Origin of the sequence: Paenibacillus auburnensis (genome assembly GCF_927798115.1) — a bacterium.
Classification (GTDB): Bacteria; Bacillota; Bacilli; order Paenibacillales; family Paenibacillaceae; genus Paenibacillus_AQ; species Paenibacillus_AQ auburnensis.
The window spans coordinates 57672-173014 of the sequence record NZ_CAKMMG010000008.1; the positions used below are offsets into that span (position 1 = coordinate 57672).

Consider the following 115343-nt stretch of genomic DNA (forward strand, 5'->3'; position numbering starts at 1 on the left):
TCTGCATAAGAAAGTAAGGCTGCGTGAACAGAATATTATGCTGGAGCTGCCTGAGCTCCTGAACAGCATCGTACTGCTGGTTGGTGCCGGAGAGACTGTGCAGCGGGCGATAATCCGCTGTGTTGAGAGCCGCAAGGGCAACTACAGTCATCCGCTTTATAAAGAATTATTTATTATGACTACGGAATGGGAAGGCGGCTATTCGTTCCAGCAGGCTTTCGAGAATTTCAGCAAACGCTGCGCGGTACAGGAGGTGTCACTGTTTACAACGACGGTGCTGCTGAATTACCGCAGAGGCGGTGCAGACTTTGTTTTATCGTTGCGGGATCTTTCGCGGATGTTATGGGAGAAACGGAAGGCGGTCAGCCGGACGCGCGGGGAACAGGCTTCCTCGAAGCTGGTTTTCCCGATGGTGCTAATTTTTTTGATTGTAATTGTGCTGGTGGGAACACCGGCGATCATGATGCTGAAAATGTAGGAGGATGAGGAGAATGATGACAACGATAGCGGAAGCTGCAAAAGGTTTGTGGAAGGATGAAGAGGGGCTGGGCACGCTGGAGATGATTATGATCATTGCGGTTTTGATTGCGGTGGTTCTGGTGTTCCGCACAGAAATTGTGAAGGTGGTCAAGGATTTGATCAGTACAGCCGGAAGTAAGAGCCAGGAAGTTTTTGATTGATGAATCTGAAGAATGACGAAGGCAGCTTCACCATTGAAGCGTCTATGCTGCTGCCCATCATCATGGGGATTACGATGCTGCTGTTGTTCTTCTGTCTGTATACCTACCAGAGGACTATGCTGCTGCAGGTAGCCTCTGTTACGGCAGAACGGGCGGCTTTCAATTGGGATAACAGTCATAAAGGTGCGGAGGGGGCCTTCGCGATTGGGGATTATGATTCGCTGTACTGGCGCATTGGAGAGGATGGATTGCTTACCTCACTTTTTGGCGCAGAAGCTAAAGATGGGGGAGTTCAGCTGACCCTGCCTGCTGCGGGAGGCTCCGGGGCATTGCCGGTTGTCAAACTTCAGCAATCGGCCGGGAAGGTTCCGGCTAATATGACAGGTGAGCTGGCTTACACCTATAGTCTGACAAGCCGCAAAGTAAGTACGGAGCTTAAGCGTGTGCTTCATTTACCGGTACTGGATGATATCCTCGAGGATAACGCTGAACCGGTAGTTTGGGCACAATCGGTTGTTGCAGATCCTGTGGAGTTTATCCGCACCGTGGACCTGATGCGTTATTACGGAGCAAAGTTCAAGGGGAAGGGTCAGGTCAGCGGTTCCGGGACAAGCATGGAGAAGCAGGACGCAGGCAAGATGCTGACTAAGCTGAAAGAATAAGCAGCTAGATAAAGTAGGGGATTTTGAGTCTTAAGGAGCGATGGCTCAGGATAACACGCCAGGGGAGGCAGATCGATTGAGGATTGTAAAGGCTTTGACTTCCGGCCAGCGAAAAGAGCAGAAATCCAGGCGGAACAACCGGACCGAAGGCTCAGTCTCGATTTTTCTGATCATGGTGCTGGCATTTGTATTCCTGTTCACCGCTGTATTGATTGATTATGCAAGGATTGCTGCGGCGAATGTACAGCAGGAGCGTCTGGCAAGGGCGGCGGTCCGCTCAGTGATGTCCTCTTATGATATCAGCCTGCGGGAGAATTACGGCTTGTTCACCTTCGGGGGCGATGACGGAGATCAGCTGCTGTCCGGTGTGCTGAATGATAATTTATACGAGAGCGGCCGGGGGGATGCCTTCAATCTGCTGCCTGTGAAGCTGGACACCTCCTCGTTAACCTGGAGCCGTCCCATTGGGAACTACGATATCTTCCGCAGACAGATTGCCGAGGAGATGAAATATAAGGCACCGATCGACTTTACACTGGAGCTGGCCGGAAAGTTCAAGCCGCTGTCAGCAGCGATGGGGGAAGCTTCACGTTCAACGAAGGTGCTCGGTAAGCTGCAGCCTTTATATGATGCGCGCGAAGCAGCACTGGATCTCATGATGAAGCGGCGGCGGCAGGCAGCGGAGAGCGGGAGAATACTGCAGCAGATGATTATGAATCCTCCTCAGGATGATATTAGTAGTCTTTCTCTTGGGAATATTGCATCAGCCGCTGATATTGTGGCCATGTACAGAGATTATGTTGGAAAATACTACGCTGACCTATACCGTGACCGGGAAACGCAGTCTGAAAAGTATCAGCAGGCTCTTGCCCGCTACATAGAGCAAGCTGCTGCTCTGATTTCCGAGCTCCCTGGCACATTGTCCGCTTACAAGCTGCAGCATAGCTCTCTGATGGCTGAGGCGAAAGAGGCGCTTAAGCAGGCCGGGGAACTAAATGAGCAGATGAGAATTGTGCTGGAGCAATCCAGAAACAGCGGGGCTGAGAGCGGTGAAGCTTCGGCAAACGGCTGGGATATTCCGGGCAACAGCAGTACTGAACTGAGTGCCGCGCCGCTGGCGAAGCTGCGTGAGCAGGAAGACGCGCTTATTCTTACACCTGCTGAAATCAGCGGGATGGAGCAAAATTTGCATGCACAGGAGTTAGCTTTGCAGGCGGTAGAACCACCGGTTTCCGTACTGCCGGCCGTGCTGTCCGAAGTCTCCGGGCTATATGCTGATTTCACCCAGATGAGTACCGCCGTAATAGACGCTTCACGTGCCAGCAGTAATTATCTGAACAATTACGGAGATAACGGGGCCGTTATTACAGCCGAAGCTGCCCGGATCGAAGCGCACCGGACCTCGGATGATGAACGTAAGCAGCTGGAACAGCAGGCCAAAACCAAGCTTGGAGATGCCATGAAGCTGCTGGAGCAGATACGCAGTCTGGGAGATAGGGCGCAGGCAGCTATGGGGCGTTACGGTACACTCAGGCAATATTATGAGGAGAATATTAAGCTTAATCAGGCACAGGATCAGGAAACAACAGGGGAATCCGGGGGCGGTGCGGATATTTATTCTGCAGGCGGCTCAGCAATGGGGAAGGTGGATGGTCTATATGCATCCATAGGCAGCATTATGAAGGGCGCGCGGGATAGGCTGTTCCAAACAGAATACTCTACGCTATATTTTCCGCATTTTGATCTTTCTTTGCTGACACCGGCCGTCTCTGGTCCTGCTGGTGATACAGCCTCTGTGCTGGCTGATCAGCTAGATCCGCATGCCCAAGAGCTGGAGTACATTTTATACGGCTTTCATAATCCGGCAGGAAATGTGGCGGCAGCCTTTGGGGAGATCTTTGCACTCAGGCTGGCTATCAGGACGATGGAGGGCTTTATCGAAAGTGCCCGGCTCAGCAATCCGCTGGCTATTCTGGCTGCGGCACTGCTGTACGGTGTGGAGCATGCAGTTCAGGATATGCTGCTCCTATGCAAGACAGGAGAGGTTCCGTTGTCCAAATACTTGCCTGCAAAGCTGAATTACCGCGATTACTTGCGCCTGTTCATGCTGCTGCACGGGGCGGGGAATGTACAGTTGTCCCGGATGCTGGCCCTGATCAGGCTTGATACAGGAATCAACCCGGCGGAAAGGTTCACTTACGCTTCAGCAGAGATTCGTATGGGCCTGCGGCTGTGGTTTTTGCCGGGTGTGGTGAAGCTGCTGGATTATAGCTCGGCTCTGCCCGGTGAGGTGGAAGATAAAGTGTACTACCGGGCAGTGCAGGCTGATTTTTCTTATTAGCAGGAGGTTGGCAGAATGAAACGCTGGTACCAGAGACGATGCAAGCATCAGGATGAAGGCAGTATGGTTGTTGAAGCGGCTATGGTCCTTCCTATGTTTATTCTGTTCGTCTTATTCCTGATCTTTATCGTTCAGATGACGTTGTATTCGACGGCTCTGCAGAGTACCGCCTCCGACACAGTCAAGATGATCTCAACCCATATCTATCCTGCGGCTTTGGCATCGCAGAAGTGGGGGGAGCAGAATAGCGTTATAGCTGATCCGGCAGGTGCCGGCGGCAATAGCGGGAATGCAGGCGGAGCAGCGGATGGAACAACTGCAGGAGCAGCTGCCGGTTCAACATTGTCTTCCGGCAAGTGGGGGATTCCCCGTCTGTCACTTACAGAATGGAGCGACAGCTACGCAGCTGATCTGCCGGCACCTGTTGATGAGTGGGTCAGATCTGCCGTGCAGCGCGCAGAGGGTCCGCTGCAGGAGCTTCAGGCTGAGGCTTCGCAGTCTGTGCTTGACCTTGCACTTAAGCCTCTAGTCAAGCCGTATATGGCTACAGATTGGCTGGAATATGACCGGCTTCATATCTCCAATGTTACCGTTCCGGAGCTGAAGAACGGCACACGCCCCTACTTCGGACTGGTCGTCAGCTACGAGCTGCCGATGAAGGTTCCTTTTCTGAACCGGAGTATCGTTCTGGAAGCTAGCGCGGTAGAACGACTCTGGATAGGGAATACCGATGCTGCAGGGCAGAACGGGAATGCCGGAGAGGCCGGGGAGCATGGCTCCATCGTAATACTGGACAAGCCGAATCCCGGCGTTGCTAATCATCAAGGCAGGATCCGGGTCAAGGTTCCGCCGGGAGCATCGGCTAACCTGTCAATTTTCTATAAGAGCGGTCAGAGTACTGCGAAATATTTGGGCTGGAAGCAGGCAGACGAAGCCGGATATATCGAATGGGAATGGAAAATCGGGGTGAATACAACGCCGGGTTCCTGGCCCTTTGTAATCACTTTGGACGATGGGACCAGCCTGGAAGCAACTTTTACAGTAGTGAAATGATATAGCGGAAGAGGGTGAATTGCAGATGGCGGAATGGGCTTTTTGGGGCTGCCTGATTTTTCTGGGGGCGGCATTCATCACGGATTTGCGGCGGATGCGGATACCGAACTGGATCTCCGTGCTTGCTTTGGTGACGGGGCTATGTTCAAGGGGATTCATATACGGCTGGCATGGATTGCTGTTCGCACTTTGTGGTGCATCCGCGGGGTTTGCCGTACTGCTGCTTATGTATTTCATGGGAGCGGTGGGTGCCGGGGATGTAAAGCTTTTTGCCGGGATGGGGGCCTGGCTGGGGGTATGGTTCTCACTGCAGGTAATTATGTATTCCGTTTTGTTCGGCGCTGTGATCGGTTGGATCATTGTGCTGTCCCGAAGGGAGACAGGCAGGCGCATGCGCAACATTATCAGCAGGACTGCCGGATTTTTGCTGCTGCGTAATCCTGCTTTACTAAGAAGCGGAAAAGACAGCGAGATGCTAAGGTTTCCTTTTATGCTGGCTGTTCTTCCGGGATATTTATGCGCCTATGTCTACCTTTAGATTAGGAGGTGATGTTTGTTGTTTGGACTAAACCGTGATTTTATACAACAGGATGGTATATCGATGCAGCTGGGGAGCCCTGACGGATTGTCGGCCGCAGATCTTAACATGGTGCAGGCCAGGATGCTGATGAATACGAGTATTCCGCATCATCTGCGGCTGCTGCTTAGGGAAGTCGATTTACAGGTCACGCTTGAGTATGCGGTGTCCCGCCGCAAAATGCTCAGTCATCTGCTGAAAAGTGAAAAACTGGGCATGGCCGAATTCTTTGGATTGCTACTGCAAATTAGCCGGGGGATCGAAGAGGGCAGGCTGTATATGCTACGGGCGGAGCAGTACGCACTTCATGAGGACTATATTTTTGTAGACGGGTCTCTAAGCAGCGGCAAGGTATATTTAACTTACATACCCTTGCAGTCTGCGAGACTGCAGGCACCACCTGGAGAGAGCATGAAGGCTCTGATCATGGTGCTTATGGCATCGGTCACAGAGCTTTCGGGAAGCGGGGTCCAAAGACTGCTGCAGTACTGTGCCAGTGAGGAATTCAATATAGGAGGACTCAAAGCGCTGCTGGCAGAGCTGCTGGCTGATGGAATCCCTGTAAGGAGACCTTCCGGAAATACGGATTCCGCACCACCGGCTGCAGAGACAATGATTAAGCAGAACCCGCAGGTGACTGCAGCGGTGGAACCAGCTGTGCCACGGAGATGGTCATTCACTCAGCCACAGGTGGAAGCAGCCAGTGCTGGGCAGATTGAAGCTCCATGGAGCAATTCTTTACCTAAACTCCGGTTAAAGGAAGAATTGGACTCGCTTGGTCCTGAAGATACCGTGAATGACGGGAACTTACCTTCCTCCTATAGAACTTATGCTGCATTAGTCGCTGTTTTGGTAGATGCGTTGTTGTGGAAGTTTCTTTATTTGGATCAACCGCTCATGATCTGGTTAATTGTTTGCCTTACAGCGACCTTAATACTGGGGATTCTGTGCTGGCTGGTATGGAGTGAAAGATTGATGTTCGGGCGGAATAAGGTGGAGGCTGACAACGAGGAAGTACCTGAGCCGGAAGTGGGAGGGGGAGATAAACACAGGCAAAGCCGCAAGCTGAAGGAGCTGGAATGGGATTTTGGCAGAAATCCGCTAGCGCCTGTTCGTCCCCTGGCTCCAATCAGGACTGAACGGGAGCCGGCTGCACCGGATTATCCGGATATAGAGGATATGCGGCTTAGGACGGCAGTGGAGGGCAGACATCAACCTGCCCCAGAAGCGGCAACAGCGTTGCTGACGCGCAGTGATGCTCCGGGGACGGAGCGGGAGAAGGCAGAGCAGGCACGTGCAGCTCCTTATCTTGAACGAATCCAGACAGATGAAGGCGATATCCGGGAGCGGATTGAACTGAACCGTGCCAGCTTTATCATCGGCCGCTCCCCGGAGGTTGCCCAGTATGTAGAGAAGTCCGAGGGAGCCTCAAGGGTGCATGCCGAAATATCAAGGGGCCCGGCAGGGTATATCCTGAAGGATCTGGATTCCAGAAACGGGACACTGTATCAGGGAGCTCCGATGATCCCCTACAAGGAATATCCGCTGACTGAAGGGGGTGTGTTTACAATCGTAAAAGGCTGTTACACCTTCCGTTCAGCCTGAGAACAGGCCGGGGAGAAAGGGCATACCTCACTCTGACTTAAGCTGCTCCAGTGCTGGCTGCAAGGTTGGATAAGTGAAGGTGAAGCCATGGTTTACCGCTTTGGCCGGAAGTACCCGTTGTCCCTCCAGCAGGATTTCCGAGAGTTCACCGACAGCTGCTTTTAATATCACGGCAGGAACCGGAAACCAATGCGGACGATGATATACTTTGCCGATCATTTTGCCGAACTGCCCGTTAGTTACGGGATTAGGGGCTGTAGCATTGACCGGTCCTGTGATTTCCGGGGTGCGGATACAGAAATCGATCAGACGGGCGATATCCTCTAGGTGAATCCAGGAGAGCCATTGCTTCCCGCTGCCGATCCTGCCGCCGAAGCCAAGGGAATAGGGCAGCTTCATTTTGGGGAAGGCTCCGCTTTCGTTACCAAGTACTACACCAGTACGCAGTTTGATTAGCCGTACTCCCTGATAAGCTTCATCCGCAGCAGCTTCCCAGGTGTTAACGACCTCTGAAGGAAAGTCCATTACCCGGGCGGGTGAATCTTCGTCAAAGGTATCATTCAGTGATGTACCGTAAATGGCGACAGCAGAGGCTTGAAGGATAACGGGCGGTTTATGCACGAGGGCACTAAGCAGTTTACCGGCGGCGTCAACAGTTTCAAGCCGGGACTGCATAATTGCTTTCTTCCCGCTTGGACTCCAGCGCTGGCTGAGTGAGGCTCCGGCAAGATTGACTAGAGCATCCGCCTTTTCAGCAATTTCGGGAGTGACAGCAAGGTCATCCCAAGTTGTGTAGCTGAGGGCCGGATGAGCCGGCTTACTCTTCGGCGGCTTGCGTCCAACTACAATAATTTGATGTCCGGCAGCAAGCCAGTATTCTGTGAGCTCACGGCCGATGAATCCGCTGCCGCCGCAGATGATATATTTCATGAATGAATCCTCCCGTCAGGATACTTCTTACTTGATAAGGTGCCGGTAGGGAGTATAGTCGATGCCGTTCTTCTCAAGAAAGGTAACGAGAAACCGGTTGTCCCTTCGCGGAGTGGCAACAATATAGCCCTTGATGCAGTGCTCACGGGTCACGGCCGGCGCATCGCTTTCCACGGCGATCTTACCGATCTCGGCAGCGATGGAATGCTTGGCGATGTCACGGAAAGGCCCTGGAACCGGTTGCACCAGCTGATCCAGAAACGCCTTCATTTCATCGCTCCACAGCGGACGGCTGCATTCGACCCAATAGTTCTGCCAGTCAAGCTTGGATTTGCCGTCAGCTTTGGGCAGCACCTTCAGGAATTTGCGGAACATAAAGAAGCCGCCGATGCACATGCAGCCCAGCAGTAGAAAGGTCCAAAATGCGATGGAGTTCATAAACCAATTGCTTGGTGTCGACGATAATAAACTGAAATCAGACATGTATACACCGCCTTTGACAATGATGATTGTCACAAATCTTCATCTTACCTAAAGTATAGCGTATTTCTAAAGTTTTGCGAAGCGAAAGCACTCCGCCGGGGCTTGCCTAGATTTATTTTCCCGATCACGGTAGAATAAGGGTTAATTCGTGAAGGAAAGAGGGAAAAAAGGCATGCTGAAAATAGGTTCACATGTGTCCTGTGCGGACAAGGGGCTCTTAAGCGCGGCTAATGAAGCAAATGAGTATGGTTCCAGCTCGTTCATGATATATACGGGAGCGCCGCAAAATACACGCCGTAAGCCGATTGAAGCGATGTATCCTGCCGAAGGGAAACTGGCAATGAAGGCTAACGGCGTTGAAGAGATCGTCGTGCACGCTCCATATATTATTAATCTGGGCTCCTATAAGGACAACACATATCAGCTTGCTGTTGATTTCCTCCAGCAGGAGATCCGTCGTACTCATGAGCTTGAGGTCAAGCATATTGTACTTCATCCGGGAGCTTACACAGACAAGGACGCGGAATACGGCATCCAGCGTATTGCTGATGGTCTGAACGAGGTGCTTGGCGGTACAAACGAGACAGAAGTTCATATTGCCCTGGAGACGATGGCAGGTAAAGGGACGGAAATCGGCCGCAGCTTCGAGGAGATTGCCTCCATTATTGACAAGGTCGTACATAATGAGCGGCTGTCCATCTGTCTGGATACCTGTCACATCCATGATGCGGGTTACGATATTGTGGGTGATCTGGACGGCGTCCTGCGTCAGTTTGACGAGACTATCGGCCTCAAGCGGCTGGGTGTGGTCCACATCAATGACAGCAAAAATCCGCGCGGAGCAGGCAAGGACCGCCATACTCCCATTGGTTCAGGCTGGATAGGCTTCGAGACGATCAACAAGGTGGTCCACCACGAAGCGCTCTCAGGTCTGCCGTTTATTCTGGAGACGCCTTGGATCGGGAAGGATGCAAAAAAGCTGCGCCCGATGTACGAGATCGAAATCGCCTTGCTGCGCGGTAATGTGGCTGAACGGTTCGGCGCAGAATTTCTGCAGGAAGTGGAAGAGCTGCATTCTTTCTTTGCCAAGCAGGAGATGGATTCCCGTCAGTATGTACTTGATGTATGGGATTTGCTCAAAAATGATGCTAAGGCCAAAAAGGCTGATCCGCGTGAGCCGCTGGAACGGCTTTATGATAATGTTGCTGCAGCCGGACTCTTCCCGCAGCTTAGCGAGGAAGCAATCAATCAACGGTTGATCGCCTGGCTGGCAGGTAAACAGGTGCTCGTGAACGCTTAAACTAGACATACGTTAGATTGCGCAAGTAGATGAGAGGATGGACAGCGGATTATGGAATTACATGTGAAAAGAGATCATTCTACAGGCGGACAGTATCCGAACCGGGCACGCATGCTCATTTCTTGTCCTGACGGGCCGGGTATCGTAGCAGCCGTGTCGCATTTTTTATACCAGCAAGGTGCCAATATTGTGCAGTCTGACCAATATACGATGGATCCGGACGGCGGCATGTTTTTCATGAGAGTGGAGTTTGACCTGCCCAAGCTGGATGAGCGGCTGGATGAGGTACGCTCTATCTTCGGCGGTGTCGCCGAGCGTTTTAAGATGGACTGGCAGATTTTCAATGTGAGCCATAAGAAGAAGCTGGCGATCTTTGTATCCAAAGAGGATCACTGTCTGGTCGAACTGCTCTGGCAATGGCAGGCCGGTGATCTGGATGCGGATATTGCTCTTGTAGTCAGCAACCACACAGATATGCAGGCCTATGTTGAATCCTTTGGCATACCATTCCACCATATTCCGGTTACAGCGGATACGAAGGCGGAAGCGGAGCAGCGTCAGCTGGAGGTCATTGAAGACGATATTGATGTGATCATTCTGGCACGGTACATGCAGATTATCTCACCTTCGTTCATCGAACATTACCGGCACCGGATTATCAATATCCACCACTCGTTCCTGCCTGCATTCGTAGGCGGCAAACCCTACGCCCAGGCGTATCAGCGCGGGGTGAAGATTATCGGAGCTACCGCCCACTATGTCACTGAAGAGCTGGATGGCGGTCCAATCATTGAGCAGGACGTGCAGCGGGTCAGCCACAGCGACGATGTGAGCGAGCTGAAACGAATCGGACGTACCATCGAGCGGGTAGTATTAGCCCGTGCTGTGAAATGGCATATCGAGGACAGAATTCTGGTACACCACAATAAGACAGTAGTATTCAATTAACTGCAATTCCCACTCAATACAATCTAATATTTGTTTATTCAATTAGGTGAAAAAGCATTTTACCGGCATTTTGGCTACGTCTGCCAAAGTGCCTTTTTTCGTGGGCAAAAAACGGTTTTCAAAGGAGGTAAGAGGCTTGGCTTCACAGCGAGGAACCCTGTTAAAACGTAATTATTTCTTTGCCTTTCTAATCCTGCTTGCCGGTTTCGGCGGGCTGCTCGGCTACGATCTATATTTCAAGCCTTATGTGTTATCGCAGACGGTAGTCAAGATTAAGGTGGCTGAAGGTGGATTTTTACCCAAAAACTATGAACTGAAGCAAAGTGATCTTTACCTCGACACGGTGCAGACGAAAGATGTCCCTTCGGGCGTAATCACGGAAATTACCCAGGTGGAGCACAAGATTACTAATGTGAATCTGATGGACGGCAGCATTCTGACGGCATCGCTGGTAGATGTCAGTGATCTGGAGCCGCAGCAGGATGAGGGGATATTCCCGATCCCCAAGGAAGCCATCTATGCCATCAACGGTTCGCTGCGCAGCAGGGATAAGGTGGATATTTACCTAGTTGAAGGCGATTCACCGAATAAGGAGCGGAGTGGCGGCACAACAGCTGAGACCGGTGCTCCGGGAGCAGTAACAGGGGGAACTGAACCGATAGGGCCTTCCCGAAAGGTATTCCTGAGCGGTGTCACCGTAAACTATGTGCGTTCAGAGGATAACAATGATGTACTGGATTCGGAGAATGGCAATACCAATAACCGCGTCACTTCAACCGGCAAGGTTGCGGCACCGGAATTGAAGCTGAAGAAAAGCGATGGTGAGCTGCTCGGGCAGTATCTGGAGCAGGGCAAGAAGCTGTGGATTGTACGCGTTGAATAGAAGGGAGGGAGCGGCCTTGAAAATATTCAGTCTGGGCATGGATCAACTGACGATTAATGAGATTAAGCTGGCCGGTTTTACAGTTGTAACGCAAAATGTACTGCCTGAACCCGCCCATGCCGAAGGGCATCTGCTGATGGTTACAAGCGAACAGGTACCGGTTAGTGCCTTAAGTGAGCTGAGCCGGAAGTTTCCGCGCTCCACGATCCTGTATGTATATCTGCAAAAAGGAGTACGCGGCTACCAGGCTATTCATATGCTGTGTGAAAGCCTGGGGATCTGCTTTATTCCACCGCGCTCCACATCCTCGGCAATGATCGAAAAGCTGCGGTACATCACAGAGGAGGAGCGCGAGGAACGCGGAAATCTGGTCGGTTTTTTCGGCTCGGGTCCAGGGATCGGCTGCACCAGTGTAGCTAAGCTGTTCGCCAGACGGATTGCTGCAGCAGGTCTAAGGGTGATTTTGCTGGGAATGGATCTGTATGATCCCGGCTATGACCGTAAACCAGCTATAAGTTTGGACAGACTGCGTCCCAGGATTACAGGGAAGATGCTCCATAGCGAGGATTTTGAAGGGCTGGTCAAGCAGGACGGATATTCCTATTTACCGGGCAATTTTGATTTTCTGAGTGTACACGATTATCAGGAGGAGGAGATTGAATATCTGCTTACGGAAGCAGGTGCGAACGCAGATGTGGTTGTTGCTGATTTTGGCTCCATTCCTGAGAGCGCCGCATGGTACGTGGGTATGCAGAAATCAGCACTGCGTATGATGGTGACGCACCCCAGGCATGAATACCGGCTTCAAGCTTTACTGGAGCTTACCGGGCATATGGATCTGCATCCGCAGGATTTTCAGTGGATCATTAACCGCAGCAATGTGGACGAAATGACCTCACATAAAAGTCTGACGCTGCGCTTCGGCAGTGAGATTCTGCTCGAGCTGCCATACTACCAGCCGCTTCCGGACAGTCTCCCCCTAGGTAAAAAAGAACTCCAGCATGTAGATGACAAGGTTCACGCTCTGTTAGTATCGCTTGGTCTTGCGCTGGAAGTGCGGAAAAAGGGGATTTTCCAATGATCGAATACCGTGAAGAAATCTGGCAGGAACAGCCCCGGGAGAAGGGGCAATATTCTAAACGGGAACCGCTATGGCAACCCAATGAGCTTATGGATAATACGTTTCCTATTCCGGCAGCCCGCCGTCCGTTCTCCCTGAAGCAGAGTGTTTTGCGTACCAGCAAGCCGGGGAAAGAAGATTTTTACGGCTTCCTGCAAAAGATGAAAAGCGACATGAACGCCGGACTGGAGCGGGAAGATGACGGTTATTTTGAACTGAATGCCAAGGCGCTGATCGGCGATCCTCAGGCGGTTAGTTTTTTTATGAACGAAATTGAAAAGTATTTGCGCAAAACACCATTTACCGGCCGGGTACCTGAGGCATACCGGACTGCAGCAGAAGCACTTTTTCATGAATGGAAAGGTTTTGGCCCGGCCTACCGCTGGTTCACAGACCGTGCGTACAGCGAATCTACTGGACTGCAGATGATCGGACGGCAAATCTTTTACAACCATCGCGGCAGGTTTATCGCCTATCCCTATGATATGCCCTCGCTGGACCGGGTGGAGCAGTTGAAACGTTCTCTTCTCAAAAGCGACCCTAACAAAAAGCTGAACAAGGACAACCCGTCGGTAGAGTTCAAAATGGATGATCCGTTGTGGCCCGGAAGGTTCATCCGGCTTGCGATCTGGGTGTCGCCCAGGGTGTGGGAAGGGTTTACGACGATTTCGATGCGGCGCCAGGTGGTGGAGTTTCTTGATCTGGAGGATCAGGCCGGTACGGAGTGTATACCTGCGGAGGCCATAGAGCTGATCCGTGCACTAACGGGAACGTTCCGTAATACGATCATTGCCGGCGCAGTCGGTTCAGGCAAAACCACCTTCGCCAATACGATTGTCGGTGAGCAGCTTCTGGGTTCTACCTCCTGCATGGGGGTGGTGATGATTGAGAAGCATCCGGAGTCGATTCTGCCGTACCAGATCAAAGGGCACCGGATTATTCCGATACAGGCGGCCAATGAGGAGCTGATGGAGGTCGGGGTGGAGTCGCTGCGCCACGATCCGAACATCCTTTATATGACGGAAATGCGCTACAACGAGTGGGAGTTCTATCTGTGGAGCGGCGAGAAAGGCTACGACGGCATCACCGGCACTTTTCATACGGTTGACTCGGAGGATATTCCGTACCAAGGAGCTTTTGCAGTGTCTACACGGATTGGTGGCAGCCTTAAGGGTCATCTGATCTCAGCACTGAAGTCCTGCGAGCTCGTCTTTATCCTGGAAAGCGTACCGGACGGGAAAAAGCGGCTGGCGCGGATTTCCGAGGTGTTCTATGACGAAGAGCACAATTCGGTGTTCGCGAATGATCTGATGCGCTGGGAGGAGGAGCAGTCGGCCTGGAGCTATAATGACAAGCTGACGGAGAAGCTGATGACGAAGATGCGGAAGAAAAATGCGCGCGCCATGCGTGTGCTGATGCAGGAACTGGGGCACTTGGCTGCGATGAAGCCTATGGAGCACCCGCTGAAGGAGAGCCTTAAATCCAGGATTGTATTGAACGAATGAGGAGGCATGAAGCGTGGACTTTATCTTATATCTGATTCGCTTTGTGCTTCATTTGCTAGTCGCCTGGGGACTATGGCAGATGGTGAGGCCGCTGGTTGAACGTCACTTGAGGCAGCTTGGACAGAGTATAGATCAGCATATGAAGCTTAGAAGGAGCCTTTTCCGCAAAAGAATCAGCAAGGTTGAAAAAAGGCTGTGGCTGTACCGGCATTTAGATGACCTGCTCTATTTTGCACACCGGAAGTATGAGCCGGGCATCAGTGTTATGCGTTTTGTCATGCGTACGGCTTTTCTGTTTATAGCTGTGTTCCTGTCCACCTTACTGACATTACGTGAGCTGCCTGGGCATATGAGCTTTAACAATCCATTTCTGGAGGGGATCAGCTTTGGGGAACGGCAGCCGGTTCATGAGGTTTGGCGGCTTCCGCTGTTTGTGGCTGTTATTGGGGGGAGCATTCCTTATTTACGGATGAGATATAACTATGCGCAGAGAAAGGTACGCGGTAGCTACGATCTGCTTGACGTGATCAAGATTGCGACCAAATTTACGCATTTATCGGCGGATTCTATTTTGGCCAGAACGGCAGATTTATTGACTGAGGAAAATGTTTTGAAGACGCCCTTGAGGCTGCTGAGTACAGCGTTTGCCAATTACTGCAATGAATATGAGCTTAATGAACAGGCAGCTAGATTCTCGGATGCGATAGGTACGACTTTTGCCATAGAGTTTGTGTCTGATCTGCTGTACTGCGAGAAGGAAGGGACGCGTTATCTCAAAAGCTCGCTCATGATGCTCAACCGTTCCATGGAACAGCAGCGCGACACCATTCTGACGGTAAAAGCAGGCAGCAGGGATGCGATCAGTCTGGGGCTGTACGGAAATTTGGTAGTCCTGGTTTCTTCAGTCGGGACGTTTATGTATATGCTGAAGCCGGATGTCTACTTTAAGCTGCAGTTTCAGACTACCGTAGGTCTTACCTTCCTGATGGTTATTATCTCCGGGCTGTTTATTTCTTTCATTATCAGTACGATACTCGCCAGACCCAAACTGGACTACCACTAGAGGTGATGAATGATGGATCGGTTATTGCTTTTGATTGCGGTGTGCGGAGTGGTCTATCTTGCATTGCTGGTATTTGTGAGCAGCAGCACTAAGCAGGAGCGTTACGCTCTTAGGCTTGGAGTAAAGTGGAAAGCGCTTGGAGAAAAAGTGCAGAACGAACGGCTGCAGCAGCTGCTGCAATCTGCTGGCCTTTCCATATCCGCAGGCAAAATCACACTTTTCCGCTATTCAGCAGCATTAATTTATGCAGCAGTTCAGGCGGCAGGCGATTTTATCCGTGGGGTGCCTTTTTCCATGATGGATCTGCTGATCGCTATGCTTATTGTAATGATTAGCAGTCCTAAGCGGTATTTGCCGTTTGGCTGGCTGCTGTCCTGGCTGCATCAGAAGACACTGATTCAAAAAGACGGCGAGCTCATCTCCTTCATCCGGCTTTATGAAAATAACCGGCTGCGTAAGCGCGGGTATGTACAGTTTGGTTCTTTTTGCGCAGGGACAGCCAGCCACTTTCATTATATCCGTCAGGATTTGTATGAGCTCTCCGAGCGGGCGGTGGATGAAGGTACGGAGCGGGCGATCGAATGGTTTTGCGGGAAGTTTCCGGCAGGTCATGTTTTTATTAACGATATCCGTTCGATTCTGCTGGCAACCGAAGGGATGGATGACGACACCGAAGCGGCCAATTATTTGCGGGAGCAGGGCAAGATTATCACCAAAATCTCCAGCGACCAATATCTGAAGAAGTGGTCCTTTATCGGTGACATCTCGACCATCATTAACGTAATCCCGTCCATCGCTACCTTTCTAATGATTGTTTCGCTGGCCATGCAGTACATCATGCTGATTAAAGGAAACTTTAATGGGGTTGGGATGTTTCATTGAGGAGTTAAATCTGCAAAAAGATTCTTTGACTTCGAATTGCATCAAATGAGGTTTTTGTTAAGACATCAAAGAGATCGGCTAGGTGAAATGGCTTCTTGATGTCGCAACAATAAACTTCTGCAAAAAGTGGTCCAGCACCTTAGAATTGCATCAAATGAGGTTTTTGTTATATTCAAGCATCAATTAAAAATATAAAATTAAAAGGGAGATATTAACAATGAAAAAAGACGCTATTTCTACGGGGTTGTTTATCGCTATCGGATTCCTCTGTGTTGCTATTGTCATCGCCATCCTGATTCCTGTAGTACGTGATGTGATCAATGATGCGGATGATAACAGACCAACTATTCCGGGTGTAAGTGCAGCTATGATTCTACCCACAGATATCGATCAAACCCCAGCAGTACAAGCTTTCGCCAGTTTTGTGGTCTAAGCGTTATGAAAAAAGACTCGATCTCTATCGCTATGTTTTTGGCTATCGGGTTTGTGATTGCCGGGATTTTTATCGGGGCGGCCACAAATATAATTGGCAGAAGTCAGGATGATATTATCGCACATACCAAGCAAGTAGAGCAGTACTAAGGGGGACTTGGGGTGAAGGAAACCGTCCTCCGGGCATTATTTATGTGGCTTGTTTTGTTCATCATCCTGCAGCCTATCTTTACTTATATTGATTATTTGCTTGATTTGCAGGTCAAAGCCAACACATCCTACATTACGCAAAAAGCAGCAACCGAAGGGATTGTAACCGCAGCTATGAAAAGTGAGGTGATTGCTAACCTTAAGGCGGTAGGTTTTCCCGAAGCTTCAATTGCAATCTCAAGCAGTACGGAAACCGTGCAGGAGCGCAAGCAGCGGATTGATGTATATATCACCGCTCCCCGCTTAAATCTGTTTCCCTATAATTTCTCAGGTATGTCTCAGCCGACAAGTTATTACGGGCACGGTTCAATAATGAGCGAGTATCTTGATTAATTGAGGAATGATCTAAACTATGGATTATGTTATCAAACTCGCTTTTGTGCTCCTGATCTTTGTCTACTCCTGGTTTTTTCAAATTCAAAATCAGGAGTGGGACATGCTGCGCAGCATGTTAAAGGATGCCAATAACATTGCTGTCCATGATGCCTCGCAGGAACTTAACGAAAGCGCACGAGCGCAAGGTCGGCTTATCATCGATCCCGCTGAAGCATACGCCACCTTCCTGGAGTCACTTCAGCGTAATCTTGGACTTGACGACGGCTTGTCGCCAATGGCTGGGAGCAGGCTGCAAACCCGGGTGAAGATTGTGAAGTTCGATATCGTGGATGATTCCACTGGAGTAACTTTTCCGCTCCTCTATGAGGATAGTACTTACGGCATCACCAAATACATACAAGGTCCATCCGTCATTGCCGTGATTGAGACGCAGCATCCCGTTCTTATCTCGCGTGCAAAGGTTCAAGAAGCTATTATTGTACCGGCAATACAGGAGTATAAAGTGAATGATTAATCCTTTATCGGATAGTAAGAGATTATAGGTACTATTTTCGCTTGGAAGGTACCAACCAGAGATATCCGCTCACAAACAATCTATAACACTATTAAGGAGAGAAATAATAATGAATAAAATGATTCTTAAAGTATCTGTTGCAGCAATGCTAGTTGGACAGCTTTTAACACTAGGCGGTATTACTCAAAAAAATCATGTTGTAGCAGCAGCGGCTACTACAAAAACACCTGCTATGACCGATAACTTTTTTAAGTATGGTATGGAAAAAACGCAAGACTTGCCGGCTACGATTAATGCGGATGGGTTGTCCTACACTCTGCATAAGGTAATGATTTATGATGTTAACTCGAAAGATGCGCAAACTATTTGGAAAACATATAAGTTCCTGCCGCTCAGTTTGTATTCAAAAGCAAAGTATTTGATATGGACGAAAATTACAATAACCAATAATACAACCCAAACTATTCGGAGAGATATGAAGGATCTAAGTCAAAAATGGAGAGTCTCTGTCGATACGATTAATGGGGATACAACACTCTTAACTTCTGGTGATCCATACTATCCATATAACAGCAAAGAATCTCTAGGTGATTTTATACTTAAGCCAAATGAGTCTCTAATAACTTACGAAGCTTATTACGCTAAAGTTAAACCTCGACATTTCTTTGTGTCACTAATGTATAAAAATACTCTAAAGAATCTATATCTTGTAGATCCGGATGGTGTGGGGAAATGAAGAAAGTAAGTCTATTGCTATTCTCACTACTTCTAGTAGCTTCTGGTTTGCTTATCCAATTTGTTTCAGCTACTGCTTCTTACACCAAATCGGGAACCGTTAATGTCCCAATTTCATCAGGACTTGTTGGAGAAAATAATGGCGCAAAAGCATTTACACTTGACTTACCCTCAGGTGTAAATGCTTCATCTATAAACCTAAGCACTTTAAAGTACAATGGAACCAATGCTGTGAATTCATTACAGATAAGTAATGGTAAGATTAAATTGAACTTAACGGGTGTAACTGCAAGTAAAAGAGTTCAAGTGAAGGGATTATATAGTGGGTATGATCAATTTGTAACAAGAATAGGTAATAGCATTTGGCGGTATGCTGATGGTCGTACTTGGCAGATTAACGATTACAGCCCCAGCACGGATATGATGACAAAAAAGGATCTACCTGCACCAGACTCAGCCTATCCTTCAGAAATGGTCCCAAAGGTTACTGTAAATGCGGCCAGTAATCAATCAACCGATGGCCGTTTCTGGAAAACGTTGAATATGGAACCCGTTGACGAAAAGTACGTTGATCAAAATTCTATCGACGTTACAATTACAGAAACTAGCGATTGGGTGAAAAACGCTTATCCAAAAGGAAATAAGATTATTATTGCCTATCAAATACCTGTTACGGCAGATGATAAAGGAGGATGGAAAGATGTAACAAGCACGGCCAATCCTCCGGTTGTTTATCCGGCAATGGGAAGGTTTTATGAGGCTGGTGTTAAGTATTATTATACTGCGTTCGCCAACATACCCACCTATTCATACGGAGGCACTATAACCTTCGACTACACCCTACCCACCGAGCCTACCCTTATCGGAGAAGTGAATCTCATCAAACCAAATCCTAACCCGACTGAAGCAACAGGAAGCGATATACCTGTAGTGATCTCATTAAAAGGGACACTGGAAGCCTATACGGACACATCCAATATTCAGGAATGGGTCTTCTACGCGAAGGAGTCGAATAATGACGCATCGCTGCAAGTGAAGAAAGACTATTTAAAAAAGTTAAGCAGTACACAAGAATTCACATTCTACATTAAAAAGGAAAATGCCGCCGCTACCACCTTCAAACAGGAGTATTCCCTGACGGTAACGGTTCGTTTCACCAAGCCGATTATTACGCCCGATGGCACCATAAGTAGCTTAACACAATCACTGACCTCAAGCGCCAGTACATATAATGGACCCAAGCCATCGAGTGGGCCAAATCCAACGCCGCCGCCTTCAACTGGTAAACCACCCGAAGCCAGAATATCGATGCCGGACCAAGTTGTAGCCGGTGAGAAGTTTATCGTATCTGGAGCAGATTCCTTTGATCCGGATGGAACTATTGTTAAATATATCTGGCAGCATCCTAATGTAGATGATGCTTTATACGGTAAATCAAGTGATACCCGTTACGGCCTGGATTCTATTGATACCACTCAAACTATTACACTCACTGTAGTTGATAATTCTGGACTCACAGCAACGACATCCCGCGATATTAAGGTTGTGGCCCCAGCGCCGGCTGCCAAGTTACAGGTCCTGGGGACGTTAAAAGAAAATCGTAAAATAACACTGCACAATGCCAGTAAGAATGCTGCAGACGATTTTCCGATGATTCCAGGCAAAACAAAGTTTACGATTTCTGCAGTTTCCGGAGGGACAAATGCAGATATAAAGTACAGTGGAAGCTTGTCTGGGACGGACAATGCAGACATTTTGATTAAAGTCGCAGGACAGTATAAAGCCACCCTATATGTAGAAAATACTGCGGGCTATTCGGCAACAAAAGCGATCACCTTTACCGTCCAGCCGGACCAAGCACCTGTACCCTATATCTCTATGCCGAATACGGTGTACCGGGATCCATCGAACGGGAACAAGGCAAGTGTAACCATAGATGACCTATCCATTTCTCCGGATTATGATTATTTAGCAAAGCGAGTGTGGGAGTACAGATATGATTCAGACAACGATGGGAACTTTGTAGAAGAAGCATGGGTGCTGATGGATAACGGTAATTTAGATCGCATTAATTTCTATCCGGCTGAAGTGGGGCGTTATGAAATTCGTATAACAACGAAAGAAGAGTTCGGTCAACCGACAATAGATGAGTTTGTTACAGTAAATGATCGTAAATCTGCGGATACAGCGACCCAGAATGTGACTGAACGAATCGTTACCGTTCTGAATCGTCCTCCATTATCCGATTGGTCATGGTAAAAGAGGGAGGATCACATGAAATTTAGCCGTTTCGTTTCCAAAACTTCTAAAAAGAGCCTGATTATTAAGCACACTAAAATTGCCTTATGCTTTGTGTTATTATTCAGCCTTATACCAATTTTAAAGCAAGATGAAGCTTCAGCATTAGATACAACCTATGTAAATTATATGGATGTGGAAATTCCTGCTTTCAGTGGAACTATCACAATGCCAGATAATTGGACAACTGTTTTTAATGAATGGACACACCGAACTGATGATCCATATTGGGGTTACTACATAAAATCAACGGTAAAAGGTTATAGAAGTAGTTTTAAAGTTACCAATATAAAATGGAACCGTGTGACAAGAGTATTAACCTATGACTTGTCAGAAATTAACTATGGGATGACAATTAACAGAGGGCCAGGAATAGACCCCTATTATTGGAATGTGAGGGGTCTCACTGCTATACCATACGTGGATGTTCAAGGATATGTTCTGGGTGATTTTGAAGAGTCGAGAGCGAATGGCGGGAATGCTGATTATGTGCATACTGATTACTTTTCGCCTTATTACTATACAAAGGAGCATAACGGGTCAGCGCCAGACCTTATTTATAAGACCAGTTTTGTTGCAGGTAATTCTTATGATCGGCCTGTTACAGATCAAGATCATATAGATCTTTCCATACCAGCGGCTAGTTATAGTCTTGATTATTCACAGCCTGCTATTGCAGGTTGGGGACGGGTATTGGTCAGTGATCCAAAAATGATACGCCATGTCTTTAATTTTACTGACTTTTTGTGGAATGGAAGGTACAGTGAATGGCCATTGCTTGACTTTGCAGATGCAAAGCTAGAAGTGAACTCCCCTCCAACCTTAAATCTGACAACACAAAACGGAGCTACCATTCTTAACGAAAGCGGGCAAAACATATTCAATGTTACTGGCTACGCACAAGATCCGGATAACGAGGCATTAGATATAATCGTTGAAATCCCAAATGTGTATTACAGGAAAATAAAAGTGTATAACTCCTATACTTCGCAGCAGTTTACCATTCCTATAGATGCTATCGACGATTCCCTGCAGCCTGGGAGTTATACGGGGACCGTTACGGTTGTAGATAGGCATAACTATAAAGCAAGCGGTCAGTTTAACTTCAACGTTAAAAACAAGCTGAAGAACAAAAACTATTATTTAATCAATTCACCATTTGAAATAGGTAGCACTTATTCAGACTATGAATCCGATCCGCAGTATAGTGTCCGATTCCGATACGACCAAGATTCTAGCTTTTTTGATAATCCGATGGGTTCGATTTATGATTCAGGACTTTGGAGAGGAACGATGTATACCTCATTTCCGTACTCCGGATTATATAATGCAATTGTCCAGGTTCGGGATAATCCGAAAAATGACCGTTTCGATGAATTCCGGCTGTGGAGCGGTAACAATCAATCCAGCCTTGTTTTTTTGATACACCGGAAGCCAACCGCACTCTTCTCGGCAAAGCTAGTCGGGAACACCATTCAACTGACAGATAACTCCTTTGACATTGACCACACCACTTCATCCAATAAGGGTCTCATTGAACATCAGTGGCAATGGCGAAAGGTAGGGGATGAAACTTGGAACGATGGGCAGCTGGGCTCCCGGCCGACAAATGACGCATACGAAATACGTTTGCGGGTACGGGACATCGATGGAGCGGAAGGTAAAGGTGTTTATAGTGACTGGGCTTCTCAAGTAGTAGGTACGGGCTCAAACCTGCCTCCGGTTGCCAACTTTATAATTGACCCTATTAATGTAAGCTATCGTAAAAGCACAACAATAACAGATAAATCGTATGATCCCGATAATGATTACCTGGATACCTATGAGTGGATCATCCGCAAAAATGGAGGGCAGGTTTATTACAATAATGGATCGTATGTTACCCCTCCCAGCTTAACCAATTACGGTGTCGGTAGTTATGAGGTGATTTTGCGGGTTAGAGATAACCGCGGGGCCTGGTCCAATTATTATTCTCAGTGGGCTACAGTCATCAATAATAAGCCAATTGCACAATTTACAATGCCAGCTCAAGTATATCGTGATGATGTCGTGACGATGGAAAATACAACACCAGATCCGGATGCGGACGGTGATGCACTCTCTTACACCTGGTATGGGCGTAAAGGCAATAGAAGCTATATCTACAGCGGCAGTAACCGTAACCAAAATGTAGCTATCCGGAATCTGATTAGTGGGCTCGGCATCACGGACAAAGCTGCGGTCTCACAGGACTGGGAAATGCGCCTGAATGTATCGGACGGAAGCCAGGAAGCCTATGCAACGCGGATGTTTGAAATTTTGAATCACGTTCCTACAACCGATATTTCGGGCCCGGCCGCGGCTACTCAGTACACTACCCAAACGTACACATCCGGAGCAACAGATCTGGACAGCGCGGATACTAGCAGTTTGCAGTATTACTGGCGCGTGATCGACAGTGAGGGCCAGGCTACCATATTGCACAATAATAAATCAGTTAACGTGACCTATTACAATACGGGTGTTTATACCATTGAGCACTGGGCGGTAGACCAGATAGGAGCAAAATCGAATATTGCCAGTCTGAAGGTGACGGTAAATGAGAACTTAGCGCCGGCTATGACCTTGACGGCTCCAGGAGGTACGTCAGCAAGCCCAACAATTATCGATGCAAGCATAGCGGGTGATCCGTTAATCAAGTGGACATATGTAGATCCGGAGAATGACCCTCAAGAGCAGTACAGACTCGAATTTTATACTAAAGAAAACATTCTTGCTAAAACGATTGAGAATTCAGATAGTACCGGTGCGGTTAGACAATATCAAATGCCCAATGGCACCTTTGAAAGATTTAAATTATTTACAATCTTAGGTCGGGCATATTCTATGAACTCCTGGTCCGAAGTCTCCAACGAGAAAACCTTCATCATCGACAACCCACCACAGCCGGGCTTTACGCTAATGACCGATACTGGCCGCAATGCCGCCCAAGTACCTATCTACCGTACCGATACGCTGACAGTATCAGGGACTGCTACTGATGCGGACACAGCCAAAGGCGACAGCATCAGTTATAAATACTACTTGAAGCCTTCCGGCGGAACAGAAGAGCTGGCCAGCTCGCAGAGTGCTTTTACCAAGCAGTTTAGCACAAACGGAACTTTCACCTTGCGGCAGGTTGTAACAGATTCGCTGGGACTATCCAGAGAGCTGGTACAGAATATCACCGTTGCAAACCGTATCCCAACCGCAAGCATTACTTATCCATCCAGCACCAGCCACAGCGCTCCCACAGTGGTTAGCACATTAACTCCCGTAATCAAATGGGATTATCAGGACGATGACGGAGATGCGCAGCAACGGTATAAAGTGAGGATTATAAATTTAACTACAGGAGCTGTTACTGTTCAGTCAGGAGAGCAGACTTCAAGTGCACAGCAGTGGCAGATTCCTGCGGGTGCATTAGTGGAGAACCAGAAATATGCAGTAGAAGCTGAGGTGTATGACGGTTTTAGCTGGAGCAGTGTAACCCCGCGCAAATATTTTATGGTCAATTTACTCACGGTACAGGGATTAGTGCGGCATACGGCCGAATGGAACGTGAACCGTCAGACTTACAATATGGGCAAAAGCGGCACGGCGGAGAGTCCGCGGGGATATCATATCTTTTGGGCGGGGGAGCGTTTTGTGCTCCAGGCGAACGCAACAGGATTGCCGGATTCAATTGAAGTGACCATGACCGGAGGTTATAGAGCCACGCTGCATCCAACGGATGCCAACAAAACACAATGGTCTAGTGAGCTGTATGATCCCGATTTTGAGAAGCTGCCGGATGGGCCGGTTACCTTTACTTTTACGGCAAGGAATGAATGGAATACCAAGACGGACTCTGTGACGGTATCGATCCTGGGAGATTGGAGTGAATATTTTCAGAGCCACCGGATAAAATAATCACTTCCGAGCCAGTAATAGCCGGACTGCAACGGGCGGAGGGCTGATCGCTAGACGATCCCCTCGGTCCGTTCTTCGCTTACCCGGAGCATCCGAGCCCCGAGGGCGGAAGTTGAAAACGCGGGTGTTCTGTTTGAGGGTATGTAGGAGCTGCCTTGTGTGAGATGCATGTAGTAGGATAACTTGCCGCTGAAAATTTTATGGGCGCATAATGATTCTGCGAAGTCTTCTGGTGTCACGAAACAGGAGGGCTTGGCAACCGGCTTGAACGCCGTTTCTTCAAATACTGAGGCGACAAAATGGGAGCAGAAATAAGCATCCTCCCGGTCGAATTTGACGTTCAGCAGCACTCCGATCAGACCCAGCAGATGATATTTATAGCGTTCCTGGTTCTCCATCATGCCTTGCACATGGTTGTACATGGCTTCATATTCTTCTTCACTGACGTTCAACTGGTAGATTGCGCAATCTGCAGTGCTGTAGAAGGGATGAATGAAGTTTTCACGGATAAGGCCGGCAACGAACGGATTATGCACTTTTTTGCGTCCAAAGCTGTATACTTCGTCCAATCTGCTGTCAAAGGCGATCGAAGCATGGTTGAGCTCAGCTTTTGTGAACCATTTAATAATTCCGCTAAAGGCGGTACCCGTTCCGGTTAGTACAATATAAATATGTTTGCTCGTACCCATACTATAAAATTCCTTTCCACTGGAAGTATTGGATAATCTGGTAAATTTCTTGATGAAGTACCTCCATCTTACTGTATAATCCTGCTTTGGAAAACAAACTTTAGTCTTGACCTGAAACTAGACTTAAGGCTAAGTAAATGCTAATAAAATACGCTCTACTTGACTCCGGCAAGTGCATAGATTGGGTTCAAGCGGCAAAATATAAGCTGTTCAAACATCATCTTTACAAAAACAATTGGAAATGCTTCCACATTAGTGATACAATAATAGTCAAAATGACATTCTTGATTCCAAGGAGGATTATCTTAATGACTGAACAGGCAAAAGAACAAGCGATCCATAAGGAAGAAAATTCGACGGTGGATAACCTGGCGATCACAACCATCCGTACTTTGGCTATCGATGCAATTGAAAAAGCCAATTCCGGTCACCCAGGTATGCCGATGGGCTCCGCACCAATGGGTTACCAACTATTTGCCAAAACAATGAATCACAACCCGGATCATCCGACTTGGGTTAACCGTGACCGTTTTGTATTGTCCGCCGGACATGGCTCCATGCTGCTGTATAGCTTGCTGCACCTTAGCGGCTACGATCTGCCGATGGAAGAATTGAAGCAATTCCGCCAATGGGGCAGCTTGACTCCAGGCCATCCTGAATTTGGTCACACCGCAGGTGTAGATGCTACCACTGGTCCGCTGGGACAAGGTATCGGTATGGCTGTAGGTATGGCAATGGCTGAGGCTCAGCTGGGCGCTACTTATAATAAAGAGAACTACAATGTAATTGACCACTATACGTACGCAATCTGCGGCGACGGCGACTTGATGGAAGGGATCTCCTCCGAGTCTGCTTCCCTGGCAGGTCACCTCAAGCTGGGCAAACTGATTGTTATGTACGATTCAAATGATATCTCGCTCGACGGCAAGCTGAACCTGGCGTTCTCCGAGAATGTTGCGAAGCGTTTTGAAGCTTATGGCTGGCAGGTTCTGCGCGTAGAAGACGGCAACGATCTTCCTGCACTGGGCCAAGCTATCGCTGAAGCACAAGCAGATAGCAGCAAACCAACCCTGATTGAAGTGAAGACAGTTATCGGCTACGGTAGCCCGAACAAGCAAGGTAAAGGCGGCCACGGCGGTACTCACGGCTCCCCGCTGGGTGCTGACGAAGCGAAGCTGACTAAAGACTTCTATAAATGGGTGTACGAAGAAGATTTCTATGTACCTGACGAAGTCCGCGCTCGTTTTGCTGAAGTGAAGGATAAAGGCATCGCCGCCAACAAGGCATGGGATGAGAAATTCGCAGCTTACAAACAAGCCTATCCAGAGCTGGCTGCACAGCTCGAAACAGCAATCAGCGGTGAGCTTCCAGCTGGCTGGGATGCGAATCTTCCATTCTACAAAGCAGAAGACAAAGCAGTATCCACACGTGTGGCTTCCGGTAGTGCACTGAACGGCCTGACTGCCGGTGTTCCTCAGCTGGTGGGCGGTTCCGCTGACCTTGAAAGCTCCACAATGACTCACTTGAATGGTCTGGCCCAATTTACTCCGGATTCTTACGACGGCCGCAATATCTATTTCGGCGTACGCGAATTCGGTATGGCTGCAGCAATGAACGGGATTGCCCTGCATAGCGGTCTCAAAGTATTCGGCGGTACCTTCTTCGTATTCACCGATTACCTGCGTCCGGCTGTCCGTCTGGCTTCGATCATGAAGCTGCCGGTAACCTACGTTCTTACTCATGACAGTATCGCTGTCGGCGAAGACGGCCCTACTCATGAGCCTATCGAACAATTGGCTTCCCTACGTATTATTCCGGGTCTGACTGTTATTCGTCCGGCTGATGCCAACGAAACTTCTGCGGCTTGGGCTTATGCAGTAGAGAACACTGCCAACCCTGTGGCCCTGGTGCTTACCCGCCAGAACCTGCCGATCCTGCCAGGCACTGTTGAAGGCGTGCGCGATAACATCAAACGCGGCGGATATGTTGTCTCCGATTCCAAGAACGGTACTCCGCAGGCGCAGATCATTGCTACCGGTTCTGAAGTGCAGCTGGCTGTAAAAGCTCAAGCAGCACTGGCTGAAGAAGGTATTGATGTACGTGTCATCAGCTTGCCGAGCTGGGATCTGTTCGAAAAACAGGATAAAGCTTACCGCGATTCCGTTATCCTGCCTGAAGTTAAAGCCCGTCTGGCGATCGAAATGGCGCAGACCTTCGGCTGGGAACGTTACACAGGCGACCAAGGCGACATTCTCGGTATCACTACATTCGGTGCATCCGCTCCTGGAGACACTGTGATCAAAGAATACGGCTTTACTGTAGAAAATGTAGTCAGCCGCGTAAAAGCCCTGCTATAATAGACGGAATAAAGACAAGGGGGAGAATAAGCACATGAGTCAGTTTACCAACGCGACAATTCAAAAAGCAGCCAATGTTTATTACGATGGAAAAGTTACCAGCCGTACAGTTATTTTGGAGGATGGTACGAAGGTGACGCTCGGCATCATGTTGCCTGGTGTGTACGAATTCGGCACGGATGGACCGGAGACGATGGAGATCTTATCCGGCGATCTGAAAGTGCTGCTTCCCGGCACAGATATCTGGAAAGAAATCAAGGGAGCCGAAACGTTCCATGTTCCCGGTAACTCCAAGTTTGCGCTGGAAGTATTCGCATTAACTGATTATTGCTGTTCTTACCCGATTCTGTAATTAAATAGTCTGATGAAGGAAGCTCCGCTTAACTGTGGGGCTTCCTTTTTTGCATTTGCAGCGTCAAAAGCTTGCCTGCTTGAGAGAAATTTGCTATCCTATATAGGAACTTATGTTCTTATACATACGTGGTTTTTACAGACATAGATAGTTCTAAATATTAGCAAAATATCTTTGCTTCAGGAGGATGATCCTTTGCTCTATTCGGATAACAACATAACTTTTAACTATGAAGAGGCAGGTACAGGCCCACCCATGCTGATCCTGCATGGCAATGGTCCAGACCACAAGATGATGATGGGCTGTATGGAGCCAATCATGTCCCGCCAAGAAGGATACAGACGGATTTATGTCGATCTGCCCGGAATGGGCAAGACGCCGTCAGCAGATTGGATTAAATCTTCGGATGATATGCTGCGGGCTGTAGAAATGATGATTGAAGCGCTTATACCGGGTGAACGGTTTCTTCTCGTAGGCCAGTCTTATGGCGGCTATCTGGCAAGGGGGCTGCATAGAAACTACGCTGATTTGATCGAAGGAGTCTTTCTGTTGTGTCCTTGTGTGATTGCGGATATGGCGGATAGAGAATTACCATCACACCAGGTTATGTTTCGTGATAATCAATTGCTTGATGAATTGACAGAGGCAGAACGGGAAGAGTTCACTTCTATTACAGTTGTTCAGAGCCGGCAGGTCTGGGAAAGGTATAAGACTGAGATTATCAGCGCGTTGCAGCTTGCGGATGTTCAATTTATGCAGCGGATAAAAGAGAGCGGAGGGTATCCTTTCAGTTTCGATCTGGAGACCCTTGCACCCTTTACTAAACCATCCCTAATTCTGACCGGGAGACAGGATTCAATGACAGGCTTCAAAGATGCGTGGAATCTGCTGGATGCCTATCCTCATGCTGCTTTTTCAGTGCTGGACCGTGCAGGACATAATCTTCATCTGGAACAGGAAGAGCTGCTTGGAGCGATGGTAATAGAGTGGCTAAACCGGGTAAAGGCTGGAACGATCGATAATTAATCGATTTATTATCGATCGGCCGCTTTAAAACTGATATCAACCCTCATTACTGATTCGTTCATACTCAATAATCGTTTCGCCACTGTTTGTATCCTTGATTTCTCCCGTCTGGATAAATCCGTGCTTCTGATAGAAGTAATGGTTCCTGACGGCCCACGAGGGAGTGTCCAGCGTCCATTTCTGAGCGGAGGGATAGGTCTGGAACAGGAAACGGAAGGCCTCATGTCCGTAGCCATGGTTCTGATGCAGCGGATCAATAAAAATCCGGCCAAGATGGCATTCATCACCGCCTGAAGAAGGGAAGACAATCATTCCTCCGATGATCCCACCCGCGGCAAGCAGTTTGTAATAATGGCCATGGTTCATTTGTTCAACCTGCCAATCGGCGGAATCATAACCGGGAGGGCCGTCTTCCTCTTTGTTCTGATACTGCTGTGCATCACTGTCGAAGGTTTTTTTCTGAACTCCGGCCAGCATGGCGGCATCCTGCGGATCGGCAGGCAATATACTGAGCATGTTAATTCCTCCTGGGAGAATATGTATGTATACTAGCTTAATTCAACTGGACATAGGCAGCAAAAAGACGCAAGCCTGAGTTACGGCTGCGTCTGCATTGGAAATCTATTCCCGGGTTGTGGCATTAGCGCCGATCTTCCGGCCAATCCATTCCTCATAGGATTTGATTACTGCGGACAGGTCTTCGTCCCCATAGCCATGATTGAAGCCGGCCTGGAACATGCTCTTGGCTACACCAAGCATTGGTGTCGGCACGCCTGTGGCATCGCTGAGTGAGGAAGCGAGCTTCAGATCCTTCAGCATAAGGGCCAGTGAGAACTGGTTGCTAAAGTCATTGTCGATGATCTTGCGTCCCTTGAGCTCGGCCTGCTTGCTGCCTGCCGAACCGTTCTGGACAAGCTCCAGGAACTTGTCTGCCGGTACGCCGTTCTTCACGGCGATGGAGAAGCCTTCCGCGAGGGCGACGTTATGAATGCCGACCATGGTGTTGTGGGCAAGCTTAGCTACGGCACCGCTGCCGTTATCACCCATATGCAGCAGGAGACGGCCCATGGTGTCGAAGATATCCCGGTGCGCTTCGATGACTTCTGCTTTGCCGCCAACCATAAAGACAAGCGTTCCTTCGATCGCAGCCGGTTTGCTGCCTGTTACCGGGGCATCAAGGAAGCTGCCGCCGCGTTCTTCCACTGCAGCAGCAATTTCCTTAACCAGTCCGGGAGAAATCGTGCTGGAGTCGATGACTACGGCTCCCGGCTTTAGGGCTGCCAGTATGCCGTCCTCACTGTAGAACACCTCACGGATCGAATCATCGTTGCTGATCATGGTAATAATAACATCCTTGCCCTGTGCCGCAGCCTGTGGAGTAGCCGCCGCTTGTGCCCCTTCTTCTTCCAGCGGTTTGCATTTCGCAGCCGTGCGGTTATATACCGTAACCTGAAATCCGCTTTTCAGCAGATTGGAGGCCATAGGAGCACCCATTGTTCCGAGTCCGATAAAGCCGATCTGTTTCATTCCATCTCCACCTTCACTCTTTAAGTTCACTATAGAGATTGAACCTTTCAGTTATTCTCGGGTTCATTTCCTCTAGCCGTGTTTTTCTACATTCTATCACGGCATTTAGGGTTGTTCCACAGGGCAGCACATCTTTGTATATACGGCAAGCGCTTCCATGAAACTCTCAAAAACATGGTCCAAAAGCTGTGGATGTGCCTTAAGACCTTGCCAGTCAAGGCAAATTAAAGTATCCTAGAGTATAAAGTTGTAACAAACGGTGTCAAATCTAAAGAGAAAAACAGGAGGTTACCATAACCGATGTCCAAGAAGATTAATTTTGACTACAGCAAAGCCCTGTCCTTCTTCAACCAGCATGAAATCGACTATTTTGCCGCTCCGATTCAATTAGCCCACGAGCAATTGCATAACAAGACTGGAGTAGGCTCCGATTTCCTGGGCTGGATCGATCTCCCTAACGCATATGACAAGGAAGAGTTCGCCCGTATTCAACAGGCAGCCAAGAAGATCCAGAGTGATTCCGATGTGCTGATTGTTATCGGTATCGGTGGTTCTTATCTGGGAGCACGCGCTGCCATCGAGGCACTTACGCATTCCTTCTACAATAACCTTTCCAAAGATCAGCGCAAGACACCGGAAGTATATTTTGCCGGTAATAACATCAGCTCTACATACATCACGCACCTGCTTGATTTGGTGGAAGGCAAAGACTTCTCCGTGAACGTAATTTCCAAATCCGGTACAACAACTGAGCCGGCTATCGCTTTCCGCATTTTCCGCGCAGCACTGGAGAAGAAATACGGCAAGGAAGAAGCACGCAAACGCATTTACGCTACTACAGACAAGGAAAAAGGCGCACTCAAGAAGCTGGCTAACGAAGAAGGCTATGAGTCGTTCATTATTCCTGACGATGTAGGCGGACGTTATTCCGTGCTGACACCGGTAGGACTTCTGCCGATCGCTGTAGCAGGAATCAACATTGAAGAAATGATGCAGGGGGCAGCAGCCGCAGCAGATGAGTTCAACAATCCGGATGTAGCTACGAACCAGGCTTATCAATATGCTGCAGTGCGCAACGCGCTGTACCGCAAAGGCAAAACTACAGAAATCCTCGTGAACTACGAGCCGTCCCTGCACTTTGTCTCCGAATGGTGGAAACAATTGTTCGGCGAAAGTGAAGGCAAGGATTACAAAGGTATCTATCCTTCTTCCGTTGACTTCTCCACGGATTTGCACTCCATGGGTCAGTTCATTCAAGAGGGCAACCGCAACATCTTCGAAACGGTGATCCAAGTGGAGCAAGTCCGTCATCACATTACGCTTGAGAGCGATGCTGACGATCTTGACGGCCTGAATTTCCTTTCCGGCCAAACCGTTGATTTTGTAAACAAGAAAGCTTTCCAAGGCACACTGCTGGCGCACACAGACGGACAAGTGCCGAATCTGGTAGTTACCATTCCGGATCAGACTCCTTATACTTTTGGTTACCTGGTTTATTTCTTTGAAAAAGCCTGCGGTATCAGTGGATATCTGCTTGGCGTTAACCCGTTCGACCAACCGGGCGTAGAAGCATACAAGAAGAACATGTTCGCGCTGCTGGGTAAACCGGGCTACGAAAAAGAAAAAGCGGAGCTGGAAGCCAGACTTACTGAATAGCATTACAGCACACCATAGACCATTCATACAAATGCAGTAACTGGGAGCAGTCCGCAGGTAAATCATACCGGGGCTGCTCCCAAACTATATCAAGTTATCATAGACAGGTAAGGACTGGAATAGGATGCTGGAACAATATCGGACGGTGCGTTCTCCCGGGTCCCGGGAAGTCGTAATCCGTAAGTCGCGGTTTATCGGCCATGTAATGCCGGTGGACAATGAAGAAGAAGCTGTGCAATTTATCGAGAACATCAAGAAACAGCATTGGAATGCCACACATAACTGCTCCGCTTATATGATTGGAGAACGAGACGAGATTCAAAGACAGTCAGACGACGGGGAACCGAGTGGAACGGCCGGTAAACCGATTTTGGAAGTAATCCGCAACCAACAAGTTAAAAATGTCGCAATTGTCGTTACCCGTTATTTCGGAGGCATCATGCTGGGAGCAGGCGGACTGATCCGGGCGTATACGGATGGTGCTGTTCTGGCCCTGGAGGCCGGAGAAGTCATCACCCGTGTGTTAAGGCGCGAAGTGTTCGTGCAGATCGACTATACCTGGCTCGGCAAGGTAGAGAATGAACTGCGGAGCAGAGCCATTAAGACCGGCGAAACTGCTTTTACCGATACAGTGACGCTGCTGTGTCTTCCGCGGAATGATGAAGGTGACGCCTTTATGGCATGGATAACAGATCTTACCCAGGGGCAAGCACTGGTTACAGAAGGGCGGCGGATTTACTACAGCGAAGGGGAATAGATTATGGCAAGAAGAGCAGTGGAGCGGGAGTTGTCGAGAGAAAGGATTCTGGAGGCGGCAAGGCATCTGTTTATTACCAAGGGCTACCGTGCGATTTCAATGCGCAGCATCGGTCAGCATTTGGGGTACAGCCATGGCTCACTCTATTATCATTTCAAAGAAAAAGCAGAGTTATTTTATGCGATTGTAGTTGAAGATTTCAATCACGTGGCAGCATTGCTTAGCGAGGCAATGAACAACCCTCCTGAACAGGGAATGACCCGGGTAGAACAGCTTGTGATGGAATTTATCCGTTTTGGACTGGATCATCCTTATCAGTATGAGATCATGTTTATGATCCGTGATGAAGAGCTTCTCGCGTATTGCCGTGCAGAACAGGGACGATGTTTTGAATTATTCGCAGGCATTGTGCGACGGCATATGAAGGAAGAAGGGTATGTATCCGAGGATTGGCAGAGTGTTCCGCTGACGTTATTTTTATCAGCCCACGGATTTATTTCATATTATATTCAGGATAAGGTATCATTCGAGGACGTGAAGCAGGCAGCACTTACTCATATTAAAGTACTAAGCCGCAGTTTATAGAGTGCATTTTTTGGGGCTCATCGCTTTAGAACAGTGCATTGGTATAACTTTACTTGGTGAAAGTGTTATAGAAGCTATATATTATATAGAAGCGGCCCCATTGGATCTGACGGAGCCGCTTCTTTTTTCGAATAACAGGATAACCGGATCAGCCCTCGATAATTTTCACATAACACTCGCGGTGTCTCGGCCCGTCAAATTCGCAGAAGTAAATGCCTTGCCAGCGGCCCAGGAGCAGTCTGCCCTCATGGATTATGATGCTTTGGGATGGACCGGAGGTAATCGACTTCAGGTGCGAAGCGGTATTGCCTTCTGCATGACGGTACTTAGGATGCTCCCAGGGGTACACCTCGTCTAGTCTCATCAGAACATCATGCTTTACGTCAGGATCGGCATTTTCATTAATGGCAATCCCGGCAGTGGTATGCGGACAATAGACGACGGCTATTCCATTTTGTACACCGCTCTTTTTTACATAAGAAATGACTTCCCTGGTGATATCCCGCAATTCATCACGCTTGCTGGTCGAAATCTCGATGGTATGGAGCATGGTCAGTTCCCCTTTCGCACTCTTGGATAGCAATAATAATATATTTTACCCCAAAACTCTGCGAAAGTAATTGACGAGCACGAGATGCATTTGGTAAAGTAATGATAATTATAAAACCAAGTATATTAATAGGAATAATTAAAGGAGCTATGGCTACTATACCGACCGGATATCCGGAGGTGGGGGGACTTATAACTTGAATTCGCTGCTAAGACATAAGGGATGGACCTGGGGATTTCGTACGACTATATTGCTGTATTTTGTAGTCCTGATCATTTTGCCGATAATGGGTGTCTACTACAATTCGTTTTCGCTGGGCTTCAGCAGCTTTGCCGAGAGCATAAGCGACCCTATTGCCTGGAAGTCGGTACTCCTCACATTGAAATTGGCCGTTATTGCTACAGTAATAAATGTACTGCTAGGCACCATGATCGCCTGGGTGCTGATCCGCTACCGTTTTCCCGGGAAGGCTCTGCTGAACAGTCTGGTCGATCTGCCCTTTGCCCTGCCGACGGCAGTAGGGGGACTGATGATTCTGCTGCTGCTCGGCCCCGGCAGTCTGATTGGCGGAATGGCGGAGAAGCTAGGCTTCGAGATTGTTTTTCATCAGCCGGCGATCGTGATAGCCATGATTTTTGTTACTTTTCCGTTTGTGATCCGGGCGGTGCAGCCGCTGCTGGAGGAGCTGGACCCTTCCGAGGAGGAAGCGGCTTATACGATGGGAGCCAAGAGCAGCCGGGTATTCCGGCAAGTAATTCTACCCTCTATGGCTCCCGGGATGATTAGCGGAGGAATGCTGGCTTTTTCCCGGGCGCTGGCCGAGTTCGGGGCTGTGGTTCTGGTAGCAGGCAATATTCCGGGCCGGACACTCGTATCCTCCGTGTTTATTTTCGGTGAGGTAGAAAGTGATAATCCGGTTGGCGCCGCTGCGGTGTCGGTCATTCTATTGACCTTATCCTTTGTGATTCTCTGGCTGATTAATATGCTGCAGATGCGGGGGAGAAGATCATGAGAAGACTATGGATTGGGCTCACTTATCTTGTATTTTTCCTGCTGATTGCGGCTCCCCTGGGCAAGATGACCACGGAGGCCTTCAGCGAAGGATTCGGCGGCTTCTGGGCATCCCTGTCCCGGCCGGAGGCGCTGCATGCACTGATGATGACCGGGCTTGTTGTAACTGTGGTTACGCTGCTGAACACCTTGTTTGGAATTATGATGGCTCTTTATCTTGTACGTGCCAACTGGCTGAGCGCAAGGCTGAGAGGACTGCTGAACAGCATCGTCGATCTGCCATACGCTGTATCTCCGGTCATTGGCGGACTGATGATTGTGCTGCTTTTGGGACCGGATAGCGCCTTGGGTGCGGTATTTGAACAAATCGGAGTAAAGATTGTTTATGCTTTTCCGGGAATGGTCATTGCCACGCTGTTTGTCACCTTCCCGCTGATGGTGCGTGAGGTGATGCCAGTGCTGCAGGAGATCGGTTCACAGCAGGAAGAGGCCGCTTCGACGCTCGGCGCGTATGGCTGGACAACCTTTTGGAAGGTCACCTGGCCTTCGATCCGCTGGGCGGTCATCTATGGTGTAATTCTTACGGTTGCCCGCTCACTGGGGGAATTTGGTGCAGTGCTGGTCGTTTCCGGCAACATCATGAACAAAACCCAAACCGCTACTACACTGGTTTATCAGGATGTAGAGAATTTCAATGTGACTGCTGCGGGCGGTGTGGCGCTGGTACTGGCCGCGTTCTCCGCAGGACTGCTGCTGTTAATGGAATGGAGTAAGAGAAGAAAGGGTGTGCACTAGAGATGCATGTAGAAGTTCGGGGACTGAATAAGCATTTTGGAGATTTTCACGCCGTTAAGGACATCAATTTCGGAATTACCAAAGGACATCTGATTGGTCTGCTCGGGCCAAGCGGCGGCGGCAAAACCTCGATTCTGCGCATGCTGGCAGGACTGGAGACGCCGGATAGCGGTGAAATTATTTTTCATGGCAAAACGGTCAATACTCTTCCGCCCCAGGAGCGGGAAATCGGCTTTGTGTTCCAGAACTATGCGCTCTTTAAGCACATGACTGTGTATGAGAATATTGCCTTTGGGCTTAAGGTGAAAAAAGTAAACAAAAATACCATCCATGGCCGGGTAATGGAGCTCGTTGAACTTACCGGGCTTAAAGGATTCGAGAAGCGATATCCTCATCAGCTTTCCGGTGGCCAGCGTCAGCGGGTGGCGTTTGCCCGGGCGCTTGCACCTGAGCCGCAGCTGCTGCTGCTGGATGAACCTTTTGCAGCCATTGATGCGAAGATCCGCCAGGAGCTGCGTTCATGGCTTCGTGAGCTGATTGAACGTGTCGGCATCACCTCGATCTTCGTTACGCATGACCAGGATGAAGCGATCGAAGTCGCCGATGAGATTATGATCATTAATCAGGGGCGTCTGGAGCAGAAGGGGACCCCGTGGGATATTTATAAGGAGCCGAAGACGCCGTTCGTGGCTACCTTTATCGGAGAATCTACGCTGATCGAGAGCGCAAGTGAGCTGAAAGGCTTCAAGAATGCGGGTGGCGGTAAACCGACGAAGGCGCTGATCCGTCCGGAATATATCGAAGTAGGCTATCTGCATGAATTCAAAATGGCTTCGGCCACAGAGCAGGGCATTGTGAAGCACTTGCATTTCCGCGGCAGTGAATGGCTGGTGGAGGTTGAGGTGAACGGGCATAAGCTGGTGACGTACCGGTCTCTGGAGAAAGAGACACTTACACCAGGCCAGGAAATTTCCGTGCTTGTCCATCGTGCCTATCTATTCAATGACGAGCGCAGCTGGATTCAGGAGAACGGGCTGAAGGAAGATCCGATGCCTGTGTTCATTTAAACAAAGGATGTGTGCCGGGATGAGGGTTCTCAAAAGGAGCAGACAACTGCACGGATGGCTGGCAGCCCTAATGCTGGCAATGCTCGCACTGGCTCTGGCCGGTTGCGGGAACGGTAAGGAAACGGCGAATAGTGCATCGGCTCCGCAGCAAGGGGATCTGACGCTAGTTGTCGGAGCCTATAGTGTGGTGAAGGATGCGATGAGTGATATTCTCCCGCTGTTCGCAGCGGAGTGGAAGGCCAAGACGGGCCAGAAGATCGTATTCCAGGAGTCCTATGAAGCTTCGGGCACCCAAGCCCGGGCGATTGCCGGAGGATTCGAGGCGGATGTAACGCTGCTGGCCCTGGAAGGCGATGTCGGGAAGCTGGTGAAGGCCGGACTCGTAGCGGATACATGGAAAGATCACGGTGTGAAGGGAATGGTGACCCGCTCAGTAGTGGCGCTTGGCACCCGGGAGGGCAACCCGAAGGGGATTCATGATTTTGCAGATCTCGCAAAGCCTGGTGTAAAGGTGCTCTACCCAAATCCGAAAACCTCCGGCGGAGCGCAGTGGGATATCAACGCGATCTACGGCGCCGGATTGAAGCTGTCAGAGGAGCAGACAGGGGTTAAGGACCCTGCTGCAGCCAAAGCTTTTCTGGAGAGCGTGCATGCCAATGTGGAATCGCTGGATAAGAGCGGGCGGGCTTCGATGGCGGCCTTTGAATATGGCGTAGGCGATGTTATTGTTACTTACGAGAATGAGCTGCTGGCACGGATTGCCCAGGGTGTGAAATATGAGGTTATCATTCCGAAGGATACGATTCTGATCGAGAATCCGGCTGCTGTCGTGGATAAATATGCCGACGAGCATGGTACCCGCGAGGCCGCTGAGGCGCTGGTGGATTTCCTGACCACAGAGCAGGCTCAGGAGGTCTTCGCCAAATACGGCTTCCGTCCGGTAAACGAGCAGGTCTATGCGGAGAATGAGAGCCGTTATCCGGTTCCCTCCGGGCTGTTCGGGATTGATTATCTCGGCGGCTGGGCGGAGGTCCGGGAGACGCTGTATTCCAAGCGGGGTGTCTGGTATCAGGTGCTAGCCGGAATCTAACAGCAGGGAGTACTCTGTGCCGCTAATGCAGAAAGCGAAAGTATGTGTGCGAATAGGACCGTTCCTCCTTCCGGAGGGGCGGTTTTTGCGCTGGTGCTAAGAGCCATGAGATGAGTTGAACTGTGATATGTACTATAATGGGGGTTACATAACTTCCGAACCGGAACTGAAGGAGAGAGTGAAGATGGATACACTGGTGTTTTTGGGGACAGGCGACGCCATGGGCGTACCCCGGGTGTACTGCAGCTGTGAGACCTGCATGGAAGCTAGGACGGACGGGCGGAACGCCCGCTTGCGCTCATCCGTGCTTATAGATAACGGCAGTGATTTTCTGGCGATTGACTGCGGACCGGACTGGCGGCGGCAAATGGAGCTGCAGGGACTGCGCAGCATGCGCAGACTGCTGGTGACCCACGCCCATTTCGATCATATCGGGGGGCTGCCGGAATGGGCGGATGCCTGCCGCTGGATGGGCTATAGAGGTGAGCTTTATGCGCCGGCAGAGGTGATCCCTGTTATTCTGCGGCAATATCCGTGGCTCAGCAGTCATATTGAAATGATTCCCTGCGATGACGGAATCGCGCTGGATGGCTGGCAGATCAGCACCTGGCGGGTGAACCATGGCAAGAACGGCTATTCCTATGCTTACCGGCTGGAAAAGAAGGGGTATGCGTGGGTATATTGCTCTGACTCCATCTCGCTGGGACCGGAGGAGACGAAACCGATGCTTGGGGCGGATCTGCTTGTGCTTGGCACAAGCTTTTATTACGAAGCGGCGGAGCTGTCTACACGTTCTGTGTACGATATGACGGAAGCAGCCGAGCTGCTTAAGCTCTTAAAGCCACGTCGTACCGTGTATACCCATATGTCGCATGATGTTGATATCCGCAAAGACTACATTTTGCCGGAGGGAGTTACACTGGCTGAGACAGGGATGAGGGTTGCGCTGGAGCGGGGAAAGAGCTAAAGACCTGCTCACTACTCTGCGGTATTATCCAAAGAAAATTTTAATGGGAAAACCTCCAACTAATTCGCCCGGTTTCACTTAAAGTCCGGATATAGGTGGAAAAACTCCATCTAACTTCACGGAAAATACCGGCTTTGTCCCCTTGGGGAGAGATTAGATGGAGAAATTCCCTTTAGAGTCTGCCTATTACTTGTCGATAAGAAATTAGGTGGAGGAATTCCTACTGCTATGTCTTTGTCACTCTAAGAAAATGCTCTCCAGGCGGCCGTTCCTGGTGCATACCGGTTGGCCTGCTGAATAAACGTAGTTTTAAATAGACGCGGCATTCCAGCCATAATAGCAGCATTTAAATAGGGACCCTACTCAGCGGCGTATGCCGCCGGAGAGGGTCCCTATCTTTAATTCATCGTCATGCCGCCGGTGACATTGATCGCCTGGCCGGTCATATAAGCAGAGAGGGGACTGGCGAGAAACAGTACAACATTAGCCACATCCTCGACTTCAGCCGTACGACCAAGCGGCACCTGCGAGCGGTCCTCGGCCAGAATGTCCTCCGGCTCCATTCCGCGTAAGACTGCACCTTCGACACGTTCACGCCGTTTCATATCCGTCTCTACAATGCCCGGGCAGACGGCATTCACCAGAATCTGTTCCTTGGCCAGCTCCAGTGCCATCACTTTGGTGAAGCCCAGCACGGCATGCTTGGAGGCAACATAGTTGCCCATACAGCGGTAGCCGTTCTTGCCTGCCTGTGAGGCGATATTGATGATTCGTCCTCCGCCGCCCTGCCTCAGCATCTGCCGCGCCCCGGCTTGGGAAACCAGATACACGCCCTTGGCGTTGATATCCATGACCTTATCCCAATCTTCTTCCTTGATATCTACGGCAAAATCCATCGTTGATGTGCCGCTGTTGTTCACCAGGAAGTCAAGCCGGCCAAATGCTTCGACCGCACAGTCGATCAGCCGCGCGGCATCCCCGCTCACTGTCACATCCATCCGGATCTGCACCAGCCGCTCATGTACACGCTCCAGCTCCGCCTTGCAGGCGATATCGCCGATAACGACATTCGCTCCAGCCTCAAGGAACAAGTCGGCGATGCCTTTGCCTATGCCGGTAAGCCCCCCGGTGACCACCAGTGTTTTTCCAGTGAAATCAATACTAAGCATGGATGTCCTTGTCCTTTCGGGTTAGCTTCTGAACGGGTCATCACTGATGCCTGCTTCGAGCACGATTCTGGCATATTCCTGGGCACTGAACAAAGAGTGGTCCTTATAGTTGCCGCATTCGAGGGCGGAAACTGCCGGAATATGCTCGGTTTCAAGCACTTTATTCAGCACCTTGGTCAGCGCGGCTGCGACATCAGCAGGGTTATGCTCATCCCAGATAATCAGATAAAATCCGGTTCTGCATCCCATCGGAGAAATATCGATAATGCCTTCGAGTTCATCGCGCAAATACGTGGCCAGCAGGTGCTCCAGCGTATGTACAGCGGCGGTAGGCAGGGCATCCACATTCGGCTGCAGCAGCCGCAAATCGTATTTCTGAATCGTACTGCCTTTTTCATTTCTTTCGGTACCTGCAACCCGGACATAAGGAGCTTTTACTTTGGTATGATCCAATTGGAAACTTTCAACTTTGGCCATGTTTTATCGCCCTTTCGGTCTTTTTCATATCAACCTATCACAATGTCAAAAAGAAGTAAATAGTTAATCTGAGTATTCCGCTCTACTTAGTTAAAATGTATTGACATGAATAATAATGCATTGTAACATATGAATCAATTAAATTCTGATGCATTTACTTGGTTTTAATTCGCGCCTGGTATGCACAGAAAAAGATACTCTAGGGGGAGAAATAAACGATGAAGAAAAAATGGATTCATTCCTTGCTGCTGGTTACTGCTGTTGCTCTATTCACAGCGGGTTGCGGCAACAATAACGAAGCTTCGGGTTCGGGCAGCGATTCCTCCGGACAAGAGAGCAAGACGCTGCGGATCAGCTTCAACCCGGGACCGTACAGTGACCAGTTCAAGAACGGTGTCGCGCCTTATCTGGAGAAGAAAGGGTATACGATTACTTATAAAGAATTTACGGACGGCATTCAACCTAATGTAGCTGTAGCTAACGGGGAGATAGATGCCAACGTATTCCAGCACTCTTTGTATTTGCAATCCATTAATGAAAGAGAAAAAATCGACCTGGTGGGTGTGGTGCAGGTACCAACCCCGCCGATGGGCCTCTACTCCAAAAAGCATACCAGTCTGGATGAGGTAAGCGACGGTGATCAGATCAATCTGCCGAATGAGCCCGTAAACATGCTGCGCGCCCTTAACGTACTGAAAGATGTAGGCTGGATTACACTGAAGGATAATATTGACCCGCTGCAGACTTCATTGGCCGATATTACCTCCAATCCGCATAAACTGAAGTTTATTGCCACTGAGCCGGCCCAAGGACCGCGTGCCCTGGAGGATGTAGACTACGCTGCAATTCAGGGGAATTTTGCCGTATCGAATAATATTAAGCTGACCACAGCTTTACAGCTGGAAAATATGACGGATCCGTTCACGAATGTTGTGGCGGTGGACAGCAAGAACAAGGATGCCCAGTTTGTCAAAGATATCATTGAAGGCTATCATTCTGCTGAATTCCAGGAATATATCAAGTCGAAACCGGACTATGAAGGGTACAGATTGCCGAGCTATTTTAAGCAATAAAAATGCTAAGCCGATAAGAGCTTTCACACGATAAGAGATTCACTTTCCGGTCTGCCGTTCCCCTTATGCGGATTGTTCCGCAGCAAGTTTTGTTAGAGCCAAGCGATGCTCCATGGCCCGCAAAACGGCAAGGAGGAGCGGCAGATCCTTGTCTATTCCACAGAACCTGCAAAGAGGTGTAATGTATATGGACTTTAAACCTTCTACTGTAGTCACGGAGCTTCCCGGCAATTATTTCAATGCGATGAAGGCCAAGATTGCCTTGTACCGGAGCAAAGGTATTGATGTCATCGATCTGGCCAGCGGCAATCCCGATCAGCCGACCCCGCAGCATATTATCAATGCGCTGAAAGAGGCGGTCGACAAGCCGGAAAATCAGGGATACCCGCCTTTTTACGGTAAAACAGGCACTCTCGAAGCCATAGCGGCGTTCTATAAACGCGAATATAACGTGGAGCTTGATCCGGAGACAGAGGTCGCAGTGTTCAACGGCTCGGGGATCGGTGTCACCGGAATTCCGCAGAGTCTGCTTAACCCCGGAGACATCCTGCTTACTGCAGACCCGGCTTATCCTGCCTACCATGCAGCGGCTGCACTGGCCCGGGCCCGGGTTCACACGATTCCCGTCTATGAACGGGAGGGGTTCCTGCCGGATTACAGCACAGTTCCGGAAGAGATTGCCCGGCAGGTCAAGCTGCTGATGCTGAACTATCCCAACAATCCGACCGGAGCGGTAGCCACAGAGGAATTCTTTGAAAGGACGCTTGCTTTTGCGGCGGCCTATGAATTTCCGGTGCTGAATGATTTCGCCTACGGCGCATTCGGCTTTGACGGCCATAAGCCGCTCAGCCTGCTGCAGCAGCCGGGAGGCAAGGAATACGGCGTCGAAACCTATACGGCTTCCAAAACCTACAATATGGCCGGATGGCGCTTCGGCTTTGCCGCAGGTAATGCCTCAATTATCGCCGCGCTTAAGCATTACCACACCCAGGCATACAGCACAGTATTCGGTGCGGTTCAGGATGCGGCGGTTGCCGCCCTGCTAGGGCCGCAGGAGGTTGTACAGGAGCTAGGTAAGCTGTATGAGCGGCGGCGCGATGTTCTGGTCAGCCGGCTCAGGGACATTGGCTGGGACGTTACCGCTCCGAAGGGTACTTTTTTTGCCTGGTTTAAGGTGCCGGAAGGCTATACTGGTGAATCCTTTGCCGGGCGTCTGCTGGACGAAGCACAGGTGGCTGTAGCCCAGGGTAGCGGCTTTGGTGCCCAAGGCAGCAGCTATATCCGGCTCAGCCTGGTGAACAGTGAAGAGAAACTGAACGAGGCTGTGGACCGGATTGCTGCGGCTGGCATTTTTAAGCGGGCGATGTCTGCTTGGGGTCAGGAGGCGGGAACGCATGATTGAAATCAGAAATGTGCACAAGACCTTTACGCGTAAAGGACAATCAATTGAAGCCTTAAGAGGAGTCAGCCTGAATATCGCCAAAGGGGATATCTTCGGGGTCATCGGCTATAGCGGGGCGGGAAAAAGCACACTGATCCGTCTGGTCAATTATCTGGAACGTCCGACCAGCGGCGAGGTGTTCGTGCAAGGCGAGCCGCTGTCCGGATACAGCCCGGCTGAGCTGAGGCAGGTGAAGAAAAAGATCGGGATGATCTTTCAGCACTTCAATCTGCTGGAATCAAAGACGGTGTTCGACAACATCGCCATCCCCCTTGTACTGCTGAAGAAAAGCAAGCAGGAAATCCGTGAACGTGTGACCGAGCTGCTGGAGTTCACGGGACTTAGCGATAAGGCAGCAAGCTACCCTAAAGAGCTGTCCGGCGGGCAAAAGCAGCGGGTCGGTATCGCCCGGGCACTGGCGAGCAACCCCTCCATCCTGCTCTGTGATGAAGCGACCTCGGCACTTGATCCGCAGACGACTAAATCCATTCTGGAGCTGCTGAAACGGATTAATGAAGCCTATAACATCACAATCATGATCATTACCCATGAGATGGCTGTTATCCAGCAAATCTGCAACAAGGTCGCCGTGATGGAGAGAGGGGAGATTATTGAGCAGGGAAACGTGCTTGATGTCTTTGGCAGCCCGCATCATCCCACCACACAGAGCTTCGTACAGACCGTTATTCATAACTCAGTGCCCCAGAGTGTGCTGAATACGCTGAAGGCGGAGAACGGACGGCGGCTGTTTAAGCTCAAGTTTGTCGGCGGGGCAGCCTCGGAGCCAATCATTAACAGCCTGATCCGCAGATTTGAGGTTAACGTGAATATTCTGTTTGCCAATATGACGGAAATCCAGCAGACGACGCTCGGCAATATGATTCTGCAGATGCATGGTGAGAATACAGTGATCGACCAGGCGGCGGCTTTTATCGTCAGCCAAGGGGTTGAAATTACGGAGGTGGAAGCCTGATGTTCGATACAGTAATTACTTCGGAGCAGTTGTTTCAAGCCCTGCGGGAAACCGTGGTAATGGTGGGCGTGTCGCTCTTTTTCGGAGCGCTGCTGGGTATTCCGATTGGCATCGTCCTTGTGATTACACGGCCAGGCGGAATTCTGGAGAACCGGTTTATATATGCCGTACTGAATCCGCTCATCAACATCATCCGCTCGCTGCCGTTTATTATTCTGCTCGTGGCCATCATCCCCTTTACCCGGCTTCTCGTACATACCTCGATCGGTACCAGTGCAGCGATTGTTCCGTTAATTGTCTACGTAGCCCCGTATATTGCACGGCTGGTGGAGAACTCCTTGCTTGAGGTCAGCCCCGGCATTTTGGAGGCTGCCGAGGCTATGGGTGCAACGACCTTTCAGGTCATTTGGCATTTTCTGCTGCCTGAGGCTTTCGGCTCGCTGATTCTAACCATGACTACCGCTACGATCGGGCTGGTCGGAGCAACGGCGATGGCAGGAACTGTAGGGGGCGGAGGGATCGGCGACCTGGCGATCTCTTATGGCTACCAGCGATTTGACACCTTTGTCATGATCGTGACGGTGGTCATTCTGATCATATTTGTCCAGGGCATCCAGTCGGCCGGAAACCGCTTAGCCCGCAAAGCCCGCCGTGATTAGTGCAGGGAACAGGGAGGGGATAGTCAAGCTATGGATCAGCCAATAATCGTCCGCGCCGCACCCCAGGAATTTATTTGCCGCGCGGGGAGCTGGGGCAGTCTGGAACAGCATCTGCAGAGACGGGGGATTAGCCGGGTGCTTGTTGTAAGAGGTGAACAGTCATGGATTGCGGCAGCCCCGTTCTGGCCGGAGCTTATAGAGACGGAGACGCATTATTACATTTATGGCGGTGAATGCACTTATAGTGAACGAGATGCGATTGCCGCCTATGCTGAGGATCATCAGCTTCAGGCTGTAATCGCTGTGGGCGGCGGGAAAATTACCGATCTGGTAAAAACAGCTGCAGCCAAGCTTAACCTGCCTGCGGTCATTCTCCCTACGCTTGCTGCAACTTGTGCAGCCTGGTCTTCACTTAGCGTAATGTATGATGAGCATGGTGAATTCATCCGCTTTGATATTTTCGCGCGCAGCAATGCGCTTGTGCTGCTTGACCCGGCGGTGATTGCCGCTTCCCCGCCTGAACTGTTGACCGCCGGAATCGGAGATACGCTAGCTAAATGGTATGAAGCAGATGTGATCATTAGAAATCTGGACTCCCCGCCGCTTGAAGTGGAGCTGGGCTGGTATGCGGCACGTAAATGCCGTGAGAATCTGCTGAAATACAGCGGAGAGGCACTTGCTGCATTAAGGGCGGGCGAGCTGAACGATGCCTTGGTCCGAATTATTGAAACGAACATTATGGCAGGCGGTCTGGTAGGCGGGTTCGCTGAGGATTACGGGCGGACGGCGGGAGCCCATTCCATTCATGATGCGCTGACCGGCATTCCGGAGTCCCACCGGGTGCTGCATGGCAATAAAGTGGCTTACGGTGTGCTAGTCCAGCTGGCGCTCGAAAATAACTGGAGCGAGATTGCTGAACTGCTGCCCTTTTATGAGCAGATTGGCTTGCCAGCCAGTCTCGGTGATCTGGGGCTTGCGCATTTATCGCGCGGCGACCTGCTGAAGCTTGGCAGGCGGGCGACTGTACCGGAAGCTTCCATTCACCGGATGCCGGGTACTGTTACCGCCGAAGCTGTCGCAGCTGCGGTCGAAGAGCTGGAGGGATACATAAACAAGCTGAGATGCGGATCCGCACCAGCGGGAACCGGACGGGAAAAGGATCTTCAAGGTGAAGGAGCCAAGACAACATGAGCATAGCGATTATAGGAGCAATGGAAGAAGAGGTAGCCTTGCTGCTGTCTAAGATGCGGGGCGTGTCTGAATTGGAGGCGGGCGGTGGAAGGCTGTACAGCGGAAGCTTGAACGGGCGGGATGTGGTGCTGCTTAAGTCAGGCATCGGCAAGGTCAACGCAGCGCTGACGACAACACTGCTGCTCGAGAGGTTCCACTGTGAATTAATTATCAATACCGGAGCAGCGGGCGGTCTGGGGGCGGGGCTGCAAGTCGGTGATGTAGTGATCGCCAAGGAGCTGGTCTATAGTGATGTGGATGCTACGGCATTCAGCTATGCTTACGGTCAGGTGCCGCAGATGCCACAGCGTTATCCGGTTTCAGCCGGACTGCTTGAGCTGGCGGGAAAGATTATTCAGCGGGGCGGACGGCAAGAGCAGGTTGTTGCCGGCCTGATCACAACGGCCGACTCGTTCATCAGCCAGCCTGAACGGGCAGAAGCCATCCGCAGCAGGTTCCCGGAGGCCCTGGCTACGGACATGGAGGGTGCAGCGATTGCCCAGACGGCATATCAGTTCGGTGTCCCGTTTCTGGCTGTCCGGTCAATCTCGGATATTGCCGGCGCCGAGGCTGCCGGCTTGTTCAAAGCCCACCTGGATCTCGCAGCCAGGAACTCGGCAGAGGTTGTACTGGAAATTCTATCGCTGTACGAAACGCAGTAAGCTTGATTAAATGAAGATTGAATTGAACAGAACAGCCGTCTTACAGGCACGGGAGAGCTTAGTTATGCTCGTCTCGGCCCTGCAGGACGGCTATTTACTGTCTGTCCTAATCTCCGCCTTGAGAATGAGAAGGGTTTACTTCCTGCGTCTCTGTTCATTCCCCCTCTCCGTTCAGTAAACTAATAAGAGATATATCACTTCCAGGTAAAGGGTTTACCACTATAATTCGGGAAAAGGTGATTTGAACTAATGATAGGAGGATAAAAGGATGTCTAAATCTGTAATTCCAATTATGCTGGATATTTCTGAGAGTTTTGAATCAGAGCGTCTGCTGATCCGGGCTGCGCGCTGGGGCGATGGAGCAGAGATGAATGAGGCTATGGCAGAAAGTCTGAATGAGCTGAAGCCGTGGATGATTTTTGCCCAAAGCCTGCAGACGCCCGAGGAAACCGAGCAATACGCAAGGGAGTCGCGGCTCAAATATCTCGACCGGAGCAATATGCACATGAACATTTATAACAAGGCTGATGGAACCTTCATTGGCTGCAGCGGCCTCCACCATATAGACTGGGATGTCCGCGCTTTTGAGCTTGGATACTGGATCAGAAGCTCCTGCGCGGGAAAGGGCTATATGACGGAAGCGGTGAAAGCGATCACTGAGTTTACCATCCGGGAGCTGGAGGCTAACCGGATCGAGATCCGGTGCAGCGGACGGAATGTCAAAAGCGCTGCTGTGGCGGAGCGTACGGGATATAAACTGGACGGCATTCTTCGGCTTAGCGCGCGCGGCTTCGATGGAGAACTTCATGACACCAAAGTATATGCGAAGGTGCGCGGAGCGGAATTTTAAAAAGGGGGATGAACTATTGAAGAAGAGCGTATTCTCCAGATTAAGTACATACATGCTCAGGCACAAGCTAATTTATACGGTATTGCTGCTGACTACCCTGGTCAGTATTGTCTATGATCTTACAACCGCCTGGTATCTGTCGAGAATTACCGATGCGGCGGTCCGCCTGGATGTGGAAGCTTTTTCGGGGCTGATTGCTTTTGGCGTTCTCTTCTTGCTTGTAGGTTTGCTCAACAGTTATGCGGGGGCCTATTTCAAAACTAAGGTCTCGGCTAAAATCAGAAATGAGCTGCGTCTGGAGATGATGGGGCACACGCTCCGTCTGCCGCAGTCCTATTTTGACCGCAATCATTCCGGCGATTTGCTGTCCCGGTTCACGAATGACAACCAATCGGTGGGTGAAGCCTGCGGAAAGGTAATGATCGATCTCATCCGCAATCCGCTGCTCGCGCTGGCAGCTTTTGCTTACTTGCTGTATATTAACTGGCTGCTCGCTTTGATCTGTTTTGCGATGGGGCCGCTGCTTTTTCTTACGGGTAAAGTATTCGGCAATGCGATGCGCTTGAATAGTGTGAAACTGCAGGAAAGCATGAGCCGGACGACTTCCTTTTTGAATGATATCCTCGGGAGCAGTGTGGTGTTCAAGTCCTTTTCCATCGAGCGCAGACTGCTGAAGCAGTATCAGGGACACAGTGAGGATATTAATGCTACAGAACAAAAGCGCGGTAAAATCGAAGGGGCTACAGGTGCGTTAGCGTCTGTGCTGGGTCATGCGACCTTCCTTCTGGCCCTGATTATTGCCGGATGGTTCGTGGCGAAGGGGAAGCTCGAGGTAGGGGCGATGATCGCATTTATTCAGCTGATGAACTATCTGATTATGCCGTTCTCGTCACTTCCGGGCCTGGTAGCCTCCATGCAGCAATCGCTGGGTGCGGCGGAGCGGATTTTTGAAGTCATCGATGAGCCTGCCGAGGTCAAAGTTCTGCCGGAGCCGCTGGCAAAGCAGCCTGACTTCGAACGTCTGGTGCTCTCCGGGGTTTCCTTTCATTATCCGGATGCCGGTAAAGCCAGCCTGAGCAAGATCAGCATGGAGCTGCCGCAAGGCTCGCAAGTGGCAGTGGTCGGACCGAGCGGAGGCGGGAAATCCACACTGTTCAAGCTGCTGCTCGGGTTCTATACGCCGGATGAAGGTGCGATTGCAATTAACGGAACGGACATAACTGCTTTAAGTCTGGACCACCTGAGAAGCTATTTCGCCTATGTGCCGCAGGAATCGGGACTGTACACCGGAAGTATCCGCGATAATATTCAAAACGGAAGACCGGGTGCGCCGGATGATGAGATTAAGGAGGCACTGCGGCAGGCGAATGCCTATGACTTTGTGATGGAACTGCCGGATGGCATGGATACAGATATCGGTGAACATGGCTCCAGGCTGTCCGGGGGCCAGCGCCAGCGCCTGTCGATTGCCAGAGCGATGTTGAAAAATGCGCCGGTTCTGCTGCTGGATGAAGCCACGGCGGCGCTGGATAACGAATCGGAAAAAATGGTCCAGCAGGCCATCCGCAAGCTGATGAAGGATAAATCAACGATTGTTATCGCCCACCGCCTGTCGACCATTCAGAATGCTGATCTCATTCTGGTCATGGAGAACGGGGAGATTGTGGAACGCGGCAGCCATATCGAGCTGCTGGCAGCGGAAGGCCGGTATTATGATCTCTACCATTCACAGCTGGAGCAGGAAGACGGCGCTGCTGAGGCTGGAAATAAAGGAGTAGCCACTGTAAAAACGGTAACTGCGGCAGAACAGTCGTTCACGGCTGCTGTAACCGGGCAATAAAATCATTAGAAAGGGTGCCTGGTGCCGGTTCTTCAAGAACCGGCGCCAGGCACCCTTTTGTTAAGCAGGCAAACTAATTATTCGGCTGTTTGCAGAATGAATTTATCGATGGCATATTTCACGCCGTCTTCGTTGTTGCTGAGGGTTACGAAATCGGCAATTTCCTTCAGTGCAGGAATGGCATTAGCCATGGCGACGCCGAGGCCGGCCGCTTCCAGCATCTCATGATCGTTCCAGGAATCGCCTACGGCAATCGTTTCGGACAGCTCGCAGCCGAAGTGCTGAGCCAGGAACTCAAGCGCGAGACCTTTGGTGCCCTCATGGTGCATAATTTCCAGGAAATGCGGCTTAGATTTGGTGATGTGGACCGAATCGCCCAGCAGCTCGCGGAGAATCGGCGACAGTTCATCCAGGAACGCCGGATCATCGATGATGAGCATTTTTGGTGTTTTTTGCGGAACGAGCTTACCTTCCCAATCTGGTTCGATGTAATATTGGGTTCTGTTCAGCTGGGAGTATTCGATCAGCTTCTGGTTCTCTTCGCGCGCATACAGCTTGTCGTCAATATAGGTCTGCAAGTGCAGGTCATGATCCACGCAGTACTGGAACAGTTTGCGCACGGCATCCTGCGGCACGTAACGCTCGTAGAGCACTTTTTCGTCCATCAAATTCTTCACCAGTGCACCCTGGTAAGTGATGATCGGCACATTTAGTCCGGTCTGGCGGGCAATGGCCTGGGCAGAGGCATAGGCACGGCCGGTTGCGAGAGTGACAACAACGCCGGCAGCGACAGCCTGCTCAAGAGCGGTTTGGGTCGCAGGGGTGACTTCCTTGTCATCATTAATCAGGGTGTCATCAATATCGATAGCAATTAGTTTATACATTCGGCTTCTCTCCTAAAAGGTTATTGTATTAGTATAGATGAACTCACCGGTCTGATGGAACCAAAGGGGTGGATTCATCATGATCCTGGACGGTCGGGGCAGGCTCGGGGCTGAGCTCCGCCAACAGCATCGCTGCAAGGATGCAAAGGCAGCCCAGTCCAGCGGATAAGCCCAGCGACTCGCCGCCGAAGACAAGCCCCGTAAATGCCGCGAACACCGGCTCCATCGCATATATGATGGCTACCCGGGACGGTGTGGTGTACTTCTGGCAGGCCGTCTGAATCCAGAAGGCAAAGGCGCTGGTCGGCCCGATCGAAATCAGCAGCGCCCACAGTACATCAGGCTTCATGACCAGCTCTGCACTGTGCGCCAGGGGTGCGGTCCCGTCAACGATCAGCGAGGCAAATATGCTGAGCAAGCCGACAAAAGCTAACTGCAGCGTTGCCAGCGGCAGGGCCGGATAACGCGGCGCATACACACCGGTATAAGCGACCTGCAGGGCAAACGCGATGGCACAGAGCAGGATCAGAGCGTCGCCTTTATTGAGCGAGAGCGCAGAGCCGGTGAAGGTGAGCAGATACAATCCTGCTACTGCAAGTCCTGCACTGAACCAGGTATACCGGGAGATGGAATGTTTAAGCAGCGCCAGAGACAGGAAGGGCACGATCACTACCGAGAGGCCAGTGATGAATCCGGTGTTGGAAGTGGTCGTATACAGCAGGCCCATCGTCTGGAAGCCATAGCCCATAAACAGAAAAAGGCCCAGCAGCAGAGAGTGTCTCACCATGCGCCAGCTTAGCTTTCTCCATTCATGGCGGTAAAAAACAGCCGTGATCAGGGCCAGCAGCAGGGCGGCTCCCGTAAACCGTATACTGTTGAAGGCAAGCGGCGGCAGCACTCTGACGGCATGCTGGACAATTAAAAATGTGCATCCCCACATCATTGCCACCAGGAGCAGACTGAGATCGGCTATTCGGGAGCGGTTCACCGCGGTCATCCTTTCATGAAATACAGAAAACGTATCAAGTTGTCCAAATTGTATCCTAAAACCAAGGGAAGGACAAGCCAAAACTATGCCTGAGCCAAGCCGGTAACAGGATTCTTAATACTATATAAATGTACTGGCTGGACAAAAAAACGCTCTCTTGGTATACTTCGGTAACCGCACATTTGTTCTTATTTCGACATCCTAGAAAGGGGCGGTTTCCAAGATGATGGGCAAATCCCATTTAGTAATCAGCACCGGGGTTACGCTCTCAGTGATGAATCTGCTCGGTTATGAAATCACGATTCCGGCGGTTGCCGTGGCGGCGGTCAGCGCTTTGCTGCCCGATATTGATGAGCCGAACTCGCTGCTGGTCCGCAAGGCTGTCCCCGAATCTCTGCTGCGGCTTCTGCAGGTGGCCTTGATTGGGGCGGCTGTCTATCTTTATTTCGCAGGTATTGCGGCTCCCCCGTGGAATATTGCCCTGGCTCTGCTGGTCGGTAGTGTGTCGTTTCTGCCGGGCCGCAGACTGAGGCATCTGTTCATGCTGCTGATCGCCCTGGCGCTGTTCGCGTTCGCAGAAGATTATGATCCCTGGAACTACATTGCCGCCTGCCTGCTGGTCGTATCCTCGGTTGTCCCGCACCGGGGAATCACGCATACACTGTACGCGGTTGCCGGTTGGGGAGCGCTGCTCTACTTCGCCTCCCTCGGCATGAATGACGGCGGCAGCCTGTGGATCGCCGGAGGCATGTCGTATGCACTCCATCTGCTCGCTGATTCGCTGACTCAGCGTGGGATTACGCCGCTGCCGCCGCTGCCCTTCAAGCTGAGGCTGAAGCTGATGAGCACCGGTACGAAGAAGGGAAGCAAGGTAGAGCATGTGTGCATGGTTCTCACACTGGCCCTGGCCGTTTATGTGTTTGTGCTTACCCCTTGAGGAAGAATCATCAAAAAAGAAGCCCTGCTACGAACTGCGCAAGCTGCGCGGAAGGTAGCGGGGCTTTATTTAAATATAAGAATTCGGAAAAGCCGTTTCTTCTGATATACACTCCAGTTGGACAGCTCAGCCTATTCTTCCAGGAAAATAAGCCCGATAAAGTCCTCCGGCTCAATCCGCCCGAAATAATGCTTCAGGTCAAGCCCGGACAGGGCCTCTCTGACCTCGGCATTCTCATAACGCTTGCCGCGCAGCGCATTTTCCACATCAGCCACATCACCGACGCCGAAGAAGTCACCGTAGATTTTGATATCTTTAATGTAGGAATCTTCAATGTCCATGCGGATATCGACGAGTCCTGCCGGGAATTTGCGGGTGTGCTTCACATTGCTCTTCGGCGACAGGCCGTAGTTCCAGTCCCAGTTCTGGTAATGTTCCTTGGAGATTTCGTTAATCCGTACCCAGTCATCCATAGTCAGCTTGTACTGCGGAACCTCGGAAGGCTCCATGCCGAAAATGGAACGCAGCAGCCCGTCGCGGAATTCCTCGATGGTCATATCCGTGCCAAGCAGCTCTTTGATGTTGGCTACGCGGCTGCGCACGGATTTGGTGCTCTTGGATTTGAATTTCTCCGGATTGACGTTCAAGGATGCCTGCACATCGTCAAGGTTGAGGTCAAACATCAGGGTGCCGTGGCTGAACATGCGTCCGCGCGTGGAGAACTGGGCGTTGCCGGAGATTTTGCGCTCACCGACCTGGAGGTCGTTGCGGCCGCTCAGCTCGGCATTAACACCCATGGACTGCAGATAGTCGATGACCGGCTGGGTGAATTTCAGGAAGTTATGGAACGACTGGCCGTCGTCCTTGGTAATGAAGCTGAAGTTGAGATTGCCAAGATCATGATAGACAGCCCCGCCGCCGGACAGCCGGCGTACGACCTGAATGTTGTTGTCTTTTACATACTCCTGGTTGATCTCTTCGATTGTATTCTGGTGCTTGCCGATGATAATGGACGGACTGTTGATATAAAAGAGCAGGTAGCTGTCGTCCATCGGCAGATTCTTAAGGGCAAATTCTTCGATCGCCAGATTAATTGATGCGTCTGTGATTCCTGTGTTATCAATAAAAAGCATAGTGTATTCCTCCGCCTGTGCATGGTTAACTACTGCATTTATTCTAAACTATCTAAGCTGAATTTGAAAATAAACATCCAGGGAAAAGTGGCGGAGGGGGATTTGGGACCTAGAAGCATTGACGTACTTCTGCGATAGAGGCAATAATTGGGTCAATGAACTTAAACGCGAGAGAAGATTAAAGGGAGTGTAGGCATGCTTGAAAAATATGGCCACGGCGGCGATCTGCTGACGGCCGCGGAACTCTATGGTGCGGGGAACGGCGCTTTTCTGGATTTCAGCGCCAATATCAATCCGCTCGGTCCGCCGCCCGGCGTGCTGGAGCTGCTACGGGATGCAGCGGCTGCTATTACAGCGTATCCCGATCCCGGGCACCGCAGATTAAAGGCTCTGCTGGCCGGGGAGCTTGGGGTCGGCGCTGATTGGATCACTGTGGGCAACGGGGCGGCAGAATCGATGGCACTGCTGCTGCTGGCCGTGGCACCGCGCCGGGTGGGTATCGTCGAGCCCTGTTTCTCCGAGTACCGGCAGCTGTCAGAACAGTTCGGAGCAGAGGTGCGCTCCGTCCAGGGGACGAGGGAGCAGGAGTACCGGGTGGAAGTGGAGCAGATTGCCGGGCTGCTGGAGCAGGTCGATCTGCTCTTCCTCGGGCAGCCGAACAATCCGAACGGCGTCCAGTACGCTCTTGAGGATGTGCGGCTGCTGGCCCGCAAGGCGGAAGCCTGCCGCACAATCCTTGCCGTGGATGAAGCGTTCATCGACTTCATCCCGGAGGAGCAGCGGCAATCCCTGCTGCCGGAGCTGGAGAGTTACCGGCATACGGTGCTGATTCGCTCGATGACGAAGTTCTATGCCATTCCGGGGCTGCGGCTGGGCTTCACGATCGCAGCCCCGGAGCTTGCCGCAGCCATGACCGGCAAGCAGGTGACCTGGAGCGTGAACGGCCTAGCGCTGCTGGCCGGGGAAGCCTGCCTGCGCAGCGGGCGCAGCTACGTAGAGCGCACGCGCGGGCTGATCGCAGCGGAGCGGGAGCTGCTGCGGGAGGGGCTGTTGCGCCTCGGCTGCGCTGTGCCGCCGGGGGAGGCGAACTTCCTGCTCCTGGAATTGCCAGCAGCGTGGAACGCTGCGGCTATGCAGGAGCAGCTTGGCCGCAGGGGCATCCTGGTGCGCAGCTGCGCCATGTACCCTGGCCTTGCAAGCGGACATCTCCGCGTTGCGGTTAAGGGGCATGAGGACAATGCCCGGCTGCTGCGGGAGATGGAAGAGATCCTGGAGGGTTGAATGTATTTTGGACCGCAGAATATGCTCTGCGGAGGCAAATGATTCAGCCTGAATGTAGACATGAAGTATTCTGTTGTATTTCGTACAGCAGAATGTAAGCTGCGGACATAATAATTAAAATCTATTGTACTTTGTACAGTTGAAATCAGAGAAAAGTGCGTTTTCTGGGTGATTCGCGGAAATCTAGTGTGCGAAATACAGCAGAATGGATTTGGCGGGTGAAATTAGCCGGATCTGTTGTACAAAGTGCAGATGCAGACTTGTTAAGAAGGTTGTTTTGAGAGACGGAGATACACTACAGTAGCGGGATTTTCTCCATCTAACTTACTCTAAAGGGAACGGAGAAAGACAATAGTGGGATTTTCACCCGCTAATAGTTCTCCTATAGCTATAAATACACTTTTCTCTTGAAATTAGACGGAGGTTTTCCACCTATATTGCGGTTTTAGGCGAAATTGAAAAAATTAGCTGGAAGTTTTCCCGCTATTGTTCATCTAATGGGCTGGGGATAACATCAGATAGGCGGGGAAGGTATCCGATAGACGAGGATAGCATCAGATAGAGAGCGGATTGGTTCGGTTCTGCGCCAAAGACCCAATAGGCAGATCCCTGAAAACACATAATGACAACACTAAAGTTACGAAAGGAGCGGATTAGAGATGGCGGAAGTGAAGATTCCATTTGAGCTTGCCGGAGGGGTGAGGGCGTATCGCTCAAAGGTCTGGCCGGGGCTGGTTCTGGAATGGAAGCAGGAACATCTGCTGCTGGAATTCCCGGCTGAGGCGGACAGTATATCGAGTGCGGTGTACGGCGGGGGAATGGGCCGGTTGAAGCGAGCCGTGAACCAGTACGTCAGCCGTGATTATGTGTGCAGCAATCCTGTGCGCGATATGGAGAACAAGCTGGCGGAATGGGGATATCCGCCGGAAGGCTGCGCGGGGCTGATGACAGCAGTGCCACTTGAGCATGCGGCTGTAGCCGAAGAAGATATAGGCTCGGCAGGTATTTTCTGCTGCGTCACTGCAGCTGCAGGCAATGCGGCCCGGGCCGGGGTGGAGCGGAGCGTGCTGAAGGCTTACCGTCCGGGCACGATCAATATTATGCTCGGCATTGACGGACAGCTGACGCCGGCAGCGATGGTCAATGCCGTGATGACGGCAGCGGAAGCCAAAGCTGCCGCCCTGGCCGATCTCGGGATTACCGATCCTGAGAATGGCCTGATCGCTACGGGCACGACGACCGATGCAGTTGTGCTTGCGGTCAGCGGCAGCCGCCGCTACGGGGCAGAGCATGTTTATGCTGGCACAGCCACTGACCTTGGCGGTGCAATCGGCAGGCTGGTCTATGCCGCTGTGACAGGCAGTCTCCAGTCGGTGAAGGCTGTTCAGGAGCAGGCAAGGAAGAACGGCGAATGAGGCCTTATCTGAGCCGGATGCGGATGAACGGGCCATTAGGCGCTGTGCTATGCCGGTCATGGAGGGACCAGCCATGACCGTTGCTCTGCTATTACTGGCAGCATATGTGCTGGACCGGATGGTCGGCGATCCCCGCAGCCTTCCCCATCCTGTGGTGCTCATGGGAAAGGCGATTACTGCACTGGAGCGGCTGATCCGCCGCTTCGTCCGGCAGCGCAGCCTGAAGCGGGCCGGAGTGCTGCTGCCGCTGCTCGTTGCGGGCGGCAGCTGGCTGCTGACAGCGTCGCTTCTGTGGCTGCTGTCCGAGATCTCGCCTTGGCTGGCTCTGGCGGCGGAAGCCTGGCTTCTCTCCACAACCATAGCCGCCAAGGGCCTTAAGGATGCCGGGATGGCTGTCTATGTGGAGCTGCGCAGGGGAGACCTTCCAGCGGCCCGGCAGGCACTGGGAATGATTGTGGGCCGGGACACGGCTTCGCTGGACAGTCCGGAGATTGTACGCGGCACCGTAGAGACGGTTGCCGAGAATATCGTCGATGCGATTATCTCTCCGCTGTTCTACGCTTTGCTTGGAGGTGCGCCGCTGGCCATGGCCTACCGCGCCGTGAATACGCTGGATTCCATGGTCGGCTACAAGAACGACAAATACCGCGACCTCGGCTGGGCCTCCGCCCGGCTCGATGATGTTGCCAATTACATACCGGCGCGGATTACCGCGCTGCTGTTAACCCTATGCGCAAGGCTGCTGCGGTTGGACTGGCGCAGATGCTGGCGCACCGTGCACCGCGACGCCCGCCTGCATCCCAGCCCCAACAGCGGCTATCCGGAGTCGGCTGTAGCCGGAGCGCTCGGCATCCGCCTGGGCGGAGAGAACGTATACCACGGCGTAGCCTCGTTCCGTGCCTATATGGGCGACCCGCTGCGCAGTCTGGAGCCGGAGGATATCATTATCACCTCCCGGATGATGCTGCTGTCTTCTTCAATATTTGTAGTCTTCTGTGCAGCGCTGGCCTTCATAGGGACGGGGGGCTGAGCCGGGAATGGAGAACACCGGACATGAGCAGACACCGAATCCCAGCCGGCAGCAGCGGCAAATAGAGCTGGAGCTGGTATTGCTGCGCCATGGGCACACGAAATGGAACATAGAGCGCCGCTATCTGGGGAGCACGGATCTGCCGCTGCTGCCGGAGGAACGGACGAAGCTGGCTGCACTAAGAGAACAGCCAGAACTGGCGGGCCGCTTCTGGCGGGTGTACTGCAGTGATCTGCTCCGGTGCCGGGAGACGCTGCACAGCATTGTACCAACGCTGGAAGGTGCAGCTATTTATGATTCGCGGTTACGGGAGCTCAGTTTCGGGGAGTGGGAAGGTAATACTTATGAACAGCTGAAGTATAATCCAAAGTATAGAAGCTGGATTGATGATCCGGCAGCGATTACGCCGCCGGGCGGGGAACCCTGGGAGGCTTTTGCTGCCAGGCTGGAGCATTTTATGAACGGTTTGGTTCATGAAGCCGAAGCCGAGCAGATGAAGGAGAATAGATGCTTCACCCAGCGGGAGAATATCGAAGGAGCTATCGCAGGGGCAGATAGTGATGCGGATACAAATACAGATGCTGTTGAACCTTCGAAGCTTTGCCGGCAAGAACCGATGAAGCTGCGGGTACTGATCGTAACGCACGGCGGTGTCATCCGCCAATGGCTGGCTAAGGCGGAGTCCGGGACGACCTTCTATACGGCATCAGCACCGCCACCGGGAGCGGTGGCGGTGCTGCACCTGCTGTGGCAGGAGGACGGCGGCTGGGCACTGAGTACAACGGGAGGCGTTAATTTAAGCGGGTGAATTCCTGCTGATTCGTGATGCCGGTCTGCAGCAGCGATTTCTTTTCCCCGGGTAACACTGACAGGTGCCAAGCACAATTAGGCTTCTGTTACCCCAGCGCCTTCAGTTACCACAGGTTCATTGTTCAGCACAGCCTTTTCTTTTCCTTTTGGTAATAACAGTGCCGGAAGGAAAGAGACCACAGCAAAGCCGATCGACCACCAGAAGGCGACATTATAGGCCCCGGCAACGGTAAGGGCGCCCGAGGCAGCGTGGCTCGGGAGCTGATGCGATATGACAGTGGCCAGGATGGCCGCGCCGAAGGCTCCCCCGATCGTCTGGAAGATCCGCAGTGCAATGCTGGCATCGGCCACCTGGTCTTTGCGCAGACCGACATAGGCGGAGACCATGACCGGGATGAGCAGTCCGTTCAGTGCCGCCCCGCGGAGCACGAGTGCAGCAGCGAGCAATATTTGATTCGTGTCAGGACCGGCAAAGGCAAACGGCAGCGTGGAAACAATAGTAAACGCGAGGCTTAAGATTACGATGAGCCGTGAACCGATGCGATCAGACAGGCCGCCGATCCAGCTCCGGGTCAAGAGCATCCCGATCCCCTGCGGTATGAGCAGGATACCGGTAAACAGCACGCTTTCACCCCGTACCTGCTGATAGTATAATGGCAGAAGCAGCAGGGCTCCGTTCATGACCATGCCTCCAAGAAACACGGTAGCATTCGAAGCGGAGAAAATACGTGATTTGAACAGGCGCAGGTCGAGCAGCGGCACTTTTGCAGTACGCAGAGCGTACACGATGAATGCGGCCATAAGAACCAGACCGGTCATCAGCGGAACCGTTACTCTGCTGCTGTTCAATCCGCCATATCTGCTGATCTGCGATATACCGTAAATAAGGATAGCGAATGCGGGCGACAGCAGTAGGAGGCCGGTAAGGTCGAGCGGCTGCTTGCGCGCAGCAGGCTGATCTGCCGGAATTCCCCGTGAGGCCAGCCAGAGGGAGATTAAGCCAATAGGGATATTTACGTAGAAAATCCAGCGCCAGCTTAGACCGTTGATGATCACGCCGCCCAGTACCGGACCGAGGATTGGACCCAGCAGGGTGGGGATGCCGATGATGGAAATGACGCGCCCCAGGCTTTTGCCGGCGGACTGGACAAGCACAGTTTGCAGCGTGGGGATGAGGATGCCCGCGCCAATTCCCTGCACCAGCCGGAAGGTAATCAGACTGCCCGGATTCCAGGCCAGCGCGCACAGAATGGAACCGGCCAAAAACACGGCGAGTGAAAAGATATACACTTTTTTGCCGCCAAAGCGGTTGACCGCCCAGCCTGAGACGGGTATAGCTATACCCATGGTCAGGACATAGCCTGTAACCACCCACTGGATTACGGAGACGGTGCTGCCCAGGTCCCGGGTAAGCGTCTCGATGGCTACATTGACCATAGTGGAGTCAAACAGCGGCGCGAGCGCACCGAATACCAGGATGAATGCCACTTTAAGAATGGCCGGATCGATTTTTTCCTTCTGGGGCTTCCCGGCTGCAGATTTGTTGATTGCCATGTGAATACTCCTCTCTCCTATCTCTATAAGGTACGATACGTACCGTACCTTATGTGATTAAGATAGAACAATTCAGCTTGAAATGCAATGAGTTTTTTATGAAAATATTGAAGGGGGGAACTACGTATGCCTGAGAACAAGAGGAACACTTCTGCTGAGACTGCAGGTGAGGGAGAGCAGAATGCGGGCGGGCGCCGCCGCGGGGATGTCCTGGAGAACGCTATTTTGCAGGCAGCCTGGGATGAATGGAACGAAGCCGGCTATACCCGCCTGACGATGGAGAATATTGCGCTGAGGGCAAAAACCAACAAAAACGCAGTGTACCGCCGCTGGCCGAGTAAGGCTAAAATCGTTGCTGCCGCCATAGGCAAACATCTGACCAAGCCGGAGGGCTTGGGTCATGTGCCGGATACAGGGGATGTGCGCAGCGATATGCTTGCCCTGCTTCACGGAATTGTTAAACCGATGCAAGCGATTGGCGGTGAAACCATTCATGGGCTGATGACCGAATTATACGGCGGCAATCTGATTGCTTCCCTGCCGGAAATGCTGAGTGATAAAGCGGATAACGAGCTGACAGAGATGATCAGGGCTATTCTGCTAAATGCGCAGAAACGGGGCGAGCTGAAGTTGTCAGAGGTAAGTCCGCAGGTGCTGTCTCTTCCTGCGAATCTGCTGTTTTATGAGGTGCTTACCACCCATGAACCGGTTGCGGATGATACAATTACAGGGATTATCGACGATATTTTTCTGCCGCTTGTCAGGCTAAGCAGGGAACCTTCGTGAAGCACAGAGGAATCCGGTATGGTAAAAAGGCAGCCTGCTTAAGCGGGCTGCCTTTTTACTGTATTGCCGGAATTAATGTGGCTACACCCATCAGCTCCAGGAACGGTAGATGCGCCGTACTTCCCGGAACGACTGCTTGGGTTTGCGGTATTCATTAACCAGGCCCTTGTTATTGAAGCCGCGGGCCCGGTCGCGAAAGTTCTTACTGGTGCTTTTTAAATCACCGCGTATGTCTGCAAACTGCCAGATGAAGGTACCGCCGATCCGGGGATCATTCCGGAAGATCGCCAGTGCCTCAGTAACAATGTAGGCCTGATAATCCTCGCTGAACAATCTTGGTTCCCAGCCTACATCCCCGGACAGCCCTGCGCCGCCGAATTCAGTCATCAGCACCGGCCTGTCCCCGGCTCCCAGCCGCATTGCCCGCTCATGGAACTGCTCCAGCATGTCTTTAAAGCCTCCAACCTCACCTTCGTACCAGCCAAAATATTTATTAATGCCGATGACATCGAACAGGGGCAGCAAAATATCCTCCAGCGGATGCATGGTCGCATAGGTAACCAGCCTGGAAGTATCGAGACTTCTCACCAGGTCGACCAGAGCCTGTGTGAACCCATAAGCCTCCTGTGTACGGCTGTCAATCTCATTATGAACCGACCAGAAGATGACAGACGGATGATGAACATGCAAGCCGATCATTTCTTCAATCATGGTAAGTGCGCGCTGCTGGAAGAGCGGCTCACTTACCGTTTCGTTCGGCAGGGCAGCTCCCCAGATCGGGATTTCACTCCAGTACACTAGGCCGTGTTCATCGAGCAGATCAAGCCAATAAGAGCTCTGGGGATAGTGCGAGCCCCGGACGGAATTACAGCCCAGCTCCAGTATGATATCCAGCTCTTTGTGCATCAGCTTCGGGGGGAAGGCAAAACCCCATTCAGGATGCTCCTCATGACGGTTAACCCCCTTGAGATAGACCGGGGTGCCGTTAATCAAGATGCGCTGATCCTTCGTCTCAATCCGGCGGAAGCCGATCCGTTCGGTCTTGTCGTCATCTTCGGTCCGGACCTGAAAGGAATACAATTCCGGGTGGCCGACATTCCACAGGCGTACCTCTGGCAGGAGTAGCTTGAAGGTGTGGCTGACGGTCTGGCCAGCGTCAATCCGTACTTCTTCCGAGTCTAATTCCCGACCGCCTTCGCTGAGTGTCAGTCTAGTCGTCTGCTCTACTTGCAGGAATGAACGGATCTGCACATGAACAGAGACATCGGCGTCCGTTCCATGGAGCTCATAGTCGATTTTCAATTGTTCGATGTACAAATCGGGCAGACATTGCAGCTCGCAAGGCCGGATGATTCCGCCGTAATGGAACCAGTCTACCTGCTCTGTTGGAATCGTCAGGCGGTCCAGCGTACTGTCCGTCCGGACGACAAGCTCGTGCTCACCTGCCGCCAGGGAAGGGACAATGAATTCAAAGGGAGTGAATCCCCCGTAGTGGTAGCCAAGATGCCGGCCGTCCAGATACACATCGGAATGGCCCAGCACGGCATGAAAGATCAGCCTGACATGCTGCGCCGTAGTAATTTGCACTTTTTTCCGGTACCAGGCGACCCCTTCATACTCGTACATGCCCAGTTCATTATTCCAGCATGAGGGTACATAGAGAGATTGTGAAGAATGTGGAAACCGCTCATACCATTTTTCCTGAACTCCGGCATTTAACGGATCTTTGATGAAATCCCATGGCCCGTCCAACAGCTCTGTTCTCCGGATATCATGCTGACGAAAAGTTCTCAACAAGTGTGTGTTCCTCCTCATTATTAGGCTATGCCTTGTCATTTGCAGACACCATGATAGTATGGATAGTATCATTTACAATGCGTGCATTGAATAGAAAAAAACGCCAATGTCTTGTATAAATCGCGCTTACAACAGGAGGGGAGCAGCGCTTGGAAGCAGACGTCTATAACCTGAACGGCCTGAGTGTACATATCCATTTTGTACTGGATAAAGTTACGTTTCCGGGCTGGGAGGATATCCGCAACATGGTGAATGTGCACAGCCTGTACTGGATTCATGAGGGCGAAGGGGTGTTCCTGACCAATACGGAACACAAGGTGCAGGCAGGGATGCTCATTTACTTAAAACCGGGTCTCAAGATGTCCATGCGTTCGGAGATGGATGCTCCGCTCCGCATGACGATGCTGCTGTTCGATTGCGCAGAGCTCGGCTATGAAGCGGTATGGAAGGACGTGCAGCCCATCGGTACCCTGAGACTCCCCTTCTTAAGCCAGTATTGCAATGAGCAGGCAGAGGAGCTCAGCCGGCTGTTCCGGGAGATTCATCAGGAATGGCACCCTGAGCTGGCCGCCGGAACGGCCGTTTCCCAGGCGAAGTCGCAGATTCTGCTGCATAAGCTACATCAGACTGTGCAGGCGGACTGGAATCTGATGGAGTCCGGAGCCTTCGCCGCCTTTGAACAGATTAAGGGTAAGCTCGAGAACGCCTATATGGATCACCACCGGATCGAAAAGCTGGCTGAGGAGTACGGCATTTCTGCTTCTTACCTGCGGAAGCTGTTCCTGAAGCATACGGGTATGGGGCCGAAGGAATACCATATGCATATTCAGAACCAGCAGGCGTGCCGTTATCTTATTTTTACGGATTACCCGGTCAGGGAGATTGCTAATTTATGCGGCTTTTACGAGGAATATCATTTCAGCAAAATATTCAAGCAGCTAAACGGAGTAGCTCCGACGGTATACCGGACAAGACAGAGAAACGGTGAATAAATTCCCTATAGAACCACAGACGGGAGAAAAAGCCGGGGCTGTGGTTCTTTTTTTACGGGAAAGACTATGCCATGATAGCTATGGGGGGCGACTTACGCATGTTTAAGGATTTCAAGCTCATTGCCGGACGGCCGGTATATATTCAGGTGAAGGATTATATGAAAAGCCTCATTCTGAGGGGCGCCCTCCAAGGGGAGCAGAAGCTGCCCTCTACCCGGGAACTGAGCCTGCTGCTGAAGGTGAGCCGCAATTCCGTCATTTCCGCCTACACGGCGCTGGAGGATGACGGCTTCGCCTACACGGTGCAGGGGCAAGGCAGCTATGTGGCGCCTGCGGCGGCTTCGGACAGCACAGCAGCCTCGGCCTGGACGATGGACTGGAAGACCCGCTTGAGCAGCAGAGCGCTGCTGGCGGAGGAGCTGGATATTATGAAGCGCGGCATCCGCGCGGGCAAGGGTACGATTTCTTTTACCAGCATCGCACCTGATGAAAGCCTGTTTGACCTGGACAATGTAAAACGGGCCTTTCTGGACCGGATGTCCGTGGAAGGCAATGTTCTGCTGAACTATGGCTATGCCAAGGGGTATAAGCCTTTAATAGATTATTTGCGGCAATACATGGAGCACAAGGGCGTAGACATGCGCGGCAAGGATATGCTGATTACGAACGGGTTCACGGAGGGCTTTGATATCGTGTTGTCTGCGCTGGGACAGCGGCACGGAGCGGTGCTCTGTGAGAATCCGACCCATCATACGGCACTCAAAAATCTGCGGCTGAACGGCTTTGACATCAGAGGGGTGGCTATGGAGCCTGACGGCATTCACCTGGGTGAGCTGAAGCGGGCGCTGGAGGAAGGGGAGTATGACTGTGCGTACTTCGTACCTTCCTACCATAATCCTACAGGTATTGTGATGTCTCCTGAGAAAAGACAGGGACTCATGAAGCTGATGGCAGAGTACAGGGTGCCGGTGATTGAGGACGGGTTCAACGAGGAGCTGCGTTATTCGGGCTCCCATGTGGCTCCGCTGATCGCGGCGGCCGGGAGCGGCAATGGTGTAGTCTACTTAGGGAGCTTCTCCAAGGTGCTGTTTCCCGGGCTTCGGGTAGGCTGGGTGCTGGCGGATCAGGAGCTGATCTACTATCTGGAAAGTGTCAAAAGAGCGCGCAGCATTCACACCTCGACGCTGGATCAGTCGATTCTGTATCAGTATCTGCTCGGCGGTCATTTAGAGAAATATTTGAAACGGGCCAGAACGGAATACAAACGGAAATACGAGCTGACGATGGCCTGTTGCAAGGAATGGCTGCCCTATTCCCGGATAAGCGGGGATGGGGGCCTGCATCTTTTTGTCACCTTCCCTGAAGGCTTCAGCACAAGAGAGCTGCTGGCGGCCTGCCGGGAGCAGGGGGTTATTTTTACAGCTGGGGATATCTTCTTCACAGACGGAACTGGGCAACATACGCTGCGGCTGGGCTTCTCCAGGGTAGCGGATGAGGATATACGCAGGGGAATTGAGATTATCGGCAGGACAGCACGGCAACTACTGGGATGAAGAGGGGTATGGAGATGTTAAAAGTAGGCGTAATTATGGGCGGGGTATCCTCTGAATATGAGGTGTCGCTGAATACCGGCAGAGAAATGCTGAAACACCTGGACCGGAACAAATATGAGGCGGTGCCGGTTGTAATTACAGAGCGCGGACAGCTGATTGATCAGGTAAAAGGGCTGGATTTCGCACTGCTGGCGCTCCATGGCGCCTATGGCGAGGACGGAACGGTACAGGGTACGCTGGAAACGCTCGGTATCCCCTATTCCGGGAGCGGCGTGCTGTCCAGTAGCCTGTGCATGGATAAACATTTGTCCAAAACCATCCTCAGAAGCAAGGGGATCCTGACCCCTGATTGGCTGTGCTGGGACAGCATGGATGATTATGCACCGGAAGCGGTGGAACGCCTCGGATATCCGGTTATGGTTAAGCCGAATTCAGGCGGCTCCAGTATCGGCATGTCGAAGGTGAACAATGTACAAGAGCTGCGGAGGGCGGTAGAAAAAGCTTTTGCCGAAGACCGTTCCATTCTGATTGAAGGATTCACCGAAGGGCAGGAAATCACTTGCCCGATTCTGGGCGGAGACCTTCTGCCGGTTATTGGCATCCGCTCGCTGGGGGCGGACTGGTTCGACTATAGCGCCAAATATGTGCAGGGCGGAGCGGATGAACGTGTAATTCAGCTGTCTCTGGGAACTCACGAACGGGTACGTACGGCGGCATTGGCCTGTTATAAGGCGCTGAAGTGCTCCGTCTATGCCCGGGTGGATATGCTGCTGCAAAATGGCGTTCCCTATGTCCTTGAAGTGAACACCCTGCCGGGGATGACCGAAACCAGCCTGCTGCCGCGAAGCGCACTCGTTGCCGGATACACCTTCAGCAGCCTGCTCGATGCCATCATTGCCGGTTCGCTGCAGGTGCGGGGAGATCAAGCGGGGGAGGTGCAGGCGGCGAAGGAGGAAGAGCTAGGGCAAACAGGGCGTAAGCAGGCTGCGGAGGGTTCAAACGAAGCGGACACGGAGGCCGGAGAGCAGGCAGCGCCGGCAAACCAAAAGAGGCAGGAGGTGGTCAGCCATGCTTAAAGAGTCTTCACTTCAGCGCACGCAGGGGCAAGAGTGGATTGCCCCGCGTGTGCGGGAGATTGCGCCTTCGGGCATCCGCGCTTTTTTTGATCTTACTGCCGGTAACAACGATATTATATCACTTGGAGTGGGGGAACCCGATTTCGCTACACCGGAGCATGTGAGAGCCGCTTGCATCCGGGCGCTTGAGCGCGGAGAAACCATGTATACGCCAAATGCCGGGCTGCCGGAGCTGCGGGAGGAAATTGCCCGTTATCTGCAGAACGGGTTCGGGCTGCAGTATGATGCCGCAGACGAAGTGATCGTCACTGTAGGCAGCAGTGAAGCGCTGGATCTGGCACTGCGCGCCTTCACTGCTCCGGGTGATGAGGTTATTATCCCTTCGCCCAGCTATATCGCCTACTCCCCGATTGCCCATCTGAACGGGGGCACACTGGTAGAGGTTGAGACTCCGGCAGAGCAGGGCTTTAAGCTGACGGCCGAAGCGCTGGAGAAGGTCATCACCCCGCGCTCCAAGCTGCTGATGCTGAACTTCCCGAGCAATCCTACAGGCGCGGTGATGACTTACGAAGACTGGCTGCCTATCGCCGATCTGGTGAAGAAGCATAACCTGCTGGTGCTCTCGGATGAAATCTATGCCGAGCTGACCTATGACAGCAGGCATGCCAGCATTGCCGCGCTTCCAGGTATGAAGGAGCGGACCATCGTGATCAGCGGCTTCTCGAAGGCCTTCGCTATGACTGGCTGGCGCGTAGGCTATGCCTGCGGCAACCGCGAGCTGCTGGCTGCAATGCTGAAGATTCATCAGTACACCGCGATGTGCGCGCCGGTACTGGGACAGATTGCGGCCCTTGAATCCCTGCGCAGCGGACTGCGCGACAAGGATCAGATGAAGGCGTGTTTCCGGGAGCGCAGAACGCTGTTTGTGGAAGGTCTCCGGACCATCGGACTCCACTGCCATGAGCCGCAGGGGGCATTCTATGCCTTCCCGTCGATTGCCCATACGGGGCTGCAATCGGAAGAATTTGCCGTGCGGCTGCTGCGGGAAGCAGGCGTGGCCGCCGTTCCCGGGCATGTGTTCGGAAGCGGCGGCGAAGGGCACATCCGGTGCTCCTATGCGGCCTCTACGGCTAAGCTGAACGAGGCACTGGAGCGGATGGAAGGGTTTATGAAGGTTAGAATATAACGGATTCCATAACGGATTGAATAATGGTAAAAATGTAATTGTATGATCCTGTTATATCCCCTATAATCCTAAAGGAAGAAACAGGGATATGCAGTATAATAGCTTGCGGCAGCAGCATGGCAGCGACCGCCCCCTTCTTCGGAGAAGGGGCCTTTTTGCGTACGCAGCAGAAACATATGAACAGAGCCGGCAACAGTGACTTGGAGCACCTAAAATATGCGATTACATATCAGCACAGGAGGAATAATTTATGAACTCAGCAATTGAAGCAGTAATCGGACGGATTGCCCCGGCCGATCAGGAAGCAATCCGGCGTGCGGAGCAGCGGCTGGATATACTGACTAAGCCACCGGGCAGTCTCGGACGGCTTGAGACGCTGGCCGTGCGGCTGGCGGGCATCTCCAAGACGGAGCAGCCCGCTTACGGCAAACGCACGGTGGTGGTTATGGCTGCCGATCACGGTGTATGCAGTGAAGGGGTCAGCGCTTTTCCGCAGGAGGTCACAGTGCAGATGGCCTACAATATCCTCGGCGGCGGCGCAGGGGTGAATGTACTCGCCCGTCAGGCCCGAGCTGAGGTGAAGCTGGTGGATGTCGGTGTGGGCACGGACTTGAGCCATCCCGAGCTGATTGACCGTAAAGTACGCTATGGCAGCGGGAATATGGCGCAGGGGCCTGCGATGAACCGGGAGGAAGCGGAACGGGCTATTCTGGCCGGGATAAGCGTGGCTGAGGAAGCAGTGAAGAGCGGGACGGAGATTTTTATTACCGGCGAGATGGGCATCGGCAATACTACGGCCAGTGCTGCCGTTCTCTGCGCGCTGGAAGGTATTCCGGCAGAAACGGCAGTAGGCCGGGGCACCGGGATTAATGATGAGCGGCTGCATCATAAAATCGACGTTGTGGAGCGGGCGCTTCGGCTCAATGTCCCGGATGTTGGGGATGCCATCGATGTATTGTCCAAAGTAGGAGGGCTGGAAATTGCCGGTCTAGCCGGTCTGATTCTCGGTGCGGCAGCGGCCGGAGTTCCCGTCGTTCTGGACGGCTTCATCTCCGGCGCAGCAGCTCTTGCTGCCAAGAAGCTTGCTCCGGAATCCATCCATTACATGATTGCCTCCCATGTTTCCGGCGAGCAGGGCCATAAGCTCATGCTGGAACGTCTGGGACTGGAAGCGCTGCTTGACCTCGGGCTACGCCTCGGTGAAGGAACAGGGGGCGTTCTCTGCCTGCATCTGATTGAAGCGGTCAGCCGGATTATGCGGGAAATGGCTACCTTTGAAAGCGCGGGAGTTTCCGGGGCGGAGAGCCGATGAGCATTCTTGTTACAGGCGGGGCGCGCAGCGGCAAGAGCAGCTTTGCCGAGCGCCTGACATTGTCGCTGGCGGATCAGGCGTTGTATGTAGCAACTGGACAAGCGTTCGATAAAGAAATGAAGGCACGGATCGCCCTGCACCGCCAGCAGCGTGAGGCAAACGGCAGCCAGTGGGAGACGCTGGAGGAGCCGCTTGATCTGCCGGCATTGCTTGAGCGCCTCTCCGGAGGGAAGGCAGTGCTTGTGGACTGTCTGACGCTCTGGCTCTCCAATGTGCTGCTGGACGTAGAGGGCGAGGCGGACAGGCAGGAGCGGGTGGAACAGGAGATTGCCCGGCTTGAGCAGAGCGTAGCCGGCTTTGAAGGGACGCTCGTTCTTGTGACGAATGAGGTTGGTGACGGCATTGTGCCGGAATATGCGCTCGGGCGGCTGTACCGGGATTTGGCCGGCAGGATGAATGCGCAGCTGGCCCGGCATTGCCGGCAGGTCTTTCTGGTCACTGCCGGCATTCCGATTGAGCTAAAGAGCAGGGAGTACAAGCTGTGAGCGCACGGAGGGATGCCGCCGCTGCGTTTCAGTTTCTGTCCCGCTTCCCGGTTAAGGATGGCGGGGACTTCTCGCCGGAGCTGCTGCGGCGTAGCGTGGTCTATTATCCGCTGGTCGGCGCGGCCATCGGGCTTGTCACTGCGCTTGGTGCTGCCGCTGCTGCCTGGCTGCTGCCGGCCTGGCCTGCCGCTGTAATTACCCTCATCCTGTGGGTGGGACTTACCGGCGGGCTGCATCTGGACGGCTGGATGGACAGCGCCGATGCGCTGCTCAGCTACCGCTCGCGGGAGCGGATGCTGGAGATTATGAAGGACAGCCGCGTGGGTGCCATGGGCGTGCTGGCCTGCGTGCTGCTCCTGCTGCTCAAGGCTTCGCTGCTGGCAGCCTTTATCGGAGGCAGCCATTATTATGCGCTGCCGATGCTGCTGCTGCCGCCGGTCTGGAGCCGCTGGTACATGGTGCGGGCGATGGCCCGCTACCCTGCTGCCCGCGGCAACGAGGGTCTGGCAGCGGGCTTCGCCGCGCTGCCGCTGCGGCAGGAGCGGCGCGCGCTGCTGCTCGCCGCCCTGCTGACACTGCCCGCCGCCGCTGCGCCCTTGGCGCTTGGCGCGGGAGGCACGGCCTGGCCGCAGCAGCTGGCGGCGGCCTGCCTGGCACCGGTTGCCGCCGTAGCCTGCGGCACCTTGGCGGCGCGGCGGATCAGCAGCCGGCTCGGCGGGCTCACCGGCGACGTGTACGGCGCGCTGAACGAGCTGCTGGAAGCAGTGGTACTGCTGCTTCTTGTGCTGCTGCAGCACAACCTGATGTAGCTGGCGGCGACTTAGCCGCAAGCCACACGCCACACGCCGCAAGCTATACACCGAAAGCAGGAAGAGAGCGAGGACCCATACATGGAACAACATACTGAACTACAACCACAGCAGCAGCCTGCGGCTGTGCTGATGATACAGGGAACCGCCTCGGATGTCGGCAAGAGCCTCGTTACCGCTGCCATTGGCCGAATTCTGGTACAGGACGGGTATCGCACTGCCCCATTTAAATCCCAAAACATGGCGCTTAATTCCTATGTCACGCTGGACGGCAAAGAAATCGGCCGGGCCCAGGGCATGCAGGCCGAGGCTTTCGGAATTACAGCTACCACCGATATGAATCCGATTCTGCTGAAGCCTTCAGGGGAGATGAGCGCACAAATTGTAGTACATGGCGTGCCGCATGCGGCGCTGAGTGCGCGGGAGTACCGCGAGAAGTTCCTTCCGGAGGCGAAAGAGACGGTAATGTCTGCGCTCGGACGGCTGCGCGACAGTTATGATGCCGTGTTGATGGAGGGCGCCGGAAGTCCGGCCGAGATTAACCTGAAGGCGCGGGATATTGTGAATATGAACCTCGCAGGCTGGGCTGACGCCCCGGTATTGCTGGTTGCGGATATTGACCGGGGGGGCGTCTTTGCTTTTCTGGTAGGAACATTAGAGCTGCTGGAGCCGCATGAACGGGCACGTGTTAAAGGCTTCATTATCAACAAATTCCGCGGTGATCTCTCGCTGCTCCAGCCGGGGCTGGACTGGTTGGAGGAGCGCACGGGTATCCCGGTGCTTGGAGTGCTGCCGTTTCTGCCGCAGCTGCGGATCGAAGCGGAAGACTCCGTAGTTCTGGAAGGAACCTCAGGGCGTATGCAGTCCGGAAGCGCCAAGGAACTGGATATCGCGGTCATCAGCTATCCGCGGATCTCGAATTTCACCGATTTTGATCCGCTGGAGGATGAACCGGATACGGCAGTGCGCTATGTGACCTCAGCTCTAGAGCTCGGCACACCAGATGTCATTATCTTGCCGGGCACGAAGAATACAGCAGCTGATCTTGCGTTCCTGAGACAGCAAGGGTTCCCTGAAGCGATAGCGCATGCGCTCCGCCAGGGTACTCTCCAGCTCGCGGGAATCTGCGGCGGCTATCAGATGCTCGGGCGGAAGCTGCTGGATCCGGACGCCGTGGAGAGCGCAGAGCCGGGAGAAAGTGAGGGGCTAGGCTATCTCCCGCTGTCGACAGCTTTTCTGCAGCATAAAACGACCGTACGGGTGAATGGTGTCCTGGCTGACGGCCATCCGCTGCAATTAAGCGGCATCCCTGCGTCAGCGGCCAATACCGCTGTGAGCGGATATGAAATCCATATGGGATCAACGATGAATCTTGAGCCCGCCGCTGTACGCAGCCTGTTCAGGCTGGAAGGGGCGGATGGGCAGGTGCAGCTTGAAGGCTGGGGTTCACCTGACGGCAAGATATGGGGGACATACCTGCACGGCCTGTTCCATAATGATGAGCTGCGCCGTAGCTGGCTTGACGGCATTCGGAAGGCTAAGGGGCTGACGCCGCTGGCAGCAACCTTCTCTTCGGCAGCGCTGCGTGAACAGGAGTTTGACCGGCTCGCTGCATCCGTGCGGGAGAACCTTGATATGGAGGCTGTGTACACAATTATGGGGCTGCCCGGAAAAGAGGGATAAGAACGTTCATGGCGATCCTTCTGTTTATTGTGGCCGGACTGGCCGAGATCGGCGGCGGATATCTCGTCTGGCTCTGGCTGCGGGAGTCACGTCCGCTCTGGTACGGCCTCGCCGGTGCGGTCATCCTGATCGCATACGGCATCATTCCCACGCTGCAGAAATTTCCGTCCTTCGGCAGAGTGTACGCCGCTTATGGCGGGGTGTTCATTGTGCTGGCCGTACTGTGGGGCTGGCTGGTCGACAAAAAAACGCCGGATCTGTATGACTGGATCGGGGCGGGCATCTGCGTAATCGGCGTGTCGGTGATCCTGTGGGCACCAAGAAGCTAGTGCGGCATCATAAAAGGGACTCTCCGGAAGCGGGCAGCTTCCAGGGAGTCCCTTGGTTTGATTGCAGATGTTATTTGGCGCAGGGCTAAATTTTGAACTGCCGTACCGCTTCCTGCAGCCTGACGGCTTGTTCGTGCAGATGCTCTACGGTTATTGCATGACCTTCAAGCTCCTGATACTGCCGGGAAGAGTTCTCTGCCAGCGAGTCCGCATTGGAGCGGGATTTGGCAGTAATCTGTGCCGCTTCCTCCACAGAGGCGCTGACTTCTTCGGTTCCGGCGGAGATTTGCTGGGTGGCAGCCGAGACGGATTGAATGCTGTGGTTGATGCTCTGAATAAGAATAAGAAGGTGATTGAAGGCATTTCCTGCTTCAACTACTTTGCTGACACCGGAAGAGACCTCCGAGTTTACGTGATTCATCTCTTCTACTGAACGGTTCATATCCTCCTGCAGACTCAGCAGGAAATCGCGGATCTGCTCATTCGATTCCTTCGACTGCTCAGACAGCTTGCGCACCTCTCCGGCAACAACGGCAAAACCCCGGCCATGTTCGCCTGCACGCGCTGCTTCAATGGAGGCATTCAGCGACAGCATCTGGATCTGCTTCGTAATCTCCGTAATTCCCTGGACAACCTCACCGATCATCTGCGACCGCTCGTTCATGATGCGGAATTGCTCCAGTGAATGCACAGAGGCGACCTCTACCTGGCGCATTTGCTCTACAGCACTCTGGGCAATCTCATTGCCACCCGTGGCCTCTGCGGAAGCTTCGCTGATCTGCTCGGTAACCTCGCCGGCGGCGGAAGCGATATGCTGGATGCCGACATTGATTTCATCCATGGCCCGGGAATTCTCCATGGCGCTGCTGGCAATCGTGGCGCTGCCTTTACTGATCTCACTTACGGACTCTGAGGAATGCTGAGCCATTTCGTTCAGCACTTCAACACGTGCTTTCAGATCATTGGCATCCGTGACGACTGTGTTGGAGGTATCGAGCACCTGTCCGATCATATCCTTCAGCTTCTGGCCCATGCTGCGGAAGCTTTCAGACAGCTGGCTGACCTCATCGTTTCCTTTAATCACCAGTTCCTGAGTAAAGTCACCGCTGGCCATTTTGTTGCTGTACGCGGTAAGCTGGGAGAGCGGACGGGTGATTCTGCGGCTCATGTAGTAGGCGGCGGCAAGGCCGATAATCAGCGAAGCAAGTGTAATGGCCACACTCGTCCAGATAATGCTGTTGATTTTATCCTGAACAAAACCTACATCATAACTCACACCAATAACCATCGTGCTTCCGGGAATGCCAATATAGGCTGTTTTATGTATACCGTGACTGTCACTATATGTATCGCTGAGTCCTGTTTTTCCTTTGGCAGCCTGCTGCATCGCAGAGGTTACAGTGAGGCTTTCTTCAGCCTTCAGCTTGGAGCCTTGGTCGGCAGTCAATACTGAAGCTTTACCTTCGGCCAGATTAATCAGAAAGACTGTTTCTACATCATGCTGCTCTTTTTTATCTTTAAAATAGAATTGAAGATTGGTTGCAGACTGTTCGCTTTTATTCAGGGTCTGCTGTGCATAGGTTGCATTGATATTCTTGAATACATCTTGGGCAGCGCCAGACAGGAGTTTATTAATCTGCGGCATGACGTAGTTGTCGATCGTATTCATGGAAATAAAGTAGAAGCTGACACTTAGCACAAGAGACGTAAGCAATAATACGACAAACAATAAGAGCGTGAACTTGCGGCTGATCGAATTTTTAAAACGTACCATTTCATTCTCTCTCCTTCTTTTGTTTGGATGCATCGTATATCCCATTGCCATGCTTCACAGCAGGGCAGGCAGCAATATATTCCGTAGGTCCAGGTCATATATCAGGCTATCGTTTTCCGGGAATCTGATTGATAACTATTCTATAGAATTAACCTCCGGTTGAATAGTGAAAAATTGAATTACAAAGCATATTTTTCAGAAAAATATGAATATTTATCGAAGGGAATGCTAGTTTTGCGAAAATAGGCGGACACCGCAATGGATTTACAGAAATAAAATTTCCATGGCTTGTTAGCTTTATATATGATAGAGTATTTATGTTTTTGTTTCTAGCAAACTAAATAACCGCGGTTCGTAACCATCCCGCGTAACCAAAACTAGGAGGCTTCAGAGAACCATGTTTAATTTGCTGTGGGGTATTTTGTTTGTGGTTGTCAATTTTGCTTTCTTTCTGCTCTGCTACCGCCTGTTCGGTAAAAAAGGCTTATATGCCTGGGTCGGCGTTGCGACGGTTATTGCCAATATTCAAGTGGCCAAGACCATTGAAATGCCGCTGGGAATTGTAATGACGCTCGGCAACACCATGTATGTCACGCTGTATATGACCAGCGATCTGCTTAATGAGAAATACGGGCGTTCAGAAGCGCGTAATGCGGTCTGGTTCGGTTTCTTCACACTGCTGATGACGACAGTGATTATGCAGATGGTTCTGAAATTCGAGCCGCAGGAGACTGATATTGCCCAATCTTCCCTGGAAACCATTTTCGGGATGATGCCGCGTCTGGCATTGGGCAGTCTTACAGCCTACTTTATCAGTCAGTTTCTGGACGTACGCCTCTACTCATGGATTCGTAAATATTTCAGCAGCTCACGCCAGCTGTGGATTCGTTCGAACGGCAGCACTATGATCAGTTCCTTTGTAGATACGCTGATTTTCTGCTTGATAGCCTTTGCCGGATTTTACGACCTAAGGGTATGGACCGAAATTTTGCTGACGACCTACTTATCGAAATTCCTGCTGACCGCTGCAGGTACGCCGATCCTTTATATTGCCCGTTCCTTCCGCTTTGCTGAAGAGACTGAGGCCCGCAGGGACACGGAAGCACGGATTGATTTATAGAACGGGCTTTGCGCCCAGATAAAAAAGCAGCAAGCCTCCGAAAGCGGGGCTTGCTGCTTTTTTGATAATCATAATAGCATTAACCGGCTGCCTACAAATGAAGAATAGTCAGTTCCTTCGGATAGCTGGTCAATGTAACCGGACCGTCAGCCGTAATGAACACATCATCTTCAATACGCACGCCGCCCAGGCCTGGTACATAGATGCCGGGCTCGACAGTGAACACGTTCCCGTTCTCGATGATATCTTCATTCAAGCCGTGCAGGGAAGGATATTCATGGGTATCCATGCCGAGGCCGTGGCCGACCCGGTGCATGAAGTACTCGCCGTAACCGGCAGCGTCAATGACATCACGTGCTGCCTTGTCGACCGAACCAAAGGTGGCTCCGGCTCTAGAGGCTGCAATGCCGGCCATATTGGCAGCGAGTACGGTGTTGTAAATCTCGATCAGCTTGCTATCAATTTCACCCACAGCAAAGGTCCGGGTAATATCGGAGGCATAGCCTGCGGCATACACGCCCATATCGAACATCAGCAAATCACCTTGCTGGATCACACGGTCTCCGGGCACACCGTGCGGCAAAGCCGTTTTCGGGCCCGAGAGCACCATCGTATCGAAGGAGGGGCCGGAAGCGCCGACCTTTTTCATCAGATATTCAAGCTCTGCAACCAGCTCGATTTCGGTGACTCCGCTCTTAATGTGGCTTAGGCCGCGGCGGAGGACTTCCTCCACGAGCTCTGCGGCATGCTTCATCCGCTCGACTTCATCCGGCGTCTTCTTAGCCCGCATGGCCCGCAGCAGGTGTCCGATGTCGCTGAATTGTCCGGCCGGAACCGCCGCAGACAGCAGCTCGTAACGGCTCACGGAGAAGTGTTCCTTCTCGATACCGAGTGTTCCCGGGACAGCGCCGCCAAAACGCGACTTCAGCAGCTCATAAGGATTATCCGTATCGCTGTGCGTCAGGATCGTGGTGACGGAGGAGGCTGCATGGGCAGCTTCGGCATCGAGCGCCGGCACAATCAGTACAGGCTCCTCTCCGCGGATCAGCAGCAGGCCCAGAAACCGCTCATGCGGGTTGCTGGCAAAACCGGTCAAATAGTATACATGCTTGGGATCAGTTACGAGCAGGGCATCCAGCCCGTTACCCGCCATTCCTTGCTCCAGGCTTTTCAGAGCATCGTTCATTTCAGGTGTTCCCCTTTCGTCTACACGTTAAAAAACAACGTTATCATTATAGATCATAACCGGACGGGCTGCACGCTGCCTTACGTATTGTCCGTGTCTGGACACATGCTATAACGCGAAAAAGCTGCCCCGCCGCAGGAGATCTGCGGGCAGGGCAGCCTGTACAGGCTCCAGTCATTGATGTAACTGCGTTGCTACAGCGCCTCGGTCAATGACTTGATAAGCGTCTGCGGGCTGCCTTCATACAGCCCGCCGTGATAGCAAAGGACAGAACGGATGGGCAGGTCCTTCAGCTTCAGCAGGCTGCTGAGGGCGAGCGGCATATCCGGTGTAGCGGCATCCCAGGGGCCGGCCAGGTTGCCGTCCACCACGCGCAGCTCATCAGCGGCGAGCAGCAGCTCCTGCTCCGGCAGGTAGAGGCAGATATGGCCCGGTGTATGGCCCGGGGTATGAATGATCTCAAGCCCGCCGCCCCAAGGAAAATGGTCGCCGTCATGCAGCTCTGTAATGTCTTTCAGCTGCTTCAGCTGCTCCAGAAATTGCTGGAACTCCTCTTGACGCGCCTCCGGCAGCTGGGCAATCCGTTCCGGGGTCATTTTGAGCATCGGCTGGCTCCCGTTAATGACAGGCAGATCACCGGGATGGGTGAACAACCCGGCGTCCGGAAGTTCACGGGCCAGAGCAGGAAGATTCCCGATGTGATCCGTGTCCTGATGGGTAAGGATAATCCGTTTGATATCCGAAGGGGCTTCTCCTGCATCCTTGACCGCTTGAATCAGCGCATCGTACTGGTCGAACATCCCGGTGTCAATCAGAGTCAGACCATCCTCGTCCTTTAGCAGTACCGGATGAACCTCCGATGGGCCGAGAGGTATCGTAAGCGCAATAACATTGTGTCCAATATTCATCCTAAACTCCGGGAAAAGGGCTCCCGGAAGTCACCTCCTGAAACTTTTGTGGGCGATCCTTTTCTTCAACCCCTGATATGATGTAACATAATCTTAATACATCTGTTTATTAAAGGCCAGGCCAGGGCTGAAGCTGGCAGGTTCTGCGCACGGGAGGGGAATTCGGCCATGCAGGGAAAAACGGTGCTTGTAACCGGCGGCAATTCCGGGATGGGACTGGCAACAACAATCGAAATGGCCCGCAGGGGGGCAAAGGTAATTATGGCCTGCCGCAGCCAGAGGCGCGGTGAGGAAGCACTGGTGGAAGCCCGGCGTCAAAGCGGTTCGGACGACATCACGCTGATGCTGTGCGATCTGGCTTCGTTCCAGAGCATCCGCAGCTTTGCCGGGCACTTCTTAACAGAATATCCGGTACTTGATGTGCTGATTAATAATGCCGGAGTCGTGACTGTCAAACGTGAGCTTACGGCAGATGGCTTCGAAATGGATCTCGGTGTCAATCATCTGGGGCATTTTCTGCTGACGAACCTGCTGCTGGATCCATTAAAGGCAGCAGAACAGGGCCGGATCGTTGTTGTAGCCTCTGGTGCTTATAAGATTGGAAAGCTGTATCTTGACGATCATACGCTATCGCGCGGCTTCAATCCGGCTAAGGCCTATGCCCGTTCCAAGCTGGCTAATATTCTGTTTACCAGAGAACTGGCTGCCCGCCTACAGGGAACTGCGGTTACGGCCAATGCGGTGCATCCTGGAGCGGTGGGGACAAGCATCGGAGTGAACCGCGAAACAGGGTTCGGCCGCTCGTTGTTGAAGCTGCTATCGCACTTTTTCCTGACTCCTGAGCAAGGAGCAGACACGGCCATTTATCTGGCGACCGCGCCGGAGCTGAGCAGAGTAACCGGACAATATTATTACCGCCGCCAAATCCAGCAGCTGTCGCCAAGGGCGGAGAATGCGGAAGCAGCAGCACGCCTTTGGTAATGGAGCCTTGAGCAGACGGGATTGGTATGAGGCGCGGTTAAACCTTAGCATGGCGGTCAGAAGGCGATTCATATCTTTTTGTTTGAGTATAATTTGGGAGGAATGGCAGAATGGCTTGGCACAATTACACCATAGAAGATGCAGCAATTGAGGATTTAAAGGCAATCGTGGAGATTTACAATTCAACAGTAGCGGGACGGATGGTAACAGCCGATCTGGAGCCTGTGAGCATTGAAGACCGGGTCAAATGGTTCCATGAGCATAATAGTCACCATCGTCCGCTATGGGTACTGAAGCAGGAGGACGAGGTTGCCGCCTGGTTCAGCTTCCAGTCGTTCTACGGGCGTCCTGCCTATAATGCAACCGCAGAGATCAGTGTCTATGTAAATGAGAAATTCCGCGGCAAAGGAGCCGGCAGCATTCTGCTGGCCAAGGCGCTTGAGGAATGCCCTCGCCTTGGCGTCCAGAATCTGGTCGGCTTTGTATTTGGCCACAATGAACCTAGTCTTGCCCTGCTGCGGAAATTTGGCTTTGAAGATTGGGGCCTGCTGCCGGGTGTTGCCGAAATGGACGGCATTCAGCGTGATTTGGTTATTATCGGACGCAAGCTATAACAGATAAGTCTGCCGTTCAGGAAAAGTGGACAGTTACTGGGGTTGAACCGTTTCAGGCCCGCAGTCACCGGAATCAATCCATGATTCAGACCACTTTTCCAGATCGCGGATTACCGATTCCAGCCCCCGGCCTTTATCTGTCAGGGAATACTGAATTCTTACAGGTGTCTCGGGAAAAACTTCGCGGAGGACAATCCCCTCCTGCTCCAGTTCTTTAAGCCGCTCCGACAGGAGTCTGCCGCTTACGGGCAGCGCCGCTTCGATGGTACTAAAGCGCTGCGGCCCCTGGAGAAGCTGATAGATGATTAAGCCCGTCCAGCGTCTGCCGATAATATCCATGCTTTTCTGTAACTTTGGACACAGGTCAATGGATTTCATTAGGCTCACCTCTTACTGAATATTATAAACGAAAAGACCTATAACTAAAACAAATTTGAAGGATATACAAGACCGAAAGGATGTCTGAAATGGCTAAAAAGAAGAAGACGACAAGTGTGCAGCGCCCCGCTCCTGCGGATGCCCCGGCAACACTTAAGGATCTGCTGAGCAGCGATGTGCTGAACAAGCTGAAGGCGCAGTCGGACGCGCTCAAGGCCGAAGAAAATGACAAAAAGGAAGCAGCCCGCAAGGCGGTTGAGGATCAGCGTAAAGCGGAGCAGAAGCGGCTGGAGAATGATTTTGCCCATCTGCTGGAGAACAGCAGCCAGGACTGGCATAAATTTAAATAAACTAAACTTTACCAAATTCAGGGTTGACAATTTGCAGCAGCGCCATTTAATATTGGGTTTATCATTTAGAGAAGGGAGGCCGATGGGTCATGATTGGAACTAATGGTTTGAGAACGACGGTAAGCCGCATGACAACCGCATATGAACAATCTGATCTCATCGCCTTCGTCCGGGAGACATGATGCGCTGCCTTGCCATCACGTCACAACTGTATACGGGTGTGCTTTGAACTTGCGGAAGCTTGAATTTGAAGCTACACCCAGCGCTCCGGGAGCCGTGGATCAGAACTGATCTGCGGCTCTTTTTATGTTACCTGAAAACTAAAACTGTATAGAATGAACCTTGGATTTGAGAAAAGGAAGGGAGTGACGGAGGGGGATTTTGGAACTGTAGGAGCGATAGCGTCCGCCTTTGTCTGCGGATTTCTACCGCGGGAGCGGTATCAATTGGGAAATCTGTAGACAACAGCGGCCGGAAGTCCAAACATTCACCGCAGCCGCGACTGATACTCTATTCTCAGAATCTTAAGTTCATTTTATACTATCCACTCCGAGAGGAAATGAAAATCACTTATGAATACCAAAGATCAGCAAGCGGGCTATGAACCCCGCTATAAACATGAGGTGGCCCTTCCGGGCGGCGACCTCAAGGTATATGCCAGCGAGCAATTGTTTGGCTCACTTGATTACAAGGTCCTGGAAATGGCTAACAACAATCTGCAGATACCGAATATCGAATACATGAGCTACACTCCGGATGTGCATGTAGGCGTCGGAACCTGCATTGGCACTACTGCGGTCTGGGATGCCGCATCAGGTTATGTGTCACCGTCCATCGTGGGCAGCGACATCGGCTGCGGAATGCGCGTGCATCTGACCAATCTGCACAAAGACGATCTGCGTGAGGTCAAGCTGCGCCGGAAGCTGGTCCGCGCCATCGAGAAATATCTGCCAATGGAAGCACAGCAGCGCGGCCATTACAGTGATATCCGGCTGGAGAATATCGTCCGCAAGGGGCTGCACGGCCTGCCGAACAAATACATCCCCGACAGCTATACACCGAAGAAATCAAGCGCGCTGTCCCATGTGGAGATCAGCAAGCTTTCCTTTGACGAGGAAATTCTGAATGAGCTGCCGGGTATGGCCTGGCACCGCGGCCACCGCCAGCTCGGCACCCTCGGCGGCGGCAATCATTTTGTGGAGATTCAGGCGATTGAAATCGCTCAGGAGCAGCGGAAAGTGGCCGAAGCCTGGGGACTGCAGGATGGGCAGGTTGCCGTGATGATCCATTCCGGCTCCCGGGCCTGGGGCGGGCTTGTTAACCAGTTTTGCACCCCTGCCTTCGCCAAGGTAATGGGGCAGCTGGGGCTGGGCAGCGCCGATCCACGGCTGATTTACGCCCCGCTCGCGCATCCGCAAGGCCAGCGCTATGTCAATCTGATGTACTCTGCGCTGAATTATGCGGTGGTGAACCGCCATCTGATCGCTTACGGGGTCCGCGAGGCTTTCCGTGACGTGTTCGGCACGAAATGCGAGCTGCGCACGCTCTATGATCTGATGCACAATTATGCCTGGAGAGAGGAGACTTCCTCCGGCACCAAGTTTGTGCACCGCAAAGGGGCGACTCGCGCCCTGCCGGCAGGCCACCCGGATAATCCGTCAGTCTATACGGCGACCGGACATCCGGCGCTGATTCCCGGCTCGATGGGCACTGCCTCCTATATCATGGTAGGCCAGCCCGGCGGGGAAGAGAATTATTACTCCATCTGCCATGGAGCGGGCCGTATCCGGTCACGCACAGCGACCAAACGGCTGGTATCGGTCCATGAATTTTCACAGTCGCTGAAGGTAGGCAAAGAAGATGAGATTGTGGTGAACCAGCATTCCCTGGAATCTATTATTGACGAATCTCCCCAGGCCTATAAGAATGTAGATGAGATCATAGAAAGCGTTACGGGCGCCGGCCTGGCAGCTGTTGTGGCCAAATGCAAGCCGCTCGCAGCGATAAAGGGGACGAAATAGGATGGAGCAGGAGTACAGAAAGCAGGCTGTGATTTATGAATACGATGAAGCCACCATTGGCCTGATCAAAGGGTACGACGTTTATGCACGTCTCGTTGACGGTATCCTTGAAGCGCTCTATACCCGCTATGGTGTCCGCTATGAGCTGTATGCCAGTGATGATCCGAACAGTGAATATTGGAAGCTGCTGCTGGATGATGTGCAGTCCGGCAATCCCGAGGTGGAGCATGTGGCGCGGATCTTTGACCGGCTGGAGGACCGGACCTTCATCTATGATGATGAAAAGGAGCAGCCGGAATACAATATCCACCTGTCGGTCCGCAACAATGTGCTGGCTTATCCGGCCATGGGGGTAGCGCTCGCCCGGGTGCCTGTGTTTCAGGAGAACGGCATTAATTTTCAGGATTTCGTCTTTGCCGCATCGGATGCACAGCTGCAGGTGTTCTTAAGCAATGTGCGCAAACGGCAGCGGGAGCAGAACATCAATAAGGTGACGGTCTTCACCGACAGACGAAACGGTATGTTCCGTGAAGACGAGCCGATTACCCGTTCTGTAGGACGGGATGATGTCGTACTGGATGCCGCAATTAAAAAAGAAATTTACCGCTCGCTCGACCAATTTTTTGACGCAGACCGCAGTTTTTATGTCAAATACGATATTCCTTATAAACGGGGAATCCTGCTCTACGGCCACCCCGGCAACGGCAAAACAACGCTCGTCAAATCCATCGCCGGAAGCGTGCCCGGACCCGTAGTGTACTGGCAGATTACCGAATACACCAGCAGTGAATCGGTAAATGAGGTGTTCGAGGCCGCAGCCCGGCTTGCGCCGATGGTGCTGGTGATTGAGGATATTGACTCCATGCCGCAGGAGGTCCGCTCCTTTTTCCTGAATACGCTGGACGGAGCCACCTCCAAGGAAGGGATTTTTCTGATCGGCACCACCAATTATCCGGAGAAAATAGACCCCGGCCTCATGAACCGCGCCGGGCGCTTCGACCGGGCCTATGAGATCAAAATGCCGGGTGAGGAGCTGCGGCTGGAGTATCTGCAGCTGCGCGGCTTCTCGGCTTTTGCCGGTGAGGAGGGGGTTGCCCTGGCTGCACGCCTGACCTCTGATTTCTCACTGACCCAGCTTGGCGAGCTCTATGTCAGTGCCGCGCTGGAGTGGCATGAGAACGGCACCGCCAACGTGGAGCAGCTGGTCCGCGGGATGCGCGGCGAGCTGGATAAGGGGCGCAAGCGGGAATGGATGCGGGATGCCTCATCCACGATCGGATTTTATTGATAGTTTGATTATGAAGCCATGCCACCTGCTGAAGGGTCAGCGGGTGGCATGGCTATTTTGGGTTCAGAAAAGTGATCTGAAAGCAGGCGGAGGAGCGTTAACGGACCGGAAAGACCTTACTTACCTGGTGGGGCACCTTTTCTCAGGCTAACGGACTGTATCGCGCTTATTGCCTCGGTAATAGTCATGGTTGGGGCGAAAATCCGCATATAAGTGCACTGGAGTCCGTTAGCCTGATCCAAAATGGATTGTGGCAAAAATAAGCGCGGTAGTGTCCGTTACAGGTAATGAGGCGGCTTTCCTCTCAAAGATGCGGTATGTACAATCAGTGCAATGCCCGAAATATATTTTGGAGAAATCTGTAACCTTTGGCCGGCTGAACCGTGGTTAGAGTGAGGGGGGAGGGAATGAAGCTAAATTCACTGGATGATCATTATCAGAGCTATGTGCACGATATATACCGGTATTTACGTTCCCTCTGCCGTAATCACCATCTCGCCGAAGAGTTAACACAGGAGACCTTTTACCGTGCGTATTTGTTTTTGGAGGATTGCCGGGAAGATAAAATCAAGCCCTGGCTGTTCCGGGTTGCCTACAACGCATTTATTGATCATACACGAAAAGCGCGCCGCAGCATTACCAAAGAAGCAGATTATTTTAAGGCACTGCCTCATCCCGAAACCACCGAAGATGTGCTGCTGAGGCAGGAACAGATGGAAGAAATAGCACTATCGGTAGAGGGCCTGCCCGAGGCCCAGCGGCATGCGCTGCTGCTGCATGATTTTCACGGTTTGTCTTACCAGGAGGCAGCAAACATCATGGATGTGGGCTTGTCCAATTATAAAATACTGATTTTCCGCGCTAGGCAAAAACTGCGGGAGGCGGAGCAAAGGAGGAATGGTCATGAGTGAGGATTTCAAGGAGCAGCTGCGCAAATACAGCGAGGGCAGCCTGCCGGAGGATGAACGGGCTGAAGTGGAGCGTGAGCTGGAGAAGCTGGAGGCCTATCAGGTATATCTGGATGAACTGATGGAGCAGGAGGATCAGCAGACTCCTCAGAGATTTATCAATAAGCCGGAGCTATCTGAGAAAAGCGCCTCCAAAAAAGCAGAAAAAACCGCCACAAGGAAAGAAAAAAAAATCATCCGCCGGGGCAAATGGAAGGCTCGGTTTGCAAATACCTTTACGGTGCTGGCGTTTGTTCTGGCCTTTACAGTCATCAGCACCATCATTACTGCAGTATTCTACAATAGTGGAGACCGGGTAGACAGGTATAGAGATGTTCTTATTTCGGCGGTTGCCGTCTCACGTCCCAATACAAGCTTGAATCTGAATGCAAACGGGAAGTTTTTTTTCAGGATGGAGTATTCGGGCAGGCTGATGAAGCAAATCGGCAGTGAACAGGTGGATGTAGGGAGCTACTCCAGTCCGTTTCTAATGGGGCTAGGCGGTGTAGGCAAATACAACTGGACAGACCATCAGAGCGGAAATACGGGTAGTTTTAATTTTAACTACCCGCAGGCAGCACAGGGTACTAGCGGACAGCGAAGTGACGCCCAGGAGTGGGAGCGGCTGGAGATGCTCCCGGAAGGCACAGTGGCCGAGGCTTACCTTTCCTTAGACAGGCTATACAGCACGGATGAACTGCTTAAGAAGCTTGAGCCGCTGAATGTACTGCCAGTCTGGTTTGCAGTGGACGGAGGCCTGGCTGCCGATGAACGTTCCCTCAGTACCCTGTTAGGATTTCCATACCAACCGCTCTGGCATGCCGAAGATATGACGGTTAGGGAGATTTCCTCAGAGAAATGGGGCTGGTTCGGCAAAGTAACTTCAAGCACTTCAAGTTCCCCATCAGTCGAGTCCTACGGCAGCGGCGAACTCCGGGAGCAGAATTTCATCGAGACGCTTCAACTGCTGCAAAAGTACAAAACGATTACACGTAACGCTGCCCCATTCTTAAAAGTGGAAGAATCCTTAAGTTATCTGGAGGAACACGGTATTCATCTGTATGGTGCTGTGATTACAGGTCCAGTTAAAGAACTGCTGAAGCTGCAGAAGGATCCCTGGGTCAGCAACATCCGGATCGGTGAGGTTCGGCTGTGGAACTGGAGGGACTGATCCCGTAATGACCATGCAATGAGACCGCTTTACTTGCTTCTATCCCCTGCAAATCGTACAATTATCTGAAAATATGCATTCGCCTATAGGTGATAGATGTACGAGATTATGCAGATTAGGAGCTGAATAAGGGTGAGAATAGGAGTTGTATCGGATACCCATTTGCCGCGGTCGGCCAAGTCACTGCCGCAGGCACTTGTGAAGGAATTCCGTCAGGTGGATCAGATTCTGCATCTGGGGGACTGGGTGGCCATGGAGATCTATGATCTGCTGGCCGAGCTTGCGCCGGTTGAGGGAATTGCCGGCAATAATGACGGTGCGGAGATTATCCAGCGGTTCGGGGAGCGCAAGATTGTTATCCTTGAGGGTATGCGTATCGGGTTGATCCACGGTCATGCCCCGTATTCCCGCAAAGGGACGGACGGGAACGCGCTGCTTGCTTTTGAAGGCGAAGAGGTGGACTGCATTCTGTTCGGCCATTCGCATCAGCCGCTGCTGCGCAGGGAAAACGGCATTCTGCTGTTCAATCCCGGCTCGCCTACCGACAAACGCCGCGAGAAGCAGTATTCTTTTGGACTGCTGGATATTGAGGACGGCAAAATTAATGCCCGGCATGTCTTCTACGACTCTAAGGAGTAGCCTGGCTGAGCGCTTTTGTCCAAATGAAACATCATTCTCTCCATGGTCAGTGCTGAGGCGGCTATTTTACAATATACGTAAACAGCCATTTGACGAAAAGAGGGAACAGGCATGATATCCTATCGTTTGGAACGCGCAGTGCTTCAGGATGCGGAGCTTATTGCCCCGCTGTTTAATGAATACAGGGTGTATTATGGACAGGAACCGGATCTGCCGGGGGCTTTACATTTTCTGCAGCAGCGATTAGAAACAGGGGAATCAGCCATTTTCATGGCGGTAACGGGTGAGGGCGGCAGCAGGGTTGCCGGAGGTTTGGCCCAGCTTTACCCGTCATTCTCTTCAGTGACGCTGCAGCGGCTATGGGTGCTGAATGACCTGTTCGTTGCCGGGCAGCTGCGCGGGCGGGGGATTGGCACGATGCTGCTGGAAGGTGTACGGGATTTTGCCCTGAACACAGGGACTAAAGGTCTGACTTTGACGACCATGACTGACAACCTATCCGCACAGCGTCTGTATGAAGCGCAAGGGTATGTCCGGGACGACGAATTTTATACGTATGATCTGTTTTTTTAAATGAGAGATACATTAAGGGGCGTTAAAGTGGATAACAGCAATAAACTGGCAGTGTTTTTTGATCTGGATGATACGCTGTACGATCATTTGGTACCGTTCCGTGAGGCGGTCCGCGAGGTGCTTGCGCCGGATGAGAGCGGGCTTCATTATGCGGATTTATTCTATACCGTAAGACATCATAGCGATTTGCTCTGGCCGAAGTATCTGCGGGGCGAGCTTGAGCTGGAGGAGACCCGGGTGCTGCGGCTGGAGCTGGCTTTTGCCGAATATGGGCTTGAGCTTAGCCGCAGGCAGGCGGAGCAGGTTCAGGCAGCTTACATAGGCCGGCAGTATACAATAGAAATGATTGATGGGGTGGAAGCGCAATTGCGACGGTTCATCGCCCTAGGACACAAGGTCGGGATCATTACGAACGGGCCGGAGGAGCATCAGATGAACAAGCTGCGCGGACTTGGCATCGACAAGCTGATTCCGCAGGAGATGATCTTCATCTCGGATGCCGTCGGACTGGCGAAGCCGGACCCGGCGATCTTCGAACATGTTAACCGGGTAACAGGGACAACCGCTGACAACTCGCTGTATGTCGGGGACACCTGGGATAATGATGTGGTCGGTGCACTGTCGGCGGGCTGGAAGGTATGCTGGTACAATCCCCGCAGCAGAGAACCACGCACAGAGCATGTTCCAAGCTATACGTTTACGAACTACAAGGAATTTAGTGAGCTTCCACTGATCTGAGGAAGAGTTTGCAGCAGCAAAATATACAAAAGCGGCGGAGCCTCAGCTCTGCCGCTTTTTGTTGTCCTCATGGGCAATTCTATCTAATTTGCGAAGCTATACGTAGGATCCGTCAGGATAAGTCTGTCCTTGAGTCCCGAAGTGGCATAGATTTTGTTGTCATCGGTGATGAAGAAGGCATCAACCTTCTCCGGCAGGGATTCAAGATATTTCATGCCTTCCTCCAGGCCCATCAGGAATACGCCGGTAGACAAAGCATCCGCATCCGTTGCGTTCGGGCTCATGATGGTAATGCTTTTTAGGCCGTTTTGGGAAGGGAAACCTGTACGCGGGTCAAGAATATGGTGATAACGGACACCGTCCTGCATGAAGAAGCGCTCATATACCCCGGAAGCATCGATGACTTCATCGGAGATTTTGATCGTGCCCAGCTGTGTGCCGCGGCTCTGGTCAGGGTCCTGCAGGCCGATATTCCAAGGAGAGCCGTTCGGCTTGTTCCCGAGTGCAATAATGCTGCTGCCGCCGAGATTAATCATCGCGCTGTCCAGGCCCTGCTCCTTCAAATATTCGGCAATCCGGTCAGCGGCATAACCTTTGCCGATCCCGCCCATATCCAGCACCATGCCTTCTTTGGCGAGCTTGATCGTTTTGGCGGCCTCATCAATAATAACATCCTTATAATTGGTCAGGCTCTTGGCTGCATCAATATCTGCCTGGTCAGGCACATGTTCTCCGCCTTCGCCGATAGCCCACAGATCAACCAGCGGCCCGATCGTCGGATCAAACAGCCCGTCCATTTCCTCCGCATATTTAAGGGATTGTTTGACTACATCCAGGGTTTCGTCAGATACAGCGACGGCTTCCTTGCCGGCTGCCTGATTAACGGCATACAGCTCACCGTCTTCCTTAGTGCGGCTGAATTCAGTATCCATACGTTCCAGCATCTGCTGAATATCATCCATATTTTTTTGAGTTGCGTTATTGCCGAACACCTTGATGTTAACGACGGTATCATAGATATAAAAAGTCTGCGACAGGGCCTTGGTTCCGCCTTCTTCTGAAACGGTTGCGCCTCCGGAGTTCTCATTCGCAGCCGTATTACTGCTGTTGTCGTCTCCTTTGCCAAGCGCCAGCCAGATGCCGACAGCTGCAACGATGACAATAACCAATGCGGCCAGGATAAGCGCCGATTTCTTGTTTTTAAACATATTCCACCATCCATAAAGTAGTTTCTTGATCACATCCTTTTTATCATACCCCAGAAAGAATGGCAATGGATACTAATTTCATGACATTTTGCGCATAACAACAACAGGTATAGTCAATCTGCAACCGTTCCGCTGGAAATAAAGAGTTGTCTTCTTCATGCGGTCGTGATAAATTGTTTTATGACCGGCTGACCGGAATTTAATTTTAGTCAATTGTTGGTGCTTTAGGAGGAAAGGAGTTTTATCTATGTCTATCGACCGCAAGTCGTTAATCCTGCAGGCGGCTTCAAAATCCTTTGTGCAATTCGGCTATAAAGCAACGACAATGGAGCAGGTATCCAAAATCGCGAATGTCGGCAAAGGCACCATCTATACATTCTTCAAAACTAAGGAAGACCTGTTTGAGGAGATTCTGATTAAAGCTTCACAGGAATTAACTTCTGTAATGAACCGCATTGCCACCGAAGATGACACCTTTATTCATAAGCTGTTTAATCTGCTTGATTCGATCCTGGAGTTCCGCTCCGATCATGAGCTGTTCGTCAAGCTGGCGCAGGAGGTACGCGACATCGGAACCGTTCAGGCACTGGAAGGGGTCAAGCGGATGGAGGATTATGCGCTGGATTTCCTGAGACAACAGATTGAGACGGCTATAGAGAACGGGGAAGTGAAGCCCTGCGATTCCAGTGTCGCCGCGTTCATGATCCTGCGTTTGTACCTGGCGCTGACCACGGAATGGAACAAAGCGCATGAACCGCTAGATGAAAACCGGATTAAGGAGCATATGATCCTGTTTATATCGAACGGTATCCTCAAATAAAGATGACAGCTTAAATTATAGAAAAAACTCCCGTTTGCCGAAAAGTTGGCAGCGGGAGTTTTTTTGAGGTTGGGCATTGCTTGGGGGTGATCAAGCTGCGGTAAGAACTTGCGGAGATCATTCTAGTCCAGCATATACTCGCTATATTTGTTTTTGCGCGGATTTAATACAAACAGGATGCCACTGGCGTAGCCGGTTACGGCGTTGAAGTTCCGCTTCAGTGTAGACTTGGCTGTCAGATAGGTTAGCGTCCATAACAGGGCGGCATAATTCTTCACCGGCGCTTTGCGCAGATTCAGCAGATAATAATGATTCACCGCCGTTGCCCGGGCGACCCGGCCAGCCTTGTCGCGGGAGCTTGGCGATTCATGATGGGTAATCTTCATATCGGGATTAATGACCAGCTTGCCGTATTTACTGGCCAGATGGCACATATAAATATCGTCGGCTACCGCATAGCTGGTCATCCACGGGTAAGGCTTCATGTCCTTCAGCGACTCCCGGCGAAATGACATGTTGCAGCCGTGGAAAAAGTCCGTCTCAAAAATATTCTCGGTCTCTCCCCAGAGCAGCAGAGACCCGGCGAGGGTGCTTGCCGACAGTCTGCCGGGTGAGTGTGACATTTGGCAGGTCAGCATACCCAGAAGCTTGCCGGACGGACTGCTGGAGAGCCCTTTGGCAATGCCGCCTACACCCACAATGGAAGGATCAGAAGCGTAGGTGTCGAGCATCCGGCGGATGTAGAGCGGATCATCCAGCTCAGCGTCATCATCGAAGCTCAGCACAATCTCCCCGTCAATCAGTCCGAGTGCCTCATATCGGGAGAGCCAGACGCCGGGTTTGGTTTTGCGGTAATAATGAAGCTCAGCACTAGGCATCTGCGCCAGCACCTTGCGGAAATATTCCAGCACTCCATCCTCAATCTCACCGTCATCAACAATCAGCAGCTCGATCGAGACTTCCTCCAGCTCAGTCTGCCTGCCGATGGATTCAATGCATAGAGTCAGATCTTTAATTCGGTTACGCGTGGGAATGACTATGGATACATCATGCATGCTGCTGCTCCTTCCGGGACGCCTGAATCGTCCGCCTCATTAGATAATAAGAAATCCACCGAAAATTCATGTTAATACCAGTGTACCCCCCCTTAGGAAGGCCGTATATACCACTTTCGTTTACTTTTTTTTATAGCGTTTACCATTATAATTAGTAGGAAATAAGTTGCAGTTATTTTTATGAAATATGAACTAGTTGGACAAAACCTGGGCCTAGGCCAGTTTTGCCGCAGTAATTCATAGCAGTATATCCTAACAAAACTTAAGTGCATGCTTTCGAAGCTAGTTTTGCCGCAGTAATTCATAGCAGTATATCCTAACAAAACTTTAAGGAGGAGACGTTATGCATGTCGGGATCTTTATGCATACCAATTACTTTGAAGATTTCTTCGTAAAAGGCCTGGGTCTTACGGAAGAGGAATATGTACAGTCGTATCATAACGATTTTTCTTTCGACTATGCCCGTCTCTTGAATAGAAAAGGCATCCAAACCACCATCTATAATTTCACACGGACCGGGGATAAAGTCCGCACATACCGTCACGGCATTGTGGATTGTACGATCAAGTTCATTCCGGTAGGCCTGCTCTACAGGTCCTATTGTCTGATTCCGCTGTCGCACCGTACGCCGATCGGTAAATTCATTTCACAATATGTATCGACCATTCAAAAAGATCTGGCTGACATTCTGCGCGGAGACGGGATCAGCCTCATTTATGCCCAGGAGTATGCCTCCGGAAGGTTTGAACGGCTGGCGGTAACCGCCAAGCAGCTGGGGATTCCAATTGTCGCAGCCTACCACGGGGGAAGTATTCATAAGTGGATCATGCCGATCAAGAAGCATACGCTGCACAAGGCTGCGTTCCTGACCACACTTAATGAAGATGAGCAGAAGAGCATGGTGGATCATTTTCCGGCGATGGCGGACCGGATCCGGCTGCTGCCCAATTTTGTGAACGCAGAGATTTTTTACCGGCGGGATAAGCAGCGGGCCCTTGCAGCACTGGGTTTGAATCCGGAGAACCGCTATATCATCACTGTGGGCCGGCTGTTTGAGCACCAGAAAGGCCATTCGTTACTCGTTCAGGCAGCAGAGCAGCTGAGGCATATCCCAGATCTTAAGATCCTGATCGCCGGCGGCGGGCCGGATGAGCAGAGCCTGAAGGCGCTGATCCGCGAAAAAGGTCTGCAGGATACATTCATCCTTCTCGGTACAGTAAGGGATAAAAATGTACTGGCCAACTACTATACGGCCTCCGAGATGTTTGTTCTGCCCTCGCGATATGAGGGGCTGCCGCTGGTCATTCTGGAGGCTGGTGCCTGCGGACTGCCAACGGTCGGATTTAACGTAATGGGGGTAAGAGGATTAGTGAAGCAAGGACTAAGCGGTCTGCTCACCGATGGACTTGATCCGGCCGGGCTGGCCTCCTCTATTGAAACCCTGCTCGGCAATCCACAGTTATGCGCGGAGATGGGTGAAGCTGCCCAGGAGATTGTCCGGTCTGACTATTCAGAGGAGATCGTCGGGGCAAGATTGCATAAACTGCTGCACGAGAGCCTGGGGCTGGACCCGGCAGAAGCGGAAAAGCTGGCCGCCGTTACACCTCCGGATCTGGGCCCGCCTGTTCAGCTCTAATCCTATCTATTCCCCGTGCAAAACGCGCCGCATATTAGGGCATACTGTTCGTTCAGACAACTGACGCAGCAGGCTGCCCTTTTTGTTGTTGGGAATTGTGTGGACTCCCGCAGATATTGTTTGTAATTTTCAGTTTATAACTATATAATTGTAAGTGACATATTTTTTGTTAATGAATCTGATGTCACTCACAAGTAAGTCTTTACTCAAGATACCTGACTATTAGGAGGAAATCACAATGAGAATAGATGTATGGTCTGACTATGCCTGCCCCTTCTGCTACATCGGCAAAAGACGGCTGGAGCACGCGCTGAGCCAATTCGCAGATCGTGACAAGGTGGAGGTTGTGTTCCGCAGCTTCCAGCTGGATCCGTCTGCACGGACGGATGAAACCAGAGATATCCATGACATGCTGGCTTCCAAGTATGGAATGACCCGCGACAAAGCTCAGGCAATGAATGCCCAGCTGGCGGAACAGGCCAGTGGCGTCGGTCTGCAGTTCAACTTTGATACAGTGGTGCCAACCAATACCTTTGACGCTCACCGTTTGAATCATTATGCAGCTACCAAAGGCAAAGCCAAAGAAATGACCGAACGTCTGCTTAAAGCGTACTTTACCGATTCTGTGAATATTGGGGACCGCAAAGTTCTGGCCCTTCTTGCATCAGAGGCGGGACTCGATGCAGCGGAAGCTTCGGCGGTGCTGGAAAACGGTGCTTATGCAGATGAAGTGAACCAGGATATCGCAGCGGCTCAGCAGTTAAACGTCACCGGCGTGCCGTTCTTCGTCTTCAATAATAAATATGCTGTATCCGGCGCCCAGCCTGGCCCGGTATTCACTGAGGTACTCGACACCGTGTGGGCCGAGGAGCAGAAGGCGCCGCAGTTGCAGGTTGTAGGACAGCCCAAGTCCCAGGCTCCCGATGCTGAGGGCTGCGATGACGGCTCCTGCAGCATCTGATCCTGCGGATAGATGCCTAGCTCAAACTTGAAGAAAGCCCGTTCTCCAATCGCTGGAGAGCGGGCTTTTTGGCGATGCTGTATCCTTCTATCTAAAAGAAGTCACCAGACCTGAAAGAAGTGTCCGCACATCATATTGATACTGGTTGATCGGTTCAACCGGGCGGTTAACACCCATCAGAGTATAGACGGCGATGCGCGCTGCTCTTACGGAGTACTCCTCGGTGAATACGACATCGTCCGGGATCTCGCAGAACTGGCTGATGAACGCCAGGTTAGTGGAGCCTTCAGGTACAACTTTCGGCCGGTCGCTGTTCAGCCGCGGCATGAACTGGGAAGTGATATATGGCATCATGCAAGGAATACAGTTGGCAGTGTCCATAATTTCGTCCTTGTGTGCTTCAAAATGCAGATGGCCGATCAGCTCCTGCATAATTTCTTCCCCGGTACAGTCGCACATTCTTTTCTTGACGAAATCGCCGACATTGTCCGGATACAGCCCGTAGCCCCAGAACACTTTGACATGTTCCGGCTGTCCCCGGAAATGCGGCTGGAAGGCCAGCACCACCGACATGAACCAGCTGGAATCCTTGAAGGTGACCAGTGCGCCGGTGCCGGCACGATTACGGGTGAATTTCTCCATCAGGTCGAAGAAGTCGGAATCCTGGAAGGTTACCGTGAAGGACTCCCATTTGGATTCATCGACATGATCATCGAAGGCAGAGGGATTACCGAGTCCCGGTTTCTTGGCGGCGATGTTCTCCCACAGCTTCCATGAGCTGCCTTTGCCGTTGAGGCGGGGAGCGGAGGTCATCGATCCCAGGCTGGAGCCTTCGGTCATCGATCCGTTGGTGACAATGACGAGGTCGCCTTCCTGCACCTCAATAATATCCGGTACACCCTGGCGGGACACGTTCATCCCAGTAACCGTAATACCGTCGCCGTCCTTGAACTGCAGATCGGTTACGGTACATTTCAAGGTGAAGTCTACACCGAATGGCTCCAGGTACTTGTGCAGCGGCAGGATAATGGAGTCATATTGGTTGTACGGCGTGCGGGTTACCCCTTCCAGGGTTTGAATTCTCGGGAATTCATGCATGAAGCGGAGCATGTACCGTTTGAACTCGACCGCACTGTGCCACGGCTGGAAGGCGAAGGTGGTGGCCCACATGTACCAGAAGTTTGTCTTGAAAAAGTGCGGGCCGAACCAGTCGTTGATCCGCGCCTTGCCCATGGCTTCTTCCGGCGTAATGATCAGCTTGCCCATCGCCAGCCGGTCCGCCATATCGAAGCCCATAGACATTACATCCTGCACTTCGCCTTTGCTGTCGACCAGACGCGCATTGGAATGAGTCGGGTTAGCGGTGTCAAAGGCAATGATTTCTTCACGCACCGATTGTCCCGGATGGTCAATGGACGGAATTGTATTTAAAAGCTCCCATAGATTCTCGTAAGCTTCATCATTAAGCATCCGTCCGCCGCGGATAACATATCCGTGCTCCACGTCGCCTGCCCCGTCATTGCTGCCGCCGAGGATTTTCATCTCTTCAATAATGTGAATGTTCTGTCCGGGAAAATCACAGTCTCTGACGAGATAAACCGCACCTGCAAGGGATGCAATTCCACCGCCGACAAAATAAACCTGCTGGTTACCGTACTCTTTTTTCACAAAAGTCGCCTCCATAGGGTTGCTGATTACTGTTACTCTGTTGCTGTCCCTAATGTAATACACGGGTAGCACATAAGGTATAATCAAAACCGCCGGAGTGTAAGGATTTTGGTCATTTGGCAGAAAGTGTCTAGTTTTTAGACAAAAAAAGCCGCGCAACCCAAGGTTACGTCAGCTTCTTCTCGTATTTATGGAGCGCTCTGGTGAAGTTGCCCTCAATCAGCACGCTGAGCTGTTCAATGATATGTTTCGGCTGATCCTTCATGCCTCCGCGCATCCACTGAATGACAAGCCCGGTAAAGGCCAGGGTATAGAAGTTGGCAATAAACCGCTTTTCCTCACTACTGACCTCCATTCCGGCTGACAGCTCTTGAATCACACCCATCACGAGGTCGTTCGTCACATCATACAGATAGGCGTCCAGATGGGTTCTGCCAAGCGAATCCAGTGTGTTGTAGCAGAAGGCTTTGTTGCTCTCGATATAACAGAAGATCCGGTAAAATCCGTCTGTCCATGTGCTGTAGCTGCGGTACTTGGCAATGCTCTCCACCGCTTCTGTCCGGTAAATCCAGCCCAAGAGCTCGAAGATATCCTGAAAATGATAATAAAAGGTCTGACGGTTCAGCCCGCAATCGTCGACCAGATGCCTGACGGTAATTTTGTTCAGCGGGGTGTGCTCCATCAGCTGTTTTAACGAATGGGCAAGCGCATTTTTGGTCAGAAAGGAAGTGGACACGGCTTTTGATCACCTCATCTTGTAGTCCTGTAACAGACGCTAATGCAGTAAAAAAGGCGGGTTTACACCTGACGCCGGCGTTTGATCAGCAGATATACACCTTCCGCAGCCAGACCTAGGACGAATCCTCCCAGCATAAACATTCCGAAGGACAGAAATCCCGCCAGATCCTCCCAGCCGGACATATCCCTGTACGTATAGCTGGCCATTACAACAAACCCGATAAAAATTCCAGCCGTTGAGCAGATCCAGAGCAGCCGGGCACCCAGCCAGCCCAAAAGATGGATCACTCCGGAAACGACCAGGGCCAGCAGGGCAAAACGAAGGGCAATCAGCGCATTAAACGGTTCTTCCAGCAGCAGAAAACGGTGCAGAATCAGCAGCAGCCAGAGCAGGACTCCGTAAACGGCCATCCAGCGGAACCATGAATTGCTTTTGACAGGCGGCAGGAGGTTCATGGCTAAAGGTTCACCCCATTCTTAGTTTATACCCCTTCCAGCTCTTCTGCGCTTTGCAGCAGATATTTCAGCAGGTCGGGAATATCTTCCATTTGCGCTTCGGTAATTTGACGGTTGAACGTCAGTTGAATACAGTTGTGGTAAGTATCGCCTTCTTCACCATAACAGAAGCTGAGTGATTGCTCAGGCTTCAGATCAGGCCCCCAGATGCCGGAGAGAATGCGTTCAATCGCCGGACACTGAAGCGATACATCTTCAATTTCCATATAAAAGCGGAGCAGGAGACTGCAGCCGGGATCGCTGCCCGGGGTTTCCAGGATTTCATCGCTCAAATCCTTCACCGACGAGAGGAGCACAACCTCAGAAGTGACTTTGAAGCCGCCGCTCAGTTTGAACGACAATGTGAATTCCCTGGACATCAGCGCCAGATTGAGCAAGTCGGTTCGGTCCGTGATGATGAGGATTCCATCCAGATTGTCATAATCGTACAGCTGGTTCTCAAGGGAAACTTTAATATTGTCAAAAACAGTAGGATGGAACAAGTGCGCACCTTCTCGGCATTTCTCTTTATTGTACCATGACGCAAAAAGGAGTGAAAATGTTCCCTAATTTGATTTATTCTATAAGGCGAGACAGAATATATTATTTTAGCCCATACAGGCAAGGGGTGCCCAAGCAGCGCAGCTGCAGGAACACCCCTTGTTTTTGTGATTGTTAAAGTCCATAACGCTAGTTCGTCGGTGCAGGTGCGGTGTACTTCAGGAACGTTTTTGGAATTGGGCTCTCGAAGGTCAGCAGGTCTCCGGTTGTCGGGTGAATGAAAGAGAGGACACGGGCATGCAGGCCCAGCCGGCCGACCGCCTTGGTTTCTGCACCGTATTTCTTGTCTCCGGCAATGGGATGGCCGATGTCCGCCAGATGTACGCGGATCTGATTTTTGCGCCCGGTTTCCAACCGTACTTCCAGTAGTGAGAAATGGCGGTTCGCCTGGATCAGCTTATAATGGGTCACGGCATGCTGGCCGTCGCCCTCGTGGGGGCTGGAATACATTTTGAGCGTGGAGGTTTCTTTCAGCCAGGAGCTGATTGTGCCTTCAGCTTTTTTTACTGCACCTTCCACGAGTGCCACATAGGAGCGTTCCTTCACTGTATCCTTCCAGGTATTTTGCAGCTTCTGTTGAATCTGCTCGCTTTTGGCAAACATCATGACGCCGGAGGTGTCGCGGTCCAGCCGGTGCACTACAAAAATGCGGTTGCGCGGATTTGTAAGGCGGACATGCTCCATCAGCTGGCGGTATGCCGTCTGTTCATTTTCTTCACCCGTGGCGATTGACAGCAGTCCTGCATCCTTCTGGATCACAATCAGATCATCATCCTCATGGACGATAGTCAGCCCGACCATCTCTTTGGCCTGTACTTGCTTCTCCAGATCGATGGCTACCGTCTGACCAGGGTGGAGCTGGAAGTTATGCTGGGTAACGGCTTTGCCGTTCACCGATACTTGTCCGCGGGCCAGCAGCGATTTAATGGAATTGCGCCCGCGGTTCGTAAGGGTCTTCAGCAGAAAAGGGAGCAGCTCGGCAGGCTCAGCTACGGCGTAGGTTTTGACTGGAACCGGTGTTTTCGCTTTAGCGGCTTGGCCAAGCTTGCCGGCGGGTTTATTAGAATGGCTTCTTTCACCTGGTTTAGATTGTGATGGGGAGGAGGCTCCGGGTTTAGCGCCACGCTTGGACGCCTCTTTGGGATTTCTTCTCGTGTTCATGCATACATTCTCCGTCCTATAATAGAGTACTCCTCAATATACCATGGGCCGTGAAGAAATACTATGGAGCGGGTGGCACATGGGCTTCCCGGCAGAAGGAGGTACTACAGATAAATCAGCAGACCGGCCAAGATCAGCAAAGCTGCAACGGCGTAGCTCCAGCCCAGGATGGACGTAAACCTTTGTTCCCGGGTCCAGCCACTTGTCCTGTAGATATTCCGGTCCACAGCCAGCAGCACCAGCGCAGCAAACAGCAGAACCATAATGCTCCAGGCTAATAATCGGATCATCGATTTTCCCCCTTTGAAGGGCTTTATTTTACCTGTCTTTCAGTCCCACCCGCCGCAAATGCATATGCAGCTTAGCCTCCACCTGAATCCCGCCATAGATTTCTTCCCAGTCCTTTTTCTCGTGAATATGCTGCTTCCAGTACTGCGGGTGGCGGGCCCGGATGATTTCACCCATCCCGAAAATATCGGAATGATCAACCTGGGTGTGCCGGATCAGAGCACTGACAACACCCTGTGCCTGCTGATTGAACTCCAGCTCGATCTCATGCAGGGCAGCAGAAGAATTGACTGGCTGTTTGCTATCAAAGTGCTCCTCCAAATCCCCTTCCAAAAAAAGCTCATACACAAGACAAGGTTTTCCGTTTTGAATGGTACTGGATACTTTTGTAAAGCGACGGTTGGTTTTGATCATCACGATGCCCATGTTTTTGGTGGTGAACAAGGTCGAATAGCCGCCTGGGTCTATTCCCTGGACCGCCATGAATGCGCCGATTTCCAGCGGCTTCGTGGTGTTGACCATTTGATTGCCACTAAAATAAGCCAAGCCGTTAATGAGAATGTTCTCTTTGTTACGCAGTGCTACATAAGGCAGATAGGCGCTTTGTCCCCATTTCGAATCTGCAGACCAGAACGTGCCGAGAAAATCTCGGGGGAATTTCCCGGTGATCACAGCTTTTTCCATCATGGACAGGATATAAAGAGTAGGCACCCTCTGCAAAGGAGGATCTACGTCCATGAATACTGAAGCTTTGCCCTCAGAGACCAGCAGCCAGGTTCTCCGCCTGATCTCGGGATTGCGCCGCAGATAATCATTCAGCTCTCCCATCCTTCCCCGGGCAATCTCCTCGCTGATGATGATCACCCGCAGATGCACGAGATAACGGGGGTCGGCGATCTGCTGTTGCAGATTATTCATCGCATCATCCAGCGTGTGGCCCACCACGGTAACCACCCAGACCGGGCTTGTCTTGGAGCCGCCGCTTGAACTCCCGCTCCCCGGACCCAGTGGTACACGGCCCGGGACGGCGATTTGTGCAGTTACAGTGATGAATTCTTTCGGCAGACTATCTTCGTTCAGATGAGTGACCTTCTCCTCCTGTGCCGCCTGTTCCGGAGAAGCAGCATCAATGGACAGTCCAAGCACCAGTGCGCGGTCCTCAATTTCAACCTGATCCCAGCAGCCTGCCAGAAGCAATGATGACATGATTAACACTGCAATTGTTAAGAGAAACCTCCGGATCAGCTTCATCCTGACGCTCCTTTCTTCCGGAACCGGCGGAACAGGAACAGAGCCCACAGCAGAGCTACATATCCGGTCAATACCACGAGAGAAACATTCCCCAAGGTGAGCGACCAGGTATAGGTCTCGAAAACATTAGAAGGCAGCATGGCAGTGATAAAGACCAGAGGCAGAAGCACGGTAGAGGTGCTCCGCTGATCCTGGAAGTTACACAAATTCTGCAGCAGGACGGCTGCTAAATAATAGGTGGTGTACACAGTGGTGTAGACCGAAATGACCCACAGGACGATAAACAGTGCATCCAGCCGTTCCAGAAACCCTTCGCCCACGGCTGCGGAGCGGGCGGATTCAAGGGTCGGATAGATTAGCAGCTTGGTCTCTTCCGAGCCGAACAGTCCTACTGAAGCTATGACGATCAGCAGATAGAGGAGGCCGGCAACGGCAATCCCGAGTGCGCCTGCACGTACTGCCTGTTTCGGTTTTTGCATATACGGAACCAGCAGGATGATCACAAAAGAGCTCTGAAACAGGTAGCTGGCTTCCCGGGCGCCTCTCCAAAACGAAACCGAGGGCATCGTCAGCACCGGCTGCAGATTCAGCAAGTCGATATTTCGCATGGAAATCAGCGTGATCAGAACAGTCGGGCCGATAATCAGCGGCAGATAGAAAAAATGGATATAGGAAAACTTGATGATACTCCTTCTGGCCGACAGCTGGCAGATCAGCAGCATAAGGAAGATCGTGGCTTCAATTGGCGTTTTCTTGTACAGCACGGTGGTAGCTACATCTCCGAACTGGCGCAAGGTAAGACCGGTGAGCAGGGTGAAGATCAGAAAAATCAGCAAAGTGAATACGAATGCGAGCGGGCCCCCGAGCAAGCGCCGGCTGAAGACAAACAGCGGCTCCCGGGGAAAGCGCCGGCACAGTGAAGCCAGCAGCCAGAAGGTGATGAAAGAAATAACGATGCCGCAGAAGGCAACAAAGGGAGCACTGCTGCCTCCGGCAATAGCCATATACCGGGGAAAGCTCAGAATCCCTACACCGATAATTGTGCTACTGATCACGGCTGCCGCTCGCAGCGTTGTGATCTGCCTTGGAGTGTTCATCCGCTTCACCTCCCTGCTGAAGAATCTGGTCTGCATAGGCTCCCGGAGTGGAAGCGGGAAGTCTGGAGCTGTCCTGAATGTGCAGAAAGCTGGGACGGCGGCGCATCCACCATAAAGGCACCCTCACGAGCGTGTCCTTCCAGTCGCGCCATTTACCGGGAATAAACGGGGACATATAAGGCACACCGAAGGATTCCAGAAACAACAGATGGTTGATGATCAGGATCGTGCCGATCATGCCCCCGTACATGCCGAACATCCCGGCCAGAATAATCAGCGGAAACCTCAGCATCCGCAGCGCTATCGCGGCGTTGTAGGCCGGAGTAGCGAAGGACCCGATAGTTGTGAGTGCAACAATGACGACAGTGATCGGACTGGCCAGCCCGGCAGCTACTGCAGCTTGGCCGATGACGAGTACACCCACTATGGACAAGGCTCCACCGATCATCTGCGGCAGGCGGATGGTCGCTTCCCGCAGCACCTCCATCGACACCTCCATAATCAGCACCTCAATCACCGCGGGGAAGGGAACGCCTGCCCGGCCCCCTGAGATTGCGACGGCGAAATCGGTGGGCATCAGCTCCGGATTGAAGGAAATCACGGAGACATATATGGCAGGGAAGAACAGCGAGAACGATAATGCGACCAGCCGGATCAGCCGGATCAGGCTGCCCATAATAAACCGCTCGGTGTAGTCATCGACGGTCTGGAAAAACTGGTTGAACAGGGCGGGGACCACAAGGGCAAACGGTGAGCCGTCAACAAGTATCGCCACCCGCCCTTCAAGAAGCGCAGCCACCGTTTTGTCTGGCCGCTCCGTACTCTGTACCTGAGGGAAGGGGGAGAGGGGCTGATCTTCAATAAACTGCTCGATATATCCGGCATCAATAATACTGTCTGTATCAATAATTGAGATTCTGTGCATAGCTTCGGCTACAAGCTGCGGATCGGCTACGCTGTCTAAGTAGCATAGGGCCACCCGTGACTGGGTCCGGGTTCCGAGCGGGCTGATCTCGATGCGGAAATCCGTACTTTGCAGCCGGTAGCGCAGAAGTGCGAGGTTGTTTTCCAGCTTTTCCACATAGCCTTCCCGCGGTCCGCGGATCACCTGCTCCGTTTGCGGCTGTTCTACACCGCGCATGTCAATCTGCCGCATATCAAGCAGGAGAGCCTCATTCACTCCCTCAATCAGCAGGACCAGCTCACCCTTAACGATGGCGGGCGGCAGGAAAGAGATTAACTGTTCCGTAGTTCCCTGTGTTACTTGAACGGCCGTATTCCAGATATAATGAACCATATCCGCAAGGTTGTCCGTAAAGCCGGGATGCCCGGAAGGCCGGGCCATCAGCGGCTTCAGGATATGCTCCTGAATTTGCTCCTGGCTGACCATCGAGGAGAAGAAGACCATCGAGGCCTGGTATTTTCCGAATAGCAGAAAATCACGGACCACCAGGTCGCCGCTTTGACCCAGTAGGTTCAGCAAAGACTTCAGATTGCCTGTCAGGCTATGGCTTAGGCTGTCAGTGCCGGGAGCGGAAGGGGGGCAGGACTGCTGCTTTTGCACATATGAAGCATACTTTTCTTTCCAAGCTTCCAGATCGGCCGCCTCCTTAGACTGACAGTTTAGAAGATCACTATAAAGTGTTGCTTGGAACGGCTTTTTTTATGTAAATAGAATATGGAACCCGCAAAGAGAATAAGCTCATTTCTCCTTCCCGCGGTTGCTCAATACCCGGTTGCCCGGTAAACTAAAGAAAGAAACATGTGTATGCTTCCGAAGCTAGTTTTGTTGCGAAGCGTTTCCTTTAGAAGCATATGTCAACAAAACTTTTAGGAGTTATGATAGAGATGAAGATGCAAGCACCTACTATGGAACAGGCGCAGGCTGAACTGCAAAAATATTACGGTTATCCCGATTTCCGGGATGGCCAGAAAAAAATCGTGCAGCATTTGCTGGAAGGCGGCGATACACTGGGTATCATGCCGACCGGCGGAGGCAAATCGATCTGCTATCAGGTTCCGGCGCTGTTGATGCCGGGGCTGACGCTGGTCATTTCACCACTGATTTCACTGATGAAGGATCAGGTGGACGCCCTTACAACAGCTGGGATCCCGGCTGCCTATATCAATAGCACCCTGAGCGGCAAAGAAGTGAATGAACGGATCCGCGCCGCGCGCCGGGGCGAGCTGAAGCTGCTGTATGTTGCGCCGGAGCGGCTGGAGCTGGACTGGTTCCGCCTGGAGATGGCAGGCTTGTCCATTTCCTGCGTCGCTGTGGATGAAGCGCACTGCGTCTCGCAGTGGGGGCATGATTTCCGTACCAGCTATCTTGCGGTATCGCCGTTTGTAGAGGAGCTGCCGCAGCGTCCGATTCTCGCCGCCTTTACGGCAACGGCAACGCCTGAGGTCATGGAGGATATGGTCCGGCTGCTGCGTCTGCGCCAGCCGGGAGTGTTCATGACGGGCCTTGGCCGGGACAATCTGGCGATGTCGGTGCTGCGCGGAGAGAACAAACGCGAGTTTGTACTCGATTATACTGCCAGCCACTCCCACCAGCCGGGGATTGTATATGCTGCAACCCGCAAGGAGGTCGACGACCTGTACCAGAGGCTGCAGGCCTCGGGAATCGCCGCCGGACGCTATCATGCCGGAATGAGCGACCAAGAGCGGGCGGACAGCCAGGAGAAGTTCCTTTATGATGATATCCGGGTCATGGTTGCGACCAATGCCTTCGGGATGGGGATCGACAAATCCAACGTGCGTTATGTCATCCACTACAATATGCCAAAGAATATGGAGGCATATGTCCAGGAGGCCGGACGTGCCGGCCGGGACGGGGAGCCGAGTGAATGTATCCTGCTGTTCAGCGCACAGGACATTATGACACAAAAGTTCCTGATTGAGCAGAATCCGCAGGACCCTGAACGCAAAGCCAATGAATACCGCAAGCTTCAGCAGATGATTGATTACTGCTACACCACCCGCTGTCTGCGCAGTGCGCAGCTGGAGTATTTCGGTGAGGACCACGGGGACAAGCCCTGCGGCATTTGCAGCTCCTGCACGGATGAGCGTGAACTGGTGGATATGACCGTGGATGCGCAGAAGATTTTCTCCTGCATCCACCGGATGCGCGAACGGTACGGCGTGGCGCTGGTTGCTTCCGTGCTGAAGGGTTCACGTAACCAGAAGGTCCTGCAGTACGGCTTCGAGAAGCTGCCGACTCATGGTGCGATGTCCAGCAGGACGGAGAAAGAGATTACCGAGAGCATCAATGTGCTGATCTCGGAAGGTTATCTGGCGCTGTCGGAAGGCCAATATCCGGTCGTGCGGCTGCAGCCGCTGGCGGCCGAGGTGCTTCGCGGCCAGCGTGAGGTGATGCAGAGGGTGGCCCGTCCGCTGCTTACCGGAGGTGCCGGCTCAGGACGGAGCCGCAGCCGGAACTACGATCTTTCGCCGTCTGCGGTCAACGAGACGGTGTTTGAGCAGCTGCGCCTGATCCGCCGCGAGCTGGCGGGGCGCGAGCATGTGCCGTCCTATATTATTTTTAATGACGCAACCCTGCGTGAGATGAGCGTGGTTTGTCCGCAGACCGAAGCGGAAATGCTGAGGGTTAAGGGTGTCGGTGAAGTGAAATACCGGAAATACGGCAAGCCGTTTCTGGAGTTTTTTCAAAATGAAATGTAAAGAAGGTAATAAGGCATGAGAATCGTCCTGGCTACATTAAATGCCAAGTATATCCATACCTCACTCGCAATCCGCCTGCTTAAGGCATACAGTGAGCATGAGTTTCCGGATATTCTGATGGCAGAATACACTATCAAAGATCCCGTGATGAATATCGTGTCTGACCTCTTTCAGAAGAAGCCGGATGTCATCGGCTTTTCCTGTTATATATGGAACATCGAGGAGACGATCAAGCTGGTCGGTATCCTCAAGCAGGTGCTGCCCGAGGTGGCGATTGTACTAGGGGGGCCGGAGGTTTCGTACGAACCGCTCTATTGGATGAAGCGTGAGGCAGGTGTGGATTTTGTCGTGAATGGGGACGGGGAGGAGACCTTCCACCATCTGCTGCAGGAGCTGCGGGATGACCGCAAGTTCCATTTTGTCTACGGGGCTGCCTATCGCAAAGGCGAGGAGCTGATTGTCAATCCGCCGCGTCCCAAGAGCGACCTTAACACCCTGCCTACACCGCACCGGTTTGCAGAGGATCTGCCGGATCTCAGCAAGCGGATCGTCTATTTTGAGACCAGCCGGGGCTGTCCGTTCAATTGCCAGTTCTGTCTGTCTAGCATCGAGGTAGGCGTGCGTTACTACGATATTGAACGGGTGAAGTCCGATCTGCTCTATCTGATCAATAACGGGGCGAAGGTCATTAAGTTCCTGGACCGCACCTTCAACATCAACCGCAGCTATGCGATGGAGATGTTCCAGTTTCTGATCGACAACCATAAGGGCTGTGTGTTCCAGTTCGAGATTACGGCGGACATCATGCGTCCTGAAGTGCTGGATTTTCTCGCCGAGAATGCACCTCCGGGCATCTTCCGGTTCGAGATTGGTGTACAGTCAACCAATGACGAGACCAATGAGCTGGTCAAACGCCGCCAGAATTTCGCAAAGCTGTCCCGTACAGTGATGAAAATCAAAGCCAGCGGCAACATCGACCAGCATCTCGATCTTATTGCCGGACTGCCGCAGGAGGATTACGCCACCTTCCGCAAAACCTTCAACGATGTATTCGCTATGGAGCCGGAGGAGCTGCAGCTCGGTTTCCTCAAAATGCTGCGTGGAACAGGCCTGCGCGCCCAGGCGGCCAAATACGACTACACGTATATGGAGCATGCGCCTTATGAGATTCTCAGCAGCCATGTCATGCCTTTCTCCGATATTATCCGGCTGAAGCGGCTGGAGGATGTGCTGGAGAAATACTGGAATAGCCACCGGCTTGATCATACTGTGAAATATCTGATCCGCCATGTGTTCCAGTCACCGTTTGATTTCTTCCAGGCGTTTGGCGATTATTGGGAGGAGCGGGGCTGGCAAAAAATCGGCCACCAGCTGGAGGATCTGTTTACACGGCTGCATGCGTTCCTGACCGACAGCGGTACACCTTCTATGGATATCATTACCGGGCTGATGAAGCTGGATTATTTCCTGGGACACAAGTACAAGCCGCGCAAAATCTGGTGGGACCATGCACTGGACAAAGCGGACTGGGCGCGTCATATGAAGGAGATAGCTGCTCATCCGGAGCGGGTATCCTTAGCATTGGCCGAAGCGGGGTTCAACGAGCGGGAGCTGCAGAAGTTCACAGTGCTGGAAGTGCTGCCGTTCCATCTGGGAACGGTACTCGATTCGATCAGCGGATTGCGTGCGGATGCGGTTGAATCGGTTGAAGCCATTGAGGCCGGTGCTGGTGCGGTTGCTCCCGAGCTTAAGGCCGGATCCGCTGTGGAAGCAGTTGCTGCAGCAGGCAGTGGAGCATCTGCAGCCGTGGCTGAGGCCCTCCCGGAAGCAGGAGGAAGCACTCTGCTCATCGTGCTGTACCAGCAGGATGAGAGCCAGCGCGCGCAGTATTACACCCTGCCGTTAAATTAATAATCAGTGGCACTCAGCACTGCTGAATCGGAGGTAGGTGAATCTGATCCGGTTGACCGTTTGCCCGGTGAAATTTTTAATCCCTGCCCATTTCAGCACGATGAGCTGCATAGATAACGACTGTTTTGCGGGATGGAGACATAATAATGGGAATTCCTCCATTTAAATTTCTCTTGGCGGGACGAAGATGAAGCTGAGTTGGAATTTCTCCCGTTAATTTTCCCCTTATGGCTCAAAATCAGCGTTTTAGGGGGAATTAGCTGGAGGTTTTCCAACTAATGTGCGATCTCATGCGAAAACGGAAGTTTTAAGTGGAGATTTTCCCACTAGGACATCCCTCATATACGCTTTAAATATATAATTGCAAGAAGCAAGGAGAGGTGCGGCGGTGGGAGAGGCCGGGCAGATTTCACTGGTTTTGTATGAAGAGAACTTCAAGGAGCAGCTTATGGCGTTTCAGCTTCCCACGGAGCAGGCGGAATTTACCGCATTGCCGTCAGAGACATTGGACGCTGCGTTAAGTGATCCGGACAAGCTTGCAGTAGTCATTGCAGAGGATGGTCAAGCCGCGGGATTTTTTATCCTGCATACGGGTAATCATATCGCCGAGTTCTACAAGGATTACCAGGGGGCAGTACTGGTACGGGCTTTCCTGGTGGATTATGCCAGACAGGGCCGGGGGATCGCCAAGGCTGCCATGGCTTTGCTGCCAGCCTTTGTCCGCACTCATCTTCCGGCAGTACAGGAAATCGTGCTTACCGTCAACGAGCGGAATCTTCCTGCGGGTCATCTCTACCTCGGCGCCGGATTTCGTGACCACGGGCTGCGCCGGACCGGGAGTAAAGGGCCGCAGAAGGTTCTGCAGTATGAGCTTAGCCTGCCGCAAGACAACCCGGATGAGGAAACTGTGCTCCGCGAGCGCCTGACCGGGATTTTCTCCCGGAGCGTGCTGCTGATGGAAGTGTTCCACAAGGCCCGGTTACTGGAGCCGTTTCCTTATTATATCGGAGCAGGCTGTCTGGTGCAGACCGTATGGAATGAGCTTACCGGCCGGGATCCGGATTACGGCATCGGGGATATCGATCTTATCTATTTTGATCCGGATGATCTGAGCTTTGCAGCAGAGGATCATCTTATTGCTAAGGGCCGGGAGTGCTTTTCGGGGATTGCTATACCGGTGGATATTAAGAATCAGGCCCGCGTCCATCTCTGGTATGAGGATAAGTTCGGAGTCAGGCTTCAGCCTTATTCCAGTCTGGAGGCTGCCATCGACAGCTGGCCGACAACGGTGACTGCGCTTGGGGCCAGGCTGGACGGGAACGGAGAGTGGCATATCTACGCCCCGTTCGGCCTGAAGGATTTGTTCAATCTGATCTTAAGACCGAATAAGGTGCTGATCAGTGAACAGATTTACCGGAGCAAGACAATGAAATGGCAAAAGAAATGGCCGGAGCTGCAGATCATGCCTTGGGAAGACTAGCTCCCTGCCTGCTACTTCCGGGCAATCGCCAGCATATGCGGACTCATTCCCAGTAAGCTCTCTTGTTCTTCAACAAGGGAGCTTATTTGCATGAGCGCTTCCCGGCTGCCGGGGTCATTCCACTTTTCACTGAATGCCGGCACAATCCAGACTGGTCCTTCGACAGCAGCAGTAGACAGATGGGTGAGGCCGGCATCGGTCAACTCGCCTTTTAATTCCGAGGGCAGATGAAAGAAAGCCCTTGAGATGAAATGCGGATATTCCTCAGGACGGATATGCTGTCCTTCGGTAAGTTCCCGTCTGATCATCCCGAAGAATACCGAATCATCGATGAACTCATTCTTTGCGCCAAAAACGGACAGCCCCCATAACGTGGAGCTGAATCTTGAGATCCCCGCAGCAATCAGGATTCCGCCCGGTTTGAGCACTCTTGCAGCTTCGCGGATCGCGGCAATCCGCTCCTCCCTGGCCGTCAGATGATAGAGCGGTCCCATGAGCAGCACAAGGTCGGCGCTCTCATCCGGCCGAAGCAGCTGACGGGCATCCGCAACCTCGATGCTGTGGAGTGGGAAGGTATTCTCCTCTTGTTGCAGATTTCTGGCGTATTCTATAGCAGAGGGAGACAGCTCCAGCAGATGGACCTCATGACCCAGCTCTGCCAGCCACCGGGAGTAGACACCGGTGCCGCCCCCGACATCATAGATTACCTGTTTGTTCCCGCTAAGGTATCTGGAGATGATGACTTTGCTGCGTTCCCATTCGATGACACCTATACCCCGCGTGAGGCGGTCCTTTTCGGTTCCGGCATTGTAATATTCGAGGATTTGTTCGAGATCCTGTTCCGTACCCCTGTTCCCTGAGTAACTCATTTCCACATTCCTCCTTATGCTGGATGGATTGTACAGCCGGGCTGAGCAGATGTCTATAACATTTCTCAGGCATACCGCCTCGGATGAAGCTTTGCTATGCTCAGCCCAAAAAGACAGGACATCCCGTGAATAGCGGATGCCCTGTCTTTTGTAAATAATCTATAGGTTTGAGTTGTCTTTAGTTTGCAGCCGGCTGTAGCAGCAGGGACTCGGCCGGAAGATGGCGGACCAGCCAATCCAGCACATCGGCAGTGACCTCATCGTGGTTGACTTCGTTCAGCATTTCATGCCGGCCTTCCGGGTAAAGACGGTACTCTACATCGCTTAGCCCGTGGTCCTTATATATAGCAGCCAGGCGAAGCACACCTTGCCCGTTCATGCCTACAGGATCTTTGGCTCCTGAGAATAGAAATACCGGCTTATCTTTACATAACGTAAGCAGCGTTTCCCGGGAATGAATATCGCGCAGCAGCCGGAAAAAATCACGGAAGAAGCGGGTGGTACAGATCGCCCCGCAGAACGGATCGGCAATGAACCGGTCCACCTCCTGTGGATCACTGCTCAGCCAGTCGAACGCAGTCCGGATTGGAGTGAAGTTGCGGTTATAGGGACCAAATACCATGCCGTTAATCAGTACACTGCGGTGGTGCGCCCCTTGCAGTCTGAGCTGCATGGCCGCCAGGGATTCAGCAGCCCGCAGCATGCTGCGGGGGCCGTTAGTGCCGCTCAGAATGAAACCGGAGTACACTTCGCTGCCTGGCTCGCACATCAGCTTCTGGGTTAGAAAGGAGCCCATGCTGTGAGCGAGCAGGAAGAGCGGCAGGCCTTCATGCCGGGATTGCACAATGCCTGCAAGCTGCAGCATATCGCGCCGCATCCAGTAGAAGCCGTTCTCGCCGGTATCGCCTAGCAGATTCACCTTGCCTGCCGTTTTGCCGTGCCCGCGGTGATCGTTGGCATAGACCGCATACCCGGCCGCCGTCAATGCCGAGGCGAACCGGGCATAACGTGCAGCCGTCTCACACATGCCGTGGGCAATCTGCACTACCCCCCTGACCGGAGCCTCCGGTTCAGGCAGCCATTCATAGACATGGATATTGACACCGAGAGGATCGGTCATCGTAAAACTGTTTTCCCTCATCGCCTGTCCTCCTGAAAGTAACCTAGTTTTGTGAGCAACGCCGTACAAAACCAACTGCTGCTATAGTCTATTCACGGGATGGATTGCTTTATGGCAAATAAGAACGGAGCACCGTGGAGCGGCCTTCGATGCCATAAGCTCCGAGGGTGGACGGTAGCAGGTAGCATTCTCCTGCGGCATAAGGCTGGGAGCCGCCTTCCCATGTCAGATGTCCGCTGCCTTCGCAGATGACCAGGATAGTGAAGCTGTCCGGGGTGGTAGACAGGTTCCACTCTCCGTTTACAACCCCTTTTTCAACGATGAAATAAGGGGAGGAGGCGATTTGCAGCCATTCTCCTGGAACTGCACTATCTGTCTTCATCGAAGTGGCTCCAGCCCCTTCATAAGCGGTAACGTTGAGCGAATCTTCGATATGCAGCTCGCGCGGCTTGCCGTCAAGACCGGGACGGTCGTAGTCGTAAATCCGGTATGTAGTATCCGAATTCTGTTGGATTTCCGCTACAACAACTCCGGCGCAGAGCGCATGGACCGTGCCGGCGGGAATGTAGAATGCATCGCCTGCGGAGACTGTGATTTCCTGCATGCTGTCCATCACTGTGCCGTTTTCCAGCGCGGCACGAAGGCTTTCGCGGGTGACATTTTCTTTCAGGCCGTAGATGATTTTGGCATCAGGCTTAGCATCCAGCACATACCACATTTCTGTTTTGCCGAGCTCACCCTTAGGCAATCCTTCATAATCATCTGTAGGATGCACCTGTACGGACAGATTGTCGTTGCAGTCCAGCAGCTTAATCAGCAGCGGGAACCGTCCGCCTGCTTCGGGGATGCCTTTGCTTCCGAACCATTCCTGTCCGAACTGCTCACGGATCTGGTCGAGGCCTTGTCCGGCCAATTCGCCGTTTACAACGGAAGAGACGCCGTTCGGATGATCGGCGATCATCCAGCCTTCGCCAATATGGCCCTCAGGCAGGTTAAGGCCGAATTTCTCCAGGGCCCGGCCGCCCCACACGCGTTCTTTGAACTCCGGTTGAAACTTAAGTGGATATGGTTTTGTCATCACAGTATCTTCCTCTCCATTTTTGATAATGCTCTTTCTCTAATTACTGCGGGTAGACTCGAAGAACTCCAGCTTTTCACCGTCAGGCCCGTCAAAAAAGAAATAACGGCTGCCGTTCGCCAGTGTGCTGATTTCTGTCAGGCCAGGAAGCTTTAGCGCGGCAATCCGGCTATGCTCGGCCTCAATTCCGGTAACGGTAAAAGCGACGTGGCTGACCTTACCTTCATCCGGCAGGCCGGTCCACACCCGTTCGATCAGCTCCACCTCTACGCTGGTCTGTCCGGGGAAGCTCAGGAAGGCCAGCCGCAGCCCGCTACCCGGCTCGCCGATCATATCCTGCAGCGTAAGTCCGATGACTTCCTGGTAGAACGTAAGGGAGTGCTCAAGCTGTGCAACCTTGATGCCGATATGCTCGATCTTGCTTACTGCCATTCAGATATCAGCTCCTTTTTTCTTCTCTACAGCAACAACATACGGGGCGGAGGCCCGCTGCAGCTGGCGGTATATAATGCTCTGCGCCAGCGGCTGGGCGAGTCCCGCCGCCCAGGCTTCGACGGCGGCGGCTTCGCGGTCGCCGCCTTCATGGCCGGGATAGAGCACGGCTGTGATAATGCCGCCCGGGCGCAGCAGCGCCAGGGCGGCATCCAGCGCGGCCAGCGTGCTCTCCGTCTCGGTGATGATGGTCTTATCGGCATCGCCCGAGGGCAGATAGCCGAGATTGAACATCACCGCTGAGACCGTTCCGCGCCATTCCGGCGGAACGGCTTCTGCCATCGCTGCATGGCTGCGATGAAGCAGCGTCACGGGAGACAGCGCTGCCGGCGCTTCCTCCCGGGCCAGCCGCAGGCGCTCTTCCGCGAGCTTCAGCGCCGCAAGCTGAATGTCGAAGCCATACACCCCGCCGCGCGGCCCGGCCGCCCTGGCGAGGACGAGCGTATCCGCACCGGTGCCAACGGTGGCGTCGATGGCTCTGCCGCCGGAGACGAGCCGTTCGGCGGTTAATTTATGAGCAAAGCTAAGGACAGACATAAAGCCCATTAGCTCTTCCTCCAGTACTTACCCTGCCAGCTGTCGCGTGCAACCAGTTCATGGTCGATAGCGTTCAGCACTTCCCACTTTTTCAGGCTCCACAAGGGTCCAATCAGCGACTCGCGCGGCGCATCCCCGGTCAGGCGGTGAACGATCATCTCCGGAGGCAGAATTTCCAGTGAATCCACGATGAGCTTCACATATTCGTCCTGCTCCAGGAAGCGCAGCAGGCCGGCTTCGTATTGCTTGACCATCGGGGTTTTGCGCATGAGATGCAGCAGATGTATCTTGATTCCCTGCACATCCATGCCTGCAACCGCCGAGACGGTCTCCAGCATCATTTCGTGGGTTTCCTGCGGTAGCCCGTGGATGATGTGGGTGCAGACCCGGATACCATGGGCACGCAGCTTTGCAACAGCTTCGATATAACACTGGGTATCATGCGCCCGGTTGATCAGCTCCGAGGTGGAGTTATGGATCGTCTGCAGGCCCATTTCTATCCAGAGATACGTACGCTGGTTAAGCTCAGCGAGATACTCGACGACATCATCCGGCAGGCAGTCGGGGCGTGTCGCAATGGACAAGCCGACTACACCGGGCTGCTGCAGAATAACCTCATAATATTCTCTCAGCTCGTCAACCGGAGCATACGTATTGGTGTAAGCCTGGAAGTAGCCGATGTATTTGGCGTTCGGCCATTTGAGATGCTGGCGGTCGCGCACATCATTGAACTGGGTGACCAGATCATCCCGGCGGCTGCCGGCGAAGTCGCCGGAGCCTCTGGCGCTGCAGAAGGTGCAGCCGCCTTTGGCGATCGAGCCGTCACGGTTCGGACAGGTAAAGCCCGCATCGAGCATAACCTTGAAGACTTTCGTGTCCATGTGCTCGCGCATTTCGTAGTTCCACGTATGGAAACGTTTATCTCCCCAAAGCAGCGGAGAGGGGGTCTGTAAAAGGCTCACAGGTGAAGCTCCTTTCGTACATATAAGAACATTTATTTTGAGGGCCGAAGGATGGTGGTTTCAGCCGGCATAATCCTTATATTTTCACTGAGAAAGACGGATTTCCGTAAAGGGACGTACAGCCAGTTCTTTCTAACCCGTCTATTGTATCAAAAATCAGCGTATAGCGTAACATTAGCAGCTGGAAAATAGGTGAAAAATAGGCTATTTATTTACCAAGATTACCTTGTTAATGCTTACACGATATGTTATATTTAAATTGTAAAAAAGCTGATGCACCAACTAAAATTTCATTTTTGAATTCATACTTTCGTGTCGTCCCGCCCATACTAAACTTAAGAGGTGATCACGATGAATTCTCAAACGGCATATGCCGAAGGAAAAGGCTCGATTGATGTACAGTTGACTCCCGATGAGGCGCTTGCACTTACCGGTGTTGAATTTAATGGCAATCACAAGATCAAGACCGAAGCGCAGCGTAAGATCAGAAACGCTTTCGAGAAGAAATTTGATTTTGATACTCCGTCAAGGTAGACTATGAACTGTTGAAAAGTGGACCCCAATTCCAAATACAACAAAAAAGGGATTCTCCAGCGGCCGTTTCCTGCCCTCCGGAGAATTCCTTTTTCCTATTTTGCCTTAAATCCCTTTACTTTTGCGGACAAGTTCGGCACAATATTTCAAGTGATGGATTAGAGTTCATATTTATAAGTAATGTATTAGAGACAAGCGGAGGAATATTATGCGTTTACGCGGAAGAAAAGGAATACGTGAAAGCCTGGAGGAACAAACCGACCTGGTGATCCTTGATCCACGCAGCCTCAAGGGCCGCTGGTCAGAGTTGTTCGGCAACGACCACCCGATCCATGTGGAGTTCGGAATGGGTAAGGGGCAGTTTATCAGTCAAATGAGCTTCAAATATCCCGATATTAATTTTATCGGCGTCGATATGTACGATGAGCTGATCCGCCGTGCGGCAGAGAAGGCCAGACTGGTATGGGAACCGGCCGGGCAGGAGACGCCGCCTAACCTGAAGGTTGCCCTTGCGAATATCAACTATGCCGAGGAAGTTTTTGCCCCTGGGGAGCTGGAACGCATCTATTTAAATTTTAGTGATCCCTGGCCGAAGAGCAAGCATGCCCGCCGCCGCCTGACCCACCCGCGTTTTCTTGACAAATACCGCGGACTGCTCAGCCCGCTGGGTGAAATTCACCTGAAGACGGATTCGCGCAGCCTGTTTGAATTCTCACTGAATGCTTTTGCCGATTACGGCCTGCAGATGAAAAATATTTCCTTGGATCTGCATGCAGACGGCATCATTAACGAAGAGCATGTCATGACGGAGTATGAAACCAAATTTTATGGACGCGGTGTCAATATTCAGCGCTGTGAGGCGATTGTCGGCTCAGAGGCACTGGCCCGTTATCAGGCCGGACGCCTGGATAAATACCGGCTGTAGCCTGTGCAATGCCTGTATTTCCAGAATTAACCATAGAAGACGGCATATAAAATGGCAGTCACGGGATTTCCCGGACTGCCATTTTTATATGCCCTCTTGTTCTTGTCTGTCCTATTCGAGCATATCAATAATGCTCTGGGCGCTTTGCAGCGGGTGGAACCTTGCGATATCCTCCAGATGGCTTTTCCGTTTCGCCTGTACATCCCCGTAATTGTAGAGCAGCCGTTCCATCCATTTATCGACGACCTCCAGGGAAGAGATCGGCTCTCCGAGCCCGGCCGACGTAAAATAACGGCAGTTTTCTTCTTCCTGTCCCGGCAGGGGGTGATGGAAGAGCATCGGAATACCTTTGGCCAGCCCTTCGCTGCAGGTCATTCCGCCTGGCTTCGTGACCAGCAGATCGGAGACCTCCATCAGCTTGTCGATCTCACGGGTGAAGCCGATCAGCGAAATGTTAGGATGGCTGTATGTGGGGTCTTTCATCATCTCTCCAAGCAGCTTCTCGTTCTTGCCGAGACAAAAGACAATCTGGACCTTATCGCTCCAGCCGGCAAGTGCCTCATTCACCACCTGGTCATTCATCATGCCCCAGCCCCCGCCCATGACCAGCACAGTCGGCAGATCCTGGAGGCTGAACTGCTCCAGAATTTCTTCGCGTCCCGGGTGCTCCCAGAAGCTCGGGTGTACCGGCATGCCGGTCACCCGGATTTTGGCTGCGGGCACGCTGCGGCGGCGCAGCTTAGACTTTACCTCGGGGGTGGAGACCAGATAGCGGTCCACCTCCGGACTGATCCAACTGGCGTGGGCATCGTAATCGGTTATGACTGTCACGAGCGGTGCCTTGAAGGCCGGGTCCAGCCGTTTTAGGCGTGAGACCACAGCACTAGGGATAAAGTGGGTACAGACGATAATATCGGGCTTTAGCTGCTTCACAATATTTTGTGTATGTGTATAAAATAAGCGGTGCAGGGCAAGCGTGGTAAGACGGTTAAATGATTTCTGGTGACGGTAGACGTAGCCCATCAGCCGGGGCCGGGTGGTTACCGTCTTGCGGTAAGCCGAAACGATCAGGGGCGCCATCTTGGGATTCAAAAAGTTTCCAAGCTCCAGCACCTTCGTTTGTACTCCCGGCGACAATTTACGCAGGCTGCTCGACAGCGCGTACGCTGCCTGTGTATGTCCTGCGCCAAAACCTTCTGACAGTAATAACACTCTTTTTTTGCGCAATGTTTACTTCACCTGTTCCCAAAAATGGTTTTCGCAGGTCAGACTTTTGTAGCAGGCTTCAGATCCATAGAACAACCGTGCCTAGCGCGACGCCGCTGCCGATTACTGCACCTGCCATAACATCAGAGGGATAGTGCAGACCGAGGTAAATCCGGGAGAAGCCGACAATACACGCCAGCGGCAGCAGAATAACGGTAAGGGCAGGATAGGCCGCCATATAAGGAACCGTAGAGGCGAAGATAGCTGTAGTATGGCCTGAAGGAAAAGAATGATCCTTAAGCGGATTATGAAACGTATTCGTTCCCGGCAGCGCCAGATAAGGCCGCATGCGCGGGTATAGCTTCTTGGCCACGGCAACAGGCAGGTGGCTGACGGCCAGGGCTGTCAGTGCCTGAAGTCCTGTTGTTTTGAGCGGCTGGGGAGCAAAGGCCCAGACCAGCAGATTAATGCCGATCGCGCTGGTTGCACCACCCAGATGGGTAAGATAAAAGAGCCAAAAGTTCAGGAATGGGTTATGCAGGCTGCCGTTGATCCATTTGAAAAGGCGGCGTTCCCAGAGAAGTAGTTTCATGAATAATTGTCTCATATCTTGTCCCTCCGATAGTCCGGCTGAGGATAGTAAGCGCTGCTGAAGCTAATTCGGTTTATACCCTAAAGCTGTCTTTATCATACTTTTTTAAGGTAGTCCATTTCAAGGAAAAGCTCAGCGGTGCGCGGAAATTGTCAGTTTTGACTTAAGAACCCCTTACACCGTACAATGATTCAAGCAGGCCGAACGCGTTTAAAAGGTAACAGAGAAAATGAGGAGTCCGTTTCAACAGGAATCCCTATAACATCTTTTAAACGGGATATAAATAAATTGAACGCCTGCCCGCAAAAAAGGGGAAACTCTTGATCTATTGTAAGGGATGCAACAAAAGGGTCAGCAACAACGTTTAACAAGCCAGAGACAGAAAAAAGGGCATATCAAGAGTGAAAAAGGGGGCATCAAAAGATCATGACAGACGCATTGTTTGTTACGCTCCAAGTGATCTTGGCGGCAATTGCAGTTTATCAGTTTGGATTCTCACTGTTTGGACTGCGCAAGAAAAAGAAAAAGGAACACTTTGCACCGGAAAAGTCATTTGCAGTACTGGTGGCTGCGCACAACGAGGAAGAGGTCGTCGGCGCGCTGATGGAGAATCTGAAACAGCTTAATTATCCCCAAGATCTGTACGATGTATTTGTTATCTGTGACAACTGCACGGACGGGACGGCAAAGATCGTAAGGGAGCACGGGATGAACGCCTGTGTACGCACCAACAGCAATCTGCGGGGCAAGGGTTACGCCATCGAATGGATGCTGAAGGAACTGTGGGCTTTGCCTCGCCAGTATGATGCGGTTGTCATGTTCGACGCCGACAACCTGGCACATACTGAATTCCTGATGGAGATGAATAATGATCTTTGCTCAGGCGCCCGGGTAATCCAGGGTTACATCGATACGAAGAATCCGGAGGATTCCTGG

The 115343-nt window shown here is 52.1% G+C and carries 111 protein-coding genes (2 of these 111 cut by a window edge); 75 read left to right on the plus strand and 36 right to left on the minus strand.

The window, feature by feature from the left end; genetic code table 11:
• From L6H70_RS21780 to L6H70_RS21810, 7 genes are all read left to right on the plus strand, one after another.
• Nucleotides 1-478, plus strand: the 3' portion of a protein-coding gene (locus L6H70_RS21780) for a type II secretion system F family protein (protein WP_236336234.1). 395 nt of this gene lie to the left of the window's left edge; only the last 478 of its 873 coding nucleotides appear in the window; its start codon lies beyond the left edge, outside the window; it ends in the stop codon at nucleotides 476-478.
• Between the two features lie 13 nt (nucleotides 479-491).
• The gene (locus L6H70_RS21785) at nucleotides 492-680 is read left to right on the plus strand and encodes a Flp1 family type IVb pilin (protein WP_236336235.1); all 189 of its coding nucleotides are present in this window, start codon (nucleotides 492-494) and stop codon (nucleotides 678-680) included.
• Nucleotides 680-1342, plus strand: a complete 663-nt coding sequence (locus L6H70_RS21790) for a TadE/TadG family type IV pilus assembly protein (protein ID WP_236336236.1) — start codon at nucleotides 680-682, stop codon at nucleotides 1340-1342. Before L6H70_RS21785 ends, L6H70_RS21790 begins: the two co-directional genes overlap by 1 nt.
• A gap of 76 nt (nucleotides 1343-1418) precedes the next feature.
• Nucleotides 1419-3683, plus strand: a complete 2265-nt coding sequence (locus tag L6H70_RS21795; RefSeq protein ID WP_236336237.1) for a coiled-coil domain-containing protein — start codon at nucleotides 1419-1421, stop codon at nucleotides 3681-3683.
• A 15-nt stretch (nucleotides 3684-3698) separates the two neighbouring features.
• Nucleotides 3699-4736, plus strand: a complete 1038-nt coding sequence (locus L6H70_RS21800) for a TadE/TadG family type IV pilus assembly protein (RefSeq protein WP_236336239.1) — start codon at nucleotides 3699-3701, stop codon at nucleotides 4734-4736.
• 25 nt (nucleotides 4737-4761) lie between these two features.
• On the plus strand, nucleotides 4762-5274 hold the full coding sequence (locus L6H70_RS21805) for an A24 family peptidase (RefSeq protein ID WP_236336240.1): 513 nt from the start codon (nucleotides 4762-4764) through the stop codon (nucleotides 5272-5274).
• A 15-nt stretch (nucleotides 5275-5289) separates the two neighbouring features.
• Entirely contained in the window at nucleotides 5290-6918 is a 1629-nt protein-coding gene (locus L6H70_RS21810) for a DUF6382 domain-containing protein (RefSeq protein ID WP_236336241.1), read from the plus strand.
• A 27-nt stretch (nucleotides 6919-6945) separates the two neighbouring features.
• Here L6H70_RS21810 and L6H70_RS21815 read toward each other — a convergent pair whose 3' ends face one another.
• Entirely contained in the window at nucleotides 6946-7848 is a 903-nt protein-coding gene (locus L6H70_RS21815; RefSeq protein WP_236336242.1) for a TIGR01777 family oxidoreductase, read from the minus strand.
• Between the two features lie 27 nt (nucleotides 7849-7875).
• Nucleotides 7876-8331, minus strand: coding sequence for a DUF2621 family protein (locus L6H70_RS21820; protein ID WP_236336243.1), 456 nt, complete (start codon nucleotides 8329-8331; stop codon nucleotides 7876-7878).
• A 172-nt stretch (nucleotides 8332-8503) separates the two neighbouring features.
• Between L6H70_RS21820 and L6H70_RS21825 the strand changes: the two genes are divergently transcribed.
• The 14 genes from L6H70_RS21825 to L6H70_RS21890 all read left to right on the plus strand — a co-directional run bounded on the left by L6H70_RS21825 (nucleotide 8504) and on the right by L6H70_RS21890 (nucleotide 24487).
• Nucleotides 8504-9631, plus strand: coding sequence for a deoxyribonuclease IV (locus L6H70_RS21825; RefSeq protein ID WP_236336244.1), 1128 nt, complete (start codon nucleotides 8504-8506; stop codon nucleotides 9629-9631).
• Between the two features lie 51 nt (nucleotides 9632-9682).
• On the plus strand, nucleotides 9683-10579 hold the full coding sequence (gene purU / locus L6H70_RS21830) for a formyltetrahydrofolate deformylase (protein WP_236336245.1): 897 nt from the start codon (nucleotides 9683-9685) through the stop codon (nucleotides 10577-10579).
• A 136-nt stretch (nucleotides 10580-10715) separates the two neighbouring features.
• Entirely contained in the window at nucleotides 10716-11462 is a 747-nt protein-coding gene (locus L6H70_RS21835; RefSeq protein WP_236336246.1) for an SAF domain-containing protein, read from the plus strand.
• A gap of 16 nt (nucleotides 11463-11478) precedes the next feature.
• Entirely contained in the window at nucleotides 11479-12543 is a 1065-nt protein-coding gene (locus tag L6H70_RS21840; RefSeq protein WP_236336248.1) for a P-loop NTPase family protein, read from the plus strand.
• On the plus strand, nucleotides 12540-14087 hold the full coding sequence (locus L6H70_RS21845; protein WP_236336250.1) for a P-loop NTPase family protein: 1548 nt from the start codon (nucleotides 12540-12542) through the stop codon (nucleotides 14085-14087). Before L6H70_RS21840 ends, L6H70_RS21845 begins: the two co-directional genes overlap by 4 nt.
• A 13-nt stretch (nucleotides 14088-14100) precedes the next feature.
• Nucleotides 14101-15150 carry a hypothetical protein gene (locus L6H70_RS21850; protein ID WP_236336252.1) on the plus strand — a complete coding sequence of 350 codons (1050 nt, stop codon included), beginning with the start codon at nucleotides 14101-14103 and terminating at the stop codon, nucleotides 15148-15150.
• Nucleotides 15151-15162: 12 nt separating this feature from the next.
• Entirely contained in the window at nucleotides 15163-16032 is an 870-nt protein-coding gene (locus tag L6H70_RS21855) for a hypothetical protein (protein ID WP_236336253.1), read from the plus strand.
• Between the two features lie 217 nt (nucleotides 16033-16249).
• Nucleotides 16250-16465 (plus strand): hypothetical protein, encoded by a 216-nt coding sequence (locus L6H70_RS21860; protein WP_236336254.1) that lies wholly within the window; start codon nucleotides 16250-16252, stop codon nucleotides 16463-16465.
• 5 nt (nucleotides 16466-16470) lie between these two features.
• Complete coding sequence (locus tag L6H70_RS21865) at nucleotides 16471-16614, plus strand: hypothetical protein (protein ID WP_236336255.1); 144 nt, start codon at nucleotides 16471-16473, stop codon at nucleotides 16612-16614.
• 12 nt (nucleotides 16615-16626) lie between these two features.
• Complete coding sequence (locus L6H70_RS21870) at nucleotides 16627-17007, plus strand: hypothetical protein (protein ID WP_236336256.1); 381 nt, start codon at nucleotides 16627-16629, stop codon at nucleotides 17005-17007.
• Nucleotides 17008-17026: 19 nt separating this feature from the next.
• Entirely contained in the window at nucleotides 17027-17524 is a 498-nt protein-coding gene (locus L6H70_RS21875) for a hypothetical protein (protein WP_236336258.1), read from the plus strand.
• A gap of 109 nt (nucleotides 17525-17633) precedes the next feature.
• A complete protein-coding gene (locus tag L6H70_RS21880; protein ID WP_236336259.1) occupies nucleotides 17634-18260 on the plus strand; it encodes a hypothetical protein in 627 nt (208 codons plus the stop codon).
• Nucleotides 18257-20518 carry a hypothetical protein gene (locus L6H70_RS21885; RefSeq protein WP_236336260.1) on the plus strand — a complete coding sequence of 754 codons (2262 nt, stop codon included), beginning with the start codon at nucleotides 18257-18259 and terminating at the stop codon, nucleotides 20516-20518. The genes L6H70_RS21880 and L6H70_RS21885 overlap by 4 nt, the downstream gene beginning before the upstream one ends.
• 15 nt (nucleotides 20519-20533) lie before the next feature.
• Nucleotides 20534-24487, plus strand: coding sequence for a hypothetical protein (locus L6H70_RS21890; RefSeq protein ID WP_236336261.1), 3954 nt, complete (start codon nucleotides 20534-20536; stop codon nucleotides 24485-24487).
• 50 nt (nucleotides 24488-24537) lie between these two features.
• On the opposite strand, the gene L6H70_RS21895 is transcribed toward L6H70_RS21890, so the two are convergent.
• Nucleotides 24538-25176 (minus strand): hypothetical protein, encoded by a 639-nt coding sequence (locus L6H70_RS21895; protein ID WP_236336262.1) that lies wholly within the window; start codon nucleotides 25174-25176, stop codon nucleotides 24538-24540.
• A 308-nt stretch (nucleotides 25177-25484) separates the two neighbouring features.
• Here L6H70_RS21895 and tkt point away from each other — a divergent pair, with 308 nt between their 5' ends.
• From tkt to L6H70_RS21910, 3 genes are all read left to right on the plus strand, one after another.
• The gene (gene tkt / locus L6H70_RS21900; RefSeq protein WP_236336263.1) at nucleotides 25485-27533 is read left to right on the plus strand and encodes a transketolase; all 2049 of its coding nucleotides are present in this window, start codon (nucleotides 25485-25487) and stop codon (nucleotides 27531-27533) included.
• A 34-nt stretch (nucleotides 27534-27567) separates the two neighbouring features.
• Complete coding sequence (gene ppnP, locus L6H70_RS21905; protein WP_236336264.1) at nucleotides 27568-27885, plus strand: pyrimidine/purine nucleoside phosphorylase; 318 nt, start codon at nucleotides 27568-27570, stop codon at nucleotides 27883-27885.
• A 195-nt stretch (nucleotides 27886-28080) separates the two neighbouring features.
• Nucleotides 28081-28911: an alpha/beta fold hydrolase gene (locus tag L6H70_RS21910; RefSeq protein ID WP_236336265.1), complete on the plus strand. Its 831-nt coding sequence runs from the start codon at nucleotides 28081-28083 to the stop codon at nucleotides 28909-28911.
• Between the two features lie 36 nt (nucleotides 28912-28947).
• Here L6H70_RS21910 and L6H70_RS21915 read toward each other — a convergent pair whose 3' ends face one another.
• Both L6H70_RS21915 and L6H70_RS21920 read right to left on the minus strand, forming a co-directional pair.
• The gene (locus tag L6H70_RS21915) at nucleotides 28948-29427 is read right to left on the minus strand and encodes a GNAT family N-acetyltransferase (RefSeq protein WP_236336266.1); all 480 of its coding nucleotides are present in this window, start codon (nucleotides 29425-29427) and stop codon (nucleotides 28948-28950) included.
• Between the two features lie 105 nt (nucleotides 29428-29532).
• Nucleotides 29533-30438, minus strand: coding sequence for an NAD(P)-dependent oxidoreductase (locus L6H70_RS21920; protein WP_236336267.1), 906 nt, complete (start codon nucleotides 30436-30438; stop codon nucleotides 29533-29535).
• A 300-nt stretch (nucleotides 30439-30738) separates the two neighbouring features.
• Here L6H70_RS21920 and L6H70_RS21925 point away from each other — a divergent pair, with 300 nt between their 5' ends.
• The 3 genes from L6H70_RS21925 to L6H70_RS21935 all read left to right on the plus strand — a co-directional run bounded on the left by L6H70_RS21925 (nucleotide 30739) and on the right by L6H70_RS21935 (nucleotide 33436).
• Nucleotides 30739-32094: a glucose-6-phosphate isomerase gene (locus L6H70_RS21925; RefSeq protein ID WP_236336268.1), complete on the plus strand. Its 1356-nt coding sequence runs from the start codon at nucleotides 30739-30741 to the stop codon at nucleotides 32092-32094.
• A 124-nt stretch (nucleotides 32095-32218) separates the two neighbouring features.
• Nucleotides 32219-32851 (plus strand): YigZ family protein, encoded by a 633-nt coding sequence (locus L6H70_RS21930; protein ID WP_206103534.1) that lies wholly within the window; start codon nucleotides 32219-32221, stop codon nucleotides 32849-32851.
• Nucleotides 32852-32854: 3 nt separating this feature from the next.
• The gene (locus L6H70_RS21935; protein WP_054939281.1) at nucleotides 32855-33436 is read left to right on the plus strand and encodes a TetR/AcrR family transcriptional regulator; all 582 of its coding nucleotides are present in this window, start codon (nucleotides 32855-32857) and stop codon (nucleotides 33434-33436) included.
• Between the two features lie 148 nt (nucleotides 33437-33584).
• On the opposite strand, the gene L6H70_RS21940 is transcribed toward L6H70_RS21935, so the two are convergent.
• The gene (locus L6H70_RS21940; RefSeq protein ID WP_054939282.1) at nucleotides 33585-33986 is read right to left on the minus strand and encodes a secondary thiamine-phosphate synthase enzyme YjbQ; all 402 of its coding nucleotides are present in this window, start codon (nucleotides 33984-33986) and stop codon (nucleotides 33585-33587) included.
• Nucleotides 33987-34182: 196 nt separating this feature from the next.
• On the opposite strand from L6H70_RS21940, the gene cysT reads away from it, so the two are divergent.
• The 5 genes from cysT to L6H70_RS21965 all read left to right on the plus strand — a co-directional run bounded on the left by cysT (nucleotide 34183) and on the right by L6H70_RS21965 (nucleotide 38916).
• Nucleotides 34183-34998, plus strand: coding sequence for a sulfate ABC transporter permease subunit CysT (gene cysT, locus L6H70_RS21945; protein WP_236336269.1), 816 nt, complete (start codon nucleotides 34183-34185; stop codon nucleotides 34996-34998).
• On the plus strand, nucleotides 34995-35792 hold the full coding sequence (locus tag L6H70_RS21950; protein ID WP_236336270.1) for a sulfate ABC transporter permease: 798 nt from the start codon (nucleotides 34995-34997) through the stop codon (nucleotides 35790-35792). The genes cysT and L6H70_RS21950 overlap by 4 nt, the downstream gene beginning before the upstream one ends.
• Before the next feature lie 2 nt (nucleotides 35793-35794).
• Nucleotides 35795-36859, plus strand: a complete 1065-nt coding sequence (locus L6H70_RS21955; RefSeq protein WP_236336271.1) for a sulfate/molybdate ABC transporter ATP-binding protein — start codon at nucleotides 35795-35797, stop codon at nucleotides 36857-36859.
• Nucleotides 36860-36878: 19 nt separating this feature from the next.
• A complete protein-coding gene (locus L6H70_RS21960; RefSeq protein WP_423802870.1) occupies nucleotides 36879-37949 on the plus strand; it encodes a sulfate ABC transporter substrate-binding protein in 1071 nt (356 codons plus the stop codon).
• A gap of 184 nt (nucleotides 37950-38133) precedes the next feature.
• Nucleotides 38134-38916: an MBL fold metallo-hydrolase gene (locus L6H70_RS21965; RefSeq protein ID WP_236336274.1), complete on the plus strand. Its 783-nt coding sequence runs from the start codon at nucleotides 38134-38136 to the stop codon at nucleotides 38914-38916.
• 398 nt (nucleotides 38917-39314) lie between these two features.
• On the opposite strand, the gene L6H70_RS21970 is transcribed toward L6H70_RS21965, so the two are convergent.
• Together L6H70_RS21970 and L6H70_RS21975 are read right to left on the minus strand one after the other, a co-directional pair.
• The gene (locus L6H70_RS21970; RefSeq protein ID WP_236336275.1) at nucleotides 39315-40085 is read right to left on the minus strand and encodes an SDR family NAD(P)-dependent oxidoreductase; all 771 of its coding nucleotides are present in this window, start codon (nucleotides 40083-40085) and stop codon (nucleotides 39315-39317) included.
• A gap of 21 nt (nucleotides 40086-40106) precedes the next feature.
• Nucleotides 40107-40562 (minus strand): S-ribosylhomocysteine lyase, encoded by a 456-nt coding sequence (locus tag L6H70_RS21975; RefSeq protein WP_236336276.1) that lies wholly within the window; start codon nucleotides 40560-40562, stop codon nucleotides 40107-40109.
• Nucleotides 40563-40780: 218 nt separating this feature from the next.
• Here L6H70_RS21975 and L6H70_RS21980 point away from each other — a divergent pair, with 218 nt between their 5' ends.
• From L6H70_RS21980 to L6H70_RS22015, 8 genes are all read left to right on the plus strand, one after another.
• Nucleotides 40781-41635, plus strand: coding sequence for a MetQ/NlpA family ABC transporter substrate-binding protein (locus L6H70_RS21980; protein ID WP_236336277.1), 855 nt, complete (start codon nucleotides 40781-40783; stop codon nucleotides 41633-41635).
• Between the two features lie 187 nt (nucleotides 41636-41822).
• Nucleotides 41823-43037: an aminotransferase class I/II-fold pyridoxal phosphate-dependent enzyme gene (locus L6H70_RS21985; protein ID WP_236336278.1), complete on the plus strand. Its 1215-nt coding sequence runs from the start codon at nucleotides 41823-41825 to the stop codon at nucleotides 43035-43037.
• Entirely contained in the window at nucleotides 43030-44049 is a 1020-nt protein-coding gene (locus L6H70_RS21990; protein WP_236336279.1) for a methionine ABC transporter ATP-binding protein, read from the plus strand. Before L6H70_RS21985 ends, L6H70_RS21990 begins: the two co-directional genes overlap by 8 nt.
• Entirely contained in the window at nucleotides 44049-44708 is a 660-nt protein-coding gene (locus tag L6H70_RS21995) for a methionine ABC transporter permease (protein ID WP_236336280.1), read from the plus strand. The genes L6H70_RS21990 and L6H70_RS21995 overlap by 1 nt, the downstream gene beginning before the upstream one ends.
• Nucleotides 44709-44738: 30 nt before the next feature.
• Nucleotides 44739-45899, plus strand: a complete 1161-nt coding sequence (locus L6H70_RS22000; RefSeq protein WP_236336281.1) for an iron-containing alcohol dehydrogenase family protein — start codon at nucleotides 44739-44741, stop codon at nucleotides 45897-45899.
• Nucleotides 45896-46600 (plus strand): 5'-methylthioadenosine/adenosylhomocysteine nucleosidase, encoded by a 705-nt coding sequence (locus tag L6H70_RS22005; RefSeq protein WP_236336282.1) that lies wholly within the window; start codon nucleotides 45896-45898, stop codon nucleotides 46598-46600. The genes L6H70_RS22000 and L6H70_RS22005 overlap by 4 nt, the downstream gene beginning before the upstream one ends.
• Nucleotides 46601-46868: 268 nt before the next feature.
• A complete protein-coding gene (locus L6H70_RS22010; RefSeq protein WP_236336285.1) occupies nucleotides 46869-47450 on the plus strand; it encodes a GNAT family N-acetyltransferase in 582 nt (193 codons plus the stop codon).
• 16 nt (nucleotides 47451-47466) lie between these two features.
• On the plus strand, nucleotides 47467-49290 hold the full coding sequence (locus L6H70_RS22015; RefSeq protein ID WP_236336286.1) for an ABC transporter ATP-binding protein: 1824 nt from the start codon (nucleotides 47467-47469) through the stop codon (nucleotides 49288-49290).
• Nucleotides 49291-49367: 77 nt separating this feature from the next.
• Here the strand turns inward: L6H70_RS22015 and L6H70_RS22020 are convergent, their stop codons facing one another.
• Together L6H70_RS22020 and L6H70_RS22025 are read right to left on the minus strand one after the other, a co-directional pair.
• The gene (locus L6H70_RS22020; RefSeq protein WP_206103548.1) at nucleotides 49368-50174 is read right to left on the minus strand and encodes a Cof-type HAD-IIB family hydrolase; all 807 of its coding nucleotides are present in this window, start codon (nucleotides 50172-50174) and stop codon (nucleotides 49368-49370) included.
• Between the two features lie 43 nt (nucleotides 50175-50217).
• On the minus strand, nucleotides 50218-51162 hold the full coding sequence (locus tag L6H70_RS22025; RefSeq protein WP_236336287.1) for a DMT family transporter: 945 nt from the start codon (nucleotides 51160-51162) through the stop codon (nucleotides 50218-50220).
• A gap of 223 nt (nucleotides 51163-51385) precedes the next feature.
• Here L6H70_RS22025 and L6H70_RS22030 point away from each other — a divergent pair, with 223 nt between their 5' ends.
• Nucleotides 51386-52099, plus strand: a complete 714-nt coding sequence (locus tag L6H70_RS22030; RefSeq protein WP_236336288.1) for a metal-dependent hydrolase — start codon at nucleotides 51386-51388, stop codon at nucleotides 52097-52099.
• 131 nt (nucleotides 52100-52230) lie between these two features.
• Here L6H70_RS22030 and lplA read toward each other — a convergent pair whose 3' ends face one another.
• On the minus strand, nucleotides 52231-53232 hold the full coding sequence (gene lplA, locus L6H70_RS22035; RefSeq protein WP_236336289.1) for a lipoate--protein ligase: 1002 nt from the start codon (nucleotides 53230-53232) through the stop codon (nucleotides 52231-52233).
• Nucleotides 53233-53427: 195 nt separating this feature from the next.
• Between lplA and cobD the strand changes: the two genes are divergently transcribed.
• The 4 genes from cobD (at nucleotide 53428) to L6H70_RS22055 (ending at nucleotide 57766) form a co-directional block, all read left to right on the plus strand.
• Nucleotides 53428-54513 carry a threonine-phosphate decarboxylase CobD gene (gene cobD, locus L6H70_RS22040; protein WP_236336290.1) on the plus strand — a complete coding sequence of 362 codons (1086 nt, stop codon included), beginning with the start codon at nucleotides 53428-53430 and terminating at the stop codon, nucleotides 54511-54513.
• A gap of 659 nt (nucleotides 54514-55172) precedes the next feature.
• The gene (locus L6H70_RS22045; protein ID WP_236336291.1) at nucleotides 55173-55928 is read left to right on the plus strand and encodes an adenosylcobinamide amidohydrolase; all 756 of its coding nucleotides are present in this window, start codon (nucleotides 55173-55175) and stop codon (nucleotides 55926-55928) included.
• Nucleotides 55929-56001: 73 nt separating this feature from the next.
• Nucleotides 56002-56958, plus strand: coding sequence for an adenosylcobinamide-phosphate synthase CbiB (gene cbiB, locus L6H70_RS22050; protein ID WP_236336292.1), 957 nt, complete (start codon nucleotides 56002-56004; stop codon nucleotides 56956-56958).
• 7 nt (nucleotides 56959-56965) lie between these two features.
• Nucleotides 56966-57766, plus strand: a complete 801-nt coding sequence (locus L6H70_RS22055) for a histidine phosphatase family protein (protein WP_236336293.1) — start codon at nucleotides 56966-56968, stop codon at nucleotides 57764-57766.
• Nucleotides 57767-57843: 77 nt separating this feature from the next.
• Here the strand turns inward: L6H70_RS22055 and L6H70_RS22060 are convergent, their stop codons facing one another.
• On the minus strand, nucleotides 57844-59322 hold the full coding sequence (locus L6H70_RS22060) for an MDR family MFS transporter (RefSeq protein ID WP_236336295.1): 1479 nt from the start codon (nucleotides 59320-59322) through the stop codon (nucleotides 57844-57846).
• A 126-nt stretch (nucleotides 59323-59448) separates the two neighbouring features.
• Between L6H70_RS22060 and L6H70_RS22065 the strand changes: the two genes are divergently transcribed.
• A complete protein-coding gene (locus L6H70_RS22065; protein ID WP_236336297.1) occupies nucleotides 59449-60108 on the plus strand; it encodes a TetR/AcrR family transcriptional regulator in 660 nt (219 codons plus the stop codon).
• Between the two features lie 90 nt (nucleotides 60109-60198).
• Here L6H70_RS22065 and L6H70_RS22070 read toward each other — a convergent pair whose 3' ends face one another.
• Nucleotides 60199-61905: a glycoside hydrolase family 2 protein gene (locus tag L6H70_RS22070; protein WP_236336298.1), complete on the minus strand. Its 1707-nt coding sequence runs from the start codon at nucleotides 61903-61905 to the stop codon at nucleotides 60199-60201.
• A 149-nt stretch (nucleotides 61906-62054) separates the two neighbouring features.
• On the opposite strand from L6H70_RS22070, the gene L6H70_RS22075 reads away from it, so the two are divergent.
• From L6H70_RS22075 to L6H70_RS22115, 9 genes are all read left to right on the plus strand, one after another.
• Nucleotides 62055-62897 (plus strand): helix-turn-helix transcriptional regulator, encoded by an 843-nt coding sequence (locus L6H70_RS22075; protein ID WP_236336299.1) that lies wholly within the window; start codon nucleotides 62055-62057, stop codon nucleotides 62895-62897.
• 98 nt (nucleotides 62898-62995) lie between these two features.
• On the plus strand, nucleotides 62996-64450 hold the full coding sequence (locus tag L6H70_RS22080) for an aminotransferase-like domain-containing protein (protein ID WP_236336300.1): 1455 nt from the start codon (nucleotides 62996-62998) through the stop codon (nucleotides 64448-64450).
• Nucleotides 64451-64464: 14 nt separating this feature from the next.
• The gene (locus tag L6H70_RS22085) at nucleotides 64465-65526 is read left to right on the plus strand and encodes a D-alanine--D-alanine ligase (RefSeq protein WP_236336438.1); all 1062 of its coding nucleotides are present in this window, start codon (nucleotides 64465-64467) and stop codon (nucleotides 65524-65526) included.
• Entirely contained in the window at nucleotides 65519-66712 is a 1194-nt protein-coding gene (locus L6H70_RS22090; RefSeq protein WP_236336301.1) for an aminotransferase class I/II-fold pyridoxal phosphate-dependent enzyme, read from the plus strand. Before L6H70_RS22085 ends, L6H70_RS22090 begins: the two co-directional genes overlap by 8 nt.
• A gap of 250 nt (nucleotides 66713-66962) precedes the next feature.
• Entirely contained in the window at nucleotides 66963-68024 is a 1062-nt protein-coding gene (gene cobT / locus L6H70_RS22095) for a nicotinate-nucleotide--dimethylbenzimidazole phosphoribosyltransferase (RefSeq protein WP_236336302.1), read from the plus strand.
• Nucleotides 68021-68569, plus strand: a complete 549-nt coding sequence (cobU, locus tag L6H70_RS22100) for a bifunctional adenosylcobinamide kinase/adenosylcobinamide-phosphate guanylyltransferase (protein WP_236336303.1) — start codon at nucleotides 68021-68023, stop codon at nucleotides 68567-68569. The genes cobT and cobU overlap by 4 nt, the downstream gene beginning before the upstream one ends.
• Nucleotides 68566-69378, plus strand: coding sequence for an adenosylcobinamide-GDP ribazoletransferase (gene cobS, locus L6H70_RS22105; protein ID WP_236336304.1), 813 nt, complete (start codon nucleotides 68566-68568; stop codon nucleotides 69376-69378). The genes cobU and cobS overlap by 4 nt, the downstream gene beginning before the upstream one ends.
• A gap of 81 nt (nucleotides 69379-69459) precedes the next feature.
• Nucleotides 69460-71061: a cobyric acid synthase gene (locus L6H70_RS22110; protein ID WP_236336305.1), complete on the plus strand. Its 1602-nt coding sequence runs from the start codon at nucleotides 69460-69462 to the stop codon at nucleotides 71059-71061.
• Between the two features lie 8 nt (nucleotides 71062-71069).
• Nucleotides 71070-71390: a YnfA family protein gene (locus L6H70_RS22115; protein WP_236336306.1), complete on the plus strand. Its 321-nt coding sequence runs from the start codon at nucleotides 71070-71072 to the stop codon at nucleotides 71388-71390.
• An 85-nt stretch (nucleotides 71391-71475) separates the two neighbouring features.
• On the opposite strand, the gene L6H70_RS22120 is transcribed toward L6H70_RS22115, so the two are convergent.
• Nucleotides 71476-73164 (minus strand): methyl-accepting chemotaxis protein, encoded by a 1689-nt coding sequence (locus L6H70_RS22120; RefSeq protein WP_236336307.1) that lies wholly within the window; start codon nucleotides 73162-73164, stop codon nucleotides 71476-71478.
• Nucleotides 73165-73561: 397 nt separating this feature from the next.
• Here L6H70_RS22120 and L6H70_RS22125 point away from each other — a divergent pair, with 397 nt between their 5' ends.
• A complete protein-coding gene (locus tag L6H70_RS22125; protein WP_236336308.1) occupies nucleotides 73562-74284 on the plus strand; it encodes a queuosine precursor transporter in 723 nt (240 codons plus the stop codon).
• A gap of 91 nt (nucleotides 74285-74375) precedes the next feature.
• Here the strand turns inward: L6H70_RS22125 and L6H70_RS22130 are convergent, their stop codons facing one another.
• Both L6H70_RS22130 and L6H70_RS22135 read right to left on the minus strand, forming a co-directional pair.
• Entirely contained in the window at nucleotides 74376-75470 is a 1095-nt protein-coding gene (locus tag L6H70_RS22130; RefSeq protein WP_236336309.1) for a M24 family metallopeptidase, read from the minus strand.
• A gap of 194 nt (nucleotides 75471-75664) precedes the next feature.
• Nucleotides 75665-76378, minus strand: a complete 714-nt coding sequence (locus L6H70_RS22135) for an MBL fold metallo-hydrolase (RefSeq protein WP_236336310.1) — start codon at nucleotides 76376-76378, stop codon at nucleotides 75665-75667.
• A gap of 168 nt (nucleotides 76379-76546) precedes the next feature.
• On the opposite strand from L6H70_RS22135, the gene L6H70_RS22140 reads away from it, so the two are divergent.
• The gene (locus L6H70_RS22140) at nucleotides 76547-77359 is read left to right on the plus strand and encodes an SDR family oxidoreductase (protein WP_236336313.1); all 813 of its coding nucleotides are present in this window, start codon (nucleotides 76547-76549) and stop codon (nucleotides 77357-77359) included.
• A 110-nt stretch (nucleotides 77360-77469) separates the two neighbouring features.
• Nucleotides 77470-77973, plus strand: coding sequence for a GNAT family N-acetyltransferase (locus tag L6H70_RS22145; protein ID WP_236336315.1), 504 nt, complete (start codon nucleotides 77470-77472; stop codon nucleotides 77971-77973).
• A gap of 33 nt (nucleotides 77974-78006) precedes the next feature.
• Here the strand turns inward: L6H70_RS22145 and L6H70_RS22150 are convergent, their stop codons facing one another.
• Nucleotides 78007-78351 (minus strand): winged helix-turn-helix transcriptional regulator, encoded by a 345-nt coding sequence (locus L6H70_RS22150; protein WP_236336317.1) that lies wholly within the window; start codon nucleotides 78349-78351, stop codon nucleotides 78007-78009.
• A gap of 89 nt (nucleotides 78352-78440) precedes the next feature.
• Between L6H70_RS22150 and L6H70_RS22155 the strand changes: the two genes are divergently transcribed.
• The 8 genes from L6H70_RS22155 (at nucleotide 78441) to L6H70_RS22190 (ending at nucleotide 86078) form a co-directional block, all read left to right on the plus strand.
• The gene (locus L6H70_RS22155; RefSeq protein WP_236336319.1) at nucleotides 78441-78701 is read left to right on the plus strand and encodes a YqkE family protein; all 261 of its coding nucleotides are present in this window, start codon (nucleotides 78441-78443) and stop codon (nucleotides 78699-78701) included.
• Nucleotides 78702-79273: 572 nt separating this feature from the next.
• A complete protein-coding gene (locus tag L6H70_RS22160; RefSeq protein ID WP_236336321.1) occupies nucleotides 79274-80722 on the plus strand; it encodes an RtcB family protein in 1449 nt (482 codons plus the stop codon).
• A 1-nt stretch (nucleotide 80723) separates the two neighbouring features.
• The gene (locus L6H70_RS22165) at nucleotides 80724-82010 is read left to right on the plus strand and encodes an AAA family ATPase (protein WP_236336322.1); all 1287 of its coding nucleotides are present in this window, start codon (nucleotides 80724-80726) and stop codon (nucleotides 82008-82010) included.
• A gap of 407 nt (nucleotides 82011-82417) precedes the next feature.
• Nucleotides 82418-82921 (plus strand): sigma-70 family RNA polymerase sigma factor, encoded by a 504-nt coding sequence (locus tag L6H70_RS22170; protein WP_236336323.1) that lies wholly within the window; start codon nucleotides 82418-82420, stop codon nucleotides 82919-82921.
• Entirely contained in the window at nucleotides 82914-84128 is a 1215-nt protein-coding gene (locus L6H70_RS22175) for an anti-sigma factor (protein ID WP_236336324.1), read from the plus strand. Before L6H70_RS22170 ends, L6H70_RS22175 begins: the two co-directional genes overlap by 8 nt.
• A gap of 132 nt (nucleotides 84129-84260) precedes the next feature.
• Nucleotides 84261-84767 carry a metallophosphoesterase family protein gene (locus L6H70_RS22180; RefSeq protein ID WP_236336325.1) on the plus strand — a complete coding sequence of 169 codons (507 nt, stop codon included), beginning with the start codon at nucleotides 84261-84263 and terminating at the stop codon, nucleotides 84765-84767.
• A 111-nt stretch (nucleotides 84768-84878) separates the two neighbouring features.
• On the plus strand, nucleotides 84879-85340 hold the full coding sequence (locus L6H70_RS22185; RefSeq protein ID WP_236336326.1) for a GNAT family N-acetyltransferase: 462 nt from the start codon (nucleotides 84879-84881) through the stop codon (nucleotides 85338-85340).
• Nucleotides 85341-86078 (plus strand): HAD family hydrolase, encoded by a 738-nt coding sequence (locus tag L6H70_RS22190; protein WP_236336327.1) that lies wholly within the window; start codon nucleotides 85341-85343, stop codon nucleotides 86076-86078. It abuts the gene before it with no gap.
• An 83-nt stretch (nucleotides 86079-86161) separates the two neighbouring features.
• Here L6H70_RS22190 and L6H70_RS22195 read toward each other — a convergent pair whose 3' ends face one another.
• Complete coding sequence (locus tag L6H70_RS22195; RefSeq protein WP_236336328.1) at nucleotides 86162-87286, minus strand: FAD:protein FMN transferase; 1125 nt, start codon at nucleotides 87284-87286, stop codon at nucleotides 86162-86164.
• Nucleotides 87287-87533: 247 nt separating this feature from the next.
• Between L6H70_RS22195 and L6H70_RS22200 the strand changes: the two genes are divergently transcribed.
• On the plus strand, nucleotides 87534-88106 hold the full coding sequence (locus L6H70_RS22200; RefSeq protein ID WP_236336329.1) for a TetR/AcrR family transcriptional regulator: 573 nt from the start codon (nucleotides 87534-87536) through the stop codon (nucleotides 88104-88106).
• A gap of 122 nt (nucleotides 88107-88228) precedes the next feature.
• Here the strand turns inward: L6H70_RS22200 and L6H70_RS22205 are convergent, their stop codons facing one another.
• Entirely contained in the window at nucleotides 88229-89161 is a 933-nt protein-coding gene (locus tag L6H70_RS22205) for a glycosyltransferase family 2 protein (RefSeq protein ID WP_236336331.1), read from the minus strand.
• A 343-nt stretch (nucleotides 89162-89504) separates the two neighbouring features.
• Between L6H70_RS22205 and L6H70_RS22210 the strand changes: the two genes are divergently transcribed.
• Together L6H70_RS22210 and L6H70_RS22215 are read left to right on the plus strand one after the other, a co-directional pair.
• Nucleotides 89505-90797 (plus strand): glycosyltransferase family 4 protein, encoded by a 1293-nt coding sequence (locus L6H70_RS22210; RefSeq protein ID WP_236336333.1) that lies wholly within the window; start codon nucleotides 89505-89507, stop codon nucleotides 90795-90797.
• A 238-nt stretch (nucleotides 90798-91035) separates the two neighbouring features.
• Nucleotides 91036-91758 carry a DsbA family oxidoreductase gene (locus L6H70_RS22215; protein ID WP_236336335.1) on the plus strand — a complete coding sequence of 241 codons (723 nt, stop codon included), beginning with the start codon at nucleotides 91036-91038 and terminating at the stop codon, nucleotides 91756-91758.
• 87 nt (nucleotides 91759-91845) lie between these two features.
• Here L6H70_RS22215 and L6H70_RS22220 read toward each other — a convergent pair whose 3' ends face one another.
• The 9 genes from L6H70_RS22220 to L6H70_RS22260 all read right to left on the minus strand — a co-directional run bounded on the left by L6H70_RS22220 (nucleotide 91846) and on the right by L6H70_RS22260 (nucleotide 100581).
• Nucleotides 91846-93426 carry an oleate hydratase gene (locus L6H70_RS22220; RefSeq protein WP_236336337.1) on the minus strand — a complete coding sequence of 527 codons (1581 nt, stop codon included), beginning with the start codon at nucleotides 93424-93426 and terminating at the stop codon, nucleotides 91846-91848.
• 166 nt (nucleotides 93427-93592) lie between these two features.
• The gene (locus L6H70_RS22225; RefSeq protein WP_236336338.1) at nucleotides 93593-94162 is read right to left on the minus strand and encodes a TetR-like C-terminal domain-containing protein; all 570 of its coding nucleotides are present in this window, start codon (nucleotides 94160-94162) and stop codon (nucleotides 93593-93595) included.
• A 62-nt stretch (nucleotides 94163-94224) separates the two neighbouring features.
• Nucleotides 94225-94620, minus strand: a complete 396-nt coding sequence (locus tag L6H70_RS22230) for a hypothetical protein (protein WP_236336339.1) — start codon at nucleotides 94618-94620, stop codon at nucleotides 94225-94227.
• 26 nt (nucleotides 94621-94646) lie between these two features.
• Complete coding sequence (locus tag L6H70_RS22235; RefSeq protein ID WP_236336340.1) at nucleotides 94647-95162, minus strand: hypothetical protein; 516 nt, start codon at nucleotides 95160-95162, stop codon at nucleotides 94647-94649.
• A gap of 187 nt (nucleotides 95163-95349) precedes the next feature.
• Nucleotides 95350-96381 (minus strand): RluA family pseudouridine synthase, encoded by a 1032-nt coding sequence (locus L6H70_RS22240; protein WP_236336341.1) that lies wholly within the window; start codon nucleotides 96379-96381, stop codon nucleotides 95350-95352.
• A gap of 104 nt (nucleotides 96382-96485) precedes the next feature.
• Nucleotides 96486-96671, minus strand: coding sequence for a CLC_0170 family protein (locus L6H70_RS22245; protein WP_236336342.1), 186 nt, complete (start codon nucleotides 96669-96671; stop codon nucleotides 96486-96488).
• 28 nt (nucleotides 96672-96699) lie between these two features.
• A complete protein-coding gene (locus L6H70_RS22250) occupies nucleotides 96700-97920 on the minus strand; it encodes a Ger(x)C family spore germination protein (protein WP_279306785.1) in 1221 nt (406 codons plus the stop codon).
• Complete coding sequence (locus L6H70_RS22255; protein ID WP_236336344.1) at nucleotides 97917-99017, minus strand: GerAB/ArcD/ProY family transporter; 1101 nt, start codon at nucleotides 99015-99017, stop codon at nucleotides 97917-97919. Before L6H70_RS22255 ends, L6H70_RS22250 begins: the two co-directional genes overlap by 4 nt.
• Entirely contained in the window at nucleotides 98965-100581 is a 1617-nt protein-coding gene (locus L6H70_RS22260) for a spore germination protein (protein ID WP_423802871.1), read from the minus strand. The genes L6H70_RS22255 and L6H70_RS22260 overlap by 53 nt, the downstream gene beginning before the upstream one ends.
• A gap of 284 nt (nucleotides 100582-100865) precedes the next feature.
• On the opposite strand from L6H70_RS22260, the gene recQ reads away from it, so the two are divergent.
• From recQ to L6H70_RS22275, 3 genes are all read left to right on the plus strand, one after another.
• A complete protein-coding gene (gene recQ / locus L6H70_RS22265) occupies nucleotides 100866-102701 on the plus strand; it encodes a DNA helicase RecQ (protein WP_236336345.1) in 1836 nt (611 codons plus the stop codon).
• A gap of 15 nt (nucleotides 102702-102716) precedes the next feature.
• Nucleotides 102717-104612 carry a B12-binding domain-containing radical SAM protein gene (locus L6H70_RS22270; protein ID WP_236336347.1) on the plus strand — a complete coding sequence of 632 codons (1896 nt, stop codon included), beginning with the start codon at nucleotides 102717-102719 and terminating at the stop codon, nucleotides 104610-104612.
• A 388-nt stretch (nucleotides 104613-105000) separates the two neighbouring features.
• On the plus strand, nucleotides 105001-106092 hold the full coding sequence (locus tag L6H70_RS22275; RefSeq protein ID WP_236336348.1) for a nucleotidyltransferase family protein: 1092 nt from the start codon (nucleotides 105001-105003) through the stop codon (nucleotides 106090-106092).
• Between the two features lie 11 nt (nucleotides 106093-106103).
• On the opposite strand, the gene L6H70_RS22280 is transcribed toward L6H70_RS22275, so the two are convergent.
• The 6 genes from L6H70_RS22280 to mnmL all read right to left on the minus strand — a co-directional run bounded on the left by L6H70_RS22280 (nucleotide 106104) and on the right by mnmL (nucleotide 111150).
• On the minus strand, nucleotides 106104-106961 hold the full coding sequence (locus tag L6H70_RS22280; RefSeq protein WP_236336349.1) for a class I SAM-dependent methyltransferase: 858 nt from the start codon (nucleotides 106959-106961) through the stop codon (nucleotides 106104-106106).
• Nucleotides 106962-107139: 178 nt separating this feature from the next.
• Nucleotides 107140-108102 carry an alpha/beta fold hydrolase gene (locus tag L6H70_RS22285; protein ID WP_236336350.1) on the minus strand — a complete coding sequence of 321 codons (963 nt, stop codon included), beginning with the start codon at nucleotides 108100-108102 and terminating at the stop codon, nucleotides 107140-107142.
• Nucleotides 108103-108190: 88 nt separating this feature from the next.
• Entirely contained in the window at nucleotides 108191-109159 is a 969-nt protein-coding gene (locus tag L6H70_RS22290; RefSeq protein ID WP_236336351.1) for a type I phosphomannose isomerase catalytic subunit, read from the minus strand.
• A gap of 39 nt (nucleotides 109160-109198) precedes the next feature.
• A complete protein-coding gene (locus L6H70_RS22295; protein ID WP_236336352.1) occupies nucleotides 109199-109591 on the minus strand; it encodes a VOC family protein in 393 nt (130 codons plus the stop codon).
• Complete coding sequence (gene mnmM / locus L6H70_RS22300) at nucleotides 109592-110197, minus strand: tRNA 5-(aminomethyl)-2-thiouridylate-methyltransferase MnmM (protein WP_236336353.1); 606 nt, start codon at nucleotides 110195-110197, stop codon at nucleotides 109592-109594. It abuts the gene before it with no gap.
• Nucleotides 110197-111150, minus strand: a complete 954-nt coding sequence (gene mnmL / locus L6H70_RS22305) for a tRNA modification radical SAM protein MnmL/YtqA (protein ID WP_279306786.1) — start codon at nucleotides 111148-111150, stop codon at nucleotides 110197-110199. The genes mnmM and mnmL overlap by 1 nt, the downstream gene beginning before the upstream one ends.
• 351 nt (nucleotides 111151-111501) lie before the next feature.
• Between mnmL and L6H70_RS22310 the strand changes: the two genes are divergently transcribed.
• A complete protein-coding gene (locus L6H70_RS22310; RefSeq protein ID WP_054939336.1) occupies nucleotides 111502-111684 on the plus strand; it encodes a hypothetical protein in 183 nt (60 codons plus the stop codon).
• Nucleotides 111685-111892: 208 nt separating this feature from the next.
• Nucleotides 111893-112609, plus strand: a complete 717-nt coding sequence (gene trmB / locus L6H70_RS22315) for a tRNA (guanosine(46)-N7)-methyltransferase TrmB (RefSeq protein ID WP_054939337.1) — start codon at nucleotides 111893-111895, stop codon at nucleotides 112607-112609.
• Between the two features lie 111 nt (nucleotides 112610-112720).
• Here trmB and L6H70_RS22320 read toward each other — a convergent pair whose 3' ends face one another.
• Both L6H70_RS22320 and L6H70_RS22325 read right to left on the minus strand, forming a co-directional pair.
• Nucleotides 112721-113836, minus strand: coding sequence for an MGDG synthase family glycosyltransferase (locus L6H70_RS22320; RefSeq protein WP_236336354.1), 1116 nt, complete (start codon nucleotides 113834-113836; stop codon nucleotides 112721-112723).
• A gap of 58 nt (nucleotides 113837-113894) precedes the next feature.
• A complete protein-coding gene (locus L6H70_RS22325; RefSeq protein ID WP_236336356.1) occupies nucleotides 113895-114422 on the minus strand; it encodes a phosphatase PAP2 family protein in 528 nt (175 codons plus the stop codon).
• Nucleotides 114423-114833: 411 nt separating this feature from the next.
• Here L6H70_RS22325 and L6H70_RS22330 point away from each other — a divergent pair, with 411 nt between their 5' ends.
• Nucleotides 114834-115343, plus strand: partial view of a glycosyltransferase family 2 protein gene (locus L6H70_RS22330; RefSeq protein ID WP_236336358.1) — the beginning only. Its footprint extends 729 nt past the window's final position; only the first 510 of its 1239 coding nucleotides appear in the window; its start codon is at nucleotides 114834-114836; its stop codon lies beyond the right edge, outside the window.

Excerpts from the sequence above, each read along its gene's own strand:
- L6H70_RS22310 (WP_054939336.1), top strand. The coding sequence starts at position 111,502 with ATGAATTCTCAAACGGCATATGCCGAAGGAAAAGGCTCGATTGATGTA.
- L6H70_RS21785 (WP_236336235.1), top strand. The coding sequence starts at position 492 with ATGATGACAACGATAGCGGAAGCTGCAAAAGGTTTGTGGAAGGATGAA.
- cobD (WP_236336290.1), top strand. The coding sequence starts at position 53,428 with ATGCTTGAAAAATATGGCCACGGCGGCGATCTGCTGACGGCCGCGGAA.
- L6H70_RS22250 (WP_279306785.1), bottom strand. The coding sequence starts at position 97,920 with ATGAAGCTGATCCGGAGGTTTCTCTTAACAATTGCAGTGTTAATCATG.
- L6H70_RS22080 (WP_236336300.1), top strand. The coding sequence starts at position 62,996 with ATGTTTAAGGATTTCAAGCTCATTGCCGGACGGCCGGTATATATTCAG.
- L6H70_RS22145 (WP_236336315.1), top strand. The coding sequence starts at position 77,470 with ATGGCTTGGCACAATTACACCATAGAAGATGCAGCAATTGAGGATTTA.
- tkt (WP_236336263.1), top strand. The coding sequence starts at position 25,485 with ATGACTGAACAGGCAAAAGAACAAGCGATCCATAAGGAAGAAAATTCG.
- L6H70_RS22125 (WP_236336308.1), top strand. The coding sequence starts at position 73,562 with ATGTTTAATTTGCTGTGGGGTATTTTGTTTGTGGTTGTCAATTTTGCT.
- L6H70_RS21875 (WP_236336258.1), top strand. The coding sequence starts at position 17,027 with ATGGATTATGTTATCAAACTCGCTTTTGTGCTCCTGATCTTTGTCTAC.
- cobU (WP_236336303.1), top strand. The coding sequence starts at position 68,021 with ATGAGCATTCTTGTTACAGGCGGGGCGCGCAGCGGCAAGAGCAGCTTT.
- L6H70_RS21880 (WP_236336259.1), top strand. The coding sequence starts at position 17,634 with ATGAATAAAATGATTCTTAAAGTATCTGTTGCAGCAATGCTAGTTGGA.
- L6H70_RS21960 (WP_423802870.1), top strand. The coding sequence starts at position 36,879 with ATGAGGGTTCTCAAAAGGAGCAGACAACTGCACGGATGGCTGGCAGCC.
- L6H70_RS22005 (WP_236336282.1), top strand. The coding sequence starts at position 45,896 with ATGAGCATAGCGATTATAGGAGCAATGGAAGAAGAGGTAGCCTTGCTG.
- L6H70_RS22150 (WP_236336317.1), bottom strand. The coding sequence starts at position 78,351 with ATGAAATCCATTGACCTGTGTCCAAAGTTACAGAAAAGCATGGATATT.
- ppnP (WP_236336264.1), top strand. The coding sequence starts at position 27,568 with ATGAGTCAGTTTACCAACGCGACAATTCAAAAAGCAGCCAATGTTTAT.
- L6H70_RS21970 (WP_236336275.1), bottom strand. The coding sequence starts at position 40,085 with ATGCTTAGTATTGATTTCACTGGAAAAACACTGGTGGTCACCGGGGGG.
- L6H70_RS22160 (WP_236336321.1), top strand. The coding sequence starts at position 79,274 with ATGAATACCAAAGATCAGCAAGCGGGCTATGAACCCCGCTATAAACAT.
- L6H70_RS22045 (WP_236336291.1), top strand. The coding sequence starts at position 55,173 with ATGGCGGAAGTGAAGATTCCATTTGAGCTTGCCGGAGGGGTGAGGGCG.
- L6H70_RS22200 (WP_236336329.1), top strand. The coding sequence starts at position 87,534 with ATGTCTATCGACCGCAAGTCGTTAATCCTGCAGGCGGCTTCAAAATCC.
- L6H70_RS22285 (WP_236336350.1), bottom strand. The coding sequence starts at position 108,102 with ATGAGGGAAAACAGTTTTACGATGACCGATCCTCTCGGTGTCAATATC.
- L6H70_RS22065 (WP_236336297.1), top strand. The coding sequence starts at position 59,449 with ATGCCTGAGAACAAGAGGAACACTTCTGCTGAGACTGCAGGTGAGGGA.
- L6H70_RS21915 (WP_236336266.1), bottom strand. The coding sequence starts at position 29,427 with ATGCTCAGTATATTGCCTGCCGATCCGCAGGATGCCGCCATGCTGGCC.
- L6H70_RS22165 (WP_236336322.1), top strand. The coding sequence starts at position 80,724 with ATGGAGCAGGAGTACAGAAAGCAGGCTGTGATTTATGAATACGATGAA.
- L6H70_RS21995 (WP_236336280.1), top strand. The coding sequence starts at position 44,049 with ATGTTCGATACAGTAATTACTTCGGAGCAGTTGTTTCAAGCCCTGCGG.
- L6H70_RS22215 (WP_236336335.1), top strand. The coding sequence starts at position 91,036 with ATGAGAATAGATGTATGGTCTGACTATGCCTGCCCCTTCTGCTACATC.
- L6H70_RS21885 (WP_236336260.1), top strand. The coding sequence starts at position 18,257 with ATGAAGAAAGTAAGTCTATTGCTATTCTCACTACTTCTAGTAGCTTCT.
- cobT (WP_236336302.1), top strand. The coding sequence starts at position 66,963 with ATGAACTCAGCAATTGAAGCAGTAATCGGACGGATTGCCCCGGCCGAT.
- L6H70_RS22210 (WP_236336333.1), top strand. The coding sequence starts at position 89,505 with ATGCATGTCGGGATCTTTATGCATACCAATTACTTTGAAGATTTCTTC.
- L6H70_RS21815 (WP_236336242.1), bottom strand. The coding sequence starts at position 7,848 with ATGAAATATATCATCTGCGGCGGCAGCGGATTCATCGGCCGTGAGCTC.
- L6H70_RS22130 (WP_236336309.1), bottom strand. The coding sequence starts at position 75,470 with ATGAACGATGCTCTGAAAAGCCTGGAGCAAGGAATGGCGGGTAACGGG.
- L6H70_RS21890 (WP_236336261.1), top strand. The coding sequence starts at position 20,534 with ATGAAATTTAGCCGTTTCGTTTCCAAAACTTCTAAAAAGAGCCTGATT.
- L6H70_RS22020 (WP_206103548.1), bottom strand. The coding sequence starts at position 50,174 with ATGTATAAACTAATTGCTATCGATATTGATGACACCCTGATTAATGAT.
- L6H70_RS22175 (WP_236336324.1), top strand. The coding sequence starts at position 82,914 with ATGAGTGAGGATTTCAAGGAGCAGCTGCGCAAATACAGCGAGGGCAGC.
- L6H70_RS21930 (WP_206103534.1), top strand. The coding sequence starts at position 32,219 with ATGCTGGAACAATATCGGACGGTGCGTTCTCCCGGGTCCCGGGAAGTC.
- L6H70_RS21950 (WP_236336270.1), top strand. The coding sequence starts at position 34,995 with ATGAGAAGACTATGGATTGGGCTCACTTATCTTGTATTTTTCCTGCTG.
- L6H70_RS22270 (WP_236336347.1), top strand. The coding sequence starts at position 102,717 with ATGAGAATCGTCCTGGCTACATTAAATGCCAAGTATATCCATACCTCA.
- L6H70_RS21935 (WP_054939281.1), top strand. The coding sequence starts at position 32,855 with ATGGCAAGAAGAGCAGTGGAGCGGGAGTTGTCGAGAGAAAGGATTCTG.
- L6H70_RS21790 (WP_236336236.1), top strand. The coding sequence starts at position 680 with ATGAATCTGAAGAATGACGAAGGCAGCTTCACCATTGAAGCGTCTATG.
- L6H70_RS22245 (WP_236336342.1), bottom strand. The coding sequence starts at position 96,671 with ATGATCCGATTATTAGCCTGGAGCATTATGGTTCTGCTGTTTGCTGCG.
- L6H70_RS22000 (WP_236336281.1), top strand. The coding sequence starts at position 44,739 with ATGGATCAGCCAATAATCGTCCGCGCCGCACCCCAGGAATTTATTTGC.
- L6H70_RS21925 (WP_236336268.1), top strand. The coding sequence starts at position 30,739 with ATGTCCAAGAAGATTAATTTTGACTACAGCAAAGCCCTGTCCTTCTTC.
- L6H70_RS22120 (WP_236336307.1), bottom strand. The coding sequence starts at position 73,164 with ATGGTACGTTTTAAAAATTCGATCAGCCGCAAGTTCACGCTCTTATTG.
- L6H70_RS21965 (WP_236336274.1), top strand. The coding sequence starts at position 38,134 with ATGGATACACTGGTGTTTTTGGGGACAGGCGACGCCATGGGCGTACCC.
- L6H70_RS22255 (WP_236336344.1), bottom strand. The coding sequence starts at position 99,017 with ATGAACACTCCAAGGCAGATCACAACGCTGCGAGCGGCAGCCGTGATC.
- L6H70_RS22185 (WP_236336326.1), top strand. The coding sequence starts at position 84,879 with ATGATATCCTATCGTTTGGAACGCGCAGTGCTTCAGGATGCGGAGCTT.
- L6H70_RS22030 (WP_236336288.1), top strand. The coding sequence starts at position 51,386 with ATGATGGGCAAATCCCATTTAGTAATCAGCACCGGGGTTACGCTCTCA.
- L6H70_RS22060 (WP_236336295.1), bottom strand. The coding sequence starts at position 59,322 with ATGGCAATCAACAAATCTGCAGCCGGGAAGCCCCAGAAGGAAAAAATC.
- L6H70_RS22110 (WP_236336305.1), top strand. The coding sequence starts at position 69,460 with ATGGAACAACATACTGAACTACAACCACAGCAGCAGCCTGCGGCTGTG.
- L6H70_RS22085 (WP_236336438.1), top strand. The coding sequence starts at position 64,465 with ATGTTAAAAGTAGGCGTAATTATGGGCGGGGTATCCTCTGAATATGAG.
- L6H70_RS21860 (WP_236336254.1), top strand. The coding sequence starts at position 16,250 with ATGAAAAAAGACGCTATTTCTACGGGGTTGTTTATCGCTATCGGATTC.
- trmB (WP_054939337.1), top strand. The coding sequence starts at position 111,893 with ATGCGTTTACGCGGAAGAAAAGGAATACGTGAAAGCCTGGAGGAACAA.
- L6H70_RS21820 (WP_236336243.1), bottom strand. The coding sequence starts at position 8,331 with ATGTCTGATTTCAGTTTATTATCGTCGACACCAAGCAATTGGTTTATG.
- mnmM (WP_236336353.1), bottom strand. The coding sequence starts at position 110,197 with ATGGGCTTTATGTCTGTCCTTAGCTTTGCTCATAAATTAACCGCCGAA.
- L6H70_RS22325 (WP_236336356.1), bottom strand. The coding sequence starts at position 114,422 with ATGAGACAATTATTCATGAAACTACTTCTCTGGGAACGCCGCCTTTTC.
- L6H70_RS21865 (WP_236336255.1), top strand. The coding sequence starts at position 16,471 with ATGAAAAAAGACTCGATCTCTATCGCTATGTTTTTGGCTATCGGGTTT.
- L6H70_RS22055 (WP_236336293.1), top strand. The coding sequence starts at position 56,966 with ATGGAGAACACCGGACATGAGCAGACACCGAATCCCAGCCGGCAGCAG.
- L6H70_RS21920 (WP_236336267.1), bottom strand. The coding sequence starts at position 30,438 with ATGAAACAGATCGGCTTTATCGGACTCGGAACAATGGGTGCTCCTATG.
- L6H70_RS21855 (WP_236336253.1), top strand. The coding sequence starts at position 15,163 with ATGGATCGGTTATTGCTTTTGATTGCGGTGTGCGGAGTGGTCTATCTT.
- lplA (WP_236336289.1), bottom strand. The coding sequence starts at position 53,232 with ATGCTTTTTATTGATAACACAGGAATCACAGACGCATCAATTAATCTG.
- L6H70_RS22170 (WP_236336323.1), top strand. The coding sequence starts at position 82,418 with ATGAAGCTAAATTCACTGGATGATCATTATCAGAGCTATGTGCACGAT.
- L6H70_RS21940 (WP_054939282.1), bottom strand. The coding sequence starts at position 33,986 with ATGCTCCATACCATCGAGATTTCGACCAGCAAGCGTGATGAATTGCGG.
- L6H70_RS22010 (WP_236336285.1), top strand. The coding sequence starts at position 46,869 with ATGTCTAAATCTGTAATTCCAATTATGCTGGATATTTCTGAGAGTTTT.
- L6H70_RS21895 (WP_236336262.1), bottom strand. The coding sequence starts at position 25,176 with ATGGGTACGAGCAAACATATTTATATTGTACTAACCGGAACGGGTACC.
- L6H70_RS21805 (WP_236336240.1), top strand. The coding sequence starts at position 4,762 with ATGGCGGAATGGGCTTTTTGGGGCTGCCTGATTTTTCTGGGGGCGGCA.
- L6H70_RS21975 (WP_236336276.1), bottom strand. The coding sequence starts at position 40,562 with ATGGCCAAAGTTGAAAGTTTCCAATTGGATCATACCAAAGTAAAAGCT.
- L6H70_RS21955 (WP_236336271.1), top strand. The coding sequence starts at position 35,795 with ATGCATGTAGAAGTTCGGGGACTGAATAAGCATTTTGGAGATTTTCAC.
- recQ (WP_236336345.1), top strand. The coding sequence starts at position 100,866 with ATGAAGATGCAAGCACCTACTATGGAACAGGCGCAGGCTGAACTGCAA.
- L6H70_RS22240 (WP_236336341.1), bottom strand. The coding sequence starts at position 96,381 with ATGAACACGAGAAGAAATCCCAAAGAGGCGTCCAAGCGTGGCGCTAAA.
- L6H70_RS21990 (WP_236336279.1), top strand. The coding sequence starts at position 43,030 with ATGATTGAAATCAGAAATGTGCACAAGACCTTTACGCGTAAAGGACAA.
- L6H70_RS22090 (WP_236336301.1), top strand. The coding sequence starts at position 65,519 with ATGCTTAAAGAGTCTTCACTTCAGCGCACGCAGGGGCAAGAGTGGATT.
- L6H70_RS22295 (WP_236336352.1), bottom strand. The coding sequence starts at position 109,591 with ATGGCAGTAAGCAAGATCGAGCATATCGGCATCAAGGTTGCACAGCTT.
- L6H70_RS22155 (WP_236336319.1), top strand. The coding sequence starts at position 78,441 with ATGGCTAAAAAGAAGAAGACGACAAGTGTGCAGCGCCCCGCTCCTGCG.
- L6H70_RS22195 (WP_236336328.1), bottom strand. The coding sequence starts at position 87,286 with ATGTTTAAAAACAAGAAATCGGCGCTTATCCTGGCCGCATTGGTTATT.
- L6H70_RS22115 (WP_236336306.1), top strand. The coding sequence starts at position 71,070 with ATGGCGATCCTTCTGTTTATTGTGGCCGGACTGGCCGAGATCGGCGGC.
- L6H70_RS22190 (WP_236336327.1), top strand. The coding sequence starts at position 85,341 with ATGAGAGATACATTAAGGGGCGTTAAAGTGGATAACAGCAATAAACTG.
- cbiB (WP_236336292.1), top strand. The coding sequence starts at position 56,002 with ATGACCGTTGCTCTGCTATTACTGGCAGCATATGTGCTGGACCGGATG.
- L6H70_RS22135 (WP_236336310.1), bottom strand. The coding sequence starts at position 76,378 with ATGAATATTGGACACAATGTTATTGCGCTTACGATACCTCTCGGCCCA.
- L6H70_RS21845 (WP_236336250.1), top strand. The coding sequence starts at position 12,540 with ATGATCGAATACCGTGAAGAAATCTGGCAGGAACAGCCCCGGGAGAAG.
- L6H70_RS22205 (WP_236336331.1), bottom strand. The coding sequence starts at position 89,161 with ATGCATGATGTATCCATAGTCATTCCCACGCGTAACCGAATTAAAGAT.
- L6H70_RS22140 (WP_236336313.1), top strand. The coding sequence starts at position 76,547 with ATGCAGGGAAAAACGGTGCTTGTAACCGGCGGCAATTCCGGGATGGGA.
- L6H70_RS22290 (WP_236336351.1), bottom strand. The coding sequence starts at position 109,159 with ATGACAAAACCATATCCACTTAAGTTTCAACCGGAGTTCAAAGAACGC.
- L6H70_RS21800 (WP_236336239.1), top strand. The coding sequence starts at position 3,699 with ATGAAACGCTGGTACCAGAGACGATGCAAGCATCAGGATGAAGGCAGT.
- L6H70_RS21980 (WP_236336277.1), top strand. The coding sequence starts at position 40,781 with ATGAAGAAAAAATGGATTCATTCCTTGCTGCTGGTTACTGCTGTTGCT.
- L6H70_RS21985 (WP_236336278.1), top strand. The coding sequence starts at position 41,823 with ATGGACTTTAAACCTTCTACTGTAGTCACGGAGCTTCCCGGCAATTAT.
- purU (WP_236336245.1), top strand. The coding sequence starts at position 9,683 with ATGGAATTACATGTGAAAAGAGATCATTCTACAGGCGGACAGTATCCG.
- L6H70_RS22280 (WP_236336349.1), bottom strand. The coding sequence starts at position 106,961 with ATGAGTTACTCAGGGAACAGGGGTACGGAACAGGATCTCGAACAAATC.
- L6H70_RS22230 (WP_236336339.1), bottom strand. The coding sequence starts at position 94,620 with ATGAACCTCCTGCCGCCTGTCAAAAGCAATTCATGGTTCCGCTGGATG.
- L6H70_RS21825 (WP_236336244.1), top strand. The coding sequence starts at position 8,504 with ATGCTGAAAATAGGTTCACATGTGTCCTGTGCGGACAAGGGGCTCTTA.